The organism is Antrihabitans stalactiti, assembly GCF_012932915.1.
In the GTDB taxonomy this organism is placed as follows: Bacteria; Actinomycetota; Actinomycetes; order Mycobacteriales; family Mycobacteriaceae; genus Antrihabitans; species Antrihabitans stalactiti.
Window position 1 is genome coordinate 1 of record NZ_VCQU01000012.1, and the last position, 115343, is coordinate 115343.

Genomic DNA, 115343 nt, shown 5'->3' on the forward strand with positions numbered 1-115343 from the left:
TTGCTGTTCCGAATTACCCGACCCTCATCGCGTGCTGTCACGCCGGTCGATCCCGGAGTTCCGATGTCCATGGATCCGGAGAACTCGTGTCCGTCGACCCGGAGTTCCAACTGACCGTTGACACAGAGCAGGAAGCAGCTCGCGACCTGGTTCGTGCGCGTGAAGACGTGCGGACAGATCTGATGTCAGCGCGACATCGTGTGTCGAAACTCCTTCTACGGCAAGGGCTCGTGTACTACGGCGGGAGGGCGTGGACCTGCGAGCACGAGCGATGGCTGCGGTCACATAAGTTCGCCAGCCCCGGGTTGCAGCTGGCCTACGACACCGCGTTCGACACCATGCTGGCGACAGTGGATCGTCGTGACCGGCTCGACACCGCGATCGCAGCGATGGCCGCAGACAGTACCTTCACGCCGGTGGTGACCAGGCTCGCGTGTCTGCGGGGAGTTTCCACATTGACCGCGTTCGGGTTGGCGGTAGAGATCGGCGACTGGCAGCGGCTGACCGGCCGCTCGATCGGCGCATACCTCGGACTCGTCCCGAGCGAAACATCCTCGGGCCAGTCACGATCGCAAGGCTCGATCACCAAGACAGGCAACGGTCACGTCCGGCGGTTGCTGATCGAGGCGGCTTGGCACCATTGTCCGCCCTACCGTCCCGGCGTCACGCTGCGCCGACGGTGGGATCTCGCCAGTCCGGCAGCGCGGGCCCGTGGACAGCACGGCAACCGGCGGCTGCATGCCCGCTGGCTCAGCTTCGACGAACGTCGCAAACGTGTCACCGTCGCAAACACTGCGATCGCTCGCGAACTGGCCGGCTGGTGCTGGTCGTTGGCCGTGCTCGAAGACTGAGCTCACATTGAACCCCCCATTCCGGGCCCGCTCGATCGTGGTCGGCGCTCCGCCGATGTCAAGGTCGGTTCTCCTCGCTGCGCTGCGGGGACTCCACCTTGACACCGGCAACTGCGCGACGACCAGAGCAGCAAGGACCGCGGAATGGGCAACAAGTGTCCGGCCGATCGGAGCGGTGATAACGGCAAGCGTCTGGGAGCGACCCGCGAGAAAACTATGAGAAATCCCAACTCCCCATTGGGATCACGCTCGAGCCTAGACTCAGCGACCCCAGCTCCAGCCGAAACAGTCCGCCCTGCTGGTACCCAACCCGCGCATATCAGACTGACAACGCGTCGACACGACACGCTCGTGATCACCCATGATCGACCGGTCCAAGGAGGCGACGCTCACGACGACGGTCGCGGGCGTCGCTTCTCCATGCCCTCTTGACAAATCCGACTACATATCAGACTTCGACGAGCTTCGACACCGGCCCTATTCAGCGCCGCTGAATTGGCCGCGAAACGACTCGAAAATTGACCGGAACACGGCGGAGAATGCGCCCGCGTTCGGCGGCGTGCGCACTCCGAGGTGGGTTCGAGGCTTCTGGAGCGCAATGTTGCCCTACGCGCCGAACTCGGGTCGTTGCGTCGACTTCATCGCCGACATCGGCGATGACGAACGGGTGCGAGCCTCCTACGGTCCCGCCGAGTACGACCGGCTCGCAGCGATCAAGGCCGTCTGGGATCCCGGAAACGTGTTCTGTCACAACGCCAACATTCGGCCCACGAGATAGACATGGTTCCCACCCTCGATCGAGATGACCGGGCTACCTGATCAGGCTTTCGCTTCGAGCGTGCGCTTCAGGCGCACAAGATCTTTGGTGTTGGCTCGCCGCATGGCGAGGACCATGACCGGCGCTGTCACCTTCGAAAAGCCTGACGGTTCACCGCGATTGCGTAGTTTCATCCTTGTGTTGCCGTCGGCGGTGTCGGACCAGGAGTAGGTCGTCTCCATGGGGAACGGTCCTTCGGCGGTGTGCATCACGAAGCGTTCGCTGGGCGTGAATTCGGTGACCTCATAGGTGTAGATGAGTCGTCGATTCAGGAACTTTGCGGTGAATGTCATCTTAGATCCGATCGTGACCGGTTTCGGTGTTTCCCATTGCACGGCTTCGATATTCGCGTACCAGGTTGTTGCGTTGTCTGGGTCTGCTGCATAGGACGCCACCTCGGTCCGGGGGCGATTGATGACGATCTCGGTCGTGACATCGACTGATGGCATTCTTAGCTCCTGGACTGAGCCTCGGTTATCGAGGTCTTTAGAACATTATCGAGTGTGCTTGCAGATCCGGTACCGATGACCCTATGGCGGACTAGGCTTTACACCTGGGGCGAGACAGACAGTGGGAATGAGGATGCAATGGCAGCACCGAGCCCGTGGCCAATCATTCACGCCGAGCGTGAGTCGCTGATCGCCGACGTGGAAGGCCTCACTGACGAACAATGGGCGACTGCGTCGCTGTGCGCTGAGTGGTCGGTCCGAGATGTCTTCGCGCATATGACAGCGACCGTGAAGATGACTCCGCCGAAATTCGTCGGGAAGTTCGCGCGATCAGGCTTCAATTTCGACGCGATGGCCGCCAAAGACATTGCTCGTGAAACGGCGGGCACACCCGCAGACGGGCTCGCCGAATTTCGTGCACATCTCACCGACAAAACACACCCACCTGGTCCGATCGACGCAATGCTGGGCGAAGCGATCATTCACAGCTCGGACATCCGCCTACCGCTCGGCATTTCTCATGACTTTCCGACGGACGCGGTCGTGCGTGTTGCGGACTTCTACAAGGGATCGAATCTGCTGATCGGTGCGAAGAACCGCATCAGTGGCCTCACTCTGAAGGCTACCGACGCAGACTGGTCCACCGGATCGGGACCCGAGGTGAGCGGTCCAATGTTGTCGCTGGCGCTCGCGATGACCGGTCGATCAGCCGCAGTCGCCGGACTAACCGGGGACGGCGTCGCAATTTTGCAGACACGAATGTAGTCGGTAGACGACATTGCCGACCACACCTCGGGTCTGAAACTGCGTGCTGCGCAGAGCCGCGCGGTCGGAGGGGTTGGTAGCTGTGTCGGATCTGACGCGCTGGGCGGGTCGGCTTTCTGCACCGTGAGGCCCCGGCTGGACGGCGCCGTGAGGTTCCGATTCTCACGTTCGCGAGCTGATGGTCGAGTCTCAGCGTCCTCTCAGTGCGGTCGCCCTACGGTGTGTGAAAGCGCCCTCCGAGGAGAACTGACATGACGACACCCTCTTCACCCACCAACCAACCACCGGACGAGCACAATCGACCCGTCGCCGCGGGTATCGAAAAGACCTCAGTGCAACCACCCAGCAACGCAGGCTGGGCAGTCGCGGCCGCGTTGTTCTTCTGGCCGCTATCGTTCTCAGCGTTCACACACGCTTTCAATGTCTATCCCTTGTGGGCGAGCGGCGACATCCAGGGCGCTCGTGAGGCGTCCGATCGTGTGCGGCGACTGGGCCAACTCTCGTTGTGGATTGCCGGTGCGCTGCTGCTGCTACTTCTCGTGGTCTACACGATCGTTGCCGTGATACTCATCGCGCAGGGTGACTTCGAGACCGGCCGCCACGGCATGGAACACGACGGTTTCGCGAGATAGATCACGCGGGTCGACCATCCATGCGGAAGTCGCGATCCGATCGGGGATCGTTGCCGAGTACGCGTGACCTTTCGCCGTCGGTTTGATCGCCGCCTCGGCACCTAACGCAGAAACCGAGTGGCCAAGCTGGCAATCTAGGTAGGAATCGTCGACGAGCCGGTCAGTGGCGGAGCGCGGGTGTCGAAAGGTGGATACATCAACCAGTGGGGACGTCGCCGTGTGAAGTGGCCCGGGGGGCGAAAGGATCGACCGCTGGTGAAGAACAATATTCGCGCGGCGGCCAGCGAATCGGATACCGCGCAGGCCGCTGAATTCTTGAGAGTGTTGACGCGGCATTTTGCCGACGCGTCTTTGGCGGTTGAATCTGCAGACCTGGCGGTCGAGGAGGCGAAGCTGTCCAAACGCGCGTCCCAGTTACGCCGCGCCGTGATCGCCTCGGAAAATCTCCATGCCGAGCGTGACGAACTGCAACGGCAGATCCGAGCAATTCTTCGGAGGTTCCCGTCGCTCAGCGCCCCTCGTGAGGTGTAGGGGGTGGCAACGAGCTTGTTTGGTGCGCCACTTCCGGTCGTCGTAGGACTCACAGGCCAGCTCGCGGCGCAATTGCGACCGCAAAGCCGGGTAGCGCGGATGACGGTCGAGTGCGCGGACGTCGCGGCGGCCGACTGGGGTCCGGAGGGAGGTGGGCGCGCACAGCTTGGCCGCCCGCCTTCAGCTCGGGGAGTTGGGTGATCGGCATCCTCGGTTGACGGCAACAACTGTGGTCAGTTGATCATCGTGCGGGCTGATGTGTCGATCGCAGCACTGCTGATGTGTGACAGTTCCCGGATGGTGGCTTCGAGCGCGAGCGCGCAGGCCCAGAGCACCCCTCGCGACCCATGCCGGCTGATCAAACTGTCGCGCGAGCGCAGTGCGCGCCCCCTCCCAGCGAGGGCAACGATGTCGGTGGTGGCCTGCGCACATAAGGTGAGCGTGGCGGGGATGACGGCGCGCGTGGGCAGGTCGGCCGAGTCCAGCCATTGATCGAGCAGAGCCAGCGCGATCGCGATGCACGAATACGTGCTCGGCGTGCGATCGTCGAGTGAGTAGGCGGCGAGGCCGGCCAGATCGTCGGCTGCGAGGGTGGTGTCGGCGTTAGCGACCGCATCGACCATGCTCCGCAGGACCGCGGCGGCTTGCTCGCGCGCGGAGCCGCGGAGCAGCACGATGTTCTCGTTGTGACGGGGCGCCGCCCTGGAGACCGGGCGCTGCGACGTCGGCGCAGACTCATCGACGTCGATGCCACGCTCGGCAAGAATTGGTGCAATCTCGCGCAAAAGATCGTGTGCTGCCAGCGCGGGAAAGCCACTGACGACCGACGTAGCGGGTCGGTGTGCTTTCCGCTTTCGGCTTTCGTGCACGTCGTTCGTCCCTTTCGCGACGGTCGCTCCGGCACGTGGTTTCGTGCGCCACAGCCGACGTTCGGTGAGCATCGCACCAGACCGCTGTGAGAACGCTGAGAGCCCTCCCGAATGCCGTGCAGCAAGCTGGACGCTCGGGAGCGCGCTGTTGCCATCGAGCCCGAGAGTGTCCTTGCGCAGCTAGACGCTGGTCGATTCGGTGGGAATGCTGGGTTCAGCGGTTCCTTGACCTCTTCGGAGCGCTGCGCGGGTGTAGGTGACGATCAGTGGCGCGACGGACAGGAATACGACCGCCATCAGGATGAGTTCGACATGGGTGCGGACGAACTCGATGCCGCCCAACCAGCAGCCGAGGATCGGCACGATCATTCCCCAAGCGACTCCGCCGACCATGTTGTAGAGGGTGAATTCGCGGTAGCGCATTCCGGCTGCGCCTGCCATGACCGGGACCAGCGTGCGGATCACCGGTACGAACCGAGCCAAGATGACGGTGCGTGGACCGTACTTGTCGAAGTACGCGTGGGCGCGTGCTAGTTGTTCGGGGCCAACCCTTTTGGCGGTCGGGCGGTCGAAAATTGTGGGGCCGGCAGTGCGACCGATGATGTAGCCGCATTGGTCGCCGAGGATCGCCGCGAGCGGCACGGTCAGCAGCAGTACCCACAAGGGAACGAAGGAATTCGGTTGCGCGACGAGCACGCCGGCGGTGAATAGTAATGAGTCGCCGGGAAGGAAAAAGCCGAGGAGCAAGCCAGATTCGACGAACACGGTTGCGAGTATTCCGATCAACCCGAACGTCGACACCAAGGTGTCCGGATTGAGTACGCCAGTGCTCATCGCTGTGGTCAAGTTGTTCCTCTTCGTGGGGCAGAGTGGGCTGTGCCAGTGCCGGTTTGCGTCCTGGTCACGGACTTGGCGATGGTCGCGCCAGTCTTTCTGGTCGGCGCTGTGTAGCCGCTGAGAAGGTGTCGGGTGTCACCGAGCCGTGGCGAGCCGAGGAGTTGCGAACTGTGTGCCGTGTCAATGGGGTTGGGTGTCCGGTGACTGTGTCCTCACGGTCGCGGTCGGGATGTAAGCGAATTGCCGTGACGACGAGCGCGGTCGCAAGAACGGCTGTGGTTCCGAGCAGGGCGCCGGCCAGTACGTCGGTCAGCCAGTGAACGCCCAGGTACAGGCGGGTGAGCATCACGGCGGCCACCACTGCGACGGCGGCGAATATGGCAAAGAATTTCCGTGCGGTGCGGCGTGTGTGCGTGCCTGCTGCCGGGTCCATCCAGACGACGAGCAGCACTGCGCCTGCGAGCGCTGTCGTCGCGGTGACATGCCCCGATGGAAACGAGAAGTCGGTCTCGGTCATCAGGTGGGCGGACACGGGTGGCCGCTCTCGGCGAACGACGAGCTTGACGAGCGTGCTGGCCGCCGCTGCCAACGCGACGGGGGACAGCACCAACATGGCAGGACCGATCGCCCGGCGCTGCCAGCCGATACCTGCGGCAAGAACCGTGGCGATCAGCACGACGCCCCCAGGACCGCCGACGGTGGTGACCGCGACGGCGAGGGTGGTCCACACCACTGAGCGGTGTGCGAGGAACCAATCCAGCGTCGCGGTGTCGGCGCCGGTCAACCAGCCCGACCGTGCGACCTGGACGGCGAGCACGACGAATACGGCGATCAATGCTGCAATACGCACACACGACCAACCGAGGATCGCTGCCACGTTCAACTCGGAGCGCGCACGTCGCTGCGCGAATATCGAGAACACGACCACCGCCGAGGCGACCATAATGGTCCAGACAGCGATTTCTGCTGTCGTCACCTCGGTGACGATTTCGGTGATCAGAGTCTCGACGACTCCACGGGGTCCGTTCATCACACCAGTGTCTGGAATGGGCGCTGTGGAAACCCTGAGAGCGCCGCGGAACGGCCGAGGCCCACCACGAACAACGGTGTGATACACCCGTCTCTCAGCATTCTTTCAACGACGTCGGCTCAATGTGGGTGTCCGAACCGGTCCGCGAGAGTCAGGACAAACGTCCTCTTGGATCCGCGCAACGAAGGTGGACCCTTGCTCAACGCCATCCCTGAGCTCTCGACCTTTGCCACAGATTCCGAGACCGCCGATGGCACGGAACGAGGAGGACGCATGCGAATTCTGCTGGTCGAGGATGAGACCAGACTCGCCGAGACGATCCGCCGTGGCCTGGTTGCCGAAGGTTTCGTCGTCGATGTCGAACACAACGGCATCGACGGGCTGACCGCAGCGACGACGGGCGAGTACGACGTCGCTGTCCTCGACATCATGCTGCCCGGGATGAGTGGCTATCAGATTCTTCGGGAGCTGCGCGCTCGGGAGGTGTGGCTGCCGGTGTTGATGTTGTCGGCGAAGGACGGTGAATACGACTTGGCCGACGCTTTCGACCTCGGTGCCGACGACTATCTGATCAAGCCCTTCTCGTTCGTCGTGCTCGTCGCACGTCTTCGCGCACTGATGCGCCGCGGTGCGCCCCGTCGTCCGACGGTCCTCACCGCAGGCGATCTGTCGCTCGATCCCGCCCGCCGGCGTGTGGCGCGAGGTGATGTGGTCCTGACTCTCACTCCTCGCGAATACGGTGTCCTGGAATTCCTGCTGCGCAACAAAGGTGACGTGGTCACGAAGGCAGAAATCCTTCGATCGGTGTGGGACACCAACTACGACGGCGACGAAAACATTGTCGAGGTCTATGTCGGATATCTCCGTCGCAAGATCGACGCGCCGTTCGGCATGACGTCGGTGGAGACGGTCCGTGGTGTCGGCTACCGGCTCGTCGCGGAGCCCGCGTCCTAGCTAATCCTGTTGTCCGAGTGGCACAGTGACCGAAAAGATGGTTCCACCTCGGGGCGCATCGGCTATCGCGACCGTTCCGCCGTGCACCCGCACGATCTGCTCGACGATCGACAGCCCGAGACCGGCGCCGCCGGACGCCCGTGCCCGTGCGGTATCGAGTCTGACGAATCGTTGGAAAACCCGGTCTCGTTCGTGACGGGGTATCCCGGGTCCGTCGTCGCGCACCTTGATCACGGCCTGATCGTTGTCGGGATGACACGAGAGGGTCACTGTCGAGCTGGCATGGCGGGCAGCATTGTCGACCAGGTTTCGAATCACGCGACTCAGCGCCGCTGGGTCGCAGACGACGCGGCACGGCTCGACATGGACGACGGTCTGCACTGATCCGATGCGTCGCAGTCGGCCGGCCTCGGCGAGCAACAGATCGTCGAGATCGACATCGACACGTTGCCTTTCCACCGCATTTTCATCCGAACGCGCCAACAACAGGAGGTCCTCGATGAGTTGATTCATCCGCCTCGCCTCCGGCAACAGCGACTCGTCGATCAACTCCTTGTCGATCAGATCGGGCCGACCGGCTGCAATTTCGAGTGCGGTCGTAATTGTCGCGAGCGGGCTGCGCAGCTCATGGCTGGCGTCGCTGATGAAACGTTGCTGTGCGGCTTGGCCGGTCTCGAGCCGGCCGAGCATCTCGTTCATCGTGGTCGCAAGGTGGGCGATTTCGTCCCGCGCGTCGGGAACCGGCACTCGCTCGGCGAGGTCGGTACTCGAGATCGCTGCCACCCGCCCCCGGATGTTCTCGACCGGCCGCAGTGCAGCACCGACCAGTCGATAGGTACTGACCACCACGACCGCTATCAATATCGGCGCGCCGGTCGCCAGCAGTACTGCGACTCTGCTGACCACTGATTCGACCGGTTCTCGATCGGCGCCGACCAAGATCGTCACAGTGCCGCCGACGACAGCGGTCGCCCGGCCCGACACCCAATAGTCGAACGCGCCCTCGGGCCCTTCGACCCTGCCGAAATCGGTCAGCTGCCCGTCGGTCATCGACGTCTTCACCAGCGGCTGCGCAGGTGCACCGTTGGATGCTGCAACCACTGCACCGCTCGCGTCGACTATCTGGACTGCGCCGATCTGGCTGTCGGTGGCCAACAACGAGCGGTCGAGCTCGGTGGGTGAATCGGTCTCGAGCTGTACACAGATCTGGTCCGCGCGCGACGCTGCAGCATCTTGGGCAGTCGTTTCCAGCGAGCGGTAGAGCACCAGCAAGAGCAGCCCGCTAGCGATCGCAAAGCTCACGCTCACCACCAGGGCGGCGGCGACAGCTGACTTGGCTCGCACACTCCAGCGCATCGGGTTCAACGATTCGACGATCATCACTCTCCGTTGGCTGTGCGACGGCGTGACTTGCACTCTGCCATTGCGACGCTGTGCAGCGGCTGAACGTCCCGTTGCACCGGCGCGTTCTCAGCGCCCTTCAGCGTGGTCACAGCGTTGGATGCGCATTGTCGAGCTACAGCCCTTCCCGGCTGGATTTTCAGAGAACGGAAATTGACCCAGTGATGAACCGTAGAAACAAGATTATTGCCGCAGTGTGTGCAGCCCTTGCAGCCGGCGCAATCGGTGGTGGGATCGCCGTCGCCAACGCAAATCCGCCCTCACGGCCGCCGACTCCCTCAGCGGTGGATACGCCGGAACCGGGTGATACACCCGATGTCCCGGGTGCTGTCGTCACGCCGGAGCCGGGTGACACCGCCGACGTTCCCGGCGCGGTCGATAAACCCGAACCCGGCGATAAGCCGGACGCCGGAGCCGGACAGCACAACTGACGTTCTCGGCGGCTCCTGTTGGAATGCGTCGGTGAGCGTGACGGTGTCTCTTGGGTAGCTGCTGTTACGGGGCCGTTATAAACGTTCAGCGTTGGTTCAGCACCACGTCGATACGTTCTGGCCTTGTGACCGAAACAACGAGATCCGACGCCGTCGACACTCCCCGCGTGCTGCTGAGCAAGGTTCCAGAGATCACGATCTGGTTCTGGATCATCAAGATTCTCTGCACCACCGTCGGCGAAAGCTTCGCCGACTGGATCAACATGACTTTGGGGCTCGGTCTCAACGCGACGGCCCTGATCTTCACGGTCGTGTTCGCCGCGGTCCTGGGCTGGCAGTTGCGTGTCGACCGGTACGTGCCGTTCGTCTACTGGCTCACGGTCGTTGTCGTCAGCGTGACCGGCACGCTCTACACCGACATCCTCACTGATGATCTCGGCGTTCCGCTGGATGTCAGCACTGGCGTGTTCGCCGCCATACTGGCGGGTGTCTTCGGCATCTGGTTCGCCCGTGAACGAACGCTCTCGATCCACAGCATCGTCACGCTACCCAGAGAGTTGTTCTACTGGCTCGCAATCCTTGTCACCTTCGCGTTGGGGACGGCCGCCGGCGACTGGACCCTCGAACTCACCGGCTGGGGCCCCGGCACATCGGTGCTGCTGCCAGCGGGTCTGATTGTCGCCGTCGTGATCGGCTGGCGACTGCGAGCGAACGCTGTTCTCTCCTTCTGGCTTGCCTATATTCTGACCCGACCGCTCGGCGCGAATCTCGGCGACTTTCTTGCCTTACCGTCTGTTGATCGCGGCCTCGGCTTGGGCACCGCGCTGACCAGTGTCATCTTCCTCAGCGCGATCCTGGCTACGGTCGTCTACCTCACGCGTACTCGCCGCGACGTCATCGAAGGGGTCGAACCCACCGACGCGCCGTCGGGCCGCGAACGAATCATGCTCGCCTACTACGCAGTAGTCGCGGTCGCGACTGCGGCTCTGCTCATCTGGGCCAACGCACAGCCGCACGAACAGGCGGCGAGCGAGGAGGAGTCCGGTTCATCGTCGATGACGGAGACGCTCCCACCCGGTCGTGCCGCGGCAAGTTTCCCGCCCGCAGAGATTTCAACATTCCGAACCATCGCAGCCGACACACTCACCAAGGTGCACGGAGGCAACCAATCTGCGGCGACCGCGCGGATCAAGGATCTCGAAACCGCATGGGACGACGACGAAGCCACCCTCCGGCCGATGGACAAGGCCGGCTGGGCGGTACTCGACGGTCGGATCGACGAAGTCCTCAAGGCAATCCGCGCAAGCAACCCCGATCCCGCGACCGAGACCCAAGCGCTCACCGACCTGCTCACCGAGCTGAAGTAGTTCCACGCACGGAGGCGGGGTTGTGCAGGCCTGGACCCCAAAAACCGTTGTGTCAGTACCACTAGCGAACGACTTTCCAGCGGGCGGGCCGCCAGCCGCGTTCTGCGCGAGCTCGGATGGCGCGGCTCTACACGGAACGTCTCGCCGTTGACATGAGCCGCTCGTGTACCAAATCGAACCGGGCGAGAACGAAATTTATTGATGCGGCGGGCGATCGGCGCGCGGCAAGTCAGCTGATCCCGGAGACGACGCTAGAAGCGGCTAGTGCAGGGTCAGCTAGCTCTATAGATGGGCGTCGTGCCGTCGCGTCTGGCAAGGCCGGCAACGCCCGCCGCGACCCACGGGGCCACGACAGCGACGGCCTTGATCGCGCCGGCTCGTCCGACCAGGTGGGCACTTCCGATCCCGACCAGCAGGTCGCCGGAGTCACTCGCCACCCGGCCGTCGCCCACCGGCGGAACTCCTCGCGCCGGCCCCGCGCCCAGGCAAATACGCACCGCCGCCGAAGGACGAGGGCGCCTGCCCTGATCGTGCGCATCAGCAAAGCGTTTGTACCGTTTCGAGCATCCTCACATGGCAACACGACTGTCGGCGCTGCGATCAGCAGCACGCCGACGCCGATCCGTGCGGACGCCAGCAGCAGTGGAAGGTCGACGCGCTCTCATGAGTCGGACTGCTTGCCGAGGGGAGGTGGCTGATTTCCATCAGAGCCGCATGGACGAGTCGCGCGTGAAATCCCTTGGAAGTCTTGATCGGCGTCACCTCACTGACCATATCGCCGTTGCATCCCTCATGGACGGACGTCCGGATGTGACCGCCTACGATGAGTCGGGTGTGAGGTCGGCACGAATGTAGCTGCCTAGTCTGAAGTTGGCGATCGCCATGGGGATCTAGCCGACGCGTGGAGGTGGGGCGGTTGGGGCGGGTGACCGAGTGGTCGCTGCTGGATGGCCCGCTGCCATGGCTGATCACGGTGGCGGGTGTTGGTGGGGGTCTGTGGCTTGTGTGCGTGCGCCGACGATGGTTTGTGCGGCGCGCGGTGCCGACGGCGATTGTGGTCGCGGTGGTGGTGACCGGGATTGTGCGGGTTGTGGTCGAGCGATGGTGGCGGCCGTTCCCGGATTCGGTGCCGATGGCGATTTGTGCGTACTTCGCTTGTGGTGTCTGCGCAGTGGTGTTGGTCGTGCCGCGGATAGTCGCTTCCGCCGGGGTGGCGGGGCGGGTGATATCGGGGGTAGCGGGAGTTGGGGTGCTCTTGGCGTTGACCCTTCAGGCGAACGTGTTCTTTGCGCAGTATCCGACGATCGGGGACCTGTTGGAGTTGGCGCCCGCGAACGAGATCCCGTTTGCCGATGTTCCCGGTCCGACGACCGTGGTGACGGGCGTCCCGTTGGAGCCGGTGTGGCGGACGGTCCCCACCGCGGCGACGGTGGGCGCGACGCCGGGACGGGTGGTCGCCGACCTCCCCATTCCCGGTGCGAGGTCGGGGTTCCCGGCGCGGTCGGCGCAGTTGTATTTGCCGCCAGCCTATTTCGCGTCCCCCCGCCCGTTGCTGCCAGTTCTGATTTTGCTTCCCGGGCAGCCGGGTTCGCCGTCGGACTGGTTTCACGGCGGTAGATTGACGGCCACGATGGACGCGTTCGCGGCGGCGCATGCGGGGTTGGCGCCCGTCGTCGTTGTCGCCGACGAGAACGGCGGTTCCTTCGACAATCCGGTGTGTCTGGATTCGCGCCTCGGTAATGCGGCAACGTATCTGGCGGTCGACGTGCCCGACTGGGTCCGCACGCATCTGCAGGTCGACCCGACGCCCACGTCGTGGGCGATCGCTGGCATCTCCTCGGGCGGTACGTGCGCGTTGCAGATGGCGACCAATTATCCCCAGGTCTATCCGACGTTCTTCGACATGTCGGGAGATTTGGAGCCGACGTTGGGAGATCGGAGTCAGACGGTGGATGCGGCGTTTGGTGGCGACGACGCCGCGTTCACCCGGGTCAACCCCGTGGATTTGATGCGCGTGCGCAGCTATCCGGAATCGAACGGTCTGTTCGTGACCGGCGTAGAAGACTCCGACGGGCTCGCCGCACAACGTTCGGTCTGCGGTGCGGCGACCGAGGCGGAGATGCGAACGAGGTGCGTCGAGGTTTCCGGCGGCCATGACTGGTCGGTGTGGTCGTCCGCGCTGAGTGACGAAATGGATTGGCTGGCAACGCGGTTGGGGCTCATCCCGTGACGAGCCCGCCATCGGGGGCTGTCAACGGTCAGCGGACCGCGGCATTGCGGCAGCGGAGAGGGCGTCGGAGATTTTCTGATGACCCGCATGGTTGGGATGGTCACCGTCGTCGGCGAGCAATTCGGTGGGATCATCGGTTTCGGCGGTCCGTTTGAACGCGCGTAGTAGGTCCACGTAGGTGGCGTCATGCGCGGCCACCACTTCCTCGGTGACACCGTCGACTCGGCGGGTGAGTTCGGCGCTATCGGCCTCGCAACGTGGTCCGTACTGTTGCAGCGCGACGTCACCGTCGGGGAACACATTCCAGTACCCAGTGACGAGAACAGTTGCTGGACGACCGTCGTCTAACTGGGTGAGCCGCTGCAGAATTGCGGTGAGGTTGCCGCGAAGCCCGTCGAATTCGGGGTCGACATCGGTGTGTGCCGGTCTTCGTTCTGTCCGCCGTCGAGATAGGTATCGAGCAGGGGTGCGAAGTCGTTGGCACCGATCGTGACGGTGACGACATCATCGCTCACGGCGGCGGCATCCCCGCCATCGGCGCCGAGGGATTCCAGCAGGTCTGTTTTTGTTGCTCGTTCATCGCGTCGTCCGCGGATCCAATGCAGCATGAAGCCATGAACGGTCACGCGCCAGCCCCTTCGGAGCGCTTCCGCCCACACGTGTTCCGGACCCTGTCCGTCGGGGCGGCGGTGCTTGCCTTGGCGGTGTCGACGTGCACGAAATCAGCTGAGCCTGAGGGTGATTCGTCGGCAGACACGGCAACGCCGATCCGCGCAGTGGTCTGTTCCAGGACAATGTGGTCGTTCGACCATTACTTCGGCACCTACCCTGCGGCGATCAACAGCGACGGGCCGCGATTCACCACGAAGCCGGACACACCGCTGGTCGACGGACTCACACCGGACCTGTTGGCCCACAACCCGAATCAGGCGCAACCGATGCGCCTCGGTGGTAACGATCAACAGGTCGTGTGCGACCAAGACCACAAGTACCTCGACGAGGAGAAGGCGTTTCACGGCGGTGCGATGGATCAATTCGTCGAACACACCGAGGTCGCGACCCGCACACCGCCGACGTTCAGCCGCCCCGGCATGGTGATGGACTATTACGACGGCAACTCGGTGATCGCGCTGTGGAACTACGCCCACTACTCGATGAGCGACAATTCCTACAACGCGACGTTCGGACCGTCGACACCCGGCGCACTGAACCTGGTCTCCGGCCAAACCCATGGTGTGACAAAAGAATTCCTGCAGGACGGTAGGGTGTTCACTACCGGTGAGGTGCTCGAGGGCGCGGGCAAGGGTCGAGGCACCGTCATCGGCGATCCGCAGCCCTTCGGCGATGAGTGCTCGACCCGTGATCAGGTCCAGCTCAGCAGCGCCGGCAAGAACATCGGCGATCTTCTCAAGGTGAAGGGTGTCACCTGGGGATTCTTTCAGGGTGGATTCAAACCGACCGAACGCAAGCCGGACGGTCCCGCGGTGTGCGGCGCCGCGCACGACGTCGGAACTGGCCTCGGGGGTACCGGCAAAAAGGGGGCTCTGCCGTTCGGTACAAAGGATGACTACATTCCCATCACGAGCCTTTCCAGTACTACGCGTCGACGGCGAATCCAAAACACCTGCCGCCCAGCGCAGTTGAGATGATCGGTCGAACAGACGAGGCGAATCACCAATTTGATCTGGCCGACTTCTGGGCCGCAGCCGATGCCGGTCATCTCCCCGCGGCTATTTGAAGGCACCGGCGTACCAGGACGGACACGCCGCCTACTCTGATCCGCTTGACGAACAGCAATATCTTGTCGAGACCATTAACCGGTTGCCGCGGCTGCCCGACTGGAAGGACACCGCGATCGTCATCGCCTACGGCGACTCCGACGCTGGTACGACCACAAGGCCCCGCCGTTGATCTCGACGTCCGCCTCGTCCGAAGACGCGTTGAGCGGCCCGCGGGTATGCGGCGATACTGCAACGCAACCTGCGAAGTATCAGGGACGCTGCGGGTTTGGGCCGCGTCTGCTATTGCTGGTGATCTCGCCGTACGCCAAACCGAACTTCGTCGACCACACGGTGACCGACCATGTGTCGATCCTGCGGTTCATCGAGGACAACTGGACGACCGGTCGCATCGGCGATGATTCGTTCGACGATCGCTCAGGCACCCTCGACGGGATGTTCGACTTCGCCGCCCCGACGCAGGGTGGCTTGAAGCTTGATCCACGCACCGGCAACCCGGTGTGACTGTCCTCGTCGCCGTGCGGCGATGACTCGCTGATCTGCCCTTGACACCGAGCGCTTGAACCATCAGTTGGGGACAAGCGCGTCGGGCTGATAAGGCGATGCGGTGGATGTGGCGCCGGGGATGTTGAGTTTGGCGAGGTTGTCGATGGCGGGGTGTGCGGTGCCTGCCGGTCCGGCGGCGTAGGCGTCGAGCAGGCGGGCGGTGATCGCGGTGATCGCGTTGCGGGTCGTATCGCCGGCAGTGTTGGCCCTTTCGCACCGTGGGTCGAGTCCACAGATCCAGTATTCGGTTCCGGCAGCGAACACGGCGGCGCCTCTGGGTGTCGTGTAGTAGCTGACATCGGCGTAACCGGGGTTGCCGTTGCAGGTCAGAGGGGAATGGAACAGCACCTGAATGGGTCGTGGGGTCGGGACGGCGAGGTCGACCTGGTTGTATTCGTTGCCCACCATGCGGGGTAGGTGTTGCCCGTCGGACAGGATTCCCTGCAGCAGCCAGTTGGTGGTGTCGGCGGCGACGAGGTCGGCGTCGACGGGGTTGCATTTGTAGTAGTTGCCCAGCAGCGCGCTTTCCGGGTGTGGGTTGGGTGGGGAGCGCCATTCCTGGGTCGCTAGTGCAGGGTTGGTTTTGCTGAGCGGGTCTTCGTTGAAGGATTTGTAATCGATTTCGAGTCGGTTCGGACCGAGCGTGGTGGAGTCGAAACGCATGTGCCGGTAGCCTTCGTTGCCGCCGAGGAAGGCGAGGTTGACACCGCGGTCGCGTGCTTTGACGAGGTTGTTGCGCATGTTCGCCGACCAGTACTCGTCGTGGGCGAGGGTGATGACGGCGCTAGCGCCGTCGAGCAGGTGCGGATCGGCGTCGAGGTCGGCGTCGGTGGCGTATCCGATCTGGTGGCCGGACCGTTCGGCGAACAGCACCATGGGTAGTTCGAAGTAGAGGAAGTCGCCTGCGCCTTGCATGGTGTCGGCCTGGTAGGGGCGGTCGAAACTGACTGCGCGCGAACGCAATGCCTTCTTGCCACTGGGACTGTCGTAGAGGCTGTATCCGCCCCACCGGTTGTAGGCCTGCCAGGTGGTGACGGCGTTGACGATGACGATTCGTCCCTCGTTGGACGGTGTCCGCACGGTGAGTGGCACGAATTGTTGGGATCCGTTGTCGCCGTCGAGACGGAACAGGTAGTCGCCGGCGGCCCACCCGGTGGTGTCGACGGTCAGCGCGGGATCCCATGGAGCGATGACCGTGCTGGTCGGTTTTTGCACCGTGAAGTTGGGTTGCACGCGGCCGTTGTGAGGGTCCGATTTCCAGATTTGGACGGCGTCGGAGCCGGTGTAGTTGCCCATTCGGAAAGCGGTCACGGTGAAGTTGTGCGCGGTGGTGGAGACAAATAGGCGGACCGGTTCGTCGGGTTTCACGCTGATGCGGTCGGCAAATCCTTCGATCGAATGTTCGGGTCCGGGGTGAGTGATCTGCCAACCTGGGGTGCCCGGCGCGGCTGCAGCGGGGGAGGATGTCGGTTGGGGACTGGTCGGGTCGGGTGAGGCCGATTCGCATGACGCAGCGAGAGCCAGAATCGCGACGGCGGCCGCCAATGCGCGGCGTTGGACCAGGCTCGACACCCCCGATATTGTGCACCGTTGCCCAGACGCCGCGCGGGGGATTGCGTGGTTGGCAGGGGGTGCGGACCGGCGCCTGACCAGGGTCAGACGTGACGACGAGATCCAGTTCTTTCGACTCGGCGACATCTTCGACGCGCACTTTCGAACGACGCGAGAGCGTCAGTCGAAAGCCTGCGGCTCCTGAGGCCCCTCGGCACCTGTCAGGTATAGCGCGCAGTGCGTGACAGGTGCCGAGAATTGGCGACGTAACTGCGTCCTTAGATGATCGATGCGGGTTCTTCCGCAGCGGCTCGCTCGCAAAACCAGCACGTGGTCGCTGTCGCTGTCGGCGACATACACATCTCCGGAAATGTCGACCGCCACTCCTAATGAATTTTCAAGGCCGGTGAATGGCAACTTGACTGCGGTGTTTGATCCAGCGGGCAGCTTCAGAACTCGGTTGTGGCCACTGTCGGTGGCATAGACGTTCCCAGTGGTGTTCACAGCCACCCACCGTCGGTTGGTGCAGGCCCGTGAATGGGAGAACGATCGAAGTATCGGACCCCGCTGGCAGCATTAGCACGGAATCAGAAAGACCTGTGACGTAGACGTCGCCGTTCGCGTTCACCGCGATACCGGTCGATGCGTAAAGATGGCCGAAGCGGAGCACTATCTGCGAGTCGGATCCAGCCCGCAGTCTCACGACCCGAGACTTCTCTTCGTCCACGACATAGACGTCTCCGGCGAGGTTCACCGCTAACCCCACCGTCTTGCCGTTGCCCCCGGTGCGAGGGCAGCACCTCTTCGATGGGGGCGGCGGCCTGCGGAGGGTTCTCGATCGGGGCGACCTCGTCGTTGAGGGCCAGCTTCCAATATGCGAGACCGCCGACCACCACTGCGGCGATACCCACCAATGCGGGGACCGAAATAGACCACCGCGTCCGACTTTGCTTTGCTGGAGGGTTGATGAGCGGCGGATAGATGTAGGGGTCGCCTGCTACCACAGTAGCGGGGACAACTTGGCCGGCAATGAGCGTCGTATGCATGTTGATGTCGGGGGCGGCGACCTGGATCGCGCGATTGTGCGGTTCGGCCGGGACGATGGCGGCGGATTCGGGCCGGCGGGGGTCGGTCAACGGTGGACCTCCGCCGGAGGGTGCGCCATGGCCGGATCCGCCCGCGCCGCACCGTCGCCGATCTGGGTAGGTGCCGCCTATGGGTTGGCGTTGACGGGGGTCGGACTGGTCGGGGCGGTGGATCCGTCAGGTGCGCGGCGACCTGCTGTTTGATGCCGGTTCCCGCGAATGGTTGTGGCCCCCGTCAAACATTCGCGGAGTACGCATGCCAGCGAGTAGACGCCACATCGGGTGTCGGCCACTCCGGTCTGGAATCGATCCGGTGCCATGTACGCGAATGTGCCGACGGCGGTGCCAGTGCTTGTCAGGCTGGTCTCACCGGTGGCGCGTGCGATGCCGAAGTCGATCAAGTACACGAAATCGTGTGCCGCGACGAGCATGTTGGAGGATTTGATGTCGCGGTGAACCAGACCTTGGACGTGTGCGGCATCGAGCGCGCGGGCGATCTGTTCGATGATCGACGCGGCGCGCTGGGGGGCCATCGAGCCACGTTGCGACAGCACGGCGTTGACGTCGGTGCTCAATGAGTCGCATCGTGAGGAACCATCAACCGCCGATCTCGCCGTATTCGAAAATTGGTACGACGTGCGGCTCATTCAGGCCTGCAGCGAGATGGGCTTCACGTTGGAACCGTTCGCGGAACATCGGATCTGTGCCCAAGTCCTCGGGTAGGACCTTCAGCGCGACAGTCGGTTTGAGCACATTGTCGTAGGTGTTGTATAGCCGCCCCATCCCACCCTGCCCGGGGCAGTTCCTGCAGGCGGTAACGCCCGAAGGGCGTCCAGTCAGCTGTCCCTTCCACGGGTGTCATCTCCATCGGGATTTGTCGGTCACTCTAAGTAGCCCAATTTGGCCACACCTCATCGTTTCGGACAATTCGCCAGGCGGCTCTATTCGTCGGCAGACATGAGCCCGTCCCCGCCGGTTCGATTGCGCGGGCCAGTGGCCGCCCGGCCGAACCAGGAGGGCGTCGCCGGCGGTGTGCCCGTAGCTCTTGTGTGGATCCCGAAAGCGCGGCGCGCTCGAGTGGTTGTCCGGCAGTCGACCGATGAGATCCTCTCGTCTTTGGCCTGACACAGTCGAGACAGGAAGCGCCCGACCAGACGCGACATGCCGCAGCGTCTGCCAGGTCGCGGTCCATGTCGATGTTGCGTCCGGGGCGGATTGCGATGTCCTGGCTGTGGAGGAGGATGTCGATGAGGGCCCGCAACAACGCCAGACATCAGCGAAGCGGTCATGCGCGCCGGGTCTATATTCCGTCGCGTCCTAGCCCCCCGTGCAACTGCACTTCGCATAGGGCGATGACCGGTTCACCCGGGCGAACGGTGGCTGCGTTCGAGTTCAGCACGGAACGTCCCGGGGCGCTGGCCAGGCCTGCGGGCCGCAGGTGAACTCATTGGCCACCCATTACGTGATAACGGCGGGAGCCGTGCAAGAACCGGTCCACCGATTCACGATGACTGGCACTCAGCGGCTGTGGACTGGAGCTGTTGACCCCGCTGGCCGATGAAGTTTCGGCGAAGTGGGTAGTTCGGGAGGGTGGTTGTGCACAGCGGGCATAGGGAAGCAAAACAGCCGGTCCACGCGGGTACTCATCTCCCGCGCGGCGAACATCGATCTCGAGGGGCGTTGGGCGATGGCCCGCCAGAATTCTTCCCGCTGTCTTCGGCACAGCGCGGGATGTGGTTTGCCCAGCAACTAACCCCGCAGGTGCCTTTTACGATCGCCCAGTATGTCGAGTTACGTGGGGAACTGGACGTCGAGTTGTTGCGGGCGGTTTCACGTGCCGTTGCCCACGAATTCGAGTCGGCGTTCTTGCGTTTGATCGAGGTGGATGGCGAGCCATTGCAGATGGTCGACCATTCGATCGACTATTCGATGTCCCTGATCGACTTTCAAGGCGAGTCAGATCCGCGGGCGGCGGCACAAGCGTGGGTGCAGAACAACTACTCGACTCCGCTGAACGTACGAGTCGACCTGTTGTTTCAGTCGTCGCTCCTGCAGGTCGGGCGCGACCACTATCTGTGGTACTGCAGGGGTCATCACGTCGCGGTAGACGGGTTCGGCGCAATGACGATGCTGAACCGCGCTGCGTCGCTGTATACGGCCGCGATCGAGGGTGACGTCGTCGCTCCGAGCCGCGCAGCGGACTTGCGCACGTTGTGCCAGATTGACCAGCAGTACCGCTCGTCGAGCAGGTTCATCGCGGATCGGGCGTTCTGGACCGAGCACCTCACTGGAATCAGTGCATCGTCGACGCTGGCCAACACTTCGCCTGCCCCCGCGGCGGGATCCAGCAGCGTCGAGAGCACAGCGTTGTCGGAGGAAGCAGCGCGCGGACTAGAAGGCGCCGCAACGCATTTGCGGGCGAGCCCGGCAGCGGTGGTGATCGCGGGGTTTGCTTTGTACGTCTCGCGGATGACCGGCAAAGCAGATGTTCAGATCAGCATCCCGGTCTCGGCGCGAACCACCAGCGTGCTGCGCTCGTCCGCGGGCATGCTGACTAACGTTGCGCCACTGCGACTCCGTGTGCAAGCCGACGACCTGGTTGGTGACCTTGTGGAACGGGTCCAACTCGAACTGATGGGCGCGTTGCGGCATCAGCGTTACAGCATCGAGGACATTCGGCGTGACAGCCCCACGGCCGACATATCCTCCGGCCTCCTGGTCAATGTCATGCTTTTTCGCCAGCAGATCCGGCTTGGTTCGCTCATGGGTGAATTTCACATCGTCTCCTCGGGGCCGGTCGACGATTTGCTGGTGAACGTCTACTACAGCGGTACTCCATCGCGGACGGTCGTCGACTTTCTGGGCAATCCCAACCGCTATTCCACTGACGAATTGCGTACCCATCACCGAGGCTTTGTCGAACTGGTAGAGGAATTCAGCACAGCGGATCCGGACACGCCGCTGGCCGATATTCACGCCCCGAGCGCGGCCGCCGAGGCGCGTGCTGTCAAGGAATTGGTTGACCTGAGCTATTGGGTGTCGGTGTTGTCGGGGGTGGCGGATGTGTTGGCGTTGCCGACGGATCGTCCTCGTCCGATGCGGCGGTCGTTGGGTATGGGTGGGGTGGGATTCGAAGTCGGGGACGGTGTGCATCGTGGAATGGTCGCGTTGGCGCGTACCCACGATGCGACTGTTTTCATGGTTGCTCACGCCGTATTGGCCGTGCTGCTGGCCCGGTCGTGTGGCACGGCGGACGTGGTGATCGGTACGCCGGTTGCGGGTCAGCGTGGTGCGGTGTCGGACGAGTTGGCCAAGACGTTCGTCAATGCGGTGGTGTTGCGTACGGCGATCGATGCGGCGGAGTCGTTTTCCGATTTGTTGGGGTTGGTGCGGGAAACGGATCTGGGTGCGTTCGGTCATACCGAGGTTCCGTTCGAGCGGGTGGTGGAGGCGCTCGATCCGGCGCGGTCGGCGGCGCGGTCGCCGTTGTTTCAGGTGATGCTCGTCTGGAAGAACGTGGCCACGACGGGGTTGGACCTTGACGCGACGGCTGCGCAGTTTGACCTGCAGTTGACCTTGGTTGAGCATTTCGATTCCGGTGGTGCACCGGTAGGGATTGTGGCCGAGTTCGGGTATGCCACCGATCTGTTCGATGCGGCGACGGTGGCCGGTTTCGCGGAGCGGTTCGGGCGCATCCTCGAATCCGTTGTGGCGGATCCGGCTATACCGGTCGGCGACGTCGAAGTTCTGGGGGCTGTCGAGCGCGAACGGATCCTGGCGTTTGCGCGTGGTGGTGGGGGAGTGCCCGCTCGGTTGTGGCCGGAATTGTTGTCGGATGCCGTCGTGATCGATCCCGACGCGATCGCACTCTCGTGTGCGGGCATCGACGTTTCTTATCGTCAACTCGATGACCGGTCGAGCCGATTGGCGCGGGTGCTGATCCGGTACGGGGCGGGCCCGGAGACTTGTGTTGCGTTGGGATTGGTTCGGTCGATCGAGTCGGTGCTGGCGATGTGGGCGATCGCCAAGTCGGGGGCGGCGTTGGTGCCAGTGGATCCGAACTATCCTGCAGAACGGATCGGACACATGCTGGCCGATTGCGGTGCGGTTGTCGGTGTCACGGTCGGCGCTCGGCGCGCCCAGTTTCCCGACGCGTTGCCATGGCTGGAGCTCGATGAGGAGGGTTTCGAGGAGCAGTTGTCGTCCTGTTCGGCGGCGGGGGTCACCGACGCTGATCGCTTGTCGCCGTTGCGGATCGATAATCCGGCCTACCTGATCTATACCTCTGGCTCGACCGGAGTGCCGAAAGGCGTGGCGGTCACTCATCGTGGGTTGGCGGATCTTGTTTCCGAGTTGCGCGACTGCTTCATGGTGACTCCACAGGCACGGGTGTGTCACAGTGCGTCGCCGAGTTTCGACATTGCGGTCTTCGAGATGATGATCGCCGTCAGTGCAGGGGCCACGCTGGTGATCGTGGAGGCATCGGTCGGTGGTGGCGAGGATTTGGCGCGGGTGCTCCAACGGGAGCGCGTCACGCACGGATTTCTCACGCCGTCGGTGTTGATGACGGTCGATCCCGCTGGGCTCGAAGCGTTCGGCACGCTCATGGTCGGTGGGGAGGTGTGTCCGTCAGAGTTGGTTGCCCGGTGGGCACCGGGGCGTCGGATGCTCAATGGTTACGGTCCGACTGAAACAACGATCATGTCGAACCACAGTGGCCCGTTGAAGCCGGGGGAGCCGATCACCCTCGGTGGACCCACTCTCGGGTTCGGTGTGCGAGTGCTCGATTCTCGTTTGCATCCGGTGCCGGTCGGGGCGGTCGGGGAGTTGTATCTCTCTGGTCCCGGTTTGGCGCGTGGTTATCATCGACGTCCGTTGTCGAGCGCGGCTCGGTTTGTAGCGGACCCGTTCGGTGGTGTCGGTGCGCGGATGTATCGCACGGGTGATGTGGCGCGGTGGAATGCGCGTGGACAGCTGGAGTATGTGGGGCGCAGTGATTTTCAGGTCAAGGTGCGTGGGGTGCGGGTCGAGCCCGGTGAGATCGATGCGGTGTTGGCCCAGCATTGCGATGTCGGGTTCGCGGTCACGGTCGCGCATCCGGGTCCGTCGGGGGAGACCGCTTTGGTGTCCTATGTTCTGCCGATTCCGGGTGCAGGGGTCGACACCGTCGAGTTGACCGCGCATGTGGCCGGGCTGCTGCCGGCACATATGGTTCCGGCGAAAATTGTAGTGCTGGAAGAGATTCCGCTGACCCCGGTCGGGAAACTCGACCGAAAAGCGCTTCCGCCACCAGAATTCGGTCCGTCGTCGGTGTTCCGGTCGCCGAGCAACCCGACCGAGCGGGCCGTTGCCGACGTGTTCGCCGCGGTGCTCGGCGTCGAGCGTGTCGGGAGCGATGACAACTTCTTCGATCTGGGCGGTAATTCGCTGACCGCCACCAGAACGGTCGCGCGCGTCAATGCGGCACTCGGCACTCGTATCGGGGTACTGGAGTTGTTCGACGCGCCCACGGTGCAATCGCTGGCGGTGTGCGCCGACAGTTTCGACTCACGAGGGTCGCCACTTCCGCTGCTGACGCCGAGGGATCGTCGCGATCCGGTCCCGGTGTCACTTGCCCAGGAAAGAATGTGGTTCCTCAACCAATTCGACACGAGCTCCGCGGCCTACAACATTCCGATCATCCTGCGGCTCTCGGGTGCGCTCGATGTAGAGGTGTTGCGGATGGCGGTCGCCGATGTCATCGAACGGCATGAGCCGCTGCGGACCGTCTACCCGTTGTCGGATCAGGGGCCGATCCAGGTCGTCCTTCCGCTCGCGCGGGTTGACTTTGGTCTCTCACCCATTCCGGTATCCGACCATACGGTTCTCCGAGAAGGGATTACCCGTTTGATCTCGGACGGATTCGACGTCACGGTGCAGGTACCGTTGCGTTTCGGATTGTTCGAGGTGAGCGATGCAGAGCATGTGCTGGCCGTGACGGTTCACCACATCTGCGGCGATGGGTTCTCGATGGGGCCGTTGGCGCGTGACGTTTCGGCCGCCTACCGCGCACGCATCGACGGAAAGGCCCCCGGGTGGGAACCGCTTGCCGTGCAGTACGCCGACTACAGCCTCTGGCAGCGCGAGCTGCTCGGCTCCGAAGAGGACCCGGGCTCGGTGATGTCCACCCAATTGAGCTATTGGGTATCGGTATTGTCCGGCGCGGCAGATGTTTTGGCATTGCCCACCGATCGTCCACGCCCCGCGCGGCGGTCATTACGCGGCGCTGGTGTGCGGTTCGAGGTTGGGGCGGATGTGCATCGCGGCATCGTCGGATTGGCGCGTGCCCATGACGCGACTGTGTTCATGGTGGCGCATGCGGTGTTGGCGGTGTTGTTGGCCCGATTGTGTGGCACTGGGGATGTGGTGATCGGGACGCCCGTTGCGGGTCGGGGCGTTGCGGCTTTGGATGAGTTGGTCGGGATGTTCGTCAATACCGTGGTGTTGCGTACCGGCATCGATGCGGCGGCGTCGTTTACCGAGGTGTTGAGGCTGGTCCGCGAGACGGATCTGGGTGCGTTCGGTCATGCTGACGCGCCGTTCGAGCGTGTGGTGGAGGCCGTGGACCCGGCGCGATCGACGGCGCGGTCGCCGCTGTTTCAGGTGATGCTGGTGTCGCAGAGCGTGTCGGTTACGGGTGTGGACTTGCCGGGCGTGGCTGTCGATGTGGTGAAGGTCGATACGGCGTCGGCGCAGTTGGACTTGCAGTTGGTGTTGACCGAGCATTTCGACTCCGGTGGTGCGCCCGCGGGGATCGAGGCGGAGTTCGGTTACGCGACCGATCTGTTCGATGCGGCGACGGTGGCGGACTTTGCAGAGCGCTTCACACGCATCGTCGAGAGTGCGTTGACGGATCCGTCTGTTGCGGTCGGTGACATAGAGGTGCTGGGTTCTGTTGAGCGTGAACAGATTCTGGCCTTGGCGTGTGGAGGCGGGGGAGTGCCTGCTCGGTTGTGGCCGGAATTGTTGTCGGATGCCGTGGTGCTCGATCCCGACGCGGTCGCACTCTCCTGCGCGGGCGTCGACGTTTCCTATCGTGAACTCGATGACCGATCGAACCGGTTGGCGAGGGTGCTGATCGAGAACGGGGCGGGGCCGGAGAGGTTTGTCGCGTTGGGGTTGCCCCGGTCGATCGATTCGGTCGTGGCGATGTGGGCGGTCGCGAAGTCGGGGGCGGCGTTGATGCCGGTGGATCCGAATTATCCTGCCGATCGGATCGGACGCATGCTCGCTGATTCCGGTGCCGTGGTGGGTGTGACGGTGTGGGCGCGTCGCGCCCAGTTTCCCTCCACGTTGCCCTGGGTGGTGCTCGACGAAGGGGGCTTCGAGGAGGGGTTGTCGTCGTGTTCGGGGGCTGTCGTCACCGATGCTGATCGGTTGTCGCCGTTGCGGATCGATCATCCGGCGTACTTGATCTATACCTCGGGCTCGACCGGGGTGCCGAAAGGTGTGGCGGTCACTCATCGTGGGTTGGCTGATCTGGCTGCCGAGTTGCGGGATTGTTTCCTGGTGACGTGTCAGGCGCGGGTGTCTCATTGTGCGTCACCGAGTTTCGATATTTCCGTATTCGAGATGATGATCGCGGTCAGTGCGGGGGCGACGTTGGTGATCGTAGAGGCGTCGGTTGGTGGAGGGGACGATTTGGCGCGGGTGCTCGATCGTGACGGTGTGACGCATGGCTTTCTCACGCCGTCGGTGTTGATGACGGTCGATCCTGCTGGGCTCGATGCGTTCGGCACGGTGATGGTCGGTGGTGAGGGGTGTCCAGCAGAGTTGGTGGCGCGGTGGGCACCGGGGCGTCGGATGCTCAATGGGTACGGGCCGACGGAGGCGACAGTGATGTCGAATCACAGCGCGGCGATGACACCTGGGGAGCAGATCACTTTGGGTGGCCCCACTTTGGGGTTCGGTGAGGTGGTGCTGGATTCGCGTTTGCGTCCGGTGCCGGTGGGAGTTGTTGGAGAGTTGTATTTGTCCGGGCCTGGTTTGGCGCGTGGCTATCATCGGCGTCCCGGGCCGACGGCGGCGCGGTTTGTGGCGAACCCGTTCGATGGTGTGGGTGGGCGGATGTATCGCACAGGTGATGTGGTGCGGTGGAACGCGCGCGGCGAGGTCGAGTATGTGGGGCGCAGTGATTTTCAGGTCAAGGTGCGGGGGTTGCGGGTCGAGCCTGGTGAAATCGACGCTGTATTGGCGCGCCATGATGATATCGGTTTCGCGGTGACGATGGCACAGCCTGCTCCATCAGGGGAGATCGTGTTGGTGTCTTATGTCCTGCCGATTGCGGGTGCGGAACTCGACAGTGTCGAGCTAACCGCGCACGCGGCGGGGTTGTTGCCTGCGCATATGGTTCCGGCGAAGGTTGTTGTGCTCGAGGAGATTCCGCTGACTCCGGTGGGCAAACTTGACCGAAAGGCGCTTCCGCGTCCCGAATTCGGTTCGCCGTCGTCGGCGTTTCGGGCGCCGAGGAATCCGACGGAGCGGGCGGTTGCCGAGGTGTTTGCGACGGTGCTCGGTGTCGAGGATGTCGGTATCGACGACAACTTCTTCGATCTCGGCGGTAACTCGTTGAGCGCCACCAGAATGGTCGCACGAGTGAAAACAGTGACAGGGGCTCAGATTCCGGTTCAGTCGATCTACACCAACGCGACGCCGGAATCGTTGGCGAGACGAATCGACAATGACAGGCCGGACGAGATCGAACTCGACGTTCTCTCCGCGGTCGCCGTCGTATTACCCATGCGCACAACGGGATTGAAAGAACCACTGTTCTGCATACATCCGGCGATCGGCCTGGCGTGGTGCTTCACCGGTTTGGTGCGGTATCTCGATGATGATCAGCCGATCTACGGCATACAGTCACCGGCACTGACTGATCCTGCCCGCGCCTTCGATTCTTTAGAGGATTTGGCGCACTTCTATGCCCGACAGATTCGTGCCGTCCAACCGTGCGGGCCATATCACCTGCTTGGCTACTCCGTGGGCGGTCAGATCGCGCATGCGATTGCTGTCGAGCTGGGTAGCGACGGTGACGAGGTGTCCACATTGGCAATAATGGACAGCCTCCCGACTTCCGCCACTGATGTGCAGATCCAGATGCCCACACCCGTCGAGTTGCTCGCGGAGTTCGGTGGGCAGATCGACCCGAGGCTCGACAATCCCGACATAACGGTGGAACGGGCGTCAGAGCTGTTGCGTCGGAAGGGGGGTCTGTTCGCAGAGCTGACCCCAGCCCGCCTCGACACCTTGTATGGCAGCTACACCTGGCTTGTCGGGCGGGCGCTAGAACACCGGCCGTCGAAGTTCGACGGTGATCTGCTCTTCTTCAGTGCCACACCGACACCAGATCGCACGGCAAATGCCGCCGCTGCCTGGAAGGACTACGTCGCCGGCCAAGTACTCGACCATAGGATCGCGTGTCGTCACGAACGGATGACCAGCCCCGACGGGCTCGAATTCATCGGTCCCGTCCTCGCAAAATATCTCGACGCGTCGCGCAGGAGGGTATTGCGACCAACTCGCGACGAGCGATGACCATGACGTGGCCGCTACCAGGGCTTCGAGGACGATCCGCGCGTCCCGTCAGTTTCCTGAAAAAGGCTTGCGAAAGACCTATCGGCTCGTTGGGACGACGTCGAGCTCTCGATCTGCTCCGAATGTTGCGACGCGTGTCATCCCACGTGTGATGCACTGGGTCAACTCACTGTTCGCCCGGTGACGATCCCGGCGAGTCGTGGTGCAACTTCTCGCCAAGCAGATGGCGCTACCAGCGTGGTTCCTCGGCTGCTCGGCCGCGATGTTCGGAATTGCGTGAGTGTCACATCGTGGCATACGTGCCTGTCATGAGGCATTGGCTCACGAGCGGGGTCGGTGCGACCATAACCATGGTGAGCAGCGCCCCTGAGTCGCCGTCGGCCGCTATGCGGTCTACGAGAACGAACGCTGCGTGAATGGGTCAGCTATCGTACTGCCAAACGAACTGGCCGTCGACCTACACCATGTAGGTGATTCGGCCGAACGCCGACCCGGTCAGCCAGGAGTACTTGCCGCTGTCCTTCTCGATTTGAACGACGTATCGTCCGACGTCGACGGTGTAGGTTTTCACGCGATCCCACGCGTTACAGTATTCGAAAAACGTTGGTACCCTATCGACTTTGATCGAGACGAACGCGAGAGCAAACGGGTTGTGGGTGAAGTCGACGCGACGCGACACCCCGCGACCCACTTCGAACGCAAATTCCATATTGAGAGACCCCTTCGCCACGACCCGCCCTGATTGCCACCGCTCGCGGCATATCACGATGGTCCGCGAGTGGACGCTGTGTGCACCAGACATCACAGGGGTGGGCATTAGCACCCCTCAGGTCGTGAACAGGACGATGCGCAGCCGCCGCAAACGGCGAATGTCGGCGTAGCCCTTGTCGTTCAGGCCAAGAACTGCACCCGGAAGATTCTGAGGCGGCCGGTACTACGCGCCGATCGGGTCGAAGGCATTTCCGGTCACGACTACCCGATTCCTGGTGACCCTCGGGACGAACAGGTGTACGTAGTGCAATCTGTGTTGACGCTGGTCGGGCCCTTACGCCTTCTCGACGAGGTGTCCGGGGATGGGTAGCGGCAGGGGAGCGCAGCGCAGACAACGAAATGGCGGGTTCGGTGGGTGTGGGGGACCCACCCTTGGGTCAGTGTGTGCGAGGGATCGTCGGCGCATCATTGTCATATTCCAGAGAAGGAGTTTCGATGGCCGCCGGTTCGATCATCGTTTTGTTAGTTTTAGTAATCGCGTTGCTGCTCGTCTCGCGAACCATCCGCGTGATTCAGCAGTACGAGCTCGGCATCGTCCTCCGGTTCGGGCGCGTGCTGAGTGCACCTCGCCGGCCGGGGCTGACGATGATCGTGCCTGGTATCGATCGGCTGGTGAAGGTGAACACCCAGACGATCGCGGTTCCGGTGCCTGCTCAGGAGGGGATCACCCGTGACAATGTGTCGGTCCGGGTAGACGCGGTGTTGTATTACCGGGTCATCGATCCGGTCGCTGCCGTTGTCGCAGTGCAGAATTACCATTTCGCCATTGCGCAGGTCGCGCAAACGTCGCTGCGTTCGGTCATCGGCAAGAGCGATTTGGACCATCTGCTGTCGAGTCGGGAGCGCTTGCACGAGAGCCTCGAGTCCTTGCTCGAAAGCCCCGCCCTGGGATGGGGTCTGCACATCGATCGCGTCGAGATCAAAGATGTCACCCTGCCCGAATCGATGAAGCGGTCCATGTCGCGACAAGCCGAGGCCGAACGCGAACGACGCGCACGCATCATCACCGCCGATGGCGAACTCGAGGCGTCTCACAAGCTGGCCCAGGCCGCGGCAACGATGGACTCGACGTCAGGAGCGCTGCAACTTCGGCTGCTCCAAACGGTCGTCGAAGTGGCGGCAGAGAAGAACTCGACTCTGGTCATGCCGTTTCCGGTGGAGATGTTGCGGTTCTTCGAGAACGCGGCAACTGTGGCTACCCGCAAATCGAGCGACCAGTCCCTGTCAGCCGCAGGGACAACCGAGAACTCGACGCAACTGAACCAACCGAGCATCAGCTCGGAATCGGTAGATCACGCATCAAGGGTGATGACCACACCTCGATCGGCGTAAGGAAAGGGCTTGCGTTTGATCCAGCCACCCAACTTGGCCAACCCGCGAGTTATTTTGACCTGAATCCCGTACTTCGAGACGACCCGCGCGTACACGGCGTCACGCTCGGCACCGTCGACAACGACGGCGGTCCCACTGACAGGGGTGGTCCCGGCTTTGACAACACCGCGGGAATTGGATGGTTGCAGGAGGACCCGTGGGTTGTTCTTGAGCCGTTTTGTTTTGAATGATGTCGATGAGGTGTAGAAGCCGACTGCGCCGTCGTCGAGGTCGACGATCCACACGGCGGTACTCACCGGCGACCCGTCCCGTTTGTAGGTGGTGAATGAGACATACTTTTCGTCCGCGATTGTCACGCGCGCAGCGTACAACCGCTGATGCCGCGGTGTCAGGCCATCGCTGTCGCGGTGGGTGCGCCGCGGACGGGCATTGTCGTGATTGTTTACCCGTCGCACCAACCACTGTGGACGTTGGTGTCGGTCTGCCCGCGAAAGCAATCGCGATCTGTCGACTCGACAGTGCGCTGGGACGAGTCGCGGTGGCAGCCACGCTCGTTGCGCGAAATCGTGTCTGCCGGTGGTCGGACGTGACGTTCGATTACAGCGCGTTCGGCGCGCAACTCCGCTGCCACTTGAGCGCGGACGACTCAGGGAATCGACATGCCGCGCTCGCGGCGACGTTGGCGCACTGTGGAGGCAGGAATCGAGCGTCTGGCGATTATCGCCGAATGGGAAGCTCGGACTCAGTAACGGGCAATCTTCCGGCTTCGGCTTGGGGCGTCTCTCAGCGGGCCACCGTCTGGATGGCTGCGGCGGCGACGTCGCCGGTGTGGGGCTCGACGTCGTGGACGAATCGACGACGCCTTCAGCGCCCGATAGGACGGACACCTCCCGGCGGACTACCGCGTGATCACCGTTACAACGTTGCCCGGGGAACTGGCGACATACGCTGAGTGCGTTTTGGAATCGACCGCGACCGCGGCCGGGTTCTCGCCGACTTTCAGCGTGGTTGTGATCGTGTCTGTGGTCGTGTCGACTACCGCGAGCGATCCGTCGTAGGCGACCACATAGGCCGTGTGCGCCGCGGAACTATTGCGATACCTTGCGGTATCGAACCTACGGGAAGCGTCGCTACGACGGTTTTGGTTGTGGTGTCGATGACCGACACGGAGTGGTCGCGGTTGTTGCCGACATAAAGACGGTTCGACTTGGGGTCGGCGGTTATGCGGTAGGGCTCGTTTCCGACTGGGATCTTGCTGGTCACGGTTCGACTACGCGTGTCGAACACGGTCACCGCGTTCCCTTTCGAATCCGTGACGTACCCGGTGTGGTTGGCCAGATCGAGCGCTACTTCTACCGCATCTCCGACCGACTCGACCGTGCCGACGACATTCCCCGTCGTCGTATCGATAACCGTGACCGAGTTGCCGAAGTCCGTGCATCCATACAGAACCCGTGCGTCCGGGTCCAAAGCAATGTGCGCGCCGATCTCGACCTTGAAGGTTTTGACGACTTTCCGCTGGGCTGTGTCGATCACCGATATCGCGTCTCGGGCACTGTGGGCCACGAATGCGGTGTGCGAGCCGGGGTCGAGCACGATCCCGCCGGGCGCGTCCTCGACCTCGATTTTTGCCAGGACAACGTTCGTTGAAGTGTCGATCACGTACACCTGACCGGGATCATGCTCGTCGGTGATGTATGCGAGGTGTGCATCCGGATCGACGACGACTCCTGCTGGCCACTCGACCGCCACTGTTGCCGTTACCGTCGGTGGACCGAGGTTCGTTGCGGCGTCGGCCTGGCGTTCGTTATCGCGGCTGACATACCAGACGCCGCCTGCGGCGAGCGCCAGAACCACGACAGCGGCCAATGCCCCGACGATGTACGGTCGCTTGCGTCGGCTCTGTTGCGCGCCCAACGGCGTTTGCTCGTCGTCGACCCATAGTTGCCAGCCAGGCGGTGCCGGCGGCCATGACCGATCCGGCTGCCAATTCTGATCAGGTTGCCAGCCAGGAGGTGGTGCCGGCCAGTTGGGCGGAGGGTTGTATCTCATGATCGAGTCTTTCTCGCTGCGGATCATTCGGTCGTGCTGTACTGCCGCCGAGCCAGCTCCACTCCTCGCTCGGCGCGCTGTCACCCGTGTTGAACCTACGTTCCGCAGGCGAGTTTGTAGCGAGTAGTGACCTACTCGTTGTGTGTTAGGACGGTGGGAGCGGGGCTGGCGCTCAACCCCACAGCTCGACGACGCGGCAAACGAGCAGATCCGGATGGAGCAGAACGGACGAGACGTGGCCAGTGCCGCGAACTTTCTCTGCGAGTTCGTTCGGCGTGCGCGGCGGTTCTTGCCGTAACTGCTGCATACGTTCGATGACCCACGGCGGCAAAGGCGTTCGCTTCAAATTGAAGCCCTAGTGCACGAGACGGACGGACTGAGTTATCTCGATGTTCGGTCGATCCCTGAACTTGAGATCTTTCTGAGCAGTGGACCCAGCGCAGTGTGTCTCGCAGCAGCATCCATCAAAGATTCAGCGAGCCGATCGTCCGCGCGCCCTACATTTGAAAGCGCAATGGAAGTATTGCCGATTGGGCGACGCGGCAGCGCACCCCAGTGCTCGATCGTCGCTGCTCCTGCCGCTCTTTGCGCCCAACACACATCGCAATATCTCTTAATCGGCTGGTCGTAGCATTGGACAGCTGATCGGGCGCCGTGCCCAGGCGTCTGCCGACATCCTGAGGCAAGTGACTGCTGGTATGTCTCCGACAACCTCCACCGCCGCGTCTGGTCCACAGAGCGTCTGCAGCACGATCAATCGTGACGATTTCCCGGCAAACGTCTCAAACATCAAAATGCTTGTCTACCTCGATTGTTCAGAATCTGTTGGCAATGGCGATCAGGTAAACGTCAGAAATGCCGACCTAATAGACACCGACAAGGTGCTGCGAGCGTGGCTGCGGGGAGGACCGACTGCGCAGCCCCCAGGTAACGCGTTATGGAGTTCACCGTCGTCAACTTCCGACCGTCAGCGCCGCGGGATGGACTAGGTCGTATGTCGGGACAAACGCACGCAAAGCCAAAGCGCACTACGCGTGGTGAGACTGCGGCGTCGAGCGCGTCCAATGGAACCATCGTACGCTGTCCAGCACACCCGCCGGAGCTGAATCCGACTGCAGCTCAACTGCTTCTGCGTATTCTGCGACGGGCCGAACAACTGCGCAGCACTGCGGCATAGTGCAAGGATGAATGGTGTGGCGGACGAGGGCAACGATTGGGCGACGCTTGACGAGTTGCTGGGCGTCGAGGCCGTCGACGTGCCAGACGAGGGCATTGGACCGATCGCGTTTTACGGGCGATGCTCGACCGAAGATAACCAGGACCCGGAGACGTCACTCGGCTGGCAGCTCGGTAACGCCCGCAAGTTTGTCGAGCCGCTTGGCGGGAAGGTGGTCGCGGAGTTCTTCGATGTTGGGCAGTCTCGCTCCGTGCCGTGGGAGCGCCGAGACGAAGGACGAAGACTCCTCGCCGACCTGAAGAATCCAGACCGCGGCTGGGACGCGCTGGTCGTCGGTGAAGGTACGAGATGTTGGTTCGGGAACCAGTTTTCGCTGATCGCGCCGAAGTTCGCTGCGTACGGAGTGGACCTGTGGGTTCCGGAACTCGGCGGCAAGTTCGACAACCGCAATCCATCGCACAAGATGTTGATGAGCGTGCTTGGCGGAATGAGCGAGTCCGAGCGGCAGCATGTTCAGGCGCGGGTGCGTGCGGCAATGGACGCTCAAGTCGTAAACGAGGGACGACATCAGGGTGGTCGGGCGCCCTACGGTTATGTCGTCGTCGATGGAGGAACTCATCCGAATCCTCGCAAGGCGGCCGAAGGCTACAGGCTGCGTGTGTTGGCGATCGAGGACGCGTCTGCCGATGTCGTTCGGCGCATCTTTGCCGAGTACCTCGAAGGCAGCGGCGATCGTGCGATCGCCGAACTCTTGAACCGGGAGGGAATCCCGTGCCCGTCCGCGCGGAGGCCGGATCAGAACCGACATCGCCTCGCTGATGGATGGCAGCACACGTCAGTGCGCGCGATTCTCGAAAACCCGAGGTATACGGGGTACGCGATCTTCGGTAGGTGGACAAAGCACGAAGTGCTCCTTGATCCCGACGATGTCGCGGCCGGCCACGTCGTGAGGTTTCGCAAGTCGCCCAAGGAACGCATTGTTCGATCTCGAACGCCGGCACATCCGGCGATCGTCACGGTACAAGAATTCACGGAAGCGCAGTTGCGCCGTCGTGCCCGTTCCGCCGGTGGAATGCGCGCGATGGCACAGCTCGATCGGGGCCGAAATACGAACGCGGCTGGAAGAATCTACCTTCTGCGAGGCCTGGTCCGATGCGGTCTTTGCGACCGCAAGATGATCGCATCGCCGATTCGAGACGGCGTCTACTACCGCTGCCGCGCCCGCGAGATCGTGCCGGGGTCGCCTCTCCTCGAGGGGCATCCGAGAACAGTCAACCTCCGTGAAGACCTGTTGGTCGAACCGCTAAACGCGTGGATCGCCGAGCTGTTCGGCCCGAGTAACCGCTCCCACACCATCGAGGCAATGCTGGGGTCGCAAGAGGTGACGCCCGCTGAATTACGACGCGAGCGAGTGAAGCAGCGCCTCGCGCAGGCCGAAGCGAAGCTAAATCGACATCAACGGGCTATCGAGGCTGGTGTCGATCCGGCAGCACTGGTCGATGCAATGAATGGGGCTCAAGCGGATCGAGCATCTGCCCGGGCGGAACTCAATGCAATTAGCGAGACCCGGCAAGTTACAGCAGCGGACCTTGAAGCCATGATCGACTCGTTTGGTGACATCGCCGCCGTATTGAACAGCGCCGAACCCGAGGATCAGATGATGCTTTACCAGTCGCTGAATCTTCAACTGCGATACCTGGTCAACGAACGCGCGGTTCTCGTAACTTCTGAACCGCGTGTACTTAGCGTGCGTGTCCGAGGGGGGACTTGAACCCCCACGCCCGTTAATAGGGCACTAGCACCTCAAGCTAGCGCGTCTGCCATTCCGCCACTCGGACAATGCGCACTCGCGAGTGCGCTCAGCAAGGCTATCTGATTTGCTCTCAGGCCCAAAATCGGCTGGTCAGAGCAGCCTTCCCCACCAATCCATCGCTGGGTGGTAGGAAAGTACGGTGTCGACATTCGCTGAAGATTCCGTGGTCGAGCTAGTCAGTCGTCTGATCCGTTTCGACACGTCGAACACCGGCGAGCTGGAGACCACGAAGGGCGAGCGTGAGTGCGCCGAATGGGTTGCAGCGCAGCTGGAAGAGGTCGGCTACGAGACTGTCTATGTCGAGTCCGGGGCACCTGGTCGCGGAAATGTGTTCGCCAGGCTGCCTGGCGCCGACTCGAGCCGCGGTGCGCTGCTGATCCACGGTCATCTCGACGTCGTACCGGCCGAGCCGGCGGACTGGAGCGTGCATCCCTTCTCTGGCGCGATCGAGGACGGATACGTCTGGGGCCGTGGCGCTATCGACATGAAAGACATGGTCGGTATGGCGCTCGCGCTGGCTCGGCAGTTCAAGGTCGAAGGGACCGTCCCGCCGCGCGAGTTGGTATTCGCGTTCCTCGCGGACGAAGAGGCTGGCGGCACCTACGGATCGCACTGGCTGGTCGACAACCGCCCGGACCTGTTCGAGGGCATCACCGAGGCAGTCGGGGAGGTCGGCGGCTTCTCGCTGACGGTGCCGCGCCCAGATGGTGGAGAACGGCGCCTGTATCTCGTCGAGACGGCCGAGAAGAGCCTCGCGTGGATGCGCCTGACCGCGAAAGCCCGTGCGGGCCATGGCTCCTTTCTGCACGAGGACAACGCGGTGACGCTGCTCGCCGAGGCGGTGGCCCGGCTCGGAAGGCATACGTTCCCCCTCGTGGTCTCAGATTCGGTAGCCGAGTTCCTCGCTGCGGTGGGGGAGGAGACGGGGTTGAACTTCGACCCTGGCTCGCCCGACCTGGACGGAACGCTTGCCAAGCTGGGCACGATCTCGCGGATCATCGGAGCGACGCTGCGCGATACGGCGAACCCGACGATGCTGAAGGCCGGCTACAAGGCGAACGTCATCCCGCAGACCGCGCAGGCGGTAATCGATTGCCGCGTTGTGCCCGGTAGGCAGGCCGAGTTCGAGGCAGAAGTCGACCGGCTGATCGGGCCGGACATCGAACGTGAGTGGATCACCAAGCTCGATTCGTACGAGACGACCTTCGACGGGCATCTGGTCGACGCGATGAACGACGCGATCCTTGCCCACGATCCCGAAGCACGCACGGTCCCGTACATGCTGTCCGGCGGCACGGACGCGAAAGCCTTTGCTCGCCTGGGTATTCGGTGCTTCGGTTTCGCACCGCTGCGGTTGCCGCCCGACCTCGATTTCGTGTCGCTGTTCCACGGTGTCGACGAGCGCGTTCCGGTCGATGCGTTGAAATTCGGTACGCGGGTACTCGAACATTTTCTCTTACACAGCTAAGCCCTAGAAAGGAATCACTGCATGCCGTACAACCCGTACGACGCCCTTCCGCAACTGCCGACCTTCGAGCTGACGTCCGAGGACGTCACCGATGGACAGCCCCTGCCGAACGACCAGGTCAGCGGGATCATGGGAGCCGGCGGTCGCGATATCTCGCCACAGCTCTCCTGGTCCGGATTCCCGCCGGAGACAAAGAGTTTCGCGGTCACGATCTACGACCCCGACGCGCCGACCGCATCGGGCTTCTGGCACTGGGTGGTAGCGAACGTCCCAGGGTCGACGACGTCACTCCCGCGGGGAGCGGGCACCGACGCCTCACTGGGGTTGCCGCATGGAGCACTCACGTTGCGCAACGACGCGGGCCTGGACCGATACGTCGGCGCCGCGCCGCCGGCCGGGCACGGACCGCATCGCTACTTCATCGCAGTCCATGCCGTCGATGTCGCGTCTCTGGAGATCGATGAGAACGCGACACCGGCGTATCTCGGCTTCAATCTGTTCTCGCACGCGATCGCGCGGGCCTACATCGTCGGGACGTACGAACAGAACTAGCCAGCACCGCTCGTGAGTCTTTTAGGAGTCCCTGGCCTCCTAAAAGACTCACGAGGGGGGTGCTACTTGCTGAGGTCGACGACCTCGCCGCTGGCGGACTTGGCGTAGAGCGCCTCGATCTCGCTGGCGTACTTCTCGGCGATCGGCTTGCGACGCAGCTTCATCGTCGGGGTGAGTTCGTCGCCGCCCGGCTCCCAGGCGGTGTCGGAGATGATGAACCGCTTGACCTGCTCGACCCTGGCCAGCTTTTCGTTGCCTGCGCGAACGGCCTTCGCGATGGCGTCTTTGATCTCCTGACGTGCAGCGATCGTCTTGATGTCGGCCTCGGGGATGCCGAGTGCCTTCGCCTGACCAGCTGCCGCGTCGGGGTCCAGTACGACGATCGCGGCGATGTAGGGCTTGTTGTCACCGATCGCAACGACCGGACCGATCAGCGACGACGCCGACTTCATTGCGTTCTCGATGTTGGTGGGCGACATGTTCTTGCCCGACTCGTTGATGATCAGTTCTTTCTTGCGGTCGACGATCTTGACGTAGCCATCGGCATCGATCTCACCGATGTCGCCGGTATGCAGCCAGCCGTCGCGGATGTCTTCGGCCGTCTTCTCGGGCTGGTTGCGGTAGCCCTTCATGATGGTCGCACCGCTGAGCAGGATCTCGCCGTCGTCAGCCAGCTTCAGGTTGACGCCCTTGGCAGGCTTGCCGACCGTGCCGAACTTCAGGTCGTCGCGCAGGGTCATCGTCGACAGGCCGGTGCTCTCCGACATGCCCCAGACTTCCTGGACCACGATGCCGAGGCCGTAGAAGAACTCGAGCGTTTCCTTCGGGATGGCCGATGCACCGGAGAACGCGTAGCGAAGCTGGTCGAGACCGAGTGCTTCGCGGACCTTCGACAACACGAGCTTGTCGGCCAACGCGTGCTGCGCGTTGAGGATCGGGCTGACGCTCTTGCCTTCGATCTTCTTGGTGGCAACGTCGGTGGCGAGGCCGAGTGCCCAACCGCCGAGCTTCTGCTTGACCGGGCTCGGAGCAGCCGCGACCTTCGCTTCGATGCCTTGCTTGACCTTCTGCCACACGCGCGGCACACCGAAGAACACCGTGGGGCGAACGTCGGGCAGGGCGGCGGCGATCTCACGCGGGTCGGCCACCGTCGTGACCTGGATGCCGCGGGCGATGTTGGCGTAGGTGCTGGTCGCGCGGTCGGCGATGTGTGCCGAAGGAAGGTAGGACGCAACCCGGTCGTCGGAGTTGAGCTGCATGATCCCTTCCAAGCTGTCGAGAACGACGGCGAGGTTGCGATGCGTGGTTTCGACGCCCTTGGGCGGGCCTGTAGTGCCGGATGTGTAGATGAGGGTGCAGACGTCGTCGGGCTGGACTGCCTTCCACGACGCCTCGAAGTCGAAGCCTTCCGGTGCAGGCGTGGCTTCGAGCTCGGCGAGGGTGATCGTGCCCTCAGCCTGACCGCCGACAAGCACGATGTGGTCGAGCGGAACGCCGGAGTTACGGATGCGGTCCAGGAAGGCCGGTTCGGTGATGACGACCCGGTTGCCTGCATTGCTGAACAGGTACTGGATCTGATCTGCGGTGTAGGTGTTGTAGATCGAGAACGGCGTCGCGCCCAGATGCAGAGCTGCCGTATCGACCAGGTGGAATTCGGGACGGTTGGTCAACATGATGCCGACCGTGTCGCCGTGGGACACACCGAGTGCAGCGAGGCCGCCCGCCAGCTTCTCGACGCGCTCGGCGTACTCCTTCCAGGTGATCGTCTGGGTGTCACCCACGGTCCGAAGCGCGACTGCATCCGGCCGGAGCTTGATCGTCTCTTGGAAGGCTTGCGTCAGCGTCGTGACGTTGGCGCCAGATTCGTGTTTGAACGAGTTCTCTGTCATGTCCATCCGGTGTGTAGTGCCCGGACGACGGGATCACCGCCGGGCGTCGATAGGCAAGCGGCAGTGCGCGTCGACATATGACGCCGATCACGTTCTACCGGCGATCGCAAGCTATCACACCCGCAGATTTCCGCTATGTCCGTTTCTGGCCTTACCGGAAAGTAAGTTTTCTATTGCGATCGCGCGTGTGCGCCGACCGCTTCGCCGACCGAGTTGTAGCCCGCTTCACGTACCTTTTTTGCCAGGCCACGGTGGATGCGACGCATCCAGAATGGACCGCCGTAAATGAAGCCCGTGTAGCCCTGCAAGAGGTCTGCACCTGCGAGGATGCGTTCCCAAGCCTGGTCGACAGTGTCGATTCCACCGACCGAGATCAGTGCGATCTTGCCTCCGACGCGGTCGTAGAGCCGACGCAGGACCTCGAGCGACCGAGCGGCGACGGGAGCACCGGACACACCACCGGGACCGATTTCTTCGATGAGGTCCATGCCGGTCTGCAGACCGTCGCGTCGAATGGTCGTATTGGTCGCCACGATGCCCGCCAAACCGAGTTCGACCGCGAGGTCGGCGATCGCATCGACATCCTCATCGGACAGGTCCGGGGCGATCTTCACCAGCACCGGTACCTGCACGGTATCCAGGACCGCTTGCAGGAGTGGCCGCAGCGAATCCACTGCCTGTAGATCCCGCAGGCCGGGCGTATTGGGCGAACTCACGTTCACGACGACGAAATCGGCCAACGGACCGAGCAGTTTCGCGCTCTCCCGGTAGTCGGCGGGCGCATCCTCAGCGGCGACGACCTTCGTCTTGCCGATATTCGCCCCGATCGGAATCCCGATCCGGCGCTGCCGCAGGTGATTGGCCGCATTGCCGGCGCCGTGGTTGTTGAACCCCATTCGGTTGATCAGGGCGTGGTCGGCGGGAAGCCGAAAGAGTCGTGGTGACGGATTGCCCGGCTGGGGCTGCGCGGTGACCGTTCCGATCTCGGCGTAGCCGAAACCCAAGGGTCCCCAGGCGTCTACTCCGGAAGCGTCCTTGTCGAACCCGGCGGCGAGACCGAGCGGCGCGGGGAAATCCACGCCGAACACGCGATTGTGCAACGCAGGGTCGTCGACGACGAAGATCTTCGTCAGCAGCGCGCGGAGGGGACGAATCCGAGTCGCCAGCCGCATCGTGGCGAAGGCGAGGTGATGGATGCGCTCGGGTGGGACGAAGAACATCAGACGCAGCAAAAGGCCGTACACGCGGTCAATTCACCTCATATCCCTGGATCGGGGGTTGGTAGTGGGGGTTTGCGGCGTTTGAGCAGGATTCGTCGGCTGCCGTCGCGGTAGAGCCGGACTCGGGAAAGCTCCCACCCGCCGAACTCCGCTTGGATCGCCAGGCGCATGGTCGCGCTTACGCGCGTGACGTCCGGTGGGAGCTTGAGCGGGAAGTACTCGTAATCGTCGCGCTCCGCGATCGCGACCTGCCAGCTGGGCGGAAGGCTGCTTGCACTGGGCACTCATCCACCTCCGATCCTCTGCAATCCGTCCCCGGTTGCCGATCCGACGAACAACGTGCCGGTGGACTGGTCTACGGCCACCGAGTTCGGCTGCCGCACTGTCGGATACCGCTTCACCTCGACCGGTATGCCCGTCGACAGCTCGTATCCGACGACTTCGTTGGAGCCCGTCAACGTCACCCAGGCGATTTCTGCGCGGTCGTCGTAAGTGACAGCGTAGGGCGACGAGCCTACCGGGTAACGCTGCCGGAGGACGAGTGGAGCGGAAGTGAATACGAGCAGCTCACCGCCCGTGGTGTCGGTGACGAGGATGCGCCCGAAGTGATCGGTCGCGAGGTTGGTTGCGCCGTCGCCGGCGCGCAATGCCAGTCCGGTCTGGCGGTCGTCGAGGTCCAGGTCGGTCAGCGATGTTTGGCGACGGTCCAAGGCGCTCAGCGAATCGCCGGTCACGGCCAGCGCATCGACCGAGACCAATCCCGTAATCGATTGCGTGGAGCCGGTATTGGGGTCGAGGATCGACGTCTTGCCATCGGCGAAGCCGACCGCGAGACGATCGTCGCCCAACCGCGCGACCGTCTGCGGCTTGCCATCGACCGCGACCGTGGTGGTGGCGCCCGTCTTCGCATTTACCCGGATCACGGCGTTGTCGACAGTCACGAGCACCTCGCCGGGTTTTCCCGCGGCGATGTTCAAGGCGCCTGCCACATCGACTGCCCGCGGTGGCCCGGTGGAATCCACCAGCAGAACGGTGCCGTCCCCCGTGAGAACTGCGAGGACGCCTGTCGATGTGTCGTTCACCATAGCGGCGACCGACACTCCGAGCTGCTGTACCGACCCTGCCGGTGGTGTGCTCGTCGCTGGAGACTGCGCGGCGACGGCCGCAGGAATCGTCGGCAGATCGTCGCTCTTGGACTCCGACGAACAGCCCGCCACCAGCAGCGATGCCGAAACTGCGAGCACGGCGACCGTGCGCGACACCCGCATCTTCGACTTCGCCCTCCTCGACATTTTGATGGCTCTATCTGACCATGCCCGTCAGCCGCCGCAGAGCAGGGGTGATGCGAAAACCTGCACGCGATCGTTTCGATCGGGGTTACGGTGGTCGGCGATCGAAGTTTCGAAATTGCGCCAGACGGTCGAGGAGATCCTTTGGATATCGATGCAGCGCCCAGTTTCACCGTCGAGGACATTTCGGTCGGTCCATTCGCGCACGGATTCGGCCGTAGCGCCGATGGCAGGCCGTATGCCTTCCGGGTACTCCGTCGCACGCTGCACGTCGAGGTATACCGCGACGATCTCGACCACACGGTGCCGGACCAGGAAGACATCGTCGCTCTCGCCGAAGCATCGGTCACCGATATCGACCTCGACGACGAGCGCAGTATCACCGCGATGGTGCGTGATCTTGTTGCAGCGGCCGAGCCTGTCGAACGCGAGGTTGTCAGCGAATCGACCACGGTACGGGCCTTCTTGAGCCGCATCAGTTCGGTTATCGACGCGATCTAGGCCACTATGGTCGGGTGCAGCATGTGATGAGGGTGACCGCGATCGCATTGGCGTTCGTGTTCGCGATAGCAGGGTGTGGCTCGAAATCCAGCGACGAACAGTCGACTCGAACGCCCCGGTCCTCGCCGAAAATTGCCGTCAAGTACGGCCCGGTCCCCACCGCAGCGGATTTGGACGCGCTCATCATCGGCGTCCTGAGCAGAAATGTGGACGACGACGAACGGCTGTCGCTGATCGAAGACGGCGAAGCATTCCGGGCGAACATTCCCGACCTGTTCAAGGCAGTGTCGGAGAATCCGAAAGGCAAATTCAAGGTCGTCGATCCCGTCCTCGACAACCACGACGGCACCATCACAGCGACCTTCCGGCTCGATAAAGACGGCAGCGGCACCAACATTCAGACCGCGCTCGTGCACTTCATTTGGTTGGACAACAGGTGGAAGATCGCGCGAAATGATATGTGCGCGTTGATGCAGCGTGCGAATTATCATTCCCAGGCTTGCGGATAGCTCACGAAGTGGACAACAACCTTTTCTTGGCGTGGGGCAGGTTCGTCTATCGCGCCCGCGTCAAGGTCATCGTCCTCGCCGTGGCGTTCGTCGGCGTTTCGGGCATTTACGGCCTCGACCTGGCCCATCAGCTGAGTCAGGGCGGCTGGTTCGACGACACCAGCGAGTCGGTCGAGGGGTCGAAGCTGGCGGACAACACGTTCGGCCGTGATCGCAACGGTGACGTGATCGCGCTCTACACCCCGCTCGACGGCAAGCGCGTCGACGATCCTGAACTGGCTGCGCGTGCGAAGGCGCACCTGGCCAATTTGCTGGAGGTCGAAAAGGACCGGATCGTCAAGATCGACAGCTACTGGGACGGTGCGCTGCCGTCGGATGAAACGGGACGCCATGCGTTCGCGAGCATCGGCTTGCGCGGCGAGGACGCGGAGACGCTCGACGAATACAACGCGATCAAAGACGAGCTCGAGATCGATGGCATGCAACTACAACTCGCCGGCGTGCAACCGGTGGTCGATGCACTGAACGAAGGCATGCAGCGTGACATCAGGCGCGCGGAAGTCATCGCATTACCCCTGGTAGCGGTCCTGCTCTACTTCGTTTTCGGTGGCGTCGTCGCCGCGTCGCTGCCCGTGATCATCGGCGGCATGACGATCCTTGCGTCGCAAGGCATCATGCGAATCATCACCAATTTCATCGACGTCAACGCATTCGCGAGTGCGGTCGTCACGCTCGTCAGTTTGGGCTTGGCGATCGACTACGGCCTGTTCATCGTCACGCGGTTCCGCGAGGAACTCGCACAAGGACGCAGCGTCGAGGACGCGGTCAGTCGATCTGTCGCGACCGCAGGCCGGACCATCGTGTTCTCCGCTTCGATCATCGTCGTCTGCCTCGCAGGTTTGTTGATCTATCCCCACGGCGTGCTGCGGTCGGTGCCTTACGGCGCAATCAGCTCGGTCATCATCGCCGCCGGACTGTCGATCTCCGTCCTGCCCGCAATCTTGGGAATTCTGGGTAAGCGGATCGACTTTCTCGGCTGGGAGCGGTTCTCGCAGAACAAGTCGACCGAGCAGATCGACGCGGGGTTTTGGTCGCGGCTCGCGACGTGGGCGATGCGGCGGCCGAAGCTGGTGATCCTGCCGATCGTCGCCGGCCTGGTCGCACTGATCATTCCCTTCACGGGGATGCAGTTCGCCGGACTGTCCGAGCGCTATCTCTCGCCGGACGATTCCGCGCGTGTTGCGCAGCAGGACTTCGACAAGATCTTTCCGAACTATCGGACCGAACCGATCCGGCTGGTGATCGTCGGCGCCGATGCCGCCCAGCTCAACGCGATCTACGACGAGGCCAACCAGGTGCCGGGCCTCACGGGCCGCTTCGATCCTGACGAGCCGGAATCGAAGGGCATCAACGTCCTGAAAGCGGGCCTGCTCGACAAGACGAAGGCGGACGTCGTCGTCGATCAGCTACGAGCGATCGAAGTCCCGCCCAACGTGAAAATGTACGTCGCGGGGATACCGGCGCTCGAATACGACAGCATCCACGGCCTGATCAAGCGATTGCCGCTGTTACTGGTCATTCTGTTGCTCGCGTCGTTCCTGCTCATGTTTGCCGCGTTCGGTTCGGTGGTGCTGGCCGTGAAGGCGATCGTGATCAGCGCGTTGAGCCTCGGGTCCACGCTCGGCCTCTTGACCTGGGTTTTCGTCGACGGTCACGGCGCAGAGTTACTGGGGTTCACGCCTGGACCGATCATGTTCGCCGTTCTCATCGTCATCGTCACCGTGATTTTCGGGCTGTCGACCGACTACGAAGTGTTCCTGATGTCCCGGATGGTCGAAGCCCGCGAGAACGGGGCCTCGACACCGGAGGCGATTCGCTACGGCATCGCCCACACCGGCGGCGTCATCACGGCAGCCGCGTCGATCCTCATCGTCGTGACCGGGGCGTTCGCTATGTCGGACCTAGTCCTGATGAAGTGTTTGGCCTACGGCATGATCGCGGCGCTGGTCCTCGACGCCACCCTGATCAGGATGCTGTTGGTGCCCGCCGTGATGAAGGTCCTGGGGGACTGGTGTTGGTGGGCGCCGAGGCGGCTTGCGGTGTTGCACAAGAAGATTGCGCTGACGACCGACTAACTCACGAGCGGTCGGGGAGCACCAACTGCGCGCCGGAGGTGGGGTGGGCCAACACCTCGACGGGGTGGCCGTAGACCCTGGTCAACAACTCGGCAGTGAGCACCTTGCGAGGCGGCCCGTCGGCGACTTTGCGACCGTCTTCGAGGATTGCGACGCGGTCCGCGTACGCCGCGGCAAGGCCGAGGTCGTGCAACACCACGACGACAGCGTCGCCGGCCACGGCACGTTCGCGCGCCACCCGCATGACCGTCTCCTGATGGGCGAGGTCGAGCGCTGCGGTGGGTTCGTCGAGCAGCAGCGTCGGTGTCGCCTGAGCCAGCACACGGGCCAATGCGACCCGCGCTCGTTCGCCGCCCGAGAGCGACAGAAACGGTCGGTCGGCGAAGCCGGTCACGTCGGAGACCGCCATCGCATCGGAGACACGAGCCTCGTCCTCGGACCGACGTGGCGTGCGCAACCAGGGTGAGCGGCCCATCTGAACGATCTGGCGCGTCGTGAACGAGAAACCGACGGTGTGGCTCTGCGGCAGCACAGCGCGGCGTTGCGCCATCTCGACCGTCGACCAGCCACCCAGGCGCTTGCCATCGAGTTCGACGACGCCACCAGCCAGGGACTGTTCACCCGACAGCGCGGCCAGCAGGGTCGATTTGCCAGCACCGTTCGGACCGACCAACGCGACGACCTCGCCCGCCATAACGTCGAAGTCGATGTCTGCCAACACCGTTCGACCCCGACGCACGACTGTCACGCCCGCCGCCCGCATCGTCACGTTGCTCATGCCCAACCACCTTGCTGGGCGCGGGTCCGGCGCAACAGGATGAAGAACGCCGGACCGCCGATGAGCGAGGTCAGCATTCCGAGTGGGAGGTCGGCGTTGTCGACGAGGGTCCGGGCGCCGACGTCCGCGGCGAGCAGGACGATCGCCCCGCCGAGCGTGCTCGCCGGGATCAATATGCGATGCGCGGGCCCGACGATCATGCGCATCAGGTGTGGCACCACCAAACCGACGAACAGAATGATGCCGGTGAATGCCACGCCCGATGCTGCCAGGACGGCGACGATGACGATAGCTATGCGACGCAGCCGTTCGACATCGACGCCGAGGTTGCGGGCAGCGCTTTCGCCCAAGGCCAGGAGGTCGATTTGGCGTGCGATGGCGACCGAGGCCAACACCCCGACGACCGCCATCGGCGTCACGATGGCGACCGCGTTCCACGTTGCCCGATTCAAGCTGCCCAATTGCCAGAAAACGACCTGGTCGCGCGCGGCCGGGGATGCGATGAACGTCAGGTAAGCGATGAGTCCGCCGGCGAACGCGTTGATGGCGATGCCGGTCAGGACGAGTGTGACCACCTCGGTCCGGCCGTCGGACCTTGCCAGCAGATAGACCAACATCGTCGTGATCAGGCCAGCGACAAACGCGGCTGCGGCGACGGACCAGGATGCCACGAGCGTGGTACCACCGAGCACGATCACCGTGCTAGCACCTACGGCTGCCCCGGCGGACACGCCGATCACGCCGGGTTCCGCCAAGGGGTTGGCGAACACACCCTGCAGCACAGCGCCCGCACAGCCCAACGACGCGCCGACGACCATCGCGAGGACAACTCGGGGAAAACGGACCTCCCACAGCGTGACCTCGCCTGCCGGGTGCGCAGGCAGCGGTCCGATGTCGAGCCCGATGCGATGGAAGATGCTGCCCAGCACTTCCGCTGGAGTAGTCGCGACCTGGCCTAAGCACGCCGACACGACCGCCAGGATCACCAGCACGACGAGCAGCCCGACGAGGACCGCCGTCACCTTGGTGATCCTGCTCGACGATTTCACTGGTGATAAATCGCCTTCGCGAGCGCAGCGACGACATGACCGGTGTTGGGTCCGAAACTGAGCAGCACGCTATCGGCCATGTCGATCACTCGCTTGTTCTTGCCAGCCGGCGTTTGGGCGACACCCGGAATCTTCGCCAGCCCGTCTTCGCCACCGATGGATTCGAGGCCGTCGGTCATCATCAGAAATGCGTCGGGCGCGGCAGCGATCAGCGCCTCGCTCGTGATCGGGACGAATTGCTGGGTGAGGCCGGACGCGGTGCCCGCGTCTTCTGCGCCGACCGCCTTGATCAGCGAATCCGCGCCTGACCCCGGACCGGCGATCATCGTGATCGCAGGACCGCGCAGGTAAAGGAACGCGATCTTCAGCGGGGTCTCATGGGCGGGAACATCTTTGGCTGCGGCGTCGATCTCGCTCTGCGTCCGCTCACGTAGCGCCTTGCCCTGCTCAGGTACGCCGAGCGCTGCGGCGACGGCGTCGATCTGCGGACCGACTCCCTCCATCGTGCGCGTCGGGTCGAAGAACACGACGGGGATGCCTGCGTCGCGTAGTTGCTTCTGCACCGCGTCGGGCCCGATGGTCGAATCGGTGAGAAACACCGTCGGGCGGAGGTCCAGAATGGCCTCGGTCGAGAGGGTGTTACCGGCAGGGGTGACGTTCGGGACCTTGTCGATCGCAGGGAACGCCGCCGCGGTGTTTCGGCCGACGAGGCGGTCGCCGAGCCCGAGTGCGTATACGGTCTGTGCCAGCGTTCCGTAGCGATCGGCGGCGACGATACGGCTCGTGTCCGTAATGGTCACGTCGGTGCCGTCCTGGCTGCGGACCGTGGCAGGCAGCGTCGACGTGGCCTTCGCGACGATCGGTTGCGGGTCCAGCGTCGGCAGCGTTGCGGTGGTGCGGCCGGTCAGATCCTCTGCGGTGTAGTCCTCATGCGTGGTCACCGTCGTCGACGAGTAGCACGACGTCAGCGACAGCATGCAGATTGCACCGACTATGGACACCACCGCGCGCAGGCTCATAAGGACAACCTAATCGGCTATTCACTGACGTCGTCGAGCGCCGCCGAAATCGCTCTCGGCAGCGCCAATTCCTCGGCTGCCAACACCCCGGTGAGCTGTGCGTTGTCCCGCGCGCCGACGACGACGCTCGTGACGCCTGGTCGGTCCCGTGCCCACGCGAGCGCGACCGCGAGCGGCGAGGTACCGAGACCGTCGGCTGCGGTCACCACGGCTTCGACGACTCGGTTTGTGCGGTCGGTCAGGTGTTCGCGGACGTCCTCGCCGCGTATCTCGTCGGCGCCGCGCGAGTCCGCGGGAATGCCGGTCCGATATTTCCCGGTGAGGATGCCGCCAGCGAGCGGTGTCTGCGCGAAGAGGCCGGTGCCATGGTGGTCGGCGCAGGGGAGCAGTTCGTATTCGCCGGCGCGGTCGAGCAGCGAGTAATCGGCCTGGACCGACACGAGTAGGCGTGGCCCGACTGCAGCTGCCAGCGTGGCCAATTGCCACGCCTGGAGGCTGCGGACGCCGACGTAGCGAGTCTTGCCGGACGCGACTGCTTGCTGCAGTGTTGCTGCGACCTCCTCGACCGGCGTCTGCGGATCCCACGCCGCTACATTCCAGATGTCGAGATGGTCGGTGTCGAGTTCGCGCAGCGTGTGTTCGAGCTGGAGCAGGAGGGTCCGGCGCGAACAATCGAGCCGATCCAGTCCCTCCGCGGTCGGTGTCAAACCTGCTGTGCCGGAAAGGACGAGCAATTCACGCGGGACCACGTCGCCGAGCAACTCGGAGAGGATGCGCTGCGCAGCGCCTGCGCTGTACGCGGGGGAGGTGTCGACCAGGGTGCCCCCGGCCTCGGCGAATGCGGACAGTTGAGCAGCGGCCTCGTCGCCGGATGTCTCTCGGCCCCACGTGAGTGTCCCGAGCCCGATTCGCGAGACTCGCAGGCCGCTGCGGCCTACCGTGCGCTGCGTTATCACCGCGCAAGCGTAGTTAATGATTCCTCAGGAATCCCCGGTAGGGTCTCCCGCGTGAAACATGTAGTTAGCTGGGCTAATTGGGATCTCGCCGACAATTCGGGCACTGGAGTACGCCGGTGACCGACATGACCTGGCTACAGGCCATCATTCTGGGCATCGTGCAGGGCTTGACCGAGTTCCTGCCGATCTCGTCGTCGGGGCACCTGCGGATCGTGTCGGGGATCTTCTTCGGTGACGACGCGGGCGCGTCGTTCACCGCGGTCACCCAGTTGGGCACCGAGGCAGCGGTCCTCATCTACTTCGCTCGCGACATCTTCAGAATCATCGTTGCGTGGTTCCGCGGTCTGTTCGACGCCGCGCAGCGCGATCTCGACTACCGCATGGGTTGGTACGTCATCATCGCGACGATTCCGATCGGCGTGCTGGGCTTCCTCTTCAAGGACCAGATCCGGACCGGCGCCCGCAACTTGTGGCTGATCGCGACGATGCTGATCGTGTTCGCCGTCGTCATCGCCGCAGCCGAGCGCTTCAGCCGCAAGGAACGCCCGATCGAACAGTTGACGACGCGCGACGGTCTCGCGATGGGTTTCGCACAATGCCTCGCCCTGATCCCCGGTGTTTCGCGGTCCGGTGCAACGTCGAGCGCCGGACTATTCGCTGGTCTGACGCGTGCAGCGGCCGTTCGGTTCTCGTTCCTGCTGGCCATTCCGGCAGTCACTGCATCCGGACTGTTCAGCCTCCCGGACGCCTTCACGCCATCGGGCGAGGGACTGAGTGCGAGTGGTCCGCAGTTGCTGGTCGCGACGATCGTCGCGTTCATCCTCGGCTACGCCTCGATTGCCTGGTTGCTGAAGTTCGTCGTCGACCATTCGCTCTACTGGTTCGTCGGCTACCGGATCGTGCTGGGCGTGACGGTCATGGGGCTGCTGGCGACCGGCGTCGTATCTGCGACGTAGCCAGTCGCTAGGCTTTCGCTATGACGGTGATCTTGCTCCGGCACGGCGTGTCCACGTCGAATCTGGCGCATACCCTCGCCGGACGTTCGCCTGGCGTCGAACTCACTGACCGCGGTCGGGAGCAGGCGCAGGCGCTTGCCGAGCGGCTCGGCGGCCTACCGATCGAGGAGATCGTCCGGTCGCCGTTGCTGCGCTGCGAACAGACGGTCGAGCCGTTGGCCGAGAAACTGGGTCGCGCCTCGGTCGTCGAGGACGATCTCGCCGAGGTCGACTACGGCGAATGGACCGGGCGCAAACTCGCCGAACTGTTGAAGGAGCCGCTGTGGAAGGTCGTGCAGCGACACGCTTCCGGTGCGGTCTTCCCAGGCGGCGAGGGGTTGGCGCAGGTCCAGACGCGAGCCGTGGCGGCGATCCGCAGGCACGAGGCGCGGCTGGCTGCACAACACGAGCGCGACGTGCTCTGGGTCGCGTGCACGCACGGTGACGTGATCAAATCCGTGTTGGCGGACGCATTCGGCATCCACCTCGACGGTTTCCAGCGGATCGTCGCTGAGCCCGCGTCGATCAGCGTCGTTCGCTACACGGCGACGTCGCCGTATGTCTGGCGGGTGAACGACACCGGCACGGACCTCTCCGCCCTTGCAGCCAAACCCGCGGCTGCCGCGACGACGACATCTGTTCCGGGAGGTGAGGTCGGTAGCGTCGATGCGGATAATGGAACCGAAGAACGAAGCGATGCACGGCAGTAGCTACAGCGATCGGGACAGGAGGTGCAATGGCTCGCGCAATCCACGTATTTCGCACACCTGATCGCTTCATCGCCGGAACCGTTGGTGAACCAGGAGATCGAACCTTCTACCTGCAAGCGGTGCACGACGCCCGCATCATCAGCGTCTCGCTGGAGAAGCAGCAGGTTCAGGTGCTTGCCGACCGGATGGGCATGTTGCTCGACGAGGTCGCCCGCAGGTTCGGCACCGAGGTGCCGCCGCAGGAGACCGAGGTCGGCGACACCAGTCCGTTGGTGATGCCCGTCGACGCCGAGTTTCGGGTCGGGACGATGGGACTCGGCTGGGATGCCGAAGCCCAAGCCGTCGTGGTCGAGTTGCTCGCGGTCACCGAGGCCGAGTTCGACGAATCGGTGGTGCTCGACGACGCCGACGAAGGTCCGGACGCGGTGCGCGTGTTCCTGACTCCGGTGCAGGCTCGGCAGTTCGCTGCGCGGTCCGAGGCGGTCATAGCGGCGGGCCGTCCACCGTGCCCGTTGTGTGGCCAACCACTCTCGCCCGAAGGCCATATGTGCGTGCGCACCAATGGCTATCGGCGAGGCGAAATCTTCAACGGCGGTACCGAGTTCGGCGATGACGTCTGACGCGCTGCGCTCCGGAGAACTCACGCTCGTCGGCCGGATCGTCTCCGCGAGCAACGTCACCGTGGTCTGCGAAGCCGAGCTCGACGGCGAGACCGTGCGTTGCGTCTACAAACCGGTCCGCGGTGAGCGACCACTCTGGGATTTTCCCGACGGCACCCTTGCCGGCCGCGAGGTCGCGTCGTACCTGATCTCCGAGGCGCTCGGCTGGGGCGTCATTCCGACGACCGTCCTCCGCGACGGACCGTTCGGCCCCGGCATGGTGCAGCGGTGGATCGACACGGTCGACAACCACACCGAAGAAGGAAACAAACTCGACCTGATCGACCTGTGCCCGCCCGGCGCGGTCCCAAGCGGGTTCCGGCAGGTGTTGCGGGCGTTCGACGGTAGCGGTGAAGAGGTCGCGCTGATCCACGCCGACGATCCGCGGTTGCAACGGATGGCGGTCCTCGATGTGCTGCTCAACAACGCCGACCGCAAAGGTGGCCATGCGCTCGAGGGCCTCGACGGTCAGGTGTACGGCGTCGACCACGGCATCTGCCTGCACAAGGACCACAAGTTGCGGACCGTGTTGTGGGGCTGGGCAGGCGAACCGATCAACGACGCGCTGATGACCGATATCGCCGCGTTCGCCGAGAGGTTGCCGAGCGGTGTTGCCGACAGCCTCGCCGAGCACGTCACCGACTGCGAAATCGACGCACTGATAACGCGTGCACAGGCATTGGTCGAGACGCCGGTTATGCCACATCCGCGCTCGCAACGCCCGATTCCCTGGCCGGCCTTCTAGCCCTTGCGAGGTCGTTCACCAACGGCAACTAGGCTATTTGCATGCAGTCTTGGTCCGACACCGTCGTCCCCACAGTGCCTGGCAGCGGACCTCCGTTGCGGCTCTACGACACCGCGGACCGCCAAGTCCGCCCGGTCACGCCGGGCAAGACGGCGACGATGTACGTCTGCGGAATCACGCCCTACGACGCGACGCATCTCGGCCATGCGGCGACGTATTTGACGTTCGACCTGGTCAACCGCCTGTGGCTCGACGCCGGTCACGACGTGCACTACGTGCAGAACGTCACCGACGTCGACGATCCGCTGTTCGAACGAGCCGAACGCGACGGCGAGGACTGGATGGTTCTCGGCATGCGCGAGACCGCATTGTTCCGCGAAGACATGGAAGCGCTGCGGGTGCTGCCGCCGCGGGACTACATCGGCGCCGTCGAGTCGGTCAACGAGGTCGTCGAGTTCGTCGAAAAACTTCTCGCGTCGGGCGCCGCGTACGTGGTCGACGACGCCGAATTTCCCGACGTCTACCACCGAGCAGACGCCACCGAGCAATTCGGTTACGAGTCCGGCTACGACCGCGAAACGATGGACCGCTACTTCGCCGAACGTGGTGGCGACCCCGACCGTCCAGGCAAGCGTGATTCGCTGGATGCGTTGGTGTGGAAGGCCGTTCGGCCCGGCGAGCCGTCCTGGCCGTCGCCGTTCGGTCCGGGTCGGCCGGGCTGGCACATCGAGTGCGCCGCAATCGCTTTGAATCGAATCGGAGCAGGCTTCGACGTGCAGGGCGGCGGCAGCGATCTCATCTTCCCGCACCACGAATTCTCGGCCGCGCACGCCGAAGCGATTGTGCCCGAACGGCGATTCGCCCGGCACTACGTCCACACCGGGATGATCTCGCTCGACGGCGAAAAGATGTCCAAGAGCAAGGGCAACCTGGTCTTCGTGTCGAAGTTGCGCTGTCAGCAGGTCGATCCGCGCGCGATCAGGCTCGGGTTGCTGTCCGGACACTATCGTCAAGACCGCCCATGGACCGCTGAAGTCTTGCAAGAGGCGCAGGAGCGCTTGGCGTTGTGGCGCGATGCGGCGCGGCTGCCGAGCGGTCCGTCGGCGGACGATACGATCGCCCGCCTGCGCCAACACTTGGCCGACGATCTCGACACGCCGAAAGCCCTTGACGCCGTTGACGGTTGGGCGCGGTCCGCGCTGGGCTACGGCGGTTCGGACAAAAGCGCGCCCGCAGCGCTCGCGGATGCGGTCGACGCGTTGCTGGGCGTACGCCCACTGTGAGTGAATTTGGCCCCTCTGGGGGCCAGACTCACGCACGGGCGGCGGAGCCGCAAAGTCGAGTAGTTGGCTACTCGCGATAACGCTTTCGAGTTCGGTGAACATCTATAGACAACGACGCAACCCTGCGCGCACATAGTTCACCGAAGGAGCCGCACCATGACAAAGGCGACGGTTCATCTGTTCAACGGTCCGTATGTGACGATCGGCGATCGTCGCGTGGAGGTCCCTGAGGGAAGTAAGCGGCTGGTCGCGTTCGTCGCGCTCCGTGGCTGCCGGGTCGAACGGCGACATGCGGCCGGCACGTTGTGGCCGTTCGGCGACGACAATCGGGCCGCAGGCAATCTGCGCTCGGCGTTGTGGCGACTGCGGTCCGCCGGGGTCGACACCATCATCGACGCCGACAAATGGTCGCTCGCACTCACCGATGGTGTGGACGTCGACGTCACAGAGGTCGACGGCTGGGCAGACCGTGTCATGTCGAACGCGCCGACCGATGCGGATTTCGACGGGATTGCTGCGCGCGGAATGGCTTTGGACCTGCTACCGGGCTGCTATGACGATTGGGTGATCGGCGAGCGCGAGCGTTTTCGTCAGCGAACTCTGCACGCTCTCGAGTCGTTGTCGCGGCTGTGTGTGGCAGCGGGAAGACATGGCGACGCGGTCGAAGCGGCGTTGACGGCGGTCCATGCCGAACCGTTGCGCGAATCAGCGCAGCGCGTGCTGATCGAGGCTCATTTGGGCGAACACAATCTGGTCGAGGCGCGGCGCACGTTCCACGCATATCGCCGACTTGTCAGCCGTGAGTTGGGAGTTGCGCCATCACCGGAGCTGTACTCGATCGTCCGGCTGCCAGCTGAGCCCGTCGTCTCGCAGTTCCGCCCCGCGATTCGCCACGATCCGCGCCGGCGCGCCCCGGCCTAACCCCGTGCGCGCGTCTCACCCCTCGCGGGGTGAAATTCGCGCACGGTTCTTCAGCCCAGCCGGACCGCGATTTCGCCGTCGGAGATCTGCGCCTCGTAGACGGCGACCGAGCCGATGCCCTCGTCGGTGCACGCGCCGCTGGTGAGCGAGTACGCGTATTGGTGCAGCGGACAGACGACGACATCGCCGTCGATCTGGCCGTCCGCGATCGGCCCGCCCTTGTGTGGGCACACGGCATCGACCGCACGGACCGTGCCGTCACCGAGGAGGAACACGGCGATTTGGCGTTCGCCGACGACATAGGCACGTCCTTCGCCGCGGGTGAGGTCGTCGGTCCGGCCGACCGTGGTCCAGGTCATCGGACTGGAACCTGCGGGAGCGGCAGCAGGGGCAACGACGGCGCGAATTGCGCCGGTGACAGCGGCTTTTCGCGCTGCAACCAGGGATCGCGGTAGCCGTCGACCGAGATCTGCATTCGTTCCTCGAGTCCGGTGGCTACGCCGTCCTCGTCGCGTACGAGCAGACGTTGCAACTCTTCGAGCCCGACGCGGGGGACGAAATCGTAGGTCCGCTCGAGCCATTTCCCGTTTTCGCGGTAGTACTGGATGAACCGGGATGCCAAGGTCAGCACGGCTTCACCCGATTCGACGGTAGCCAGCAGGTCGCCCTTGCGGATGTGGGCGCCCGCCGCGCCGCCTATGTAGATCTCCCATTTGCCGTCGCCGACGGACACAACCCCGAAGTCCTTGCACAGAGCTTCGGAGCAGTTGCGCGGACACCCGGCGACCGCGAGCTTGAGCTTGCCTGGCGTTTCCAGACCCTGGAAGCGTTCCTCCAGGGCAATGCCCAAGGCGGTCGAGTCGCCGAGGCCGAAACGGCAGAAATCGCTGCCCACACAGGTTTTCACGGTCCGGAAAGCCTTGCCGTAGGCGAACCCCGACGGCATGTCCAGATCGCCCCACACCTTCGGCAGGTCTTCCTTCTTGATGCCGAGCAGGTCGATGCGTTGGCCACCAGTGACTTTCACCAAGGGCACGTTGTACTTGTCGGCGACGTCGGCGATGCGGCGCAACTGGTCGGGCGTCGTCACGCCGCCCTTCATCTGCGGCACAACGGAAAACGTGCCGTCGCGCTGGATGTTGGCATGGACCCGGTCGTTGATGAACAACGCGCCGGGCTCGTCGACCCAGTCCGGACCCCAGACCACGCGCAGCAGCGACGCGAGCGGCATCTTGGCGGTCGCGACCTCGCCTGTTTCGGAGAATGCGGCGAAGACCTCGGATACGGACCGAAGGCCTTGCTCCCGCACCGCGGCAATGAGTTCCGGTTTGCTCATGGGAATGGCGGGCACGTACCAGTTCGCGGAAGGGTCCTCTGCGAGGGCGCCGCCCGCAGCGCAGGCGACGATATCGGCGACCAGTCCCTTGCACGATCCGCAGCCTTTGCCTGCGCGAGTCTTGGCGACAACCTGCGCGACCGAGGTGGCTCCAGCGTGCACGCAGGCGACGATGTCGCCTTTGCTCACGCCGTTGCAGTTGCAGACCTGTGCGCTGTCGGCCAATTCGGCGGCACCTGTTGCCGCACTAGGTGTTCCGAGGTCGAACAGCATGCTGATCCGTTCGGCAGGCAGCGCGACCTTGTCGTCGAATGCCTGCGAGAGAAAGCTGATCTTGCTGATGTCGCCGAGGAGGGTCGCGCCGATCAATTTCCCGTCTCGAACGACGACGCTCTTGTAAGTTCCGGTGCTTGGCTCGAAGAACTGGACGAATTCGTCGTCATCGCGTTCCGGTCCTTGCACACCCATCGAAGCGACGTCGACGCCGGCGACCTTGAGCTTCGTCGTCGACCGCGAACCGTGATACGCCGCATCGGGTTTGACGCCGGTCAGCACATCGGCGAGGACCGCTGCCTGCTCCCACAGCGGCGCGACCAGTCCGTAGACCGCGCCGCGGTGCTGACAACACTCGCCGACCGAGTAGATGGATCCTTCGTCTTCGCAACGCATCTGGTCGTCGACGACGATGCCGCGCTCGATGACCAGACCGCCACCTCTGGCGAATTCGACATTCGGACGGATGCCTGCGGTGACCACGACCATGTCGGCGTCGATCGCGGTCCCATCGGCGAAGCCGACTCCGGTGACCTCGTTGCGCTCACCGCGAAGCACTGCGGTGGTGCGTTTGGATGTGTGCACCCCGACGCCGAGTTCCTCGATCTTGTTGCGCAACACCTTGCCGCCGCGTGCATCGAGCTGCTGGTTCATCAGATGGCCGGGGGAGTGGACGACGTTGACCGTGAGCCCCTGGGTCCGGAGGCCGTAGGCGGCTTCGAGGCCGAGCAGTCCGCCGCCGATGACCACGGCCGACACGTCGTCATGTGCCTGCGCCATCTGCAGCATTCCGTTGGTGTCGGCAATCGTCCGGAAGCCGAAAACGCCTCGCGCCAAACGCCCGTCGGCCTCGCGCAGACCGTCCATGTTGGGGAAGAAGGTATTCGAGCCGGTCGCGATGATGAGCACCTCGTACTCGACGACTCGGCCACTCTCGCAGGTCACTTGCTTGGCGAATCGGTCCAGCTTCATTGCCCGGTCGCCGACGTGGAGTTTGACGCCGTTTTCGCGATACCAGGTCATGGGGTTGAGCATGAGGTCTTCGTCGTCTGTCGTCGCTTCACCGGACAGCACATGCGACAACATGATTCGGTTGTAGTTGCCGTACGGTTCGTCGCCGATCATGGTGATCTCGAACTTGTCGTGGTCGCGGGTCAGGATTTCCTCGACGGTCCGGGCACCTGCCATGCCGTTGCCGACGACCAAGAGCCGCATCAGATTTCCACCAGACCGAAGTCGACGACGACCTCGCCGCTCCGGCCTGCGGGTGCTGACACGACAAGCTCGAGGACGGTATCGGGGTCGACGTCCTCGACGACGCGCAACGGAATGTTGACTCCGGCTTTCGCTCCGATCGGGAAGACGCGCATCGATTCGCCGTCGCGTAGCAAGGTGACAACGATCAGCTCGGACGACGAATTGCCGCCGCGGAAGTACAGCGGCTGGGCGATCGAGCCAGCTGGTACTACATATTTCATCGTAGGGTCGATGAGTTCGGGCTTGTCCAGGCCTGCGCCGGAGAAGCTGAAAACGCCCTGCAGGAACCGCGGAGTACTGGCCATGAGACCTAGCGTCCGGTGGTCGGGTGACGCGGATGCTGCCGGGACGTTACGTAGGGATCAGGAAGATCTCTCGAGGAGCCGGTCCGCGCGGTCAGTACGGCGTCGAACTTCGAAGGTGATGCGCGCCAGCGCCCAGCGGTATGCGGAATGAAGCACAATGCCGAACGCGAGCGACACGGCGAGTGCGAGCAGGCGATGGTCGCCGAACAGCGGGTAGATCTGCCAATGCGTGAGGTAGACGAACAACGATCCGCTCGCGAGTGCGGCGGCAACGGGCGCGACGAAGGCGGGGACGCGGATGCTCGGCACAGCGATCAGGAGGAGTAGTCCGGCGATGACGAGCGTTTCGCGCGCGCTGTCGTGGAAGTAGCCGGGGACGTTGACGATCACAATGGCCGCGACGAACAGGCGATACCACATGGTCGGCGCTTTGGCCGCCGCCCAGCCGAGCGCGAAGAACCAGAAGCAGAGCACGGTGTAGCGGCGGGTGTCTTGGCTGGGGTCCAGACCGAGCACGTCGAAGCGCACGGCGAGCGCGATCGCCAGGACGGCGAGGGCGAACCAAAACGGTCGCGACCGCTCCACCCGATCGATCCACGGAATCGCCATCAGCGCCAAGACGCCCGCCAGCATGAAGACGAGCACCTCGACGAACCAGAGGTGCCCCTGGGTGGGTCCGTCGGGTCCCAGAACCTTGTTGAGCAGGAACAGGTTTGTCCACGCGTAGTCGTTGGTGAATACGAGCGCCAGCGCGATCCACACCATGCTCGGTATCGCGATCCCGGCCGCCGCGAGCGCGATCCATCGCGTGCGCTGGGCCAGAGTCGGGGCCGGGAGCACGAATCGCGCGAAGTTGTACCCGGCGATGCCGAGGAGGATGTGCGCGCCGCCCCACAATTCGAACAATTGAATGTGCGACCCGACGACGAGGACGATCGCCGCTGCACGCAGCACGACGCTCATCTCGACAGTGCGGCCGAACATGCGGCCGGTCCGGGGGCGGAACTCGCCGATCGGTGTCGTGTGCCAGTCGGGCGGTAACCAGCCCAAGGCATCCTCGAGTTGGATCGACATCGTGACGTAGGTGAGCGAATCGCCGCCGAGGCTGACGAAGGTGGCTTCGTCGGTGACGTCGACCGGGGCGACGCGGAGAACTTCTGCGAACAGCGCGCGGACGTCGGTGGGAGCCTGTGGCTGCGGCTGCTGTGTCGCGAGCGCCTTGACCGCGGCGTAGTCGGGTTTGCCTGCCGGCGTGCGGGGCAGATCGTCGACCAGACACACGCGCACCGAGTTCTGTGGCAACCCGCAACTCTGCGCTACGAAACGCCGAACCTCGCCGACGTCGTGCTTGCCGGTGACTGCGACGATCACCTGGTCGCCGCCGTCGGCGCAGAAAGCCTCGATTCGACGGTCGGCGAGCACGGTCTCGATCCGAGCGAGGTCGATTCGTAGTCCGAACAACTTCACGAACCGATTTGCCCGACCCACGATCTCGAACAGCCCATCGTCGGTGCGCCTGGCGAGGTCGCCGGTCCGCAAGCGCTCGACCGTGCGGCCCAGGGCCAGGTCAGCCGGGGACTCCGCATAGCCGAGCATCACGTTGGGTCCGGAGTAGACGAGCTCACCCACTGCCGGGTCGTCGATCGACGGCTCGATGGTCAACGACCCGCCAGGGATGACCACACCGATGGCATTGGGGTGCGTTTTCGCGAGATTCGGGGGCAGATACGCCATCCGCGCGGTCGCTTCGGTGGCGCCGTACATGGCGAAGAACTGCCAGTTGTTCTGCTCGCCGAGCGCGGCGTACCGGCTGACCCGGTCGGGTGCGAGCTTCCCGCCCGCCTGCGTGAGATAGCGCAGGTGAGGGAGCTGCATCCGGTCGAACCCGATGCTCTCGAGTAGGTCGAACGTGTAGGGCACGCCCGCAAGGGTGGTCGCGCGGTGCTCGGTGAAAAGGGTCCAGAAGCGCGGATCGACGACGGAGTGGTCCGTCACGATCACGCCTGCGCCGCGGACGAGGTGGCTGTGCAGAACGGACAGTCCGTAGCAGTAGGACAGCGGCAGGCTCGTCACCGCACGGTCTGCCGCCCCGATGTCGAGGTACTGCGCGATCGATGTCGCATTCGCCAGCAGGTTGGCGTGCGACAGCCGGACCAGCTTCGGCGAGCCAGTCGAGCCTGAGGTGCTGAGCAGCAGCGCGAGGTCCGGGTGCAAGTCGTGCGCGGAGTGGGCGCGGCGTTCGTCGAAGTTGCCGTGGTCGACGACGATGTCGGGGTCGTAGGTGTCCGTCAACGGGGTCAGGTCGCTGTCGGGCGAAACGAGGATTGCGACGTGACCGGCTGCATGCACTGCGAGGTAGCTGACGATCGTCTCGATGTCGTTGCGCGCCATGATCATCACCAGCCGTCGGCTGGGACCGAGCTGCGCCGCGGTGGTGGCGACTTCGTCCGCAAGTTCGCGGTACGTGAGCTGGCGTTCGGCATCGATGAGTGCCACGCCATCGCCATGGCTCGTGAGGCAATCCACGAGTTTGGTTAGCGTAGCCATACTTGGGACTGTACCGGTCCGGCTCCACCACCCGTGCGTGCGTCTAGCCCCCATAGGGGCCAAATTCACTCACAGTTATCAGGGCAGGATGTTCGCAGTGCGGGCGCGATCGAGCCAGTGCAGGTAGCGGCTGGTCAGCATCTCGTACAGCTCTTCCTCTGTCGGGGCCAGGGGATCGACCACGCTCCAGAACGACGCGTTGGGCAAGTGTCGCGGTCCGTCCGCGAGACCCTGTAGGAAGACGAACTCCTGGGTGGTCGTACCGGCAGTCCACAACCACGACTGCATCGACTCCGGACCTATCCGCTCTCGGTGGGTCGCCGAATAGTTCACGGCGAGTTGCATGGTCGGTGCGGGAGGAGCCGTAGGCACATCGCGTCTTCCGAAGATCGACCGTCGATCCGCCTTCGTGGCCCCTCGTGTGGCCACGCTCGTCGGCATGTTCGGGGGCACCTCGATCGCCATGAACGACCAAAAGATCGGCTCGAACGCCGACCACTCGACCTGCTGCTGCGCCAATTCTTGCTCCTGGGTGTCGCCGTCGGTAATGAAGACGACGAATACGGGCAGGTCACTGTCTTGCGGCTGACGAGGCTCGAACCGTGGCCCGCCGTCGGTCTCAGGGAAGTAATGCTGGCGAATAGTCTCGAGCGCGGCGCCGTAGTTGGTGCCTGCATCGAACCCGCGATGCTCGATCAGTTGCTGCACGTAGCCTTCGACGCTGCGCAGGTCCAGCGGTCCTTCGGTGTGACCGCCAAGCCCGCCGAACGTGAAGACATCGCACTGACCGTCGTCGTCGAACTGGACGGCGAGTGCGAGCAATCGCTCGGTCAGCTGTTGCACCTTCCCCGACACGTAGAGCCCGATCATGGACGGCGAAATGTCGAGGCACACCGCTACTCGGGCCTTGTGGCTTCCCAACCCCCGCTTCTCGAGGACGACGCCAGCGCGTTTGACCATGTCGATCATGTGCGGCGGCGAACCGAGTAGTTGCTTCTCCAGCCGCACGGACTTGGTCGGTTCGGCCGCTGCCGCTTCGTCCACGGAGATCCCGTAGTCACGCGCCAATCCCGCGAGCCCCGACGCCCAACCCGCGCCGACGGCCCGAAATTTCCATGCGCCGTTGCGTCGGTACAACTCGCCGAGCACGAGCGCAGTCTCCGGACCTGCACGGGTGACGTCGAACCGCGCGATATCTGCGCCGGATACGCCGTCGACGACCGATACGTGCAATCCCATGACTTGACCGATCGGCTCGTTATCGGTCGATGCGGTCAGGGCGATCGTCTCGATTCCAGGGGGCAATTCTGCGAGGTCGACGCTGAGGGTTTCCTGCGTGCCCAACGTGCCTTCGTGACGCACGGACCCGTCGGTCGAGGCCGGCTGGTTGTAGAACACGAAGTCGGCATCCGAGCGGACCTTGCCTGCTGCGGTCAACAGCAGTGCACTCGCATCGAGGTCAGGTCCTTGTGTCCAGCCCACGATCACGCGGACCTGCTGTGTTCCGGCCGGAAGCGCGATGTTTCCACCGCTGGTCAGTGTGGTCACGTCTCATGATCCCGCCTGTGCGTGCGTCTAGCCCCTATAGGGGCCAAATTCACTCACAGTTGCCGGGGCCGAGGCATCAAGAACGGCGCAAGCACCGCGAGCAGAGCGGCAGGCAGGATGAACGCGACGACCGGGTGGACGCCATACATCGGCGTCAACAGCACGGGCGCCAGCGCTTGACCGCTGAACCGCAAGGACTGAACAACCGACAATGCGCCGCCTCGGTTGCGACCGCCCAGACCGAGGACCGCCGCGTTCACACCGACCAGAATTCCTTGCCCCGCGACACCGGCAAAAGCCCATGCCGCTGCCGCGACGATCAGGACCCCAGCGGTCCCTGCGGTGACGACGAGCACAGCGCCGACGAGTGCCCCGAGCACGACCGCTCGCCTGGCGCCGAAGTTGTCGATCGCAGCACCGACCGGTCGGGCGGCGACGATCCCGGCGATGCCGAAGCCAGTCAGCAGCAGGCCGCGCTGAGTCGGTCCGAGGCCGAATGCGTCCTCGGCGCGGAAGGCCACCAGGAAGTTGAGGCCACCCAACGCGCCCCAGCCCAGCAGCGCGACCGCGCCGATCCGAAGGACGTCTGGTTGCAACGCTTCACGCAGCCGGACCGCGCTACCCGACGGTTCCGAGCCGGCCGCCTCGGGCAGTCCGGCGGCGCCGAGGACTGCCGCGACCACGGCGACCACGACAAATGCCAGGCGCCAATTCACTTCCGCGGCAAGGCCACCCACCAGCGGGGCACTGGTCTGCCCGGCGGCTTGGAGTGCGCCGAACGTGCCGAGTGCGCGGCCGAGGCGTTGCTTCGGCGTGGTCGCTGCCAGTGCCGCCATCAGCAGGGGCGTGGTGAACGCGTTGGCGCAGCCTTGGATCGCCCGAGGCGCGAGCAGGAGCGGCAACGTTGGTGCGAGCGCACAAGCTATCGAAGCGACGACGTAGGCGCCGTACGCAATACGGACCGTCCGGAACCGGCCCCACCGCGCACCGAGTGTTCCCGACACCAGCATCAGAATCGCGAAAGGAAACAGGTACGCCGCCAACGACATCGCGGCCGCCGATGTCGAGACACCGAGGTCCGCGCCGAGTTCGGGCAGCATTGCGGTAACAACGCCACCGCCGAACGGTCCGAGGAAACCGCCCGCGTAGAGAGCCCCGCGCCGCAGATTCATGCCGACAACTGTGCGCGATTTTTACCCCGGGGAGGGTGAGACGCGCGCACGGGGTTAGGCGCCGAAGCTGCCCGGACCGCGTCGGCGCAGATACTTCTCGAATTCCGCGGCGATGGCGTCGCCGTCGACTTTCGCGAAGCTCTCGGAGATGTCGGTCTCGGCGTCGCCACGCTCCTCGAGGGACCGGACGTAGTCGGCGATCTCCTCGTCCTCCTTGGTCATCTCGGTGACGGCTTCTTCCCAGTCTTCGGCTTGGGCAGGCAGCTCGCCGAGTGGAACTTCAACGTCGAGGACTTCTTCGACGCGATGCAACAACGCGATGGTCGCCTTGGGATTGGGCGGTTGCGACACGTAATGGGGAACTGCGGCCCAGAACGAGACGGCAGGCACACCGGCCTTGACGCAGTGGTCCTGCAGGACGCCCGTGATGCCCGTAGGACCCTCGTATCGGGTTTGCTCGAGGTTGAACCGCTCGGCGGCTTCCTTGCTGTACGCGGACCCGGTGACCGGGACCGGCCGCGAATGCGGCGTATCGGCAAGCAGGGCGCCGAGGATGACGACAGTGTTCACCCCGAGTTGCTCGACGAATTCGAGAAGGTCGTCGCAGAAGCTGCGCCACCGCATGTTCGGTTCGATCCCGCGAAGGAGAACGACATCGCGATTGCTGCCGGGAGGCGAGCACACCGACAGCAACGTCGACGGCCAGATGATTTCGCGGGTGACACCGTCGACCTGCTTCACCGTCGGACGGTTCACTTGGTAGTCGTAGTAATCCTCGGAGTCGAGCTCCGCGAGGGGTTCGGCGTCCCAGATCAGTTCCAGATGCTCGATCGCACCACTCGCCGCGTCGGCCGCATCGTTCCAGCCTTCGAACGCAGCGACCAAGATCGGATCGCGCAGCGCTGGCAGGTCGGCATCGGAGGCTAAATCGTCGGAACTCACCTAGTCAGCCTACGGTCAGCGCCGTTGACGTGGAGGAACTGGGCGAACTCGGGATGATCACGAGCAAAACGGGGCGTGTCCGACCGTGTCGGTCTGTCCCACTACTATTTAGTACATGTCTGTGTCCTTTAATTCCGGCCTGCTCGATGCGCTGAAGCAGCGCGTTGTGATCGGCGACGGGGCGATGGGCACAATGCTGCAAGCCGCCGACCTGACGTTGGACGATTTCCTCGGCCTCGAGGGCTGCAACGAAATCCTCAACGACACGCGCCCTGACGTGCTGCGCCACATCCACCGCGCGTACTTCGAAGCTGGTGCCGACGCGGTCGAGACGAACACTTTCGGCTGCAACCTGCCCAACCTTGCCGATTACGACATCGCCGACCGCATCCGCGAACTCTCGGAGAAAGGCACGCGGATCGCGCGCGAGGTCGCCGACGAGATGGGTCCGGGCGCCGACGGCATGAAGCGGTTCGTCCTCGGCTCGATGGGTCCGGGCACGAAGTTGCCGACGCTGGGTCACGCGCCCTACGCGCAGCTTCGCGATGCCTACACCGAGGCAGCGCTGGGAATGATCGACGGCGGCGCCGACGCGATCCTCATCGAGACGTGCCAGGACTTGTTGCAGGTCAAGGCGGCTGTCGTCGGTAGTCAGCACGCGATGGAGAAGCTGGGCCTTCGGCTGCCGATCATCACCCACGTGACGGTGGAGACGACGGGAACGATGCTGGTCGGCAGTGAGATCGGTGCGGCGTTGACTGCGATCGAACCGCTCGGCGTCGATCTGATCGGTCTCAACTGTGCGACGGGGCCCGACGAGATGAGCGAGCACCTGCGCCATCTGTCGAAGTTCAGCACGCTTCCGGTATCGGTGATGCCCAACGCAGGCCTTCCGGTCCTGGGCGCGACGGGGGCGGAATATCCGCTGCGGCCCGAAGAACTTGCAACCGCGCTGAGCGGATTCGTGCGTGAGTACGGACTCGCGTTGGTCGGTGGCTGCTGCGGTACGACGCCCGAACACATCCGCCAGGTTGCCGCAGCTGTTCGCGAGACCGAGCGCGGCACGCGCAGTCCCGTGCACGAGCCCGGCGTCTCGTCGCTCTACACAGCGGTCCCGTTCGAGCAGGATTCGAGCATCCTGATGATCGGCGAGCGCACGAACTCCAACGGCTCCAAGGCGTTTCGTGACGCGATGCTCGCGCAGGATTACGACAAGTGCCTCGACATCGCGAAGGACCAGACCCGCGACGGCGCCCATATGCTCGACCTGAACGTCGACTACGTGGGCCGTGATGGCGCGGCAGACATGTCGGCTCTCGCCAGCCGCTTGGCGACGGCGTCGACGCTGCCGATCATGCTCGACTCCACCGAGCCGGCCGTCCTGCAGGCAGGGCTCGAGCACCTGGGCGGGCGGTCCGCGGTCAACTCGGTGAACTACGAGGACGGCGCCGGTCCGGATTCTCGATTCCAGAAGATCATGAAGCTGGTCAAGGAGCACGGCGCAGCCGTCGTCGCGCTCACGATCGACGAAGAAGGCCAGGCCCGGACCGCTGCGCTGAAGGTGTCGATCGCCGAACGGCTGATCGAGGACATCACGGTCAACTGGGGAATCGACAAGAGCGACATCATCATCGACGCTCTGACCTTCCCGATCTCGACCGGCCAGGAAGAGGTCCGGCGCGACGGGATCGAAACGATCGAAGCGATCCGCGAGATCAAAAAGCGTCATCCCGAGGTCCATACGACGTTGGGTCTGTCGAACATCTCGTTCGGCCTCAACCCGGCAGCCAGGCAGGTCCTCAACTCCGTCTTCCTGCACGAATGCGTCGAAGCGGGCCTCGACACGGCGATCGTGCACGCGTCGAAGATCCTGCCGATGAACAAGATCCCCGACGAGCAACGCAAAACTGCTCTCGACCTCGTCTACGACCGCCGCGACGGCGACTACGACCCGCTGCAGACGTTGATGGCGTTGTTCGAAGGCGTCTCGGCGGCCGACGCACGTGAATCGCGCGCCGAAGAGTTGGCGAAGCTGCCGCTGTTCGACCGGCTCGAGCGCCGAATCGTCGACGGCGACCGCAACGGTCTCGACGTCGACCTCGACGAGGCGATGAAGACCAAGAAGCCGCTCGAAATCATCAACGAGACACTGCTTTCCGGGATGAAGACGGTCGGCGAGTTGTTCGGGTCCGGGCAGATGCAGCTACCGTTCGTGCTGCAATCTGCCGAGGTTATGAAGGCTGCAGTCGCCTACCTCGAACCGTTCATGGAAGCGACCGACGACGACGGCAAGGGTCGGATGGTCATCGCCACGGTCAAGGGCGACGTCCACGACATCGGTAAGAACTTGGTCGACATCATCTTGAGCAACAATGGCTACGAGGTCGTGAATCTCGGTATCAAGCAACCGATTTCGTCTATCCTCGACGCCGCGATCGACAAGAAGGCCGACGTGATCGGCATGTCCGGCTTGCTCGTGAAGTCGACGGTCGTCATGAAGGAGAATCTGCTCGAGCTCAACAACAGGGGAGTGGCCGAGCAATTCCCGGTGATGTTGGGCGGCGCAGCCCTGACGCGGTCCTACGTCGAGAACGACCTCACCGAGGTCTATGACGGCGACGTCTCCTATGCGCGCGACGCTTTCGAAGGTTTGCGATTGATGGACACGATCATGACGCGCAAGCGTGGTGGCGGTCCCGACCCGGACAGTCCGGAGGAGATCGAGGCCCGGCGAAAGGCGCAAGAGCGCAAGGAACGTCACGAGCGGTCCAAGCGCATCGCCGAAAAGCGTAAGGCCGCAGAGACTCCCGTGGTCGTACCCGAGCGGTCCGACGTGGCTGCGGACCTCGCAGTTCCGACACCGCCGTTCTGGGGCAATCGCATTGTCAAAGGTGTTGCGCTGTCGGAGTACTCGGGTCTGCTCGACGAACGCGCGCTGTTTCTCGGTCAATGGGGACTGCGTGGTCAGAAGTCCGGCGACGGACCGACCTACGAGGAGCTCGTCGACACCGAGGGCCGCCCGCGCCTGCGCTACTGGCTGGACCGGCTCACTTCCGACGGCGTACTCGCTCACGCTGCCGTGGTGTACGGATACTTCCCAGCGGTGTCGGAAGGCGACGATGTCGTCATCCTGGAAGAACCCAAACCTGATGCCGCAGAACCCGTTTTCAAAGAACGTTGTCGGTTCACCTTCCCGCGCCAGCAACGCGACCGTTTCCTCTGCATCGCGGACTTCATCCGGTCACGCGAACGAGCGAAGGAAACCGACCAGGTCGACGTGTTGCCGTTCCAGCTGGTCACGATGGGTCAGCCGATTGCAGACTTCGCCAACGAGCTGTTTGCGGCGAACTCCTACCGCGATTACCTCGAGGTCCATGGCATCGGCGTACAGCTGACCGAGGCGCTCGCGGAATACTGGCACCGCCGGGTCCGAGAAGAGTTGACGCTCAACGGGAATTCGCTCGCAGCCGACGATCCGTCCGACGTCCAGGAGTACTTCAAGCTGGGCTATCGCGGCGCGCGTTACTCGTTCGGCTACGGCGCATGCCCTGACCTGGACGATCGTGCCAAATTGGTCGAGTTGCTCGGCTCGGAGCGGATCGGTGTGACGTTGTCCGAAGAGCTGCAACTACATCCCGAGCAGTCCACCGACGCGTTCGTCCTCCATCACCCCGAGGCCAAGTACTTCAACGTCTGACAGCGCTGGTAAGAATCAGCCGGATTCTGTTGGCTGACTTGTCATCGGGCGTTCATTAGCGTCAGCCGAATGAAATGGCCCAGTCCTCTCGCGCGTGTACCGGTGCTCAATGTGGTCGGTGTGATTGCCGTCGTTCTGGCGGGCGCAGTGATCACGGTGAAGAACTTGCCGGAGGACACGCCGAACCAGATTCTCAACGTGTCGTACGACCCGACCCGTGAGGTCTATGCCGAGCTCGACAAGAACTTCGTCGAGGCTTACGCAAAGCAGACCGGTACGACACTGGACATCAAGCAATCGCACGGTGGTTCGGGGCGGCAGGCTCGCAATGTGATCGACGGCAGCGAGAAGGCGAATGTGGTGTCACTGGCACTGGTCAGCGACGTCGATACGCTGCGCAAACGCGGACTGGTCGCCGAGGATTGGCAGAAGCGCTTACCGAACAACTCGATTCCCTATACCTCGACCGTCGTGTTCGTCGTGCACAAGACGAATCCGAAAGGCATCCACGACTGGCCGGACCTGGTGAAGGACGACGTCTCCGTCGTCACCCCCGACCCCAAGACCTCCGGCAATGGGCAATTGAGCTTTCTCGCCGCCTGGGGTTCGGTGACCACGCGTAACGGCAGTGCCGAGCAAGCGAAGGAGTACCTCAGGTCGCTGTACGACCATGTCGCTGTATTCGACGCCGGCGCTCGTGGGTCCGCGATAAGTTTCACCGACCAGCACATCGGCGACGTGCATTTGACGTGGGAGAACGAGGCCATTCGCGAGGTGGCGGCCCACAGCGACGAGTTGGAACTCGTGTATCCGCCAGTCAGCATTCATGCCGAGCCGGCCGTGACGTGGGTGGATGCGAACACCAAGGACGAGAGGACGGCGGCGTACAGCAAGGCCTATCTGGAATACCTCTTCACCGATCCAGCGCAGGAGGTCCTCGCCCGATACGGCTACCGCCCGGTGAAGCCGGAAATCTTGGCCGAACATGCCGACACGCTGCCGAACATCTCGCTCTTCCCGATCACCGCCATTGCGAAGGATTGGAACGACGCACGGGAGAAGTTCTTCTCCGACAACGGCATTTTCGCAACCGCATCGTCGGCGCAGTAAGGAACGGGTCATGAGTTTCGCAATCAAGTACGACGTGCCGACCGGTCGCCGCGACCTGGTCGCGGGACTCACCGTGGCCGCGGTCGCCCTCCCGCAGGGCATCGCGTACGCGCTGATCGCGGGCGTCGATCCAAAATTCGGCGTCTACTCCGCGATCGTCGTGACGGCGATCGCCTCGATCTTCGGCTCTTCGTCGCACCTCATCAACGGTCCGACCAGCGCCATCTCACTGCTGGTCTTCAGTTCGCTGTCGTTCATCGATCCCGAGAACCGCACCGTCCTGTTCGAGGCGTTGTTTCTACTCGGAGTACTGGTCGGCGTGTTCCAGATCCTCATCGCGGTGTTCAAACTCGGCGACCTGACGCGCTACATCTCCGAATCGGTGATCATCGGCTTCATGGCCGCGGCGGCCTTCCTCCTTGCGATCGGGCAGATCGCAAACGCCTTGGGCGTCAAGGACAAAGGCGACGGCCACATGCAGGTTCTGCATCGGCTGTACCTGACCTTGTTCCACGGTGACGCGATCAACTTCAAGGCGCTCTTCCTCAGTGTCACGGCGATCGTTGTGGCGGTTGTGCTGCGTCGATTGGTGAAGCGCTACGGACTTCCGCAGGTCGACCTGCTGCTCGTGCTGGTGGTTGCGGGTGTCATCGCCTATGCGGCGGGTTGGTCGATCCCCGGTGACGACGGCAAGACCGCTGTGAAGGTTGCGGCGAAGATTCCGCAGAGTCTGCCGTCTCTGCACGTACCGGTCGTCGATGTGAGCACTCTGGCGCAACTGTCGCAGGGCGCCCTCGCGATTGCGTTCATCGGCCTCATCGAAGCCTTGTCGATCGCAAAGGCGATCGCGCATCAGACCCAACAGAAGATCGACTACAACCGGCAGATCCTCGCGGAAGGGTTCGCCAACCTGGTCGGCGGCTTCTTTCAGAGTTTGCCTGGTTCGGGTTCACTGTCGCGATCGGCGATCAATCATCAAGCGGGAGCTGGGACGCGGTTCTCCGGCATTGTCGCGGCGGCGACGGTCGCTGCGGCCTTGCTGCTGTTTGCGCCGTTGTTGCAGTACGTTCCATCGGCCGCGCTGGCGGGCCTGCTGATCGTGACGGCCGCGCGGCTGGTCGATTTCCGCCGATTGTTTGCGACGGTCAGGGCGTCGCGTTACGACGCGGGACTGGTCATCATCACCGCTGTGACGGGTGTGTTGGTCGATCTCGACAAGGCGGTCCTGCTCGGCATTGCACTCTCGATTCTGTTGTTCGTGCCGCGCGCAGCGAAGCTCAAGGCCGTCGAACTGACGGTCACGCCCGAGCGCGTGATCCGGGAGAAGGTACCGACCGACCCGGACGATCCGACGATCGTCATCTACGACCTCGAGGGCGAGCTGTTCTTCGGGGCGGCACCGGAGTTGGACCGCTATTTCGACACCTTGAGCAGGCGGATCAGGGACGACGGGGTCGCGTTCGTCGTGCTGCGGCTGAAGCGGGTGCGCAATCCCGATGCGGTGACGATCGAACGTCTGGAGCATTTCCTGCGCGAGGAGAGCGGTCACGGTGCGACCATCCTGCTCGCCGGTGTGCGGCCGGACGCGCTGAAAGTGTTGAAGAACGTTGGCTTCGACAGCTGGTTCCCGGAGGAGCAGATCTTCCCGGAGGAGCAAGAGGAATACTCCGCGACGCTGAAGGCGGTGCGATACGCAACCGCTGCCGCTGGAAAGATCGAAGAGGAATCTGCCAAAGAAGTTGCGGCGCAGTACTACCTCGTGTGAGTGCCGCCCAGCAGGATCATCTCGAGCGCGGGGGCCATGGTGTCGATGATGACCTGACGTTGCAGGTCGGCGAACGGTCTGGCTACTACGACGTAGCGCGCGATCACGACGCCGACCAACTGGCTGGCCATCATGCCCGCGCGGGCGGCCGCCATGTCGGCGCCAAGACCCGCTTCGGTCAGCCTCGTTGCGATCGGTCCGGCGATCGAGTCTTCGAGGAAGCTGCGGATCAACGCGTTTTCCGTCGGGTCGTCGCTCAGGTTGCTCACGAGCGCGAGCAGCGGCGACCGGAATTCGGGGTTGTCCCATGTCTCCAGCAGGGTCGTGAGGATCCGGCGGGGGAGCCCTTCGACGCTGCCCTTGAGCTGGGGCGGTATCAACGTCATCGGGTTCGCACGTAGCGCGAGAGCCTCTTCGAACAACTTCTGTTTCGAGCCGAAAAAGTAGTTGATCATCGCGGCGTCGACACCTGCGTCGGTTGCGATTGCACGCACGGTCGTCGCCGTGAATCCCTCGGCGGTGAACCGCGCGCGGGCCGCGTCGAGGATGGCCTGACGTGTCTCTGGCTGGCCGGCCCGTCGGCCAGGACCGGGTTTTTCGGCCCTTTTGTTCATCCCCTTATTCATCACTGTTGAATTATAGCGCGGACTGTGTCAGAGTTATTTCAACATCGTTGAAATAACCAACCGAGGAGCAGTCATGACCACCAATCTGGCCCCCAAGGCAGAACCGTCCAGCAAGGCGAAACGGCTGCTGTTGCCGGGCGTCTGTCTCTCGCTCGCGACCGTCGTGTCGGCGGTGACCTCGCTGAACGTCGCGCTGCCCGACCTGGCTCGCGACACAGGGGCGTCGCAGACCCAGATTTCCTGGGTGGTAGACGCCTACGCGCTGGTCTTTGCATCGCTGCTGCTGGTCGGCGGCGTGTTGGGGGATCGGTACGGGCGCAGGCTGGCGCTGCTGGGCGGCCTGAGCGTGTTCGGCGTCGGCTCGCTGTTGTCGATGTTCACGACCAGCGTCGACGGGCTGATCGGCCTTCGCGGCCTGCTCGGCATCGGCGCGGCACTCGTCATGCCGGCCACGCTCTCGACCATCACGACCGTCTACGCCGACAAGGAGCGGCTACGTGCAATCGGAATCTGGTCCGGAGTAGCGGGCGCGAGTGCGGTTCTGGGCCTCGTCGTGTCCGGCACGTTGCTCGAGTTCTTCTCGTGGCGCGCGGTGTTCGGCCTGAACATCACGATGGCGGTTATTGCGGCAATCATGGTCGTGCGTGCCGTACCGGAAAGCGTCGAACGCCAGGCTCATCGACTCGACATCGGCGGCGCATTGCTCTTCGTCGTCAGCATCAGCGCGTTGATCTACTCGATCATCGAGGCGCCGACCGAAGGCTGGACCTCGGCGCACACCCTCATCGGACTGGGCTTCGGCTTTGTCATGCTCGCCGCCACGGTCACGTGGGAACTGCTCGCCGCTCATCCGCTGCTCGATCCGCGTCTGTTCACCAACCGGATGTTCTCGGCGAGTGCCCTCTCGATCACGGTGCAGTTCGCAGCGTTCTTCGGCTTCGTCTTCCTGATGATCCAGTATCTGCAGCTCGTCGCAGGCCTTGCTCCGCTGGTCGCAGCGCTCTGCATGCTGCCCATGGCAGCCGGCCTGATGGGGTCTTCGCGCAACGCGTTCCGCGTCACCGCCAAGCTCGGCCAGGTACGGACCTGTGTGCTCGGCCTGGTTCTGATCGTGATTGCCATGGGGACGCTGAGCACCCTCGGCGCCGACATCAACTACGTCATTCTGTTCGTCGGACTCCCTGTTCTGGGTGCCGGAATGGGCCTCGCCATGACGCCGGCGACGAGCGCACTGACCGAGGCGCTTCCCGCCGATCAGCAGGGTGTCGCGTCGGCAATGAACGACCTGGCTCGTGAACTCGGTGGGGCAGTGGGCATCGCGGTCCTCGGCAGCGTGCTCGCCTCGACGCTCACCGACAGGCTCGGCGCAACGGGCGGAATCGCTCAACTCGCCCACGCAGACGGTGCCGCGGCGAACCTCGCCCGCAGTGCCTTCGCGGACGGACTCGGTAACTCGCTCACGCTTGCAGCGATCGCAGTCGCGCTCACCGCAGTTGCCGTGGCAGTACTCGGAAGGCGCGCCGTCTAGGCTCTCGAGTTGTGACGACTCGAAGCACGCCCCAGCTGGCGGGTGTCCTCTGGGACATGGACGGGACGCTGCTGGATTCCGAAAAGTTATGGGACGTAGCGGTTTACGAACTCGCCGAGTACCTCGGTGGCACGATGACAAGGGAGGTCCGGGTTTCGCTGATCGGATCTTCTGGCCCCAACGCCCTGCAGACAATGTTCACAGCACTGAACCTCGACCCCGCGCCGGCAGCAATTGCCGACGCGGGTTCCTGGTTGGAGGCGCGCATCACGGCGCTGTTCATGGAAGGCATCCCGTGGCGCCCGGGTGCACAGGACGCGCTGGAGATGGTGGCGCAGTCAGGTCTGCCGATGGCTCTCGTCACAAACACCAAACGGGCACTGACCGAATACAGCCTCGACACGGTCGGGCGGCACTACTTCAGCGCGACAGTGTGCGGCGACGAGGTACCGCACGGCAAGCCGCACCCTGGCGTCTACCTGCGGGCGGCGGAGTTGCTCGGTCTTGAACCGATGAACTGCCTGGCGATCGAGGACTCGCCGACTGGCACAATTGCTGCCGAAACGGCCGGCTGCGGGGTCATGGTGGTGCCGTGCGAGATTCCCGTTCCTGCGGGTCCGGGACGGGTGTTTCGCGATACGCTCATTGGCCTGAAGGTCGCTGACCTGCACATAGCCTTACGTGGCAATGGTTCGTGAGCCTGACACCCAGAGGAAGGGAGATTCGTGACCGCCGGGAGATTGGTCGCGGGTCGGTACCGGCTCACGGAGCAGATCGGTAGCGGGGGAATGGGCGTTGTCTGGCGCGCCCACGACGATCGGCTGGACCGCATCGTCGCCGTCAAACAACTGCTGGTCACGCCTGGTTTGACACCCGAAGAGACCGACAACGCGAGTCGACGGGCGCTACGCGAGGGGCGGATCGCTGCGCGTCTGCATCATCCGCACGCGATCGCGGTGTACGACGTCGCCGACATGGATCATCAGCCCTGGCTGATCATGGAATATCTGGCGTCCAAGAGCCTCGGGACCATCCTCGACGAGCGCGGGACGATGGATCACGAGGAGACTGCGCGGATCGGTGCCCAGGTCGCTTCTGCACTCGCCGCCGCGCATGCAGCAGGCATCGTCCACCGCGACGTCAAACCGGCGAACATCCTGATCGGCGACGACGGCAATGCGAAGATCACCGACTTCGGTATCTCGCGCGCGACCGGTGATGTGACGGTCACCGCGACGGGCATGGTCGCGGGCACCCCGGCCTTCCTCTCGCCCGAGGTGGCGCGCGGCGCCACCCCGGAACCGTCGTCGGACGTGTTCTCGTTGGGCTCCACGCTCTACCGGATGATCGAGGGCCGCCCACCGTTCAGCAAGGGCGACAACACGCTTGCACTGCTGCATGCGGTCGCCGCCGGTGACGTGGACCCGCCGACCAATACTGGTCCGCTGACGCCGGTGATCATGGACATGCTGCGGCTCGAGCCGCAGCAGCGACCGACGATGGTCCAGGCCCAGCGCGCGTTGGCAGCCATTGCGAGCCGGCCACAGCGTCCAGCACCTGTCCCGCCGCGGCCCACTCCGCCGACTGCCCCGATCGCGTCCAGCCCACCACCACAGCCCGCCCCATCGAAGCCGAAGCCGACGACGATCGCGCCCACCAGTCGGCCGACGACGGTCACTACCGCAATTGCAGCGCCGCGCCGCAGGTTCGGGTTCGCCGCCGTCGTCGTCGCTCTGCTCACGGCGATCGGCATCTTGGTCGCCATCTTCTTGAGCGTCGATCGCCCTGGTTCGCCGGGCATCGGCGACACGTCGAACGGCACATTCCCGACCGTCGACTCCGGCGCCACAACGGCGACGTTCGAGCAGATGAGCCAATTCGTCCGGAGCTACTACGGGCTTCTACCTGGCGATACGGACGCGGCCTGGGCGAAACTCGGCAAGAGCTACCAGTCGGCGGCAGGCGGCCGAGCAGGCTACGACTCCTTCTGGTCGAGCATTTCCTCGGTCGAAGTCGGTTCGATCGGCAAACGTGACTCCTCGAGCGTCACTGCGGCGTTGACGTACTCCTTCCCGAACGGGAGCACGTCATCGGAAACACGATGGGTCCAGGTCGGGGTCGACGAGGGCAGCCTCTACATCGAGAACTCTGGGCTGTAGCGCGTTAGGGGCATATCGTGGCCCCATGAAGCGTCGGATTTCGTGGTTTCTGGTCGTCGGAGCGCTCACGGTAGCTCTGGTGGGCTGTTCGGACGACACGAAGGGCACGCCGTCGGCAAGTCCGTCGACGACGACGGCTGCGGCCGCGGCAACTTCGGCATCGCCGACGTCTGGCGCGACGTCGACGAGCAAGTCCGGGACATCCACGAGCTCGACGGCGGCGACCACCACGGACAGCCACCCGTCGCTGTTCCCGGCCGACTTCCCGTATCCGACGAATCTGACGATCGAGAAGCGGACCAATGACAAAGCGTCGGCATTGATCGAAGGAACGACGGCCACGAGTGCCGACGAAATCATCGCGTTCTACGACACCAAGCTGCCACCGCTGGGCTGGACCTACAGCGAGGGGACCTCGAGCGGTGGAGCACATCAGTTCACCCGGGGACCGCTGACCGCCAGCATCGTCGCGTCGAAAATTCCGGATAGCGACCAGACCACGTTCCAGTTCTCGATCATCACCTCCGAGTAGGCAGGCAGGCGAATTCGCCGCCTCGACGCACCACCTGCAACAATGGCTCTTCGTGAAGACCTTCGAATCCCTGTTCGCCGACCTGGAAGACCGTGCTGCGACCCGTCCTGCCGGGTCCGGAACGGTCGCGGCCCTCGACGCCGGGGTCCATTCGCAGGGCAAGAAGGTCCTCGAAGAGGCTGGTGAGGTCTGGCTGGCCGCCGAGCACGAGAGCGACGAATCGCTCGCCGAGGAGATCTCGCAACTCCTGTACTGGGTGCAGGTATTGATGGTCGGGCGGGGCTTGAAGCTCGAGGACGTTTACCGACATCTGTAGGTCGCGCCCCGACTGAGCCTTCCCACACAGAAAGAGACTTCTACGATGCTGCGTGTTGCAGTACCCAACAAAGGCGCCCTCTCCGAGGCAGCTGCCGAAATTCTTACCGAAGCCGGCTACCGTCGCCGGACAGATTCCCGTGACCTGACTGTTCTCGACACGGCCAACCAGGTCGAGTTCTTCTTCTTGCGGCCCAAAGACATTGCGATCTACGTCGGTTCCGGCGAGCTCGATCTCGGCATCACCGGTCGCGATCTGGCCTTGGACTCGGGCGCGACGGTCGACGAGCGGCTCGCGCTCGGATTCGGACGGTCCTCGTTTCGCTACGCCGCTCCGGCTGGCCGGGAGTGGACGCCGAACGACCTCGGCGGGTTGCGGATCGCGACCTCGTATCCCAACCTCGTGCGCGCCGACCTGAAGGCACGCGGTCTGGAGGCGACGGTGATCCGCCTCGACGGCGCTGTCGAAATCTCCATTCAGCTCGGCGTCGCCGATGCCATCGCCGATGTCGTCGGGTCCGGGCGGACGCTGCGCCAGCACAACCTGGTCGCCTTCGGCGAATCGCTGTGCGACTCCGAAGGTGTCCTCATCGAGCGGGCCGGATCCAACGGCGACGACCGTGCGCGCAACCAGCTCGTCGCTCGCATCCAAGGCGTCGTATTCGCCCAGCAGTACCTGATGCTCGACTACGACTGCCCGCGCAGCTTGCTCGACGAGGCCGTGAAGATCACGCCCGGCCTCGAATCACCGACCGTCGCACCGCTCGCCGACGAGGACTGGGTGGCCGTCCGCGCCATGGTGCCGCGCAAGATACACAACGACGTGATGGACCAGCTCGCCGACCTCGGTGCCAAAGCGATTCTCGCCTCCGACATCCGGTCCTGCCGCGCCTTCTGACTCAGCGAAGGATGGGTTTGACCAGGGCGACAACCTGCTTCAGGACCTGGGGTGTGTCGTTTCGCAGGTCGTATGCGGTCACTACCTTCTGGTTCCCTGAGTCGTAGTCGACAGTGACCGTGTACTCGAACCCATCGCAGCATGGGCCCGGGACGTCGTAATTCAAGTCGGTGAACTCGCGGCTGGAGACGAGGTCAAGCAATTGCGTCCTCGTGTCGGCGTCGAGTTCTACGTCCGTAACCGCTTTGTGCACACCTGCGACGCCGCCGGTCTTGAGAACTGTGACCGCTGCGGCATGCGGATTCGCGGGGGTTGCGCTGCCGTGGATCGTGCACGCGCCGAGCAGTGCGAGTGATGCGACGAACAGAACGAATCGGGCCACAGGCATATCCCAGTGTGCCTCATCGGTTCAGGTTGATTTCAACCGCAGACTGCGTGGTCAGCGCGTTGATACGTTGCCGCGCATGTCCAACGAGAAACGAATCACCGTGAACGAAGACTGGCTTGCCGTCATCGTCGGTCTCGCCCTGCTGGCACTCGTCCTGGTGGGCGCAATACCCGACGGGCTGGTGCCGTGATGACCGAGATCGAGACCACCTCCGAGACCACCACCGAAACCAAGACCGCCGGGACGACGAACGACGCGATCGTTGCAGCTGTGGCAGGAGTCGCCGCCGTCGTGGTGCTCGGTGCGCTGACCAGATACTTCGAGGTCCACGTACCGCAATGGGCGGCGGACACCCCGTTCAAGCGTGTCGCGAAATCGATCGAATTCCCCGTCTATGCAATCGCTCTCGGCCTGTTGGGCAATGTGATCCTGACGAAACTCGGCATCCGGGAACGTCTTTCAGCAGGCTTCCGGACCGAGTTCTTCATCAAGACCGGCCTTGTCCTGCTCGGGGCGTCGATCAACTTGAAGATCTTGGTCACCGCGGCCGGACCGTCGATTGTGCAGGCCCTGTTGCTGATCACGACGGTGTTCGGGTTCACGTGGTGGCTCGGCGGTCGGCTGGGGCTCGACGACAAGCTGCGGGCATTGCTGTCGTCGGCGGTGTCGATCTGCGGCGTGAGCGCTGCGATCGCCGCGGCTGGCGCGGTCCAGGCCAAGCGTGAGCAGTTGGCGTACAGCGCCTCGCTAGTCATCGTGTTCGCCCTGCCGTCGATCTTCCTGTTGCCGTGGCTGGCAGGGGTTTTCGGACTGTCGGACCCGGTCGCTGGTGCATGGATCGGCGGCAACATCGACACGACCGCCGCCGTGGCAGCCTCCGGCGCGATTGCGGGGGAGGACGCGCTGCAGATCGCGACCATCGTCAAGACCACGCAGAATGCGTTGATCGGCTTCGTCGCGATCGCCTTGACCGCGTATTTCGCGTTGAAGGTCGAGCGGGTCGAAGGCGCACCACGACCGTCGATCGGCGTGTTCTGGCAGCGGTTCCCGAAGTTCGTGCTCGGGTTCATCGCCGCGTCGATCATCGGCACCCTCTACCTGCAATCCGCCGGGGCGGACGGCAAGGCGCACATCGCGATCGTCAACGATCTGCGGACCTGGTTCCTGATCTTCGCGTTCGTCTCGATCGGTCTGGAGTTCTCGGCGCGCGGCTTGCGTGAGGCTGGCTGGCGCCCGATCGTAGTGTTCGCGTCGGCGACGGTGGTCAATATCGTTGTCGCACTTGGACTCGCGACCCTGCTGTTCTCGAACTTCGAGGTCTAGCGGCGCAACGCAGACGTCGCGTCGTACTGGTCTCGCTTGTTCTCGGACTGCCAGTCGTACCAGCGCTCCCACGCCTGGACCGACTGCTGCTGCCAGAGGGCATCGATGGGCGGTACGACGCGACGCACGCCTTCCAACATGGCAACCAGTGGCGCTCGTGCCAGCAGCAGAGCCAGTCCCAACCATGGGGTGGGGAGGTCGTAGCGGCGCCGGTTCCACGGAAGCATGAACAGCTTCGTGTAGCCGGCCTGGATGTTGAGATGCAGCAACGCCCGCGCCCTGTCGACGCCGCGCTGGTGGGGCTTGGGCGAGAACGACGGTACGAACGATTCGACCAACTCGCGCCCCAGGTCGCCGGCATCGTTCGATCTGGTTGCGTCGAACAGATACAGAATGCGGACCGCGTCGGCGACGGTTTCGGGATAGATATCGTCGCATCGCACGCCGATGAGATGCCCGAGGTAGCGGTTGAAGTGCAATAGCGCCAGGATCTCCTGGTGCGACGTGAGGTAGCCGAGCGCGTACAGCCCGAGTGCCGGTCCGACGCTACCGCCCAGCAAAGTCAGCATCATCTCGGCCTGGCTGATCGGCAGACCCCAACGGGCGCTGTCCCATTCGGCATGGTCGGTGACCCGTCGGCGCACGCTGACGTGCATCACGCGGACCTTCATCGAGATCGTCCGAGCGGGTGATCCTGGTGTGAGGGCCGCGCCCGGCCTACAGACCTCGATCCACCATCGACTCGTCCCGAGGTAGCGGTGCAGCGCGCGGTCGCCTGCGTAACCGCCCGACAACGACAGTGGGACGGCCAGCGACGCCTCGGTGTAGGTGTCCATCGTCCCGGCGTTCGCGATCGAGCCCAAGGTGTAGCCCCAGCGGCGCCAGACGGCAGCGCCCTGCTCGACGAGGTCCGGCTGCACCCACTCCGGTATGTGCTCGAACTCGGCGAAGAGTTCGCGCATCGACTCGGGTGCATCGGGGATCTCGTCGATCGACGTTTCGAGTGCGCGGTCGAGTAGGTCGCGCGACTTTCGTGCGCCCAGCGGTCCGAGAAAGGTTTCGTCGACGAACGCCTCAGCGACGGGGTCGCCTTCGGTCAGCAGTTCGCGATAGCGCGCACTGACTTTCTCGTCGGGCAACAGATCGAACCCGGTGACTCGCTTCACGATGTTGCGGACGCGGTCGTTTCCGCTGTTCACCTGCATGGAGCTGATATTACCAGAAACGACAACAGACGTTGTCAGACCACTTTCAGCGTGAGCGGAACGTGCTCGTCAACGAAATCGGTAGGCCAACCTGGGTAGGGCGGGGGAGTGCCGTCGAACGCCGGGCACAGCGGCTTGTAGTCGCACCACTGGCAATGCGGACCGGGGTTGGGCTGGAAATCTCCTGTCTCGCCAGCGGTGAGGATGGCGGTCCAGAGTGCAGACAACGTGCGCTCGAAGCGGAGCAACTCGCCTTCGTCCGGTTCGTAGGTGAGGATCTCGGCATCGGCCAGATACAGCAGGCGTAGCTGCTTGGGAACGATTCCGCGGGTGCGCAAGATGACCAGCGCATAGAACTTCATCTGGAACAGCGCACGCGATTCGCGCATCTCGCCAGGCGCGCGACCGGTCTTGTAATCGACCACCCGGACCTCGCCGGTCGGTGCCAGATCGATCCGGTCGACGTAGCCACGCAAGACCGCGCCGTCCGCCAATTCGACCTCGACGCGCTGCTCGCGCGCCTCCGGTTCGAAGCGCGTCGGGTCTTCGAGCAGGTAGTAGCGCTCGATCAATTCCTTTGCTTCACTGAAGAATTCGGCTCGATCGTCGCCGGTGACCAGCTCTGCAAGGACCGGCTCGGCCTCGACCATGCGCTCCCACGCCGGTTCGACCAGTCCCGCCGCACGGTCGAGAACCCGCTCGACCGCGGCGAGGCCGTACAGATCCTCCAACGCGGCATGCACGACCGTTCCTCGCACCGCGGCACGGCTCGGCGTCTCAGGGATGCGATCGACCGCTCGGAATCGGTACTTCAGGGGGCACTGTTTGAAATCCACGGCGCGCGATGGTGACAACGCGGGCCGGCGTACCGGAGGCGGATCCGAGATCGGATAGGGGGCTGGCAGTTCCGTCGTCGTCACACCTGGCAGGCTATGCCCGAGGACCGACAACTAGCGACAGGACCACATACTCGATGACGGCACGACCTACCGGACCCTTTCAAATCGGCGACCGCGTACAGCTCACCGATGGCAAGGGCAGGCGCTTCACCGTCGTCCTCGAGGAAGGCAAGGAGTACCACACTCATCGCGGCGGCATCTCGCACAACGACCTGATCGGCGTCGACGAAGGTTCTGTCGTGAAATCGGTCAACGGCACGCCGTACCTCGCACTGCGGCCCCTGCTCGTCGATTACGTGCTGTCGATGCCGCGCGGCGCCCAAGTCATCTATCCCAAGGATGCTGCGCAGATCGTCCACGAAGGCGACATCTTTCCCGGCGCTCGCGTGCTGGAAGCGGGTGCCGGTTCCGGTGCGCTGACCTGTTCGCTGCTGCGTGCCGTCGGGCCGACCGGCCGCGTCGTGTCCTACGAAGTCCGCGACGACCACGCCGAGCATGCGGTCCGCAACGTCGAGACGTTCTTCGGCGGCAGGCCCGAGAACTGGGACCTCACCATCGCCGACGTCGCCGAATTCGACGGCCAGGTCGACCGCGCCGTTCTGGACATGCTCGCGCCATGGGACGTACTTCCTGCCGTGGCGAAGGCGCTCATCCCGGGCGGCGTGCTGCTCGTGTACGTCGCGACCGTGACGCAGCTGTCGAAGGTTGTCGAAGCCCTGCGGGCCCAGGAATGCTGGACGGAGCCGCGGTCGTGGGAGTCCATGGTCCGAGGTTGGCATGTCGTGGGTCTTGCGGTCCGGCCGGAGCATCGAATGCAAGGGCACACAGCGTTTCTCGTCAGCGCACGCAAGCTGGCGGAGGGAACGGTCACGCCGAAGCCGCAGCGCCGGTCTGGGAAGGGCTGACCTAGCGCGCGAGCGGCCGGTGCTGGGTCTGCAGGTACCAGAGCGCCTGGTTGGCGTGGATGTTCGCACGCAGCTCGCTCGAGATCTTCTTGACGACGGTGCCGTCCGAGTCGATGACGAACGTGACGCGCTTGACCGGCAACATCCGGGCCAGCAGCCCGCGCCGTTGCTTTCGTTTGTGGGCATGGCGGCCACCGCGCTCGGACACGCGTTCGGCGATGGCGGCAAGGGCGCCGCGGCGGACGCCGAAGTGACTCGCGACCGTCCCGTCGGCATCCGAGAGGAGTGGGAAGTCGAACGCGCGTTGCTGTGCGAAACGGGCCTGCTTGTCGACGGAATCAGGGCTGATGCCCACTCGCTGCGCCCCGACCATCGCGAAGTCGGCACCGAGATCGCGAAAGTGGCAAGCCTCTACAGAACAGATCGGGGACGAGGCGATCGGGTAGAAGAACAGCACGACCGGCCCGTTCTCGAGGAACGAGTAGAGGGCGCGCCGGGACCCGGTGTGATCGTACAAATAGAAATTCGGCGCCTGATCGCCTTCTTGCATAGGTGAAGATTACGCATTTCAGCAGGGTGCGCGGCCCAAAGCCCTCAGGTTGCAGGTGCTGTCGTGGTTCAGCTTCCACGCGCCGTCGACGTTGTCCCAGGTCATATGGATCGGCACGGTGCCGTGCGGTGACGTCACGTCGACCATTGCGATCGCGCTCGTGCCCTGCACGACGACCTCATTGACTGCGAACGTGACCCGACCGTAGTTCTGCAGACCGGCTGCCATGGTTTCGAGCCCCTGCACATGGACGGGTCCGTCGACGATCAGCGGCACCTTGTCGGCCGCCGGAATCGACGGATCCACGAGCTTGGCGAGCGAATCCTGCAACAACTCCGGCGCGGGGGCCGCGACAGCAGGGGGCGGCGGTGTGTTCACGGTTGTTGTCTGCTCGGTCGACGATTGCGCCGACGTCGATACGCCCGGTCCAGCAGTCGGCTCTGCCTGATCGCTGTCGGAACCGCATGCCGCGACGCCGACCGCAACGACTAGTGCACTCGTGGCGATAAAGAAATTGCGGACCACATTGCGGAAAACCACTTGTGCGACCTTTCGATTCGGCGCTTGCTTGAAGTGAACAGAATCGGGGAACGCCACGTTAACACTACGTTCGGTGTGGTCCGAGCAAACATGAAGTGACCAGCTAGCTACGTGTCGGAAAGCGGAATCTCCCCGCTGCCGGTAGCGTTGATAGACCGGTACCGGGAGGAGTTGCACATGAGCCCCATTGATAGTTCGGATTCGGCAGCCTGGCGCGAGCTCGAGGCGTTGCGTGCCGAGGCTGCAGGACTCCGTCGCCAACTTGCCGAGTCACCCGAGCGGTCGCGTGAGCTCGAATCGCGCATCGACTCGTTGACAATTCGGAACACGAAGTTGATGGACACGTTGAAGGACGCGCGTCAGCAACTCGTGGCCCTCCGCGAAGAGGTCGATCGACTCGGTCAACCGCCGAGCGGTTATGGCGTATTGCTGCATGTGCACGACGACGAGACTGTCGACGTCTTCACATCCGGTCGCAAGATGCGGCTCACCTGCTCGCCCAACATCGACACGGACACCCTGGCTCTCGGCCAGACCGTTCGGTTGAACGAGGCGCTCACGGTCGTCGAAGCCGGCAAATTCGAGAGCGTCGGCGAGATCACGACGCTGCGCGAAATCCTCGACAACGGCACCCGCGCGCTGGTTGTCGGGCACGCCGACGAGGAGCGCGTGGTCTGGCTGGCCGAGCCGTTGGCAAGGGTCGCGGAGATCGACGACGTCGACGACCCCGATTCCCCGATCCGGAAGCTGCGGCCGGGCGACTCGTTGCTCGTCGACGCCAAGGCCGGCTACGCATTCGAGCGCATTCCGAAGGCCGAGGTCGAAGACCTGGTGCTCGAAGAGGTGCCGGACGTCGATTACAGCGACATCGGTGGGCTCGGTCGGCAGATCGAGCAGATCCGTGACGCCGTCGAGCTGCCGTTCCTGCACAAGGAACTGTTCCGTGAGTACGCGCTACGGCCGCCGAAGGGTGTTCTGCTCTACGGTCCGCCCGGTTGCGGTAAGACGCTGATCGCCAAGGCCGTCGCGAACTCGTTGGCGAAGAAGATCGCCGAAGCGCGCGGTGAGGATGCCAAGGAAGCCAAGTCGTACTTCCTCAACATCAAGGGCCCCGAGCTGCTCAACAAGTTCGTCGGCGAGACCGAGCGCCACATCCGGATCATCTTCCAACGTGCGCGCGAAAAAGCGTCCGAGGGCACTCCGGTGATCGTGTTCTTCGACGAGATGGATTCGATCTTCCGCACCCGCGGGTCGGGCGTCTCGTCCGATGTCGAAACGACGGTCGTGCCGCAGTTGCTGTCGGAGATCGACGGCGTCGAAGGCCTGGAGAACGTCATCGTGATCGGCGCCTCCAACCGCGAAGACATGATCGATCCCGCGATCCTGCGCCCCGGTCGTCTCGACGTGAAGATCAAGATCGAGCGCCCGGACGCCGAATCTGCGCAGGACATCTTCTCGAAGTACCTCACCGAGTCGCTGCCCGTGCACATCGACGACCTCAACGAGTTCGGTGGCGATCGCGCTGCGTGCATCGCGGCGATGATCGAGAAGGTCGTCGAGCGGATGTACGCCGAAAGCGAGGACAACCGCTTCCTGGAGGTCACCTATGCAAACGGTGACAAGGAAGTCCTGTACTTCAAGGACTTCAACTCCGGCGCGATGATCCAGAACATCGTGGACCGGTCGAAGAAGTACGCGATCAAGGCGGTCCTCGAGTCGGGGTCGAAGGGCCTGCGGATTCAGCACCTGTTCGATTCGATCGTCGACGAGTTCTCGGAGAACGAGGACCTGCCGAACACGACGAATCCGGACGACTGGGCGCGCATCTCCGGCAAGAAGGGCGAGCGCATCGTCTACATTCGCACCCTTGTCACCGGCAAGAACGCGAGTGCCAGCCGAGCGATCGACACGGAGTCGAACACCGGTCAGTACCTGTAGTCACGCGGTCTGCAGCGCCAGCCCATCGAGCAGGCGCTGCAGACCGAACTCGAACAGCGCGTCGAGGTCGAAGTCGTATTGGGCCGCAAAAAGCTGTGCCATGTTAGGCAGCGTCCCTGACGCAAGGATCGCCCCGAGTACTTGGTGTTGCGTCGCCATCCATTTATCGTTGTCCAGGCCGCTCATCGCCTCGGCTTCGGATTCCATCTCGATGTTGATTGCCATCCCGCGCACGTAGTTGAACAGCGTGAGGTGGATGGTGAACTTCTCGTGCAAGTCGAGGCCCTGGCCGTCGAGCGCTTGCAACACCCACTCGGTGTGGGCCATCCCGCGTGGGATCGGTTGCGGCCGCGTCAAAGACAGCGCAGGCGCCAGCCATGGGTGTTTACGGAACATCGCCCATAACGTCGTGAACGCGACCTCCAACTTGCCACGGGAGTCGGCTGGGGGATCGGCGGGGAAGCCCAATTCGTCGAAGACCGAATCCAGCATCAACAACAAGAGACCGTCTTTGTCGTCGACATGGCGATAGAGCGACATGGTCGCCACACCGATATCGCTGGCAACTCGGCGCATCGACAAGGCAGCGAGACCCTCGGCGTCGGCAATGGCGATGGCTGCCGCGACAATTCGTTCCTTTGTCAAGGTCGGCGCAGGCTCGGACGGTTGGGCGCGCGGACGGTTGCGCGATTCAGGCGCGCGGTCGGCGACGACGGTGCCGACGCCCGGCACCGCACGGACCAAGCCGTCTTGCCGCAGGGTTGTGAGGACCTTCGACGCGGTAGCCATCGCGACATTCCAGCGTCGCGTGATGTCTCGGGTCGACGGCACGCGGTCGCCGGGAGCCAGTACCCCAGTATCGATCGACTCTCGTATTTCGGCGACGATTCGCACGTACGGCGGGTCCGCGCTTTTGTCCATTTCAACTCCCGTGTACTAGTGCACGCCGCTAGTGTGTACTAGTGCAGTGTACGTGAACACTCCATGTTTACAACACTATTGATGGTGCACTAGTCAAGAATACGTTGTACGCTAGTTGGTATGACCAACAGCGACGTACTTATCTCAGGCGCCGGAATCGGCGGACCCGCACTCGCATACTGGCTGCGCCAGTACGGGTACAACCCGACTGTGGTGGAGCGCGCGCCCGCTCCGAGGCCAGGCGGCCAGACGGTGGATCTCCGCGGCGCAGGCCGATCCGTCATCGAACGGATGGGGCTCATGGACCGAGTGCGCGAGCTGAGCCTCGAGCAGGAGGGCATCGCATTCCTGCTCGGCAAGGGCCGCATCGCGGCGCGGATGCCCACCGATATGTTCGGGGGCGAAGGCATCGTCTCCGAAATCGAAATCCTCCGTGGCGATCTCGGCCAGGTGCTCTACGAATCGACCGTCGCCGACACCGAGTACCTGTTCGACGAGACGATCACCGGGATTGACCAAGACGCAGACGGTGTCACTGTCACGTTCGAGAAGGCGCCGCCTCGCCGATTCGCCTTCGTCGTCGGTGCAGACGGACTGCATTCGGTCGTTCGCAAGCTGGCGTTCGGCGCGGAGGCCGACCATTTTCGACCGCTAGACCTCTACACGGCGTGGTTCACGGCGCCTGCGGACTTCGAACTCGACGGCTGGTACCAGATGTACAACGCGCCCGGCGGGCTCGTCGCGTCGGCTCGCCCGGGCCGGCTGCCCGGTGAGAACAAGGCGGGACTGAGCTTCCGGTCTGCGCCGCTGGATTACGACCGTCGCGACATCGAGGCGCAGAAGCGAATCGTCGAGGAGCGGTTCGCCCACGTCGGTTGGGAAACCCCGAAGTTGCTGGCGGCGATGCTGTCCGCGCCGGACTTCACTTTCGACTCCATGGGTCAGGTCCATCTCGACAGCTGGTCGCGCGGTCGGGTGGCGCTGCTCGGCGACGCCGGCTACTGCCCGTCGCCACTCACCGGTCTCGGCACCAGCCTTGCACTGGTCGGCGCCTACGTATTGGCGGGCGAACTGGCCGCTGCCGGCGGTGACCACACGGTCGCATTTGCCAACTACGACAAGGTGATGCGGCCCTACGTCACCCAAGCTCAGGAATTACCACCCGGTGGCGTCGGGGGATACGCGCCGGCCTCTGCGCTCGCGATTCGACTGCGCACGACCTCGATGCGGTGGATGGGCCGCTGGCCGCTCCGCAACCTGATGGCCAAGCAATTCGCGAAAGCCGGCGACATCGAGTTGAGCGAGTACGCAAGCGTCTCGGCATGACACCTCACGCCGCCCAGATGATGTCGAACTCGAATCGCCGTGGGGCGATGCGTTTTCGGGCTGGTCGGGGGAGCGGTGGCGCGGTGGATTGGTACGTGTGGCCGGTCGGAGTGGTGAGTTGGTAGGTGTGGAGGCTGGCGCGGATCGGTTCGGCCTGCCAGCCGTCGGCTTGCTTGGCGTAGTTGCAGGCTGCACATAGTCCGGCGCCGTTGAACTCGCTGGTCGGGCCGCCGTCATCGTGAGCTTTGATGTGATCGCGGTGTCGGATCGGGGCATCGCACCAGGGTGTGCGGCAGGCGCGGTCGCGGAGGTCGATGAACCTCGCGAGACCTTTGGGAAAGCAGCGTGCAACGGACTCGAGGCTGGTGAGCGCTCCGGTTCCCGGGTTCGCGTAGACCCGGCGGAGTTCTGCAACGTCGTCGTCGCTGGCGTGCAGGATCCAGTTGCGAGCGATGGCGGCGGGGATGTCGCCGTATCCGTCGACGTGGGCGGGTGTTTCACCGTCGCCGAAGAGTGCCTCGTCGGAAATGGCGACGTTGACGGTGACTGGTTGCGGGGCAACGGTTTCGACGCCGGTGACGCGTTCGACGAGTAGGTCGGCCATCACTTGCCCGCGAGTTCGGTCGCCCGCCTGGCCTGTGCCGACGAGGTTGTCGGCGTCCCGTTTGAGATTGGCCCAGACGGCGACGCCGTCCGCGACGGGCAGAAGTGCGGTCACGTAGGTCATGGTGTCGGGTGCAGGCCGGATGCTGACGTGACGATCACCGACCGCGCGGCGGGCGCGGCGCACGAGGGCTGCGGGGTCGAGTTCAGCGGCGCGGGCGCGTGCGGTTGCGCTGATGGCGCGGTCGCCGAGCCCGGCCAATGTGGCTGCGTCGGAGCATAATTCCCGGTCGATGGTGGCGCGGTCGTCGCGGCTGAGGCACGCGGTTTCTTGGACGAGGAGGGTGGCACGCCATTCGTTCAACTCGCCGGCTTCGAGCAAGGCGAGGGTGTTCGGCATTTCTTGCATCGCGCGGGCGAATCCGAGGTGTCGCCCGCCGCGGTGTGGCGATTCGCGTCTGGCCAAGGCGACTTCGGCACCTACGCTCTTATCGCGGGCATTGTCGAGTTCAGCCGTGATCTTGGCTTGTGCTGCGGCGCATGCGGATTTGAGGTCTTCGAGGGTGCGGATCAGGTCGATATGCGCAGCGTCATCGAGGCCGCGCAGGGTGGCGGTCAGCTCCTCGATTCGGTTATCGATCATGCGAACAGTGTATCGAGGGGTACCGACAAGAAACTCCTGATGCTGTTGTGGCGCAGGGGGTTCGGGGATTCAGTGCCCGGAATATTCGAAGCGGTAGATCGTTTTGCCGACCCGAATGTTCCAGCCCGGCGGCAACGGGGTAGGGGCGGGGCCGAGACGGTTCCACTCCGGTGCGCCGGTCGGTGCGATGAAGGTCCCGTTGGTCGAATGGTTGTCCTGCAGTATGACGAACTCTCCGTCGATCCATACGTACGCGTGCACTCGAGAGACGTAGCCGCCGTCGTCGATTTCGATCGGTGAGGCCTCACCACGTTGGCAAGCGGGATCCCTGCGAGGTGACCGGCCGATGACGTAGGTGCGGTCCAGAAGGATGCGCTTACCATCGTCGCTGACGAGCACGCCGATCGGCGGTTGGCTGGCAATCGTCGGTACATGACGCACGACGCCGACCTGACGATATTCGGTCATGCCTGACAGTTTCGATCGCGAGCGCCGACGCGGCACGAGTAGCCGACTACTTGCTTTGTGGCGCCTCTTCCTGTGCCCATTCGACGTGTTCGCGAACCGCCCACCATTGCGGAACGAAGCCGGTCAGCATGCCGCGCATCGCGTACCGGTCGTTGAGTGCGTACGCGAGGTGACCGACGACCAACAAACCGAACGCAATCGCAAACCAGTCGTGAACGAAGGTCGCGCCTGTCCGCCACGCCAATCGCGTCCACTCCGGGAAGAACATGACGGTCCCGGTACCGAGGAACACGAGTATCGAACCGGCGCTGAGCGCGGCGTTCAATTTCTGGCCGGCATTGAACTTTCCGACGCCTGCGCCGCTCAGCCGCGTCGTCTTGGACCGCAACCAACGCCAGTCGTCGGGTAGGAAGCGATTGAGTCGGCGCAGGTCCGCGCGGTACGACGCAGACGCGAATCCCACGATCAACGGAATCGGCAGGGCATAACCGCAGTACACGTGGACCAGTTCGACGACGTGTCTATTGCCGACCAGCACTGCGAGGGAGCCGTTGTAGAGAATTGCTGCCGTCAGGATGCACGCGATCGTCAGTCCGCCAGTGGACCAATGCACCCAGCGTTCGACGCGGGTGAACCGGTGGAGGTCCGCGTCTTCGTCAGGTTGGGTCATCGTCACGACCGTTCGACTCGCCGACCCACCCATCGATCGAGTAGCCACGCTCTTCCCAGTAGCCGGGCACGACCTCCTTGGTCAGTTCGATGCCGCCGAGCCATTTGAGACTTTTGTAGCCGTACATCGGTGCGACATACAGACGAACCGGGCCGCCGTGGTCGTGGGTGACGGGTCCGTCGATCATCTCGAGGGCGACCAGAACGTCGTCGCGTCGCGCTTGCTCGAGGGTGAGGCTTTCGGTGTAGGTGCCGTCGAACGACGTGAACCGCACTGCTGTAGCGGAACTCGTGGGCTGGACCTGGTCGAGAATGTCGGCGAGCAGAACCCCACTCCACGTCACCTCCGGGACCCGCCAGCCCGTGACGCACTGGAAATCGCGGACGAGCGTGGTCTGCCTCATCTTCTGCAAGTCGGCGAGCGTGTAGCTGCGTGGCTGCTGGACCAGACCGCTCAGCTCGAGGGCGTAGTTGCTCGCGTCCTTCCGCGGTGCCCCGCGCGTGACCGAGTAGAACCGGAACGTGTTGCCGACCGGGATGAGCGAAATCAGCCCGGTCGGGTCGTTGTTACCCAGGGGGCCAAGCATTTTCGCGAGTCCGTTCTGAATTTGGTTGCCACCCAGAATTCCGGCCACCCCTAACCCGAGCAGCCCGAGGACCACTCGCCGCCCCACCGGCGCGCCAGCAGATCGCTCATCGGCAGCCACCCCACCACTGTGGCCTTACTTTCTCCGCCGCGCCACGGTCCGTCGGATGACGAATGTATGACCCGTCGAAGGGGCTGTTTTGCAAGAAAGGTTCGAGTGGCTTGACGAAAATCCACCTCCTCGACCGCTAGACGGGGGCGCCGGCAACCCTGAGCTTTTCTCTGACGCGCGAAATGAGCTCTGCGGGCCGATTGAGCAGCTCTACACCGACCCTGACCACGATCCATCCGAGTGCTTCCAGGTGCGCGTAGCGCTCGAGGTCACGGGCTCGTTGCACTCGATCGGACCAATGATGCAGCCCTTCGTATTCGACGAGGACCTTCCACTTCGGCCATCCCATATCTGATCTGGCAATGAACTTTCCCTCTCGATCGAAGACATACACCTGGGTTTTCGGTCGGGGCAGTCCAGAGTCGACGATCAAATCCCACTGTTGCATCGACCGCCTGAATCCGCCTCGACCGTTGCTCGCACAACCACCCGTTCGACGGGCTACTACCGAAACATGTCCGGAATAAGGACCCTGGTGTCGGGGACGAAGGGCCAGGTGGGGTCGGCGAGGTGCGTGATCAGCTCGGCGTCGGTCCACCACCAACCGTCGAGGATTTCGCTGGGTTGATGGCAAATCGGACCGTCGTAGGTGGCCTCGAAAGCGAAGAGGTGGCAGCGCATCGGCTTGCCGTTCAATTCGCCGTCCCACGAGGTGTTGGCGAGGGGACGGAGGTCGACGCCGGTGATGCCGAGCTCCTCTTCGAGTTCGCGGATGGCGGTGACCTCGACGGTCTCACCTGGGTCGACGACGCCGCCTGCGAGGCAGTCGTGCATGCCCGGATACACGGACTTGGTTTCGGTCCGACGATGGACGTAGATGCGTTCGCCGTCGCCGGACCGCACCAGAACTCCGGACGTCGCATGCCACAGTCCACGTGCGTAGACGGTAGAGCGTGGCTCGACACCGACGACTGCGCCGGTACGGTCGTAGACGGCTACCAGCTCGTCTGACGCGTTTGGGTTCATGGCGTAATCGTCGCATTGCGAATCGCGAACGGGTCTAGGGTGGCGCGCGGACAATGTACGAACAGGAGTAAGAAATGCCTTTGCCACGACGGCTCGCCACGTTCAATCGGTTGGCGACAAACCGTGTTATCGAGCCCTTCGCAGGCAGGGTTCCCGGGTTTGCGGTCGTCGTGCACAAGGGCCGCAAATCGGGTCGTGAATACCGGTGCCCAGTCGGGGCCGTGCAAGACGAGGTCGGGTTCAAGATCCCCTTGCCTTACGGTCGCGACGTCGACTGGGTGAAGAACGTGCTGGCAGAGGGCGGCTGTGAGCTGGTGATTCGCGGCGATTCGGTGCACGTCGTCGATCCAGAGGTCATCCACGACGGCGACATCAGCTGGACGCCGATCGGCGTGCGGCACATGCTCAAGGCGCTCGATGCGCCGTACTACCTGCAAGTTCGGCGCGCTGAGTGATCCGTCGATAGCTCGCGTTCCATAGCCACTCGACGGGCCCGCGCTCGAATCGCTGGAGCCAGAGGTGCGCGAACGTCATGATCACCACACAGACCAGTAGGTACACGCCGACGGTGAATGGCACCCGAGCGTTGTCCGGCGACTTGCTCGCGAGGCCAAGGCCCCAGCCGTAGCAGATCGTGGACGCGACGATGTTCTGCAGGATGTACGAGCTCAGGGCCATGCGGCCGACCTCGGCCAGCCGCCGCCCGGCGAACCCGACCCGAGTGTGCTGCACATAGAACTCGCCGACCAGGCCGAGGATTCCGAACGCGATGATCGACGCCGTGAGGTAGCGCGCGATCAGCATTCCGGCGGTGTTGCCGGACAGACCGAGCGCGAGGTCGAACGGGATGGCGATGACGGCGCCGATCATCAGGCGTACCCGGATCGGATGTCCGTGCGGCTCCAGCACACCGGCGCGGTACAAGCGGGCGCCGGCGAGGAACAAAGCGATCGACATCGCGAAGATGAAGATCGGCTCGATGCGAAACAGGAGTGCGTTGTCGAGACGGAACACGACCAGATCCCACCAGGATCCGTCGGCGTAGGGGTTGGGGTCGAGCTGCCGCGCGGGCTCGTTGGACGGCGGCGCGGCGAGAATCGCGACCGTGGCCAGGGTGAGGAGAGCGACGTGGAAGGTTGCCGTCGACCACATCCAACGTCGTTGCGCACGTTCGCTTCTCACTAGCAGATAGGCAACGACGAGACCGGTGACCGCGTAGCCCATCAGCACGTCGAACTCGACGACGAGTATGAAATGGACGACGCCGTCGAGGAAAAGAAGGGCCGCGCGCCACGGGTACGAGCCAGGCCACCGCACGCCGCGCCGCGTCGCGGATTCTTGCTGAATCGCGAGGCCGATGCCGAACATGATCGTCAGCAAGCCGAGGAATTTGCCTTGCGCGAGCTGTTGGGCGACCTTCGCGGTCCAGTACAGCTCGCCCTCGCCGGGGGCCATTCGGGTGGCGTAACCGACCAGTCCCTCGGGGTTGGTGAAGATCCAGATGTTGGTGGCGAGCGTGCCGAGGATGGCGATGCCACGCAGGACGTGAGTGACCCGATTCTCGAAGGAGCCATCTGTCCACTGTGCCCGTAAGGCGTGATCCGTTGTCGCATAGGCTCCTCGCATGCAGCGAATCATCGGAATCGAGGTCGAGTACGGCATTTCGTCGCCTACCGAAGCTTCGGCGAATCCGATCCTCACATCGACTCAAGCCGTGCTGGCGTACGCCGCGGCAGCAGGAGTGCCGCGGGCGAAGCGGACACGGTGGGACTACGAGGTCGAATCGCCGCTCCGAGACGCCCGCGGTTTCGACCTCGGCCGGTTGAGCGGTCCGGCGCCGGTGATCGATGCCGACGAGGTCGGTGCGGCGAACATGATCTTGACCAACGGTGCGCGCCTCTACGTCGACCATGCGCATCCCGAATACTCCGCGCCCGAAGTTGCAGACCCCCTCGACGCCGTGATCTGGGACAAGGCAGGCGAGCGCGTGATGGAAGCAGCGGCGCGCTACGCGTCGAGCGTTCCCGGAACACCGCGGTTGCAGCTGTACAAGAACAACGTCGACGGCAAGGGCGCCTCCTACGGCACCCATGAGAACTACTTGATGAGCCGCGACACCCCGTTCAACTCGATCATTCTCGGCTTGACGCCGTTCTTTGCATCGCGGCAGGTCATCTGCGGTTCCGGTCGCGTCGGCATCGGGCAATCAGGCGACGAGCCCGGGTTCCAGCTGTCCCAGCGGTCGGATTACATCGAGGTCGAAGTCGGCCTCGAAACCACCCTCAAGCGCGGCATCATCAACACCCGCGACGAGCCGCACGCGGACGCGGACAAGTACCGCCGCCTGCACGTGATCATCGGTGACGCGAACCTGGCCGAGCTGTCCACCTACCTCAAGGTCGGCACGACGGCACTGGTCCTGGACCTGATCGAGGCAGGCATCGACCTGTCCGACCTGCAGTTGGCTCGACCAGTGACGGCGGTACACACGATCAGTCACGATCCGACGTTGCGCGCGACCGTCGCGCTCGCGGACGGCCGCGAATTGACCGGTCTTGCGTTGCAACGGATCTACCTGGACCGAGTGGCCAAGTTCGTCGACCGTAAAGGCGACGACGACCCGCGAGCCCACGACATCATCGACCGCTGGGCACAGGTGCTCGATCTGTTGGAGCGCGATCCGATGGAATGCGCCACCATGCTCGACTGGCCCGCGAAACTGCGCCTGCTCGAGGGCATGCGCAGCCGTGAGGGCCTCGGGTGGGCTGCGTCCAAGCTGCACCTCGTCGACCTGCAGTATTCCGACGTTCGGCTCGACAAGGGCTTGTACAACCGGCTCGTCGCCCGCGGTTCGATGGAACGCCTGGTCAGCGAGCAGCAGGTGCTCGATGCGATGTCGAGCCCGCCGACGGAGACGCGCGCGTACTTCCGCGGCGAGTGCCTGCGCCGTTTCGGCGCCGATATCGCGGCAGCCAGCTGGGATTCGGTGATTTTCGATCTCGGTGGTGATTCGCTCGTGCGGATTCCGACGTTGGAGCCGCTGCGGGGGAGCAAGGCCCATGTCGGCAAGCTGCTCGATTCGGTAAATTCCGCCAGAGAACTGGTCGATCAACTCAAGACTTAACTCGACCGAGAAACGCTTTTCCCCAACATGTCGATGCGTGTCGGTAGGGTTGGGGTCCGGAACACATTGCATCTTTCGATGCACTGCAGATGAGGAGGTCGGCTGCTATGGCGCAGGAACAAACCAAGCGCAGCGGTGGCGGCGATGAGGACGAAAGTCCAGCCACTGACGGTTCTTCGGGCCAGGAGCGCCGCGAGAAGCTCGCCGAAGAGACGGACGACCTGCTCGACGAGATCGACGACGTGCTCGAGGAGAACGCCGAAGACTTCGTCCGTGCCTACGTGCAAAAGGGCGGCCAGTGACATCGGACCGCTCTGGGTTCCCTCCAGCAGAGGGCCCACTCCGGTTGCAGTTCGGGTCCAACCTCTCGTCGTTTTCCGATCATCTCCGCGCGAACGCGCCGCACTTGTTGCCGGTGAATCGCGACGATTGGCGCGGTAGTGACGCGATGCCACACGACATCGCGCCACACGGCACCACGATTGTCGCGGTCTCGTTCACCGGCGGGGTGCTCCTGGCGGGCGACCGCCGGGCGACGATGGGCAACCTGATTGCAAGCCGCGACATCGAGAAGGTGTACATCACCGACGAGTACTCGGCGGCAGGCATCGCAGGCACGGCCGGTATTGCCATCGAGTTGGTCCGTTTGTTCGCGGTGGAGCTCGAGCACTACGAGAAGATCGAGGGCGTGCCGCTGACGTTCGACGGCAAGGCGAGCAAGCTGTCGGGGATGGTTCGTGGCAACCTGCCCGCAGCAATGCAGGGGCTTGCCGCGATTCCGTTGCTGGTCGGATTCGACACGTCCGCAACGGATCCCGACAAGGCCGGGCGCATCGTCTCGTTCGACGTGGTCGGCGGTCGCAGCGAAGAGCGTGGCTACCACGCCGTCGGTTCGGGCTCCTTGTTTGCGAAGTCGGCACTCAAGAAGCTGTACCGGCGTGGCATCGATGCAGACCAGGCGCTGCGCTTGGCGATCGAGGCCCTCTACGACGCCGCAGACGACGATTCCGCCACCGGCGGTCCGGACCTTGCCCGCAGGATCTACCCGACCGCGGTGGTCATCACCGCCGACGGTGCGAGCGAAGTCGCGACCGAGCGTGCGGAAACTATTGCGCGGGCGGTTGTCGCCGAGCGCTCCGAAGGGGGTGAATGAGCATGACGTTGCCGTATTACGCATCCGCCGAGCAGATCATGCGCGATCGCTCGGAATTGGCGCGCAAGGGCATCGGCCGTGGCCGCAGCGTCGTGGTCCTCACCTACGACCGCGGGGTGCTGTTCGTCGCCGAGAACCCGTCGACGGCCCTGCACAAGGTGAGCGAACTGTACGACCGCATCGGCTTCGCCGCGGTCGGTAAGTACAACGAGTTCGAGAACCTCCGGCGGGCGGGCATCATGCACGCAGACACTCGCGGCTACGCCTACGACCGTCGCGACGTCACCGGGCGGACGTTGGCCAACGCCTATGCCCAAACTCTGGGGTCGATCTTCACCGATCAGCTCAAGCCGTACGAGGTGGAGATCTGTGTGGCCGAGGTTGGCTACCCGGATTCGCCCAAGCCGCCGCAGCTGTACCGGATCACCTACGACGGTTCCATTGGCGACGAGCGCGAGTTCATCGTCATGGGTGGCACTGTCGAGCCGATCGTGACCGCGCTGAAGGCGTCGTACAAACCAGGTCTGAGCCTGGAAGACGGTGTGGCCATTGCGGTTTCGGCGCTGCAGGCCGGTGTGCCGGACGTCGCAGCAGGCGACAAGGAAAAGCGCACGATCGGGGTTTCGGCACTCGAGGTCGCCGTGCTCGACCAAACTCGGCCCCGCCGGGCGTTCAAACGGGTCACTGGCGCTGCGCTCGAAGCGTTGATTCCGAAGGCGAAACAACCCCCGGTCGTTGACGCTGAGCTCCCGAAAACGGACGTTGTCGACGGGTCCGACGACACCGCGAAGTAATTGCCCCGGCGAAATTTATTGACACTCCGCTGATTTGGCTTAGATTGTGATCTAGTTCACTGCTGAACCGAACCCTGGAGTGTTTCATGAGCGAGCACGGGTCAATTGATGCAACTCCGTTGGATGACGGCGGTGAACACACCGGCAAAGGCGTCGTCCGCATTGCCACGGTCGCCGCGCTCGGTGGGTTCTTGTTCGGCTACGACAGCGCGGTCATCAACGGCGCCGTATCGGCGGTGGAAGACCACTTCAAGGCGGACTCGACGTCGTTAGGCTTCGCGGTCGCGTCGGCACTGCTGGGCGCAGCGGTCGGCGCGCTGTCCGCCGGCCGAATCGCCGACCACTTCGGTCGGTTGTTCGTCATGAAGGTCGCCGCGATTCTGTTCCTGATCAGCGCCATCGGAACGGGCCTCGCGCCGTCGCTGTGGCTGCTCATCGTGTTCCGGATCATCGGCGGCATCGGTGTGGGCGTGGCGTCGGTCATTGCACCCGCCTACATCGCCGAGGTGTCGCCTGCGCGCATCCGCGGCAGGTTGGCGTCCCTGCAACAGCTGGCAATCGTCACCGGCATCTTCATCTCGTTGCTGGTCGACTACATCTTCGCCACGGTGGCAGGTTCGTCGAAAGACGAACTGTGGCTCGGCCTCGATGCGTGGCGCTGGATGTTCATTGCCATGGCGGTCCCCGCGATCACGTACGGCGTGCTGTCGCTGACGATTCCTGAATCCCCGCGTTATCTCGTTGCTTCGCACCGAATTCCGGAGGCCCGCAAGGTTCTTGCCCTGTTGCTGGGGGAGAAGGGGCTGGATATCAAGATCGACAATATCCAGCGGACCCTCGCGCGGGAGACGGAGCCGTCCTGGAAGGATTTGCGAAACCCTGGCACGGGTCTCTACCCGCTCGTCTGGATCGGTCTTGGACTGTCGGTCTTCCAGCAATTCGTCGGTATCAACGTGATCTTCTACTACTCGAACGTGCTGTGGGAGGCCGTCGGATTCAGTGAAGACGGGTCGTTCGTCATCACGGTGATCACCGCGGTGGTGAACATCCTGACGACCCTGATCGCCATCGCCTACATCGACAAAGTCGGGCGTCGGCCATTGCTGCTCATCGGCTCCGCGGGCATGGCCGTCAGCCTCGTGGTCATGTCGGCCATTTTCGGAACCGCATCGCTCGTGGACGGAAAGCCGCAGCTGGGTGATATTGCCGGTCCTGTCGCGTTGATCGCGGCAAATCTCTTCGTCGTCGCGTTCGGTATGTCGTGGGGCCCGGTGGTCTGGGTACTGCTCGGCGAGTCGTTCCCGAACCGGATCAGGGCCGCTGCGCTGTCGTTCGCTGCGGCGGGTCAGTGGGTCGCGAACTGGATCGTCACGGTCTCGTTCCCGTCGTTGAAGGACTTCTCGCTGGGCTTTGCCTACGGCCTGTACGCCCTGTGCGCGATCCTGTCGGGAATCTTCGTCTGGAAGTGGGTCGCCGAGACCAAGGGCAAAGAGCTAGAGGATATGAAGACCTAGCTCCGAGTCGCGGCGACCCCCAGCGGCGTCGCTTACGAAGGCGGCGGTGGCGGCGGATCGAGCGGGGCCATCGGACACATGGGCTGACCGGTGCCGCCGCAAGACGCGGTCTCGATTTTGATCGTCGGCTTGGGGTTCGGCGCGTGACAGTTCGCCGGGCACGGCTTGTCAGCCGACGCGGTCCCGGTTGCTCCGGTCATCGTGATGACGACGGCGGCGAAGCCGGTGCCGATTGCGGCCGCGATGCGAGCGGTCGTCGAGTAGGTGCGGTTCACCGGGACTCCTAAGTCTGCTGTAATTGGACGCACCAATCATCGCGCCGCGACTACCTGCACAAATAGGAGTCCTCGGGTGCGTGGGCACCCCGCGAGGGATGGGATCGGGCCACCCCAGGGTGGTTCAGCCGCGGTACAACTGCAGAGCCTTACGGTGCGCCCTGAACCGGAAATGGCGGCCTTCACGCGGGACCTCACCGTCGGTTGCCAACGCGACCGGTGAGCCGCCGACCTCGACGTCCAGCTCGCCGACCGACCGATGCACGTACACGGCGGAGTCGCCGAGTGTGCCTGCGAGCGCTGCAGCGACGAGTCGCAGCCGAGACAGCCTGACGTCGGCGCGAAGGTAGCGGACATCGAGTTCGCCTGCTGAGAGGGTGGGCCGCGACATCGGGACCTTGTCCGACGGTGAGTAGCGACCGTTGCCGACGAACAGCATCCAGATTGCCGTCGGTGTGCCGTCGATTCGGAGGTGCAGTGGCTCCGACTGAGTGAGGACCCGAAGCATCGCCGCTGCTGCAGCGGGCCACTTACCGAATCGGGGTTCCCACTTCTCGCGTAGGCGAACGGCGTCGGGGTAGCCGCCGAGGCTCGAGGTGTTCAGAAACATTTCGGCCGTATGGCCGTCCACGCGGACTTCGGCAACATCGACCTGCACCGCTGCACCTTTCGCTACCGCGTCGAGTGTGTCCTCGATATCGGTGACGCCCGCGTCGCGAGAAAAGTGGTTGAGCGTCCCACCGGGGAAGACGGCGAGTGGCAGGTCCGCTCGAATCGCGATCTTGGCGACCGCAAGGACGGTTCCGTCACCGCCGCGCACGCCGAGAGCGGACGGCGTCGACGACTCGATCGCCGTCAGAATCTGCTCGGTGAAGTCGCGTTCGGCGTCGAGTTCAAGCACGTCCGCGCCGGGCAACTCGGCGAGGAGTTCATCGACGGCGTCGTCGTCGCCCGAACCTGCGCCGGGGTTCAACAGAAGCAGCAGACCGTGGCCGTCGGCTAGTGCGGCTACTTCGACGGTCGGTCCGAGTTCGGCCGGCTCCTCGGCACGGACCGCCCACCATCGCCTCGTCCCGAGCGCCAAGGCAGTCCCCAGCGCTGCGCCGACGACGACATCGGACGGCCAGTGCACGCCGATATGCACTCGCGAGTACGCGACCGCCGCAGCGATCGGGGCGACCACGAGACCCGCCGTCGGCGACTCGATGGCAACGCCGGTCGCGAAGGCTGCTGCCGACGCCGCATGACCTGATGGAAACGACGACGAGACCGGCGGTTTGCCGAGCCTGCGAACGAACGGCACAGAATCGTCCGGGGGCCTGCGCCGGGGGAACAGCGGCTTGCCGATGCCGTTGGCCGTCGCGCTCGCCCCTGCGACGGCGAGCAGCCCCCGAACCGCAGCCCGCCGGTGCTGTTTGCCTGCAGCCGACAACACTCCAGCCACCATCACCCAGAGCAGGCTGTGGTCGGCGAGGCGGCTGAGCGTGAGCAGTCCGCGGTCGACGGGCGTGGGCCGCAGTCGAGCACTTCGGGCCACGAGCGAGCGGTCGGTAGCGGTAAGTCGCGTAATCAGCACCTGGCCAGCCTAGGGACAGTTCGACTCTCGAACCGACATTCGCTCGCCTAGGACTGTCCTGGTTGTACTGTCGAAGTGTGCAGCGAAGAATCATGGGGATCGAGACCGAGTTCGGTGTCACCTGCACCTTTCACGGGCACAGGCGCCTGAGCCCGGACGAGGTTGCGCGGTATCTGTTCCGTCGAGTTGTGTCGTGGGGGCGCAGCTCCAACGTGTTCTTGCGCAATGGCGCGCGGTTGTACCTCGATGTGGGGTCACATCCGGAATACGCGACCGCCGAATGCGACAGTCTCGTACAGCTCGTCACGCACGACCGGGCCGGCGAGCGCGTGCTCGAAGAGCTGCTGGTCGACGCTGAGCAGCGCCTCGCCGAAGAGGGCATCGGCGGCGACATCTACCTCTTCAAGAACAACACCGATTCCGCGGGCAACTCCTACGGCTGCCACGAGAACTTCCTCGTCGTCCGGGCCGGCGAATTCTCGCGGATCTCCGACGTCCTGCTCCCGTTCCTCGTCACTCGCCAGTTGATCTGCGGCGCAGGCAAAGTCCTGCAGACGCCGAAGGCGGCCACGTTCTGCCTCTCGCAGCGCGCCGAGCACATCTGGGAAGGTGTCTCGTCTGCGACGACGCGGTCGCGGCCGATCATCAACACGCGCGACGAGCCACATGCGGACGCGGAGAAGTATCGCCGTCTGCACGTCATCGTCGGCGATTCGAACATGTCCGAGACGACGACGATGCTCAAGGTCGGCACGGCGGCGCTGGTCCTCGAAATGATCGAGGCGGGGGTGTCGTTCCGCGACTTCGCGCTCGACAACCCGATCCGCGCGATCCGCGAGGTCAGCCACGACCTCACCGGCCGCAGGCCTGTGCGTTTGGCGGGCGGGCGCCAGGCGAGCGCACTCGACATTCAGCGCGAGTACTACGCCCGTGCGATCGATCATGTTCGCACGCGCGATGCCGATCCGCAGATCGACCACGTCATGGATCTGTGGGGTCGCACGCTCGACGCCGTCGAAGCGCAAGATTTCGCGAAGGTCGACACCGAGATCGACTGGGTGATCAAGCGGAAACTGTTCCAGCGGTACCAGGACCGGTACTCGATGGAACTGTCGGACCCGAAGATTGCGCAGCTAGACCTCGCGTACCACGACATCAAACGCGGTCGCGGCGTGTTCGATCTGCTGCAGCGTAAGGGTCTTGCAAAGCGGATCACCGAGGACGAGCAGGTCGACGAGGCCGTCAACACACCGCCGCAGACGACACGCGCGAAGCTGCGTGGCGATTTCATTACCGCTGCGCAGGAGGCCGGCCGCGATTTCACCGTCGACTGGGTGCACCTGAAGCTCAACGACCAGGCTCAGCGGACTGTGCTCTGCAAGGATCCGTTCCGGTCCGTCGACGAGCGAGTCGAACGTTTGATCGCCTCGATGTAAGGAACGTGGGCGTAGGGAACTAGGCTCTCCAGGATGGCGATTTCCAAGGTCGAGCGGCTGATGAACCTTGTCATCGCGCTGCTCTCGACCCGGCAATACCTTACGGCCGAACGTATTCGGGCCAGTGTTGCCGGCTACGACGATTCGTCCTCGTACGAAGCGTTCAGCCGTATGTTCGAGCGCGACAAGAACGAACTTCGCGATCTCGGCGTCCCGCTGGAGACCGGAATCTCGTCCCGGTATTCGACCGTCGAGGGCTACCGGATCAACCGCGACGCCTACGAACTGCCGGACATCGATCTGACGAGCGCAGAAGCTGCCGCCGTCGCGGTCGCCGTGCAATTGTGGGAATCGCCGGAGCTCACGTCAGCGGCGCAAAGCGCACTGTTGAAGTTGCGTGCGGCCGGAGTGCAGGTCGATCAGGAATCCGCGGCAAGTGCGGTGACGGCGGTGCCTGCGCGCAGCCGCGGCTCCGAACCGGCCCTGGGCAAGTTGCTTGCCGCCATCGACGCCGGGCAGGCCGTTCGCTTCGACCATCGAAGCGCAGTCAACGAGCCGTTTCGGCAACGGAATGTCGAGCCGTGGGGTGTGGTGACGCACGGCGGCCGGTGGTATCTCGTCGGCCATGATCTCGATCGCGATGCGGTGCGCACCTTTCGGTTGTCGCGCATCGGCGACGACGTCAGACCGTTCGGCCCCGCATACAAGGTAACCAAGCCCGAGGACGTCGACCTGCGTGAGATTGTCGACCGCATCACCGGCTCGGCCACGATTTCGGGGACGGCAACGGTGTGGGTCGCCGAAGGTCGGGCCCAAGAATTGCGCAGGCTCGGGCGCTCGGTCGGTTCGCGCACGGTCGGCTCCAGGGCAGGGGACTTGTTGGAAATTCCGGTGCGGTCGTGGGATTGGATCGCGCGCATGATCACCGGCCACGGTGCCGATGCGCTCGTGATCGATCCAGCGGAACTGCGTGAGGACGTCGTGTCACGCGTCCGCGCGGTCGCGCAGACGGCAGGGGTGCGCCGATGAGCGCACGGCTGTCCGGGCGGCTTGCGCGCCTGCTGAACTTGGTGCCGTACTTCATCGCCAACCCCGGCATCAGCGCGGCCGCCGCGTCCGCCGAACTCGGTGTGACGAGCAAGCAGCTCATGGACGACCTGAATCAGCTCTGGATGTGCGGGCTGCCCGGCTACGGACCAGGCGATCTGATCGATCTGTCGTTCTCCGAAGAGAGCATCGAGGTCACGTTCTCGGCAGGCATCGATCGCCCGCTGCGGTTGACGTCGACAGAGGCGACCGCGTTGCTCGTCGCATTGCGTTCCATCGTTGAAATGCCGGGCATGGTCGATCCGACCGCTGCCCAGGGGGCAATGGCGAAGATCGAGTCGGCGGCCGGAGCTGCTGCGTTCGCGCAGAGCGCCCGGTCCGACGCGGACCGTTCGACCCACGACCCGGGTCCGGCTGTCGTCGAAGATCCGTCGGCAGCGACCGTGCGGCACGCACTTGCCCGGTCGCACGCGCTGCGATTGGTCTACTACTCGGCGAGTCGCGATGCGATGTCGGAGCGCGTCGTCGATCCGATTCGCATCGTCCTCGTCGACAACCACAGCTACTTGCAGGCGTGGTGCCGAAATGCCGAAGGGGTCCGGCTGTTCCGGTTCGACCGGATCGACGTCGCGACCGAACTCGACGAGCCTGCACGTCCCCCTGCCGCCGCGGTCGAGCAGCCCGCCGCTCTCGAACTGTTCAGCGATGATCCGGCGTTGCCGTTGGCGAGATTGAAGATCTCGGCACCCTACGTCTGGGTGCTCGACCACTATCCGATGAACCAAGTCTCGCTCGAAGCCGACGGAAGTGTCGAAGCGACAATGAGATTCGCGACACTGGAATGGATGTCTCGGTTGATACTGGGATTCGGCGCAGGCATCACGGTGCTCGATCCACCCGAGTTGGTGGCGTCGCTTCAGGAGCGCGCCAACGCCGCACTGTCCGCTTACCAGGATCTGGAGGCAGTCTGATGGCGAACGATTTCGAGATCTGCGTGTTCGGCGCAGGCAATATCGGCTGCTACGTCGGCGGCCGATTGGCCGGGGCGCGCGCAAAGGTCTCGTTCGTCGGTCGCCCGCGGATCATCGACGAGATCGCCACGAACGGTCTGCATCTGACCGATCTGCACGGAGCGAAGGTCGATGTGCTGCCCGCTCAGGTTCGGTTCGACAGCGCGCCCAATCGTGCCGACCGTGCCGACATGGTGCTCATCTGCGTCAAATCCGCGGCAGTCGAAGAAGTCGCAAAGACACTAGCGCCCCTGTTGAAGCCGGGCACAGTCGTTGTGGCTCTGCAAAACGGGATCGAAATCGCGCAACCGCTGGTGGAACGGCTACCTGATTGCATCGTGCTGCGCGGAATCGTGATGTTCAACGTCGTCGCGCGAGGCGAAGGCAGGTTTCATCAGGCCAGCGAGGGTGAGTTGATGGTCGAGGAGAATCCCGCCCTCGACCGCTTCGCGACGGTGTTCCGCAATGCCGGCCTGCCGATCCTGACGCGTGCTGACATGACGCCAGTCCTGTGGGGCAAGCTGATGTTGAACTTGAACAATCCGATCAACGCGTTGTCCGGAATTCCGTTGAAAGAGGAATTGTCGCAACGCGATTACCGGCGATGTCTGTCGCTCGCGCAGGCCGAAGCGCTGGAGCTGCTCAAGCTCGACGGCATTGCGCCGACGCCGATGACGTCGGTGCCGTACGGCGCCATGATTCGCCTGCTCAAGTTGCCCAACATGGCGTTCACGCGCCTGGCCGGCAAGGTTCTGCAAATCGATCCACTGGCACGGTCGTCGATGTGGGACGACCTCGAACTCGGGCGCAAGACCGAAATCGATTGGCTGTGTGGGGAAGTGGTACGGCTGGGGGAGAAGCTCGGTAGGCACGCGCCGGTCAATTCCCGGCTGATGGATTTGATTCATGTTGCCGAGCGAGGCGGTCGGCGCCAGTGGAGTGGCGCCGAGTTGCTGCGCACCCTGGAGGCGGCGGGCCGCGCGGATTCGGACTGAACGAACAGCGAACTCGCAGCATCAGCGCGTTGTGGGCGCGACGCCGTCCGGTAGCATCGAATTTATCCAACTCAGGAGGAACAAATGGGCGGACTAGCCGCGTGGCACTGGGTTGTCATCGCGATTCTCGTTGTAGTGCTCTTCGGTTCGAAGCGTCTGCCGGATGCGGCCCGCGGTCTCGGCCGTTCGTTGCGCATCTTCAAGAGTGAGATCAAGGAAATGCAGAGCGACGGCTCGGAAAAGCCCGCCGCCGCTCCCGCGCCTGCGCAGCAGCTTCCGCCGCCCGCGCCGCCGCAGCAATTCACCACGCCCCACGAGAACGCCGATCCGCGGTCTGCGTAGGTCCGACTGCTGAGCCGGAGTTCACTTGCGAATCCCGTTCGACCCCCGACGAAGTAAGCGCAGGGCCAATCCCGACGGGACGATGTCCCTTGTCGACCACTTGCACGAACTGCGCACCCGCCTGCTGATCTCGATCGCGGCGGTTCTTGTCACAACCATCCTTGGTTTCTTCTGGTACGCGCACACCATCTTCGGGCTAGAGAGCCTCGGTGATCTGTTACGCGGACCGTACTGTTCGCTGCCTGCATCCAGCAGGGCCGATCTCGGTCAGGACGGCGCATGTCGGCTGCTGGCGACAGGACCGTTCGAGCAGTTCATGCTCCGCTTCAAGGTCGGACTGACGGCAGGCATCGTCATGGCGTGCCCGGTGTGGCTCTACCAGTTCTGGGCGTTCATCACACCTGGGTTGTACAAGAAGGAGCGCCGCCTCGCTGTCGGGTTCGTGACGAGCGGTGCCGTGCTGTTCGTCGCCGGTGCGGTGCTCGCTTACTACGTCGTCGCGACCGCACTCGGCTTCTTGCTGACGATCGGCGACAGCGTGCAGATCACGGCGCTGAGCGGCTCCCAGTACTTCGGCTTCATCATCAATCTGCTGATCATCTTCGGAGTCAGCTTCGAAATTCCACTGATCATCATGGCGCTGAACCTTGTGGGCGTGCTGCCGTACGCGAAGCTGAAAGCCTGGCGACGCGGGTTGATCTTCGCTCTCTGGGTGTTCGCGGCCATTGCCACTCCTGGTCAGGACCCGTTCTCCATGATCGCGCTCGCCGCTGCATTGACCGTGCTGCTGGAGGTCGCGATCCAAATCGCCCGCATCCACGATCGGCGCAAGGCCAAACGGCAAGCCCTCGCCGGATGGGGCGACCTCGACGACACCGAGGCATCGACAATCCCCGAGCCGGAAGCGGTCCCGCGGCCTTCGGACTACTCGGACACCCTCTGACGTGACCGAATCCTCCCGTGGTCCGCAGCTGGAGGCTTTCGCTGCGCAATTGAGCTTCCCGCTCGATCCGTTCCAAGTGCAATCGTGCGCCGCCCTGGAAGACGGACACGGGGTACTTGTCTGTGCGCCGACCGGTGCGGGCAAGACCGTAGTCGGCGAATTCGCGGTGCATCTCGCGCTCGAAACAGGCGGCAAATGCTTCTATACGACGCCGATCAAAGCTTTGAGCAACCAGAAATTCAACGACCTCACCAAGCGGTACGGTGCCGGACTCGTCGGTTTGCTCACCGGCGATCAGAGCATCAACTCGGATGCGCCGGTGGTCGTGATGACCACCGAAGTGCTGCGCAACATGATCTACGCGTCGTCGTCGGCTCTGCGGGGACTCTCGTTCGTCGTCATGGACGAGGTGCATTTCCTGGCCGACCGATTCCGCGGGGCGGTCTGGGAAGAAGTGATTCTGCACCTTCCCGAAGATGTTCGGTTGGTGAGTCTTTCGGCAACGGTCAGCAACGCCGAAGAGTTCGGTGCCTGGATGGAGACCGTTCGTGGCAACACCACGATCGTCGTCGACGAGACCCGTCCGGTCCCGCTGTGGCAGCACATCTTGGTCGGCCGCCGAATGTTCGACCTGTTCGACACCAAAGCGCAGGCCACGAGTCCCAGCGCCCGTCTGGTGATCGACCAGGAGCTGGTGCGGCATCTGAAGCAGCGTCATGCGCTGGACCGACATTCAGCTTGGGAGCAGCGCGGTCGCGGTCGCCCCGGTCAGCGCGGCAACTTCCGGCCAGCCCCACGTCCGGAAGTGATTGCGCGCCTCGATGAAGAAGGCTTGCTCCCGGCCATAACCTTCATCTTCAGCCGTGCAGGCTGCGACGCCGCCCTCGCACAATGCGTCCGGTCGAAGTTGGATCTGACCGCGCCGGAGCAACTCGACGAGATCACGTCGATCATCGAACGACACACGGGCGAACTGCCACGCGCCGACCTCGAAGTCCTCGGCTACTGGGAATGGCGCGAAGCACTCGAACGCGGCATCGCCACCCACCACGCGGGAATGTTGCCTGCGTTCCGGCACACGGTGGAGGAACTGTTCGTCAAAGGGCTCGTCCGCGCGGTGTTCGCGACCGAGACCTTGGCGCTCGGCATCAACATGCCGGCCAGGACCGTCGTGCTAGAGAAACTCGTCAAATACAACGGCGAGACCCATGCCGACCTGACACCCGGCGAATACACCCAGCTCACCGGCCGTGCCGGACGCCGCGGCATCGACATCGAAGGCCACGCAGTCGTGCTGTGGACCCCGGAGTTGGACGCCAACGAAGTCGCCGGACTGGCCTCGACCCGGACCTACCCGCTTCGAAGTTCGTTCCGGCCCGGCTACAACATGTCGATCAATCTCATCGACCGGATGGGTGCCGCCGAATCGCGAGCCCTGCTCGAGCGGTCTTTCGCGCAGTTCCAGGCCGATCGGTCCGTGGTGGGGCTCGTCCGTGGCATCGAACGCAATACCGCCGCGCTCGCCGAACTGCGCGAGCAACTCGGTGGCGACGACGGCGAATACCTCGAGTACGCGGAACTGCGTGAGCGGCTGAAGAACCGGGAACGCGCGTTGGAGCGCGAAGGCCGCGTCGACCGTCGCGGAGCAGCGACCGAATCGTTGAACGCATTGCGGCGCGGCGACGTGATCGCGATACCGGTCGGTCGACGGTCCGGGTTGGCCGTGATTCTCGAAGCGGCGACCGACCAGGCGGATCCGCGTCCGTTGGTACTGACCGAAGACAAGTGGGCCGGTCGAATCTCGTCCGCCGACTTCAACTTTCCCGCCGAAGCGCTCGGCCGGATGCGGCTACCGAAGCACGTCGACCACCGTACGGCGCGCTCGCGCCGCGATCTTGCCTCCGCGTTGCGCAGCACAGGAATCGTCGCGCCGCACGGGCGTCGAAGCTCCAAGCGATCACCGGCCGCCGAAGACCGCGAACTCGCGACGCTGCGGCGGGCGGTCCGGGCGCATCCGTGCCACACGGCGCCGAACCGTGAGCAGTTCAGCAGAGTCGGCGAGCGCTACAGCAAGCTTGCCCGCGAAACGGAATCGATGCGCCAGAAGGTCGCTGCGACAACGAATTCGCTGGCTCGCACGTTCGATCGCATCCTCGCGCTGCTCGGCGAGCGCGGCTATATCGCCGATGGGAAGGTCACCGAGGACGGCCGACGATTGCGCCGGATCTACTCCGAAAGCGATCTGCTGGTGTCGGAATGCCTGCGACAGGGGCAGTGGCGAGGACTGGCGCCCGCCGAACTGGCGGCAGTCGTTTCTGCGGTCGTCTACGAGTCACGGTCGGAGACCGGCTATCCCATCGTCGGCGGTCCGACCGGACCGATTCGGCACGCGCTCGCGGAAACGATGCAGATCTGGACCGGCATCCGCGCCGACGAGGTCCGGCACAAGCTGCCGCTCACCCGCGAGCCCGACTTCGGCTTCGTGACCGCCATCTACAATTGGGCACGCGGTGAACCGCTGGTGGACGCGCTCGTCGCGGCAGGCGATCATGGAAAGGCACTCTCGGCTGGTGATTTCGTCCGATGGTGCAGGCAGGTGATCGATCTGCTCGACCAAGTGCACGACACAGCTGACGATCCGCAGCTTCGCTCGGCAGCCGTGAAGGCAGTCAAAGCGATTCGTCGTGGTGTCGTGGCCGTGGACGCCGCGTAGGAGCGTCGTTTGTGATTTGATTCGTTCGCGATCCGACTTCGGTGCCGGGCGGGGAGATACTTTGTTTACGACGACAGTGATGCGAGTGGAGGCTACGAGATGAGCGGACCGTATGGGCCCAACGACGAGCGTTGGTCCGGCCCACAAAATCAGCAGCCCGGGGAGAACAACCCCACTGGGCAGCCTGGTGAGAACGACGCCACCCGTGTGTACAACTCGCCGTCGGCTCCGGGCCAGCAGCCTGGTCAAGGGCCAAGCCAGCAGCCGGGGCAGCAGTGGGGTAGTCAACCCGCAGCGCCGCAGGGCAACCAGTGGTCCGATGCAGGTCCGACGCAGCAATGGGGCAGCCAGCCTGGTCAGCCGGCTCAGCCTTCCGGTAACCAGTGGGGGCAGCAGCCGCCCGCGCCGCCGGCTTCCGAATGGGGCGCCACCCAGGTAGCCCCGAACGCCGGTAGCCAGTGGGGGCAGCAGCCGGGTGCACCGGCCGCGCCGACGAGCCAGTGGGGTGCCAACGCGCCGCAGTCCGGTGCGCAGCCGGCCGCCAATCAGTGGGGCGCCCAGCAGCCCAACCAGTGGGGTGCCGCGGGCGCGCAGCCGGGCCAGCAGGGTGCCAATCAATGGGGCGGGCAGCAGCCGCCGTCGTCACCGTCGGGCAAGAAGTCCAAGACTCCGCTGTTCATCGGCATCGGCGTGCTCGCGGTCGTCATCATCGGCGCACTGGTCGCTGCGTACTTCATCTTCTTCAGCACCCCGAAGTTCGATCAGGGTGCCCTGCAGGACGGTGTCGCCAAGATCCTGAAGGACTCCTACGGCGCAGAGGACGTCAAGGACGTCAGCTGCCCGTCGGATCAGAAGGCGAAGAAGGACGAGAAGTTCGAGTGCAAGGCCAAGGTCGATGGCGAAGACAAGACCATTGCGGTCACTGTCACCAACGACGACGGTGAATACGAAGTCGCTCGCCCGAAGTAACGACCAGAGCTAACGAGAGCCCATCGCCGCCACGAGGCGTGCGATGGAGCTCTCCGCTCCGTGTTTGGTGCCCAGCCTTGTGAGTTCGGCTGGGTCCACGGGTTCTGTGGGGAGTTCATCCGAGCCCGAGATTTTGACTTCGGCATCGCGCGCGACCTTCACCACGATCGTCGCTGCATCGAGGTAGTCGGTAGCAGCCTCGAGTTTCGCCCGGACGCCGCGCGCGATATCGGAATCGGGATCGTCGAGCGCTGCGCGAAGTCCAGCCAGTGAGCCGAAGCGCAGCATCAGCGCGGACGCCGTCTTCTCACCGATTCCTGCAACGCCGGGTAGGCCGTCTGACGCGTCGCCGCGCAAGGTCGCGAGATCGCAATACGCCTGACCGGCATTTTCGACCGGAACCCCGTACTTCTTCGCCACCTCCACCGGACCGAACAGCTCGGCTTTGGCCAGCCCTCGACCGATGTAGAGCACCCGGACCGAGACGGGATCGTCTGCGACCAGCTGCAACAGGTCTCGGTCGCCGCTGACGACGACGACTTCGTCGGTCCGCTCGGTCGCGGCGAGAGTTCCGAGCACGTCGTCTGCCTCGAACCCGTCGGCACCCGCCCGTGCGATACCCGCCGCCGCGAGGACGTCGAGGATCATCGGCACCTGCCGCTCGAGCAGATCGGGAACTTCCTCGGTGTTGCTTTTCGCACCACCTGGCGCGAGCCGATGCGTTTTGTAGCTCGGAACAGCGTCGACGCGAAACTGCGGACGCCAGTCGAGGTCCAGGCACGCCACCAGGCGCGTGGGCGAGGTTCGGGTGATGAGCTGAGCCACCATGTCGGTGAATCCACGCAACGCGTTCACCGGCTTTCCGTCCGGACCGACAATCGAATCCGGCACGCCGTGAAACGCGCGGAAGTACATGCTCGCGGAGTCGAGAAGCAGGAGGCGTCCAGTCATGCCCACATACTGCCAACTAATCTGGACGCCATGAGCGCCCACGCCCGTTTTCCCAGTTCGGTGTACGGCCAACGACTCGCTCGCGCAGCCGAATTAGCTGCTGCCGCACGCATCGACGGACTGCTCATCACGCCTGGTCCGGACCTGCGCTACCTCCTCGGGTCGCGTGCAGAATCGTTCGAACGCCTCACCTGCCTGGTGATTCCGGCCGACGGCACCGGTGCGTCGGTCGTCGTGCCGAAGATGGAATTGGCGGCCCTGCGTTCGTCGTCGGTCGACGATCTCGGGCTGGACGTGCTCGAGTGGGTCGACGGCGACGACCCGTACCGACTCGCCGCATCCGTGCTGCCGCAGTCGGCGCACACTGCCGTCACCGATGCGATGCCCGCGTTGCATCTGCTACCGCTCGCTGCGACGTTCGGGACCTTGCCGGTGCTGGCGACACCGGTCTTGCGCGAGATGCGAATGATCAAGGACGCCAGCGAGATTCAGGCGCTGCGGGAGGCGGGGAAGGCGATCGACCGAGTTCATGCGCGGATGGGCGAGTGGCTTGTCGCCGGTCGCACCGAAGCAGAAGTCGCAGCCGATATCGGTGCCGCCATCGTGGCGGAAGGCCACACCGAGGCGGCGTTCATCATCGTCGGGTCCGGCCGCAACGGAGCCGATCCGCATCACGAGGTGTCCGACCGGCGCATCGAGGCAGGCGACGTCGTCGTCATCGATATCGGCGGGCCCGTCGAACCTGGCTACAACTCCGACTCCACCCGCACCTACTCCGTGGGCGAACCGGCTGCGGAGGTCGTCGAACGGATTGCGATTCTCGAACGCGCGCAGGCTGCCGGCGTCGCCGCGGTTCGGCCGGGTGTCACCGCACAAGCCGTCGATGCTGCTGCCCGCGAGGTCCTGGCCGAGGCCGGGTTCGCCAAGGAGTTCGTGCACCGAACCGGACATGGCATCGGATTGTCGGTCCACGAAGAGCCCTACATCGTGGCGGGCAATGTGATGGAACTACGCCCTGGCATGGCCTTCAGCATCGAGCCCGGTATCTACTTCCAAGGCGAATGGGGCGCCCGCATCGAAGACATCGTCGTCGTGACGGCCGACGGGTGCGAATCGCTCAACAACCAGCCGCACGGGTTGACGCGGCTCTGACCTGCGTCGTTACCGCAGACTGCTGGACCCGAGCATTCGGGATACGTCGATGAGGATCGCCACACGAGCGGGGTTGACGCGCGGCTGCCGGTACCGGACCGCATAGCGCGCGACCGCGTCGGCGACCGACTCCGCATCGGTCAGAACCCGCGTGGGGCCTTCCAGCGTCAACCACCGTGCCCCGTCGACCTGACTGACCGCGCCGTACCCACCACGTGCTGCGTTGAGCGCCTTCTGCGACGTCCCGCTGGTGATGATGCGCGCGATGCCCGCGTCCTGATCCCAGGTGAAGCCGACCGCGACGACGTGCGGTGTTCCGTCGGATCGCAGGGTCGTCAGCGTCGCCAGATGGCGTTCGGCAACGAATTCGAGCGCGGACGGCATCAGCTGCAAGGGGGTGCTCGGCATTCCACGACCGTAATCGAGGACACTGACCGAGTGGCTTTCGGATCGAGCAAGCTCGCGCCCGGCGCGGTGTTGTTGTTGGGTGGGCGCAGCGAGATCGGGCTCGAAGTTGCCGATCGGCTGGCGCCAGGCCGCGTGGTAATTCTCGCGGCCCGCCGTAGCGACGACCTGGCGAAGGAGACTCAGAGGCTGCTCGACCGCGGTGCAACGGAAGTGCATTGCGTCGAGTTCGACGCCGACGAGGTCGCGGGCCACGAAGCCGTGCTGTCCGCCATCACGGCAGGCTACGGACCGATCGGCATCGCCATCCTCGCCTTCGGCATCCTGGGCAACCAGGACAAGGCCGAGCAGGACGCTGCGCATGCTGTGGCGGTCGTGCACACCGATTTCGTCGCGCAATTGAGCGCGCTCACGACGTTGACGAACCTGCTTCGCGCGCAAGGTGACGGCCAGATCGTCGTCTTCAGCTCGATTGCGGGCGTGCGGGTTCGACGGGCCAACTACGTCTACGGTTCGGCGAAGGCCGGCCTCGACGGCTTCGCGAATGGACTTGCTGATGCGTTGGTGGGCAGTGGAGTTCACTTGCTCCTGGTCCGGCCTGGGTTCGTGATCGGCAAGATGACCGAGGGCATGTCGCCCGCGCCGTTCCCCGTCACGCCGGACCAGGTCGGCGACGCAGTGGTGCATGGATTGCAGCGGCGGTCGAGGTCGGTCTGGGTGCCGAAGGTGCTGCAGCCGTTGTCCTATGCGATGCGGCTGACGCCGAGAGCGGTGTGGCGCCGCATGCCGCGATGAGCCCGTTGCTAACCGTCGTCGGGATCGGCGCCGACGGTTGGGACGGTCTGAATGCGGCTGCCCAACAGGCGATCCGCGAGTCCGAGGTGCTGATCGGTTCGCCACGTCAGCTCACGCTGGTGCCTGACGTCGTGCCACTACGTGTTCCCTGGCCATCGCCGCTGCTGCCTGCGCTGCGTGGTCTGCTCGACGAGTACGCAGACCGTCGAACCGCCATCCTTGCCAGCGGCGACCCCATGTTTCACGGCATTGGCGTCACCCTCGCCAGATTGGTCGGGCCCGAACGGATTCGGGTGCTCCCGCAGCCATCGTCGGCGTCCTTGGCCTGCGCTCGGCTCGGGTGGTCGGCGGCCGAGACGCCGACGGTGAGTTTGGTGAACCGACCAGTCGAGACGGTGCTGCCCGCGCTGTCGAACGACGGCAAATTACTGGTCCTGAGTCAGAACGAAGATTCACCCGCGGCTATCGCGAAGCTGCTCGCCGACAACGGTTACGGCAGTTCGCACCTCGTCGTCCTCGAACAACTCGGCGGACCGCTCGAGCGAACCTTCGACGGCACCGCCGCACAGTGGCCGCACGAGCCGGGCAATCCGCTGAACATCGTCGCGATCACGTGCGTTGCCGAACAAGGATTTCGTCGGCTCACGAGGACGCCTGGACTGCCGGACGCCGCTTTCGGCGGCGACGGCCAGCTGACGAAGCAGGAGGTCCGGGCGTTGACGCTGAGTGCGCTCGCCCCGGCGCCTGGCGAATTGCTGTGGGACGTGGGCGGGGGATCGGGCAGCATCGCGATCGAATGGTCGCGGACTCACCCACGTTGCCGGGCAATCGCATTCGAGCGCTTACTGGCACGGAGCGCGCAGATTGTCGCCAATTCGTCTGCTTTGGGAGTGCCTGCGGTGACAGTGCTCGGGGAGGCTCCTGGCGCCTTCGCTGACGCGCCGGAACCGAACGCGATCTTCATCGGCGGCGGACTGACCGAACCGGGGCTACTTGCCGCATGCTGGGACCGACTGGGTCCGCGCGGAAGGCTCGTCGCCAACGCCGTGACCGCGGAATCGGAAGCTGTGGTTACCCATTGGGCGGCCGAGCACGGCGGGCAGTTGCGTCGCTTCCAGATCTATCGCAGCGAACCGCTCGGCAACTTCACCGCCTGGCGTCCGCAGTTGCCGGTCACGCAGCTCATCGCAGAACGCACATGAAGGTCCTGGTTCTCGGCGGCACCGCCGAGGCCCGTGACATCGCGGAAAGCCTTGCCGACGAGCCAGGATTCGAGATCATGACCTCGCTCGCGGGACGGGTTCGTGAGCCGAGACTGCCTGTGGGCGGCGTGCGCGTCGGTGGCTTCGGTGGCGCGGAGGGCCTGCGGGAGTGGTTGGCTGCCAACGCGGTCGACGCTCTTGTCGTGGCAACCCATCCGTTCGCGGCCCGGATCTCAGCCAACGCCGCGCACGCGGCAGTCGCTGCCGGGGTGCCGATGGTGGCCGTCCGCAGGCCGCCCTGGACCCCGCAACCCCGCGATACCTGGCATCCCGTGGCTTCGCTGTCCGAAGCCGCACAGACGATTCCCGCACTCGGACAACGAGTCTTCCTCACCGTCGGCAGACAAGGTGTGGCCGATTTCGCCGCCCTGGATTCGACGTGGTTTCTCATCAGAGCGATCGACCCACCAACCGGTGCGGTCCCACCGCAGCACGAACTGCTCCTCGCGCGCGGACCGTTCACCACCGAATACGAAACCGAGCTGTTTTGGAGCCGACGAATCGAGGTCCTCGTCACCAAGAACAGTGGGGGAGAACAGACCTCGGCGAAGCTAGAGGTCGCACGAAATCTGGGCCTCCCGGTCGTGATCGTCGATCGACCCGCGCTACCCGCAGGCGTCGCCACCGTCGAGAGCGCCGCTGCCGCGGTGGACTGGCTGCACTCACAGTAGGGCCAGGGCAACCGCGTCGCTCGGGGGAGAGGTGACTGTCGGGCTGTCGAGGAAGAGAATGTCGAGCACCGCCTTCGGGCGCGCGAGCAGCCACTCACGGGCGCGATTCTTGGCGAGCGACCTTGCGCTGCAGTCGCATCCGCCGTTGACGCCGATCGCGTCGAGTCCGACCTCGCGGCACAGCGCAACGGCACGGGGAACGTGGAAGCCTTGGCTGACGACGAGGGCGCGGTCGATGCCGAAAACGTGCATGGCGCGGGCGAAGGTGTCGTAGGTCCGCAGACCGAGCGGGTCGCCGACGATTTTGGCGCGATCGATCCCTTTGCTCACCAGATACTCGGTCATGGCGGTGATCTCGTCGCCCGACTCGCCGCTGCCGTTGCCGGAAACGAGAACGACCCGCGCCTTCCCGGCGTGCACCAACTGGGCGGCCATGTCCAGGCGCCCGGCGAGAAAGGCCATCGGCCAAGTGTTTTCGACTTGTGCGCCGAGCACCACCACGACCGGCCACTCGGGAGCATCCTCGGCGGCGACAATCCGTCCCGAGGCTGCCACCCGGATCCAGACATTCGCGGCACCGACCGCCCCGGCACCGAGGGCAGCAACCACAGCGCTCGAACGGATCACACGACTTCGCCACGGGGATTTGGTCACCGGGCCATCCAAACATGACGGCGAGACCGCGCGGCGTATTGCCCTTTGGCTAATTTCTCGCGATCCTGACGAGGTGACACACGACGATTCGCACAAGGATTCCGGGGCAGGGGGAATCCTCGATTCCGTTGCTGCCAGATTGCGGCTGCCCTTCGGAGCGCCCGACTTCATCGACAAGATCGCCACCGGGACCGTCAACGAGGTCGGCAGGCGGACCCTCTACGTCCTCATCTCGACCTGGGATGCCGCCGACGGTGGCCCGTTCGTTGCCAGCGCGATCGGCACCGCCGGGGTGAGCAAAATCGTGGACACCATCGAAGATCTGTTTCTCAATGCAGTTTTCGGTAAGGCGCTCAAGGCCATCGGTGTCGACGACATCAAATTGCGTGCCTCGCTGTGCGCATCGGCGCTGGTCGGACTAGGCATGATGCGGTATGTCGCCACCGCCGATCCCATCGCCTCGATGAAAGTGGACGAGCTCGTCGACGTGTTCGCTCCGACGTTGCAGCGCTACCTGATTGGCGATCTCACCGAGTAAGGGCAGTCCGGCTGGGTAGGCTGTGGCATCCGCTTCCGCAATCACACGAAGGTGCACCAACCATGCCAATCGAACCACCAGAGATCCCAGACGACGCCCCCATCACCAAGACCGTGGTCAACACCGCGATCAAGGTTCTCGAGCAGTTGCCACAGGGTGCCCAGGATGCTGCGGAGAATCTCCGGGGACCGTTCGACGGAATCCTCGGATCGATCGTCGAGCTCGAGCACACCGTGACCAAGATGTGGGACGCCCGCAAGTCCTGAGGTGAATCGTTGCCGCGTCCTCGACGGTGGGTCTACCGTCGAGGCGTGCGCGCGACGAACCGTTCGGCCCTGTTCCTGCTGGTTTTGACTTTGCTGACGACGCTGGGTCTCGGGGTGGCGCAAGCGCCCGCCGCGCCGGTCGGCAAACCTACGGTTGTCCTCGTCCACGGCGCGTTCGCCGATGCAAGTAGCTGGGACGCAGTAGCGGCGCAGCTGCGCGGTGAGGGCTACACGGTAGTCACGCCGGACAATCCGCTGCGTGGTCCGGCTAATGACGCCGCCGCAATCAAGCGGGTGCTGGATTCGATTTCGGGTCCAGTGATCCTGGTCGGCCATTCGTACGGTGGCGTTGTGGTCACCAATGCCGCGCGCACTGCCTCCAACGTCGTTGCCCTCGTCTATCTCGCAGCGATCGTCCCCGCACAATTCGAGCCTCCGCAACTCGCGATCGATCCGATTCGCTACCCGGGTAGCAAGCTGTTGCCGCCAGTGCTGCTGCCGAAGCTCGTTCCCGGTGGCGTCGATGTTTACATCAACCCCGAGTACTTCCGCGAAGCGTTCGCAGCCGACGTCCCTGCGGACAAGGCAGCCCAGATGGCTGCGTCACAGCACTCGTTGGCCTTGACCGCGCAGCTCGAACCTAGCGGTGCGCCGGCGTACGAAAATCACCGCAGCTGGTGGCTGCTCACCACCGGAGACCAAGCGGTCCCGCCGTCGGCGCAGCAGGCCATGGCCGCCAGAGCACATTCGCAGGTCACGGCGATCGCGTCGTCGCACGCGGTCATGGTGTCGCACCCGGATGCGGTCGCCGCCCTGGTCACGCAGGCCGACGCGGCAACCCGTTAGCCGGGGTAGCGCCGCGAGGTGAAGACCCTTGTGGCGCCGTTGGTTTCGTGCACGGTCGTGGTGGATGAGCCGATGATCAGCAGCGTCCGCATATCGACCTCCGCGGGGTCGAGTTCGGCGAGCTTCACCACGCGCACGCTTTCGGTCGGGCCTGCGACGTCGCGCCCGATGATCACCGGTGTGTCCGGGTTCCGGTACTCGAGCAGCAGGTCGCGCATAGCCCCGACCTGCCAGGTCCGCGACCGCGACGCGGGGTTGTAGACGGCGATCGCCATATCGGACGCTGCGGCAGCGGAAATGCGCTTCGCGACGACGTCCC

The 115343-nt window shown here is 64.0% G+C and carries 111 protein-coding genes and 1 tRNA gene (1 of these 112 running past the window's edge); 60 read left to right on the plus strand and 52 right to left on the minus strand.

Translation table 11 applies throughout. The annotated features are described in order from the left end of the window. The coding region (locus FGL95_RS26860) for a transposase (RefSeq protein WP_240963336.1) at nt 1–851 on the plus strand (851 nt) is incomplete at its 5' end. 598 nt (nt 852–1449) lie between these two features. Further along, a complete protein-coding gene (locus FGL95_RS26865; RefSeq protein WP_169593182.1) occupies nt 1450–1629 on the plus strand; it encodes a BBE domain-containing protein in 180 nt (59 codons plus the stop codon). A gap of 41 nt (nt 1630–1670) precedes the next feature. On the opposite strand, the gene FGL95_RS26870 is transcribed toward FGL95_RS26865, so the two are convergent. Next, on the minus strand, nt 1671–2117 hold the full coding sequence (locus tag FGL95_RS26870) for an SRPBCC family protein (RefSeq protein WP_169593183.1): 447 nt from the start codon (nt 2115–2117) through the stop codon (nt 1671–1673). A gap of 138 nt (nt 2118–2255) precedes the next feature. Here FGL95_RS26870 and FGL95_RS26875 point away from each other — a divergent pair, with 138 nt between their 5' ends. The 3 genes from FGL95_RS26875 to FGL95_RS26885 all read left to right on the plus strand — a co-directional run bounded on the left by FGL95_RS26875 (nt 2256) and on the right by FGL95_RS26885 (nt 4045). Beyond that, nucleotides 2256–2882, plus strand: a complete 627-nt coding sequence (locus FGL95_RS26875; RefSeq protein ID WP_169593185.1) for a maleylpyruvate isomerase family mycothiol-dependent enzyme — start codon at nt 2256–2258, stop codon at nt 2880–2882. Between the two features lie 251 nt (nt 2883–3133). Next, nucleotides 3134–3514, plus strand: coding sequence for a CD225/dispanin family protein (locus tag FGL95_RS26880; RefSeq protein WP_169593186.1), 381 nt, complete (start codon nt 3134–3136; stop codon nt 3512–3514). 255 nt (nt 3515–3769) lie between these two features. Next, complete coding sequence (locus tag FGL95_RS26885; protein ID WP_169593188.1) at nt 3770–4045, plus strand: hypothetical protein; 276 nt, start codon at nt 3770–3772, stop codon at nt 4043–4045. A gap of 233 nt (nt 4046–4278) precedes the next feature. On the opposite strand, the gene FGL95_RS26890 is transcribed toward FGL95_RS26885, so the two are convergent. From FGL95_RS26890 to FGL95_RS26900, 3 genes are all read right to left on the minus strand, one after another. Further along, nucleotides 4279–4986: a hypothetical protein gene (locus FGL95_RS26890; RefSeq protein WP_169593190.1), complete on the minus strand. Its 708-nt coding sequence runs from the start codon at nt 4984–4986 to the stop codon at nt 4279–4281. 108 nt (nt 4987–5094) lie between these two features. Further along, nucleotides 5095–5760, minus strand: coding sequence for a DedA family protein (locus FGL95_RS26895; RefSeq protein WP_240963337.1), 666 nt, complete (start codon nt 5758–5760; stop codon nt 5095–5097). Nucleotides 5761–5815: 55 nt separating this feature from the next. Continuing rightward, complete coding sequence (locus FGL95_RS26900; protein WP_169593191.1) at nt 5816–6781, minus strand: phosphatase PAP2 family protein; 966 nt, start codon at nt 6779–6781, stop codon at nt 5816–5818. 273 nt (nt 6782–7054) lie between these two features. Between FGL95_RS26900 and FGL95_RS26905 the strand changes: the two genes are divergently transcribed. Beyond that, nucleotides 7055–7735, plus strand: a complete 681-nt coding sequence (locus FGL95_RS26905) for a response regulator transcription factor (RefSeq protein WP_169593193.1) — start codon at nt 7055–7057, stop codon at nt 7733–7735. Here FGL95_RS26905 and FGL95_RS26910 read toward each other — a convergent pair whose 3' ends face one another. Continuing rightward, entirely contained in the window at nt 7736–9115 is a 1380-nt protein-coding gene (locus tag FGL95_RS26910; protein WP_169593194.1) for a sensor histidine kinase, read from the minus strand. 185 nt (nt 9116–9300) lie between these two features. Here FGL95_RS26910 and FGL95_RS26915 point away from each other — a divergent pair, with 185 nt between their 5' ends. After that, nucleotides 9301–9567 carry a hypothetical protein gene (locus FGL95_RS26915; RefSeq protein WP_240963349.1) on the plus strand — a complete coding sequence of 89 codons (267 nt, stop codon included), beginning with the start codon at nt 9301–9303 and terminating at the stop codon, nt 9565–9567. A gap of 125 nt (nt 9568–9692) precedes the next feature. Continuing rightward, nucleotides 9693–10934: a COG4705 family protein gene (locus FGL95_RS26920; protein ID WP_169593198.1), complete on the plus strand. Its 1242-nt coding sequence runs from the start codon at nt 9693–9695 to the stop codon at nt 10932–10934. Nucleotides 10935–11206: 272 nt separating this feature from the next. Here FGL95_RS26920 and FGL95_RS32520 read toward each other — a convergent pair whose 3' ends face one another. Continuing rightward, the gene (locus tag FGL95_RS32520; RefSeq protein ID WP_240963338.1) at nt 11207–11386 is read right to left on the minus strand and encodes a hypothetical protein; all 180 of its coding nucleotides are present in this window, start codon (nt 11384–11386) and stop codon (nt 11207–11209) included. Nucleotides 11387–11859: 473 nt separating this feature from the next. On the opposite strand from FGL95_RS32520, the gene FGL95_RS26930 reads away from it, so the two are divergent. Continuing rightward, nucleotides 11860–13164 carry an alpha/beta hydrolase-fold protein gene (locus tag FGL95_RS26930; protein WP_169593199.1) on the plus strand — a complete coding sequence of 435 codons (1305 nt, stop codon included), beginning with the start codon at nt 11860–11862 and terminating at the stop codon, nt 13162–13164. Between the two features lie 21 nt (nt 13165–13185). Here the strand turns inward: FGL95_RS26930 and FGL95_RS26935 are convergent, their stop codons facing one another. Together FGL95_RS26935 and FGL95_RS26940 are read right to left on the minus strand one after the other, a co-directional pair. Continuing rightward, on the minus strand, nt 13186–13533 hold the full coding sequence (locus tag FGL95_RS26935; RefSeq protein WP_169593496.1) for a hypothetical protein: 348 nt from the start codon (nt 13531–13533) through the stop codon (nt 13186–13188). Beyond that, the gene (locus FGL95_RS26940) at nt 13509–13790 is read right to left on the minus strand and encodes a hypothetical protein (RefSeq protein WP_169593201.1); all 282 of its coding nucleotides are present in this window, start codon (nt 13788–13790) and stop codon (nt 13509–13511) included. The genes FGL95_RS26935 and FGL95_RS26940 overlap by 25 nt, the downstream gene beginning before the upstream one ends. On the opposite strand from FGL95_RS26940, the gene FGL95_RS26945 reads away from it, so the two are divergent. From FGL95_RS26945 to FGL95_RS32080, 3 genes are all read left to right on the plus strand, one after another. Continuing rightward, nucleotides 13779–14813 carry an alkaline phosphatase family protein gene (locus FGL95_RS26945; protein WP_169593202.1) on the plus strand — a complete coding sequence of 345 codons (1035 nt, stop codon included), beginning with the start codon at nt 13779–13781 and terminating at the stop codon, nt 14811–14813. The genes FGL95_RS26940 and FGL95_RS26945 overlap by 12 nt on opposite strands. Before the next feature lie 85 nt (nt 14814–14898). Then, the gene (locus FGL95_RS32780; RefSeq protein WP_206072365.1) at nt 14899–15075 is read left to right on the plus strand and encodes an alkaline phosphatase family protein; all 177 of its coding nucleotides are present in this window, start codon (nt 14899–14901) and stop codon (nt 15073–15075) included. Then, nucleotides 15003–15407: an alkaline phosphatase family protein gene (locus FGL95_RS32080; RefSeq protein WP_277351826.1), complete on the plus strand. Its 405-nt coding sequence runs from the start codon at nt 15003–15005 to the stop codon at nt 15405–15407. Before FGL95_RS32780 ends, FGL95_RS32080 begins: the two co-directional genes overlap by 73 nt. A 63-nt stretch (nt 15408–15470) precedes the next feature. Here FGL95_RS32080 and FGL95_RS26955 read toward each other — a convergent pair whose 3' ends face one another. From FGL95_RS26955 to FGL95_RS32535, 5 genes are all read right to left on the minus strand, one after another. Next, nucleotides 15471–17021, minus strand: coding sequence for a N,N-dimethylformamidase beta subunit family domain-containing protein (locus tag FGL95_RS26955; RefSeq protein WP_206072367.1), 1551 nt, complete (start codon nt 17019–17021; stop codon nt 15471–15473). A gap of 159 nt (nt 17022–17180) precedes the next feature. Further along, nucleotides 17181–17504 (minus strand): NHL repeat-containing protein, encoded by a 324-nt coding sequence (locus FGL95_RS26960; RefSeq protein ID WP_169593204.1) that lies wholly within the window; start codon nt 17502–17504, stop codon nt 17181–17183. Nucleotides 17505–17587: 83 nt separating this feature from the next. Beyond that, a complete protein-coding gene (locus FGL95_RS32525; protein ID WP_240963339.1) occupies nt 17588–18136 on the minus strand; it encodes a hypothetical protein in 549 nt (182 codons plus the stop codon). Between the two features lie 77 nt (nt 18137–18213). Further along, the gene (locus FGL95_RS32530; RefSeq protein ID WP_240963340.1) at nt 18214–18660 is read right to left on the minus strand and encodes a protein kinase domain-containing protein; all 447 of its coding nucleotides are present in this window, start codon (nt 18658–18660) and stop codon (nt 18214–18216) included. Nucleotides 18661–18682: 22 nt separating this feature from the next. Continuing rightward, complete coding sequence (locus FGL95_RS32535; RefSeq protein WP_240963341.1) at nt 18683–18868, minus strand: protein kinase family protein; 186 nt, start codon at nt 18866–18868, stop codon at nt 18683–18685. Nucleotides 18869–19681: 813 nt separating this feature from the next. Here FGL95_RS32535 and FGL95_RS26970 point away from each other — a divergent pair. Both FGL95_RS26970 and FGL95_RS26975 read left to right on the plus strand, forming a co-directional pair. Beyond that, the gene (locus FGL95_RS26970; protein ID WP_338080044.1) at nt 19682–27658 is read left to right on the plus strand and encodes an amino acid adenylation domain-containing protein; all 7977 of its coding nucleotides are present in this window, start codon (nt 19682–19684) and stop codon (nt 27656–27658) included. A gap of 1206 nt (nt 27659–28864) precedes the next feature. After that, complete coding sequence (locus tag FGL95_RS26975; RefSeq protein ID WP_169593208.1) at nt 28865–29761, plus strand: slipin family protein; 897 nt, start codon at nt 28865–28867, stop codon at nt 29759–29761. On the opposite strand, the gene FGL95_RS26980 is transcribed toward FGL95_RS26975, so the two are convergent. From FGL95_RS26980 to FGL95_RS26990, 3 genes are all read right to left on the minus strand, one after another. Continuing rightward, on the minus strand, nt 29722–30117 hold the full coding sequence (locus FGL95_RS26980; protein WP_169593209.1) for a PPOX class F420-dependent oxidoreductase: 396 nt from the start codon (nt 30115–30117) through the stop codon (nt 29722–29724). The genes FGL95_RS26975 and FGL95_RS26980 overlap by 40 nt on opposite strands. A gap of 679 nt (nt 30118–30796) precedes the next feature. Then, nucleotides 30797–31813, minus strand: a complete 1017-nt coding sequence (locus FGL95_RS26985) for a YncE family protein (RefSeq protein ID WP_169593211.1) — start codon at nt 31811–31813, stop codon at nt 30797–30799. A 172-nt stretch (nt 31814–31985) separates the two neighbouring features. After that, nucleotides 31986–32159 carry a hypothetical protein gene (locus FGL95_RS26990; RefSeq protein ID WP_169593212.1) on the minus strand — a complete coding sequence of 58 codons (174 nt, stop codon included), beginning with the start codon at nt 32157–32159 and terminating at the stop codon, nt 31986–31988. 886 nt (nt 32160–33045) lie between these two features. Between FGL95_RS26990 and FGL95_RS26995 the strand changes: the two genes are divergently transcribed. Continuing rightward, the gene (locus tag FGL95_RS26995; RefSeq protein ID WP_240963342.1) at nt 33046–34761 is read left to right on the plus strand and encodes a recombinase family protein; all 1716 of its coding nucleotides are present in this window, start codon (nt 33046–33048) and stop codon (nt 34759–34761) included. Here the strand turns inward: FGL95_RS26995 and FGL95_RS27000 are convergent. Next, nucleotides 34743–34828 (minus strand) — tRNA-Leu (locus tag FGL95_RS27000). The genes FGL95_RS26995 and FGL95_RS27000 overlap by 19 nt on opposite strands. A gap of 114 nt (nt 34829–34942) precedes the next feature. Here FGL95_RS27000 and FGL95_RS27005 point away from each other — a divergent pair. Further along, nucleotides 34943–36271, plus strand: a complete 1329-nt coding sequence (locus tag FGL95_RS27005) for a M20/M25/M40 family metallo-hydrolase (protein ID WP_169593216.1) — start codon at nt 34943–34945, stop codon at nt 36269–36271. 21 nt (nt 36272–36292) lie between these two features. Beyond that, the gene (locus tag FGL95_RS27010; RefSeq protein ID WP_169593218.1) at nt 36293–36823 is read left to right on the plus strand and encodes a YbhB/YbcL family Raf kinase inhibitor-like protein; all 531 of its coding nucleotides are present in this window, start codon (nt 36293–36295) and stop codon (nt 36821–36823) included. A 62-nt stretch (nt 36824–36885) separates the two neighbouring features. Here FGL95_RS27010 and FGL95_RS27015 read toward each other — a convergent pair whose 3' ends face one another. The 4 genes from FGL95_RS27015 to FGL95_RS27030 form a co-directional block, all read right to left on the minus strand. After that, complete coding sequence (locus tag FGL95_RS27015) at nt 36886–38718, minus strand: AMP-dependent synthetase/ligase (protein WP_420838094.1); 1833 nt, start codon at nt 38716–38718, stop codon at nt 36886–36888. 164 nt (nt 38719–38882) lie between these two features. Next, nucleotides 38883–39956: a quinone-dependent dihydroorotate dehydrogenase gene (locus tag FGL95_RS27020; protein ID WP_169593221.1), complete on the minus strand. Its 1074-nt coding sequence runs from the start codon at nt 39954–39956 to the stop codon at nt 38883–38885. A 14-nt stretch (nt 39957–39970) separates the two neighbouring features. Next, nucleotides 39971–40216 carry a DUF5703 family protein gene (locus FGL95_RS27025; RefSeq protein WP_169593223.1) on the minus strand — a complete coding sequence of 82 codons (246 nt, stop codon included), beginning with the start codon at nt 40214–40216 and terminating at the stop codon, nt 39971–39973. After that, nucleotides 40217–41224, minus strand: a complete 1008-nt coding sequence (locus FGL95_RS27030) for an NHL repeat-containing protein (protein WP_420838095.1) — start codon at nt 41222–41224, stop codon at nt 40217–40219. Nucleotides 41225–41365: 141 nt separating this feature from the next. Here FGL95_RS27030 and FGL95_RS27035 point away from each other — a divergent pair, with 141 nt between their 5' ends. From FGL95_RS27035 to FGL95_RS27045, 3 genes are read left to right on the plus strand one after another with little or no spacing between them, the layout of a single operon-like run. Then, nucleotides 41366–41722: a hypothetical protein gene (locus tag FGL95_RS27035; RefSeq protein ID WP_169593224.1), complete on the plus strand. Its 357-nt coding sequence runs from the start codon at nt 41366–41368 to the stop codon at nt 41720–41722. Nucleotides 41723–41748: 26 nt separating this feature from the next. Beyond that, a complete protein-coding gene (locus FGL95_RS27040) occupies nt 41749–42231 on the plus strand; it encodes a WKL family lipoprotein (RefSeq protein WP_169593226.1) in 483 nt (160 codons plus the stop codon). Between the two features lie 8 nt (nt 42232–42239). Beyond that, nucleotides 42240–44366 carry an MMPL family transporter gene (locus FGL95_RS27045; RefSeq protein ID WP_169593228.1) on the plus strand — a complete coding sequence of 709 codons (2127 nt, stop codon included), beginning with the start codon at nt 42240–42242 and terminating at the stop codon, nt 44364–44366. A 1-nt stretch (nt 44367) separates the two neighbouring features. Here FGL95_RS27045 and FGL95_RS27050 read toward each other — a convergent pair whose 3' ends face one another. The 4 genes from FGL95_RS27050 to FGL95_RS27065 are packed head-to-tail and all read right to left on the minus strand — an operon-like array spanning nt 44368 to nt 48165. Further along, the gene (locus FGL95_RS27050; protein WP_169593230.1) at nt 44368–45144 is read right to left on the minus strand and encodes a heme ABC transporter ATP-binding protein; all 777 of its coding nucleotides are present in this window, start codon (nt 45142–45144) and stop codon (nt 44368–44370) included. Next, nucleotides 45141–46193, minus strand: coding sequence for an iron chelate uptake ABC transporter family permease subunit (locus FGL95_RS27055; RefSeq protein WP_169593232.1), 1053 nt, complete (start codon nt 46191–46193; stop codon nt 45141–45143). The genes FGL95_RS27050 and FGL95_RS27055 overlap by 4 nt, the downstream gene beginning before the upstream one ends. Beyond that, nucleotides 46190–47212, minus strand: a complete 1023-nt coding sequence (locus FGL95_RS27060; RefSeq protein ID WP_169593234.1) for a heme/hemin ABC transporter substrate-binding protein — start codon at nt 47210–47212, stop codon at nt 46190–46192. Before FGL95_RS27060 ends, FGL95_RS27055 begins: the two co-directional genes overlap by 4 nt. Nucleotides 47213–47229: 17 nt before the next feature. Continuing rightward, nucleotides 47230–48165, minus strand: a complete 936-nt coding sequence (locus tag FGL95_RS27065) for an aldo/keto reductase (protein ID WP_169593501.1) — start codon at nt 48163–48165, stop codon at nt 47230–47232. Nucleotides 48166–48293: 128 nt separating this feature from the next. Here FGL95_RS27065 and FGL95_RS27070 point away from each other — a divergent pair, with 128 nt between their 5' ends. From FGL95_RS27070 to FGL95_RS27095, 6 genes are all read left to right on the plus strand, one after another. Then, on the plus strand, nt 48294–49124 hold the full coding sequence (locus tag FGL95_RS27070; RefSeq protein WP_169593503.1) for an undecaprenyl-diphosphate phosphatase: 831 nt from the start codon (nt 48294–48296) through the stop codon (nt 49122–49124). Between the two features lie 20 nt (nt 49125–49144). Beyond that, nucleotides 49145–49873 (plus strand): histidine phosphatase family protein, encoded by a 729-nt coding sequence (locus FGL95_RS27075; protein ID WP_169593236.1) that lies wholly within the window; start codon nt 49145–49147, stop codon nt 49871–49873. Nucleotides 49874–49899: 26 nt separating this feature from the next. Further along, nucleotides 49900–50493 carry a DUF3090 domain-containing protein gene (locus FGL95_RS27080; RefSeq protein WP_169593238.1) on the plus strand — a complete coding sequence of 198 codons (594 nt, stop codon included), beginning with the start codon at nt 49900–49902 and terminating at the stop codon, nt 50491–50493. Further along, entirely contained in the window at nt 50483–51277 is a 795-nt protein-coding gene (locus FGL95_RS27085; RefSeq protein ID WP_240963343.1) for an SCO1664 family protein, read from the plus strand. The genes FGL95_RS27080 and FGL95_RS27085 overlap by 11 nt, the downstream gene beginning before the upstream one ends. A 41-nt stretch (nt 51278–51318) precedes the next feature. Continuing rightward, entirely contained in the window at nt 51319–52560 is a 1242-nt protein-coding gene (gene mshC, locus FGL95_RS27090) for a cysteine--1-D-myo-inosityl 2-amino-2-deoxy-alpha-D-glucopyranoside ligase (RefSeq protein ID WP_169593241.1), read from the plus strand. A gap of 156 nt (nt 52561–52716) precedes the next feature. Continuing rightward, a complete protein-coding gene (locus FGL95_RS27095) occupies nt 52717–53481 on the plus strand; it encodes an AfsR/SARP family transcriptional regulator (RefSeq protein ID WP_169593242.1) in 765 nt (254 codons plus the stop codon). Nucleotides 53482–53531: 50 nt separating this feature from the next. On the opposite strand, the gene nirD is transcribed toward FGL95_RS27095, so the two are convergent. The 7 genes from nirD to FGL95_RS27130 all read right to left on the minus strand — a co-directional run bounded on the left by nirD (nt 53532) and on the right by FGL95_RS27130 (nt 62861). Beyond that, nucleotides 53532–53840, minus strand: a complete 309-nt coding sequence (nirD, locus tag FGL95_RS27100) for a nitrite reductase small subunit NirD (protein ID WP_169593244.1) — start codon at nt 53838–53840, stop codon at nt 53532–53534. Continuing rightward, the gene (gene nirB / locus FGL95_RS27105) at nt 53837–56305 is read right to left on the minus strand and encodes a nitrite reductase large subunit NirB (RefSeq protein ID WP_169593246.1); all 2469 of its coding nucleotides are present in this window, start codon (nt 56303–56305) and stop codon (nt 53837–53839) included. The genes nirD and nirB overlap by 4 nt, the downstream gene beginning before the upstream one ends. After that, nucleotides 56305–56652 (minus strand): molybdopterin oxidoreductase, encoded by a 348-nt coding sequence (locus tag FGL95_RS27110; protein WP_169593248.1) that lies wholly within the window; start codon nt 56650–56652, stop codon nt 56305–56307. The genes nirB and FGL95_RS27110 overlap by 1 nt, the downstream gene beginning before the upstream one ends. A gap of 57 nt (nt 56653–56709) precedes the next feature. Beyond that, a complete protein-coding gene (locus FGL95_RS27115; protein WP_169593250.1) occupies nt 56710–59199 on the minus strand; it encodes a non-ribosomal peptide synthetase in 2490 nt (829 codons plus the stop codon). Nucleotides 59200–59277: 78 nt separating this feature from the next. After that, on the minus strand, nt 59278–60747 hold the full coding sequence (locus tag FGL95_RS27120) for a TerD family protein (RefSeq protein WP_169593252.1): 1470 nt from the start codon (nt 60745–60747) through the stop codon (nt 59278–59280). A 53-nt stretch (nt 60748–60800) separates the two neighbouring features. Further along, the gene (locus tag FGL95_RS27125; RefSeq protein ID WP_169593254.1) at nt 60801–61919 is read right to left on the minus strand and encodes an MFS transporter; all 1119 of its coding nucleotides are present in this window, start codon (nt 61917–61919) and stop codon (nt 60801–60803) included. 54 nt (nt 61920–61973) lie between these two features. Next, complete coding sequence (locus tag FGL95_RS27130) at nt 61974–62861, minus strand: PAC2 family protein (protein WP_169593256.1); 888 nt, start codon at nt 62859–62861, stop codon at nt 61974–61976. Between the two features lie 115 nt (nt 62862–62976). Here FGL95_RS27130 and metH point away from each other — a divergent pair, with 115 nt between their 5' ends. From metH to FGL95_RS27145, 3 genes are all read left to right on the plus strand, one after another. Continuing rightward, nucleotides 62977–66558: a methionine synthase gene (gene metH, locus FGL95_RS27135; protein ID WP_169593258.1), complete on the plus strand. Its 3582-nt coding sequence runs from the start codon at nt 62977–62979 to the stop codon at nt 66556–66558. 69 nt (nt 66559–66627) lie between these two features. Then, nucleotides 66628–67668 carry a sulfate ABC transporter substrate-binding protein gene (locus FGL95_RS27140; protein WP_169593260.1) on the plus strand — a complete coding sequence of 347 codons (1041 nt, stop codon included), beginning with the start codon at nt 66628–66630 and terminating at the stop codon, nt 67666–67668. A 10-nt stretch (nt 67669–67678) separates the two neighbouring features. After that, nucleotides 67679–69433, plus strand: coding sequence for a SulP family inorganic anion transporter (locus FGL95_RS27145; RefSeq protein ID WP_169593262.1), 1755 nt, complete (start codon nt 67679–67681; stop codon nt 69431–69433). Here the strand turns inward: FGL95_RS27145 and FGL95_RS27150 are convergent. Next, on the minus strand, nt 69421–70059 hold the full coding sequence (locus FGL95_RS27150; protein WP_240963354.1) for a TetR/AcrR family transcriptional regulator: 639 nt from the start codon (nt 70057–70059) through the stop codon (nt 69421–69423). The two genes, FGL95_RS27145 and FGL95_RS27150, sit on opposite strands and share 13 nt — an antisense overlap. 73 nt (nt 70060–70132) lie before the next feature. On the opposite strand from FGL95_RS27150, the gene FGL95_RS27155 reads away from it, so the two are divergent. From FGL95_RS27155 to hisG, 6 genes are read left to right on the plus strand one after another with little or no spacing between them, the layout of a single operon-like run. Next, nucleotides 70133–71587, plus strand: coding sequence for an MFS transporter (locus FGL95_RS27155; protein ID WP_169593266.1), 1455 nt, complete (start codon nt 70133–70135; stop codon nt 71585–71587). Between the two features lie 11 nt (nt 71588–71598). Then, on the plus strand, nt 71599–72285 hold the full coding sequence (locus FGL95_RS27160) for an HAD family hydrolase (protein ID WP_338080046.1): 687 nt from the start codon (nt 71599–71601) through the stop codon (nt 72283–72285). 27 nt (nt 72286–72312) lie between these two features. Beyond that, a complete protein-coding gene (locus tag FGL95_RS27165) occupies nt 72313–73746 on the plus strand; it encodes a protein kinase domain-containing protein (protein ID WP_169593268.1) in 1434 nt (477 codons plus the stop codon). Between the two features lie 25 nt (nt 73747–73771). Then, complete coding sequence (locus FGL95_RS27170) at nt 73772–74278, plus strand: hypothetical protein (protein ID WP_169593270.1); 507 nt, start codon at nt 73772–73774, stop codon at nt 74276–74278. Between the two features lie 34 nt (nt 74279–74312). Further along, entirely contained in the window at nt 74313–74594 is a 282-nt protein-coding gene (locus tag FGL95_RS27175; protein ID WP_206072383.1) for a phosphoribosyl-ATP diphosphatase, read from the plus strand. 45 nt (nt 74595–74639) lie between these two features. Beyond that, entirely contained in the window at nt 74640–75491 is an 852-nt protein-coding gene (gene hisG, locus FGL95_RS27180) for an ATP phosphoribosyltransferase (protein WP_169593274.1), read from the plus strand. 1 nt (nt 75492) lies between these two features. Here hisG and FGL95_RS27185 read toward each other — a convergent pair whose 3' ends face one another. Continuing rightward, nucleotides 75493–75873, minus strand: a complete 381-nt coding sequence (locus FGL95_RS27185) for a protealysin inhibitor emfourin (protein ID WP_169593276.1) — start codon at nt 75871–75873, stop codon at nt 75493–75495. 195 nt (nt 75874–76068) lie between these two features. Here FGL95_RS27185 and FGL95_RS27190 point away from each other — a divergent pair, with 195 nt between their 5' ends. Further along, entirely contained in the window at nt 76069–77202 is a 1134-nt protein-coding gene (locus tag FGL95_RS27190; protein WP_169593277.1) for a YeiH family protein, read from the plus strand. On the opposite strand, the gene FGL95_RS27195 is transcribed toward FGL95_RS27190, so the two are convergent. Both FGL95_RS27195 and FGL95_RS27200 read right to left on the minus strand, forming a co-directional pair. Next, nucleotides 77199–78407, minus strand: a complete 1209-nt coding sequence (locus FGL95_RS27195; RefSeq protein ID WP_169593279.1) for an oxygenase MpaB family protein — start codon at nt 78405–78407, stop codon at nt 77199–77201. The two genes, FGL95_RS27190 and FGL95_RS27195, sit on opposite strands and share 4 nt — an antisense overlap. Before the next feature lie 35 nt (nt 78408–78442). Then, nucleotides 78443–79327 (minus strand): RecB family exonuclease, encoded by an 885-nt coding sequence (locus tag FGL95_RS27200; protein WP_338080047.1) that lies wholly within the window; start codon nt 79325–79327, stop codon nt 78443–78445. A 53-nt stretch (nt 79328–79380) separates the two neighbouring features. Here FGL95_RS27200 and FGL95_RS27205 point away from each other — a divergent pair, with 53 nt between their 5' ends. Beyond that, entirely contained in the window at nt 79381–80211 is an 831-nt protein-coding gene (locus FGL95_RS27205) for a tRNA (adenine-N1)-methyltransferase (RefSeq protein ID WP_169593281.1), read from the plus strand. Nucleotide 80212: 1 nt separating this feature from the next. Here the strand turns inward: FGL95_RS27205 and FGL95_RS27210 are convergent, their stop codons facing one another. Together FGL95_RS27210 and FGL95_RS27215 are read right to left on the minus strand one after the other, a co-directional pair. Beyond that, a complete protein-coding gene (locus FGL95_RS27210; protein WP_169593283.1) occupies nt 80213–80761 on the minus strand; it encodes a peroxiredoxin in 549 nt (182 codons plus the stop codon). An 18-nt stretch (nt 80762–80779) separates the two neighbouring features. Further along, the gene (locus tag FGL95_RS27215; RefSeq protein WP_169593285.1) at nt 80780–81301 is read right to left on the minus strand and encodes a WKL family lipoprotein; all 522 of its coding nucleotides are present in this window, start codon (nt 81299–81301) and stop codon (nt 80780–80782) included. A gap of 177 nt (nt 81302–81478) precedes the next feature. On the opposite strand from FGL95_RS27215, the gene arc reads away from it, so the two are divergent. Continuing rightward, nucleotides 81479–83239 carry a proteasome ATPase gene (arc, locus tag FGL95_RS27220; protein ID WP_169593287.1) on the plus strand — a complete coding sequence of 587 codons (1761 nt, stop codon included), beginning with the start codon at nt 81479–81481 and terminating at the stop codon, nt 83237–83239. Here arc and FGL95_RS27225 read toward each other — a convergent pair whose 3' ends face one another. Then, nucleotides 83240–84160: a TetR/AcrR family transcriptional regulator C-terminal domain-containing protein gene (locus FGL95_RS27225; protein ID WP_169593289.1), complete on the minus strand. Its 921-nt coding sequence runs from the start codon at nt 84158–84160 to the stop codon at nt 83240–83242. It lies immediately after the preceding gene. A 120-nt stretch (nt 84161–84280) separates the two neighbouring features. On the opposite strand from FGL95_RS27225, the gene FGL95_RS27230 reads away from it, so the two are divergent. After that, nucleotides 84281–85486, plus strand: coding sequence for an FAD-dependent monooxygenase (locus tag FGL95_RS27230; RefSeq protein WP_169593291.1), 1206 nt, complete (start codon nt 84281–84283; stop codon nt 85484–85486). Between the two features lie 4 nt (nt 85487–85490). Here the strand turns inward: FGL95_RS27230 and FGL95_RS27235 are convergent, their stop codons facing one another. From FGL95_RS27235 to FGL95_RS27260, 6 genes are all read right to left on the minus strand, one after another. Then, nucleotides 85491–86732, minus strand: coding sequence for an HNH endonuclease (locus FGL95_RS27235; RefSeq protein ID WP_169593293.1), 1242 nt, complete (start codon nt 86730–86732; stop codon nt 85491–85493). A gap of 69 nt (nt 86733–86801) precedes the next feature. Continuing rightward, a complete protein-coding gene (locus FGL95_RS27240; protein WP_169593295.1) occupies nt 86802–87200 on the minus strand; it encodes an FHA domain-containing protein in 399 nt (132 codons plus the stop codon). 46 nt (nt 87201–87246) lie between these two features. Next, nucleotides 87247–87870 (minus strand): cytochrome b/b6 domain-containing protein, encoded by a 624-nt coding sequence (locus FGL95_RS27245; RefSeq protein WP_169593297.1) that lies wholly within the window; start codon nt 87868–87870, stop codon nt 87247–87249. Further along, nucleotides 87857–88576: a molybdopterin-dependent oxidoreductase gene (locus FGL95_RS27250; RefSeq protein WP_169593299.1), complete on the minus strand. Its 720-nt coding sequence runs from the start codon at nt 88574–88576 to the stop codon at nt 87857–87859. The genes FGL95_RS27245 and FGL95_RS27250 overlap by 14 nt, the downstream gene beginning before the upstream one ends. A gap of 127 nt (nt 88577–88703) precedes the next feature. Then, nucleotides 88704–89015 (minus strand): DUF559 domain-containing protein, encoded by a 312-nt coding sequence (locus FGL95_RS27255; RefSeq protein WP_169593301.1) that lies wholly within the window; start codon nt 89013–89015, stop codon nt 88704–88706. Between the two features lie 56 nt (nt 89016–89071). Then, nucleotides 89072–89593 carry an NUDIX domain-containing protein gene (locus FGL95_RS27260; RefSeq protein ID WP_169593303.1) on the minus strand — a complete coding sequence of 174 codons (522 nt, stop codon included), beginning with the start codon at nt 89591–89593 and terminating at the stop codon, nt 89072–89074. A gap of 74 nt (nt 89594–89667) precedes the next feature. Between FGL95_RS27260 and FGL95_RS27265 the strand changes: the two genes are divergently transcribed. Further along, nucleotides 89668–90048 (plus strand): PNPOx family protein, encoded by a 381-nt coding sequence (locus FGL95_RS27265; protein WP_169593306.1) that lies wholly within the window; start codon nt 89668–89670, stop codon nt 90046–90048. Here FGL95_RS27265 and FGL95_RS27270 read toward each other — a convergent pair. Further along, on the minus strand, nt 89999–91219 hold the full coding sequence (locus FGL95_RS27270; RefSeq protein WP_169593308.1) for a DUF418 domain-containing protein: 1221 nt from the start codon (nt 91217–91219) through the stop codon (nt 89999–90001). The genes FGL95_RS27265 and FGL95_RS27270 overlap by 50 nt on opposite strands. On the opposite strand from FGL95_RS27270, the gene dop reads away from it, so the two are divergent. The 5 genes from dop (at nt 91218) to FGL95_RS27295 (ending at nt 96178) form a co-directional block, all read left to right on the plus strand. After that, nucleotides 91218–92717 (plus strand): depupylase/deamidase Dop, encoded by a 1500-nt coding sequence (gene dop / locus FGL95_RS27275; protein WP_169593309.1) that lies wholly within the window; start codon nt 91218–91220, stop codon nt 92715–92717. The two genes, FGL95_RS27270 and dop, sit on opposite strands and share 2 nt — an antisense overlap. A 107-nt stretch (nt 92718–92824) precedes the next feature. Then, the gene (locus FGL95_RS27280) at nt 92825–93019 is read left to right on the plus strand and encodes a ubiquitin-like protein Pup (protein ID WP_169593311.1); all 195 of its coding nucleotides are present in this window, start codon (nt 92825–92827) and stop codon (nt 93017–93019) included. Next, nucleotides 93016–93870 (plus strand): proteasome subunit beta, encoded by an 855-nt coding sequence (gene prcB, locus FGL95_RS27285; protein ID WP_169593313.1) that lies wholly within the window; start codon nt 93016–93018, stop codon nt 93868–93870. Before FGL95_RS27280 ends, prcB begins: the two co-directional genes overlap by 4 nt. Nucleotides 93871–93872: 2 nt before the next feature. Then, nucleotides 93873–94664: a proteasome subunit alpha gene (gene prcA, locus FGL95_RS27290; protein ID WP_169593509.1), complete on the plus strand. Its 792-nt coding sequence runs from the start codon at nt 93873–93875 to the stop codon at nt 94662–94664. Between the two features lie 86 nt (nt 94665–94750). Next, nucleotides 94751–96178 (plus strand): sugar porter family MFS transporter, encoded by a 1428-nt coding sequence (locus tag FGL95_RS27295; RefSeq protein WP_169593315.1) that lies wholly within the window; start codon nt 94751–94753, stop codon nt 96176–96178. Nucleotides 96179–96210: 32 nt separating this feature from the next. On the opposite strand, the gene FGL95_RS27300 is transcribed toward FGL95_RS27295, so the two are convergent. Together FGL95_RS27300 and FGL95_RS27305 are read right to left on the minus strand one after the other, a co-directional pair. After that, nucleotides 96211–96453, minus strand: a complete 243-nt coding sequence (locus FGL95_RS27300; protein WP_169593180.1) for a hypothetical protein — start codon at nt 96451–96453, stop codon at nt 96211–96213. Between the two features lie 124 nt (nt 96454–96577). Continuing rightward, nucleotides 96578–98029 carry a bifunctional phosphatase PAP2/diacylglycerol kinase family protein gene (locus tag FGL95_RS27305; protein WP_338080048.1) on the minus strand — a complete coding sequence of 484 codons (1452 nt, stop codon included), beginning with the start codon at nt 98027–98029 and terminating at the stop codon, nt 96578–96580. Between the two features lie 77 nt (nt 98030–98106). Between FGL95_RS27305 and pafA the strand changes: the two genes are divergently transcribed. The 8 genes from pafA (at nt 98107) to FGL95_RS27345 (ending at nt 107484) form a co-directional block, all read left to right on the plus strand. Continuing rightward, a complete protein-coding gene (gene pafA, locus FGL95_RS27310; RefSeq protein WP_338080049.1) occupies nt 98107–99465 on the plus strand; it encodes a Pup--protein ligase in 1359 nt (452 codons plus the stop codon). Nucleotides 99466–99498: 33 nt separating this feature from the next. Beyond that, entirely contained in the window at nt 99499–100494 is a 996-nt protein-coding gene (locus FGL95_RS27315; RefSeq protein ID WP_169593317.1) for a helix-turn-helix transcriptional regulator, read from the plus strand. After that, nucleotides 100491–101483 (plus strand): helix-turn-helix transcriptional regulator, encoded by a 993-nt coding sequence (locus FGL95_RS27320; RefSeq protein ID WP_169593318.1) that lies wholly within the window; start codon nt 100491–100493, stop codon nt 101481–101483. The genes FGL95_RS27315 and FGL95_RS27320 overlap by 4 nt, the downstream gene beginning before the upstream one ends. Further along, the gene (locus FGL95_RS27325; protein WP_169593320.1) at nt 101483–102517 is read left to right on the plus strand and encodes a 2-dehydropantoate 2-reductase; all 1035 of its coding nucleotides are present in this window, start codon (nt 101483–101485) and stop codon (nt 102515–102517) included. Before FGL95_RS27320 ends, FGL95_RS27325 begins: the two co-directional genes overlap by 1 nt. 84 nt (nt 102518–102601) lie before the next feature. Then, nucleotides 102602–102859, plus strand: coding sequence for a Sec-independent protein translocase subunit TatA (tatA, locus tag FGL95_RS27330; RefSeq protein ID WP_169593322.1), 258 nt, complete (start codon nt 102602–102604; stop codon nt 102857–102859). A 25-nt stretch (nt 102860–102884) separates the two neighbouring features. Then, nucleotides 102885–103802, plus strand: a complete 918-nt coding sequence (gene tatC / locus FGL95_RS27335; protein ID WP_169593324.1) for a twin-arginine translocase subunit TatC — start codon at nt 102885–102887, stop codon at nt 103800–103802. 1 nt (nt 103803) lies between these two features. Then, a complete protein-coding gene (locus FGL95_RS27340) occupies nt 103804–106515 on the plus strand; it encodes a DEAD/DEAH box helicase (RefSeq protein WP_169593326.1) in 2712 nt (903 codons plus the stop codon). Nucleotides 106516–106614: 99 nt separating this feature from the next. Continuing rightward, nucleotides 106615–107484, plus strand: a complete 870-nt coding sequence (locus FGL95_RS27345; RefSeq protein ID WP_169593328.1) for a DUF4333 domain-containing protein — start codon at nt 106615–106617, stop codon at nt 107482–107484. Nucleotides 107485–107493: 9 nt separating this feature from the next. On the opposite strand, the gene FGL95_RS27350 is transcribed toward FGL95_RS27345, so the two are convergent. Next, nucleotides 107494–108435, minus strand: coding sequence for a 5'-3' exonuclease (locus FGL95_RS27350; protein WP_169593330.1), 942 nt, complete (start codon nt 108433–108435; stop codon nt 107494–107496). Between the two features lie 30 nt (nt 108436–108465). On the opposite strand from FGL95_RS27350, the gene FGL95_RS27355 reads away from it, so the two are divergent. After that, nucleotides 108466–109587, plus strand: a complete 1122-nt coding sequence (locus FGL95_RS27355; RefSeq protein ID WP_169593332.1) for a M24 family metallopeptidase — start codon at nt 108466–108468, stop codon at nt 109585–109587. A 9-nt stretch (nt 109588–109596) separates the two neighbouring features. On the opposite strand, the gene FGL95_RS27360 is transcribed toward FGL95_RS27355, so the two are convergent. Beyond that, a complete protein-coding gene (locus FGL95_RS27360; RefSeq protein WP_169593334.1) occupies nt 109597–109995 on the minus strand; it encodes a PPOX class F420-dependent oxidoreductase in 399 nt (132 codons plus the stop codon). A 30-nt stretch (nt 109996–110025) separates the two neighbouring features. On the opposite strand from FGL95_RS27360, the gene FGL95_RS27365 reads away from it, so the two are divergent. The 3 genes from FGL95_RS27365 to FGL95_RS27375 are packed head-to-tail and all read left to right on the plus strand — an operon-like array spanning nt 110026 to nt 112720. Beyond that, entirely contained in the window at nt 110026–110787 is a 762-nt protein-coding gene (locus tag FGL95_RS27365) for a decaprenylphospho-beta-D-erythro-pentofuranosid-2-ulose 2-reductase (protein WP_338080052.1), read from the plus strand. Next, nucleotides 110784–111989: a precorrin-6y C5,15-methyltransferase (decarboxylating) subunit CbiE gene (gene cbiE / locus FGL95_RS27370; RefSeq protein ID WP_169593338.1), complete on the plus strand. Its 1206-nt coding sequence runs from the start codon at nt 110784–110786 to the stop codon at nt 111987–111989. Before FGL95_RS27365 ends, cbiE begins: the two co-directional genes overlap by 4 nt. Further along, nucleotides 111986–112720 carry a cobalt-precorrin-6A reductase gene (locus FGL95_RS27375; RefSeq protein ID WP_169593340.1) on the plus strand — a complete coding sequence of 245 codons (735 nt, stop codon included), beginning with the start codon at nt 111986–111988 and terminating at the stop codon, nt 112718–112720. The genes cbiE and FGL95_RS27375 overlap by 4 nt, the downstream gene beginning before the upstream one ends. Here the strand turns inward: FGL95_RS27375 and FGL95_RS27380 are convergent. Next, a complete protein-coding gene (locus FGL95_RS27380) occupies nt 112712–113374 on the minus strand; it encodes a SanA/YdcF family protein (RefSeq protein ID WP_420838096.1) in 663 nt (220 codons plus the stop codon). The genes FGL95_RS27375 and FGL95_RS27380 overlap by 9 nt on opposite strands. Before the next feature lie 73 nt (nt 113375–113447). On the opposite strand from FGL95_RS27380, the gene FGL95_RS27385 reads away from it, so the two are divergent. The 3 genes from FGL95_RS27385 to FGL95_RS27395 all read left to right on the plus strand — a co-directional run bounded on the left by FGL95_RS27385 (nt 113448) and on the right by FGL95_RS27395 (nt 115024). Beyond that, entirely contained in the window at nt 113448–113912 is a 465-nt protein-coding gene (locus tag FGL95_RS27385; RefSeq protein ID WP_169593343.1) for a TetR/AcrR family transcriptional regulator, read from the plus strand. A gap of 62 nt (nt 113913–113974) precedes the next feature. Then, on the plus strand, nt 113975–114178 hold the full coding sequence (locus tag FGL95_RS27390) for a hypothetical protein (protein ID WP_169593345.1): 204 nt from the start codon (nt 113975–113977) through the stop codon (nt 114176–114178). 45 nt (nt 114179–114223) lie between these two features. Continuing rightward, nucleotides 114224–115024 carry an alpha/beta fold hydrolase gene (locus tag FGL95_RS27395; protein ID WP_169593346.1) on the plus strand — a complete coding sequence of 267 codons (801 nt, stop codon included), beginning with the start codon at nt 114224–114226 and terminating at the stop codon, nt 115022–115024. Here the strand turns inward: FGL95_RS27395 and cobJ are convergent. Further along, nucleotides 115021–115343: the end of a precorrin-3B C(17)-methyltransferase gene (cobJ, locus tag FGL95_RS27400; RefSeq protein WP_169593348.1), read on the minus strand. Its footprint extends 1189 nt past the window's final position; only the last 323 of its 1512 coding nucleotides appear in the window; its start codon lies off the right edge, out of view; its stop codon occupies nt 115021–115023. The two genes, FGL95_RS27395 and cobJ, sit on opposite strands and share 4 nt — an antisense overlap.

What these genes read in the sequence shown, in the direction of transcription:
- FGL95_RS27225 (WP_169593289.1), bottom strand. Translation starts at nt 84,160, where the DNA reads ATGGACAAAAGCGCGGACCCGCCGTACGTGCGAATCGTCGCCGAAATA.
- hisG (WP_169593274.1), top strand. Translation starts at nt 74,640, where the DNA reads ATGCTGCGTGTTGCAGTACCCAACAAAGGCGCCCTCTCCGAGGCAGCT.
- FGL95_RS27360 (WP_169593334.1), bottom strand. Translation starts at nt 109,995, where the DNA reads ATGCCGAGCACCCCCTTGCAGCTGATGCCGTCCGCGCTCGAATTCGTT.
- FGL95_RS27210 (WP_169593283.1), bottom strand. Translation starts at nt 80,761, where the DNA reads ATGCAAGAAGGCGATCAGGCGCCGAATTTCTATTTGTACGATCACACC.
- FGL95_RS27060 (WP_169593234.1), bottom strand. Translation starts at nt 47,212, where the DNA reads ATGAGCCTGCGCGCGGTGGTGTCCATAGTCGGTGCAATCTGCATGCTG.
- FGL95_RS27155 (WP_169593266.1), top strand. Translation starts at nt 70,133, where the DNA reads ATGACCACCAATCTGGCCCCCAAGGCAGAACCGTCCAGCAAGGCGAAA.
- FGL95_RS26875 (WP_169593185.1), top strand. Translation starts at nt 2,256, where the DNA reads ATGGCAGCACCGAGCCCGTGGCCAATCATTCACGCCGAGCGTGAGTCG.
- FGL95_RS27070 (WP_169593503.1), top strand. Translation starts at nt 48,294, where the DNA reads ATGACCTGGCTACAGGCCATCATTCTGGGCATCGTGCAGGGCTTGACC.
- FGL95_RS32535 (WP_240963341.1), bottom strand. Translation starts at nt 18,868, where the DNA reads ATGGGGCGGCTATACAACACCTACGACAATGTGCTCAAACCGACTGTC.
- FGL95_RS27295 (WP_169593315.1), top strand. Translation starts at nt 94,751, where the DNA reads ATGAGCGAGCACGGGTCAATTGATGCAACTCCGTTGGATGACGGCGGT.
- FGL95_RS27235 (WP_169593293.1), bottom strand. Translation starts at nt 86,732, where the DNA reads ATGATCGATAACCGAATCGAGGAGCTGACCGCCACCCTGCGCGGCCTC.
- FGL95_RS27260 (WP_169593303.1), bottom strand. Translation starts at nt 89,593, where the DNA reads ATGAACCCAAACGCGTCAGACGAGCTGGTAGCCGTCTACGACCGTACC.
- FGL95_RS27110 (WP_169593248.1), bottom strand. Translation starts at nt 56,652, where the DNA reads ATGGCCAGTACTCCGCGGTTCCTGCAGGGCGTTTTCAGCTTCTCCGGC.
- FGL95_RS27315 (WP_169593317.1), top strand. Translation starts at nt 99,499, where the DNA reads ATGGCGATTTCCAAGGTCGAGCGGCTGATGAACCTTGTCATCGCGCTG.
- FGL95_RS27355 (WP_169593332.1), top strand. Translation starts at nt 108,466, where the DNA reads ATGAGCGCCCACGCCCGTTTTCCCAGTTCGGTGTACGGCCAACGACTC.
- FGL95_RS27040 (WP_169593226.1), top strand. Translation starts at nt 41,749, where the DNA reads ATGAGGGTGACCGCGATCGCATTGGCGTTCGTGTTCGCGATAGCAGGG.
- FGL95_RS27345 (WP_169593328.1), top strand. Translation starts at nt 106,615, where the DNA reads ATGAGCGGACCGTATGGGCCCAACGACGAGCGTTGGTCCGGCCCACAA.
- FGL95_RS27230 (WP_169593291.1), top strand. Translation starts at nt 84,281, where the DNA reads ATGACCAACAGCGACGTACTTATCTCAGGCGCCGGAATCGGCGGACCC.
- FGL95_RS27080 (WP_169593238.1), top strand. Translation starts at nt 49,900, where the DNA reads ATGGCTCGCGCAATCCACGTATTTCGCACACCTGATCGCTTCATCGCC.
- FGL95_RS26900 (WP_169593191.1), bottom strand. Translation starts at nt 6,781, where the DNA reads ATGAACGGACCCCGTGGAGTCGTCGAGACTCTGATCACCGAAATCGTC.
- FGL95_RS27030 (WP_420838095.1), bottom strand. Translation starts at nt 41,224, where the DNA reads ATGTCGAGGAGGGCGAAGTCGAAGATGCGGGTGTCGCGCACGGTCGCC.
- FGL95_RS27245 (WP_169593297.1), bottom strand. Translation starts at nt 87,870, where the DNA reads ATGACCCAACCTGACGAAGACGCGGACCTCCACCGGTTCACCCGCGTC.
- FGL95_RS27255 (WP_169593301.1), bottom strand. Translation starts at nt 89,015, where the DNA reads ATGCAACAGTGGGATTTGATCGTCGACTCTGGACTGCCCCGACCGAAA.
- FGL95_RS27170 (WP_169593270.1), top strand. Translation starts at nt 73,772, where the DNA reads ATGAAGCGTCGGATTTCGTGGTTTCTGGTCGTCGGAGCGCTCACGGTA.
- FGL95_RS27140 (WP_169593260.1), top strand. Translation starts at nt 66,628, where the DNA reads ATGAAATGGCCCAGTCCTCTCGCGCGTGTACCGGTGCTCAATGTGGTC.
- FGL95_RS26905 (WP_169593193.1), top strand. Translation starts at nt 7,055, where the DNA reads ATGCGAATTCTGCTGGTCGAGGATGAGACCAGACTCGCCGAGACGATC.
- FGL95_RS26865 (WP_169593182.1), top strand. Translation starts at nt 1,450, where the DNA reads ATGTTGCCCTACGCGCCGAACTCGGGTCGTTGCGTCGACTTCATCGCC.
- prcA (WP_169593509.1), top strand. Translation starts at nt 93,873, where the DNA reads ATGACGTTGCCGTATTACGCATCCGCCGAGCAGATCATGCGCGATCGC.
- FGL95_RS27265 (WP_169593306.1), top strand. Translation starts at nt 89,668, where the DNA reads ATGCCTTTGCCACGACGGCTCGCCACGTTCAATCGGTTGGCGACAAAC.
- FGL95_RS27015 (WP_420838094.1), bottom strand. Translation starts at nt 38,718, where the DNA reads ATGGACATGACAGAGAACTCGTTCAAACACGAATCTGGCGCCAACGTC.
- FGL95_RS27240 (WP_169593295.1), bottom strand. Translation starts at nt 87,200, where the DNA reads ATGACCGAATATCGTCAGGTCGGCGTCGTGCGTCATGTACCGACGATT.
- FGL95_RS26975 (WP_169593208.1), top strand. Translation starts at nt 28,865, where the DNA reads ATGGCCGCCGGTTCGATCATCGTTTTGTTAGTTTTAGTAATCGCGTTG.
- FGL95_RS27125 (WP_169593254.1), bottom strand. Translation starts at nt 61,919, where the DNA reads ATGAATCTGCGGCGCGGGGCTCTCTACGCGGGCGGTTTCCTCGGACCG.
- FGL95_RS27115 (WP_169593250.1), bottom strand. Translation starts at nt 59,199, where the DNA reads ATGGCTACGCTAACCAAACTCGTGGATTGCCTCACGAGCCATGGCGAT.
- FGL95_RS26890 (WP_169593190.1), bottom strand. Translation starts at nt 4,986, where the DNA reads ATGCTCACCGAACGTCGGCTGTGGCGCACGAAACCACGTGCCGGAGCG.
- FGL95_RS26945 (WP_169593202.1), top strand. Translation starts at nt 13,779, where the DNA reads ATGAACGGTCACGCGCCAGCCCCTTCGGAGCGCTTCCGCCCACACGTG.
- FGL95_RS26870 (WP_169593183.1), bottom strand. Translation starts at nt 2,117, where the DNA reads ATGCCATCAGTCGATGTCACGACCGAGATCGTCATCAATCGCCCCCGG.
- FGL95_RS27195 (WP_169593279.1), bottom strand. Translation starts at nt 78,407, where the DNA reads ATGCAGGTGAACAGCGGAAACGACCGCGTCCGCAACATCGTGAAGCGA.
- FGL95_RS27390 (WP_169593345.1), top strand. Translation starts at nt 113,975, where the DNA reads ATGCCAATCGAACCACCAGAGATCCCAGACGACGCCCCCATCACCAAG.
- FGL95_RS26985 (WP_169593211.1), bottom strand. Translation starts at nt 31,813, where the DNA reads ATGAGATACAACCCTCCGCCCAACTGGCCGGCACCACCTCCTGGCTGG.
- FGL95_RS27075 (WP_169593236.1), top strand. Translation starts at nt 49,145, where the DNA reads ATGACGGTGATCTTGCTCCGGCACGGCGTGTCCACGTCGAATCTGGCG.
- FGL95_RS27270 (WP_169593308.1), bottom strand. Translation starts at nt 91,219, where the DNA reads ATGCGAGGAGCCTATGCGACAACGGATCACGCCTTACGGGCACAGTGG.
- arc (WP_169593287.1), top strand. Translation starts at nt 81,479, where the DNA reads ATGAGCCCCATTGATAGTTCGGATTCGGCAGCCTGGCGCGAGCTCGAG.
- tatA (WP_169593322.1), top strand. Translation starts at nt 102,602, where the DNA reads ATGGGCGGACTAGCCGCGTGGCACTGGGTTGTCATCGCGATTCTCGTT.
- nirB (WP_169593246.1), bottom strand. Translation starts at nt 56,305, where the DNA reads ATGCGGCTCTTGGTCGTCGGCAACGGCATGGCAGGTGCCCGGACCGTC.
- FGL95_RS27320 (WP_169593318.1), top strand. Translation starts at nt 100,491, where the DNA reads ATGAGCGCACGGCTGTCCGGGCGGCTTGCGCGCCTGCTGAACTTGGTG.
- cbiE (WP_169593338.1), top strand. Translation starts at nt 110,784, where the DNA reads ATGAGCCCGTTGCTAACCGTCGTCGGGATCGGCGCCGACGGTTGGGAC.
- mshC (WP_169593241.1), top strand. Translation starts at nt 51,319, where the DNA reads ATGCAGTCTTGGTCCGACACCGTCGTCCCCACAGTGCCTGGCAGCGGA.
- FGL95_RS27085 (WP_240963343.1), top strand. Translation starts at nt 50,483, where the DNA reads ATGACGTCTGACGCGCTGCGCTCCGGAGAACTCACGCTCGTCGGCCGG.
- FGL95_RS27280 (WP_169593311.1), top strand. Translation starts at nt 92,825, where the DNA reads ATGGCGCAGGAACAAACCAAGCGCAGCGGTGGCGGCGATGAGGACGAA.
- dop (WP_169593309.1), top strand. Translation starts at nt 91,218, where the DNA reads ATGCAGCGAATCATCGGAATCGAGGTCGAGTACGGCATTTCGTCGCCT.
- FGL95_RS27190 (WP_169593277.1), top strand. Translation starts at nt 76,069, where the DNA reads ATGACCGAGATCGAGACCACCTCCGAGACCACCACCGAAACCAAGACC.
- FGL95_RS26915 (WP_240963349.1), top strand. Translation starts at nt 9,301, where the DNA reads ATGAACCGTAGAAACAAGATTATTGCCGCAGTGTGTGCAGCCCTTGCA.
- FGL95_RS26880 (WP_169593186.1), top strand. Translation starts at nt 3,134, where the DNA reads ATGACGACACCCTCTTCACCCACCAACCAACCACCGGACGAGCACAAT.
- FGL95_RS27375 (WP_169593340.1), top strand. Translation starts at nt 111,986, where the DNA reads ATGAAGGTCCTGGTTCTCGGCGGCACCGCCGAGGCCCGTGACATCGCG.
- nirD (WP_169593244.1), bottom strand. Translation starts at nt 53,840, where the DNA reads ATGACCTGGACCACGGTCGGCCGGACCGACGACCTCACCCGCGGCGAA.
- FGL95_RS26910 (WP_169593194.1), bottom strand. Translation starts at nt 9,115, where the DNA reads ATGATCGTCGAATCGTTGAACCCGATGCGCTGGAGTGTGCGAGCCAAG.
- FGL95_RS27095 (WP_169593242.1), top strand. Translation starts at nt 52,717, where the DNA reads ATGACAAAGGCGACGGTTCATCTGTTCAACGGTCCGTATGTGACGATC.
- FGL95_RS27205 (WP_169593281.1), top strand. Translation starts at nt 79,381, where the DNA reads ATGACGGCACGACCTACCGGACCCTTTCAAATCGGCGACCGCGTACAG.
- FGL95_RS27350 (WP_169593330.1), bottom strand. Translation starts at nt 108,435, where the DNA reads ATGACTGGACGCCTCCTGCTTCTCGACTCCGCGAGCATGTACTTCCGC.
- metH (WP_169593258.1), top strand. Translation starts at nt 62,977, where the DNA reads ATGTCTGTGTCCTTTAATTCCGGCCTGCTCGATGCGCTGAAGCAGCGC.
- FGL95_RS27150 (WP_240963354.1), bottom strand. Translation starts at nt 70,059, where the DNA reads ATGAATAAGGGGATGAACAAAAGGGCCGAAAAACCCGGTCCTGGCCGA.
- FGL95_RS27050 (WP_169593230.1), bottom strand. Translation starts at nt 45,144, where the DNA reads ATGAGCAACGTGACGATGCGGGCGGCGGGCGTGACAGTCGTGCGTCGG.
- FGL95_RS27010 (WP_169593218.1), top strand. Translation starts at nt 36,293, where the DNA reads ATGCCGTACAACCCGTACGACGCCCTTCCGCAACTGCCGACCTTCGAG.
- FGL95_RS27325 (WP_169593320.1), top strand. Translation starts at nt 101,483, where the DNA reads ATGGCGAACGATTTCGAGATCTGCGTGTTCGGCGCAGGCAATATCGGC.
- FGL95_RS27145 (WP_169593262.1), top strand. Translation starts at nt 67,679, where the DNA reads ATGAGTTTCGCAATCAAGTACGACGTGCCGACCGGTCGCCGCGACCTG.